The sequence below is a fragment of the Microcoleus sp. F4-D5 genome, assembly GCF_036704885.1.
Taxonomy (GTDB): domain Bacteria; phylum Cyanobacteriota; class Cyanobacteriia; order Cyanobacteriales; family Microcoleaceae; genus Microcoleus.
On sequence record NZ_JAUBSX010000027.1, the window covers coordinates 1 to 84,093 of the forward strand.

The 84,093-nt window shown below is 45.1% G+C and carries 63 protein-coding genes and 3 pseudogenes; 34 read left to right on the forward strand and 32 right to left on the reverse strand.

Annotation, left to right across the window (positions count from 1 at the left end; all coding sequences use genetic code 11):
* Positions 1–107 precede the first annotated feature (107 nt).
* Positions 108–980 (forward strand): annotated as a pseudogene (locus QUA80_RS14590) (transposase); the annotation flags it as partial.
* Positions 981–1,816: 836 nt separating this feature from the next.
* Here the strand turns inward: QUA80_RS14590 and acnB are convergent.
* The gene (acnB, locus tag QUA80_RS14595; RefSeq protein WP_333425584.1) at positions 1,817–4,432 is read right to left on the reverse strand and encodes a bifunctional aconitate hydratase 2/2-methylisocitrate dehydratase; all 2,616 of its coding nucleotides are present in this window, start codon (positions 4,430–4,432) and stop codon (positions 1,817–1,819) included.
* Between the two features lie 424 nt (positions 4,433–4,856).
* Here acnB and QUA80_RS14600 point away from each other — a divergent pair, with 424 nt between their 5' ends.
* The gene (locus QUA80_RS14600; protein ID WP_333425694.1) at positions 4,857–8,834 is read left to right on the forward strand and encodes an EAL domain-containing protein; all 3,978 of its coding nucleotides are present in this window, start codon (positions 4,857–4,859) and stop codon (positions 8,832–8,834) included.
* A 41-nt stretch (positions 8,835–8,875) separates the two neighbouring features.
* Here the strand turns inward: QUA80_RS14600 and QUA80_RS14605 are convergent, their stop codons facing one another.
* The gene (locus QUA80_RS14605; protein WP_333425587.1) at positions 8,876–13,435 is read right to left on the reverse strand and encodes a PAS domain S-box protein; all 4,560 of its coding nucleotides are present in this window, start codon (positions 13,433–13,435) and stop codon (positions 8,876–8,878) included.
* Here QUA80_RS14605 and QUA80_RS14610 point away from each other — a divergent pair.
* Positions 13,427–13,624, forward strand: coding sequence for a hypothetical protein (locus QUA80_RS14610; protein WP_333425589.1), 198 nt, complete (start codon positions 13,427–13,429; stop codon positions 13,622–13,624). The genes QUA80_RS14605 and QUA80_RS14610 overlap by 9 nt on opposite strands.
* A 740-nt stretch (positions 13,625–14,364) precedes the next feature.
* On the opposite strand, the pseudogene QUA80_RS33800 reads toward QUA80_RS14610, so the two are convergent.
* From QUA80_RS33800 to QUA80_RS14635, 6 genes and pseudogenes are all read right to left on the reverse strand, one after another.
* Positions 14,365–14,484: pseudogene (locus QUA80_RS33800) on the reverse strand (ATP-binding protein); the annotation flags it as partial.
* A 361-nt stretch (positions 14,485–14,845) separates the two neighbouring features.
* Complete coding sequence (gene mdh / locus QUA80_RS14615; protein ID WP_333425591.1) at positions 14,846–15,799, reverse strand: malate dehydrogenase; 954 nt, start codon at positions 15,797–15,799, stop codon at positions 14,846–14,848.
* Positions 15,800–15,936: 137 nt separating this feature from the next.
* A complete protein-coding gene (locus tag QUA80_RS14620) occupies positions 15,937–16,152 on the reverse strand; it encodes an NAD(P)H-quinone oxidoreductase subunit O (protein ID WP_015178120.1) in 216 nt (71 codons plus the stop codon).
* A gap of 254 nt (positions 16,153–16,406) precedes the next feature.
* Positions 16,407–17,339, reverse strand: coding sequence for a DNA-formamidopyrimidine glycosylase (locus tag QUA80_RS14625; RefSeq protein ID WP_333425593.1), 933 nt, complete (start codon positions 17,337–17,339; stop codon positions 16,407–16,409).
* A gap of 2 nt (positions 17,340–17,341) precedes the next feature.
* Positions 17,342–17,716 carry a photosystem I reaction center subunit IV gene (locus tag QUA80_RS14630; RefSeq protein WP_333425595.1) on the reverse strand — a complete coding sequence of 125 codons (375 nt, stop codon included), beginning with the start codon at positions 17,714–17,716 and terminating at the stop codon, positions 17,342–17,344.
* 874 nt (positions 17,717–18,590) lie between these two features.
* Complete coding sequence (locus tag QUA80_RS14635) at positions 18,591–21,059, reverse strand: ATP-dependent Clp protease ATP-binding subunit (protein WP_333425597.1); 2,469 nt, start codon at positions 21,057–21,059, stop codon at positions 18,591–18,593.
* Positions 21,060–21,498: 439 nt separating this feature from the next.
* Between QUA80_RS14635 and QUA80_RS14640 the strand changes: the two genes are divergently transcribed.
* Positions 21,499–26,841 carry an AAA family ATPase gene (locus tag QUA80_RS14640; protein ID WP_333425599.1) on the forward strand — a complete coding sequence of 1,781 codons (5,343 nt, stop codon included), beginning with the start codon at positions 21,499–21,501 and terminating at the stop codon, positions 26,839–26,841.
* Between the two features lie 4 nt (positions 26,842–26,845).
* Here QUA80_RS14640 and QUA80_RS14645 read toward each other — a convergent pair whose 3' ends face one another.
* Positions 26,846–27,412: a hypothetical protein gene (locus QUA80_RS14645; protein WP_333425601.1), complete on the reverse strand. Its 567-nt coding sequence runs from the start codon at positions 27,410–27,412 to the stop codon at positions 26,846–26,848.
* Positions 27,413–27,534: 122 nt separating this feature from the next.
* Between QUA80_RS14645 and QUA80_RS14650 the strand changes: the two genes are divergently transcribed.
* The 3 genes from QUA80_RS14650 (at position 27,535) to QUA80_RS14660 (ending at position 30,435) form a co-directional block, all read left to right on the forward strand.
* Entirely contained in the window at positions 27,535–28,548 is a 1,014-nt protein-coding gene (locus QUA80_RS14650; protein WP_333425602.1) for a hypothetical protein, read from the forward strand.
* 237 nt (positions 28,549–28,785) lie between these two features.
* Positions 28,786–29,886, forward strand: a complete 1,101-nt coding sequence (locus tag QUA80_RS14655; RefSeq protein ID WP_333425604.1) for a glycosyl transferase — start codon at positions 28,786–28,788, stop codon at positions 29,884–29,886.
* 111 nt (positions 29,887–29,997) lie between these two features.
* Positions 29,998–30,435, forward strand: coding sequence for a secondary thiamine-phosphate synthase enzyme YjbQ (locus tag QUA80_RS14660; RefSeq protein WP_333425606.1), 438 nt, complete (start codon positions 29,998–30,000; stop codon positions 30,433–30,435).
* Here QUA80_RS14660 and QUA80_RS14665 read toward each other — a convergent pair.
* Positions 30,401–30,916, reverse strand: coding sequence for a heme-binding protein (locus QUA80_RS14665; protein ID WP_333425608.1), 516 nt, complete (start codon positions 30,914–30,916; stop codon positions 30,401–30,403). The two genes, QUA80_RS14660 and QUA80_RS14665, sit on opposite strands and share 35 nt — an antisense overlap.
* A 420-nt stretch (positions 30,917–31,336) precedes the next feature.
* On the opposite strand from QUA80_RS14665, the gene QUA80_RS14670 reads away from it, so the two are divergent.
* Together QUA80_RS14670 and QUA80_RS14675 are read left to right on the forward strand one after the other, a co-directional pair.
* Positions 31,337–32,539: an EAL domain-containing response regulator gene (locus QUA80_RS14670; RefSeq protein WP_333425609.1), complete on the forward strand. Its 1,203-nt coding sequence runs from the start codon at positions 31,337–31,339 to the stop codon at positions 32,537–32,539.
* Between the two features lie 53 nt (positions 32,540–32,592).
* Complete coding sequence (locus QUA80_RS14675; RefSeq protein ID WP_445302237.1) at positions 32,593–33,444, forward strand: prohibitin family protein; 852 nt, start codon at positions 32,593–32,595, stop codon at positions 33,442–33,444.
* 335 nt (positions 33,445–33,779) lie between these two features.
* Here QUA80_RS14675 and QUA80_RS14680 read toward each other — a convergent pair whose 3' ends face one another.
* Positions 33,780–34,712 carry a LysR family transcriptional regulator gene (locus tag QUA80_RS14680; RefSeq protein ID WP_333425613.1) on the reverse strand — a complete coding sequence of 311 codons (933 nt, stop codon included), beginning with the start codon at positions 34,710–34,712 and terminating at the stop codon, positions 33,780–33,782.
* Between the two features lie 387 nt (positions 34,713–35,099).
* On the opposite strand from QUA80_RS14680, the gene QUA80_RS14685 reads away from it, so the two are divergent.
* From QUA80_RS14685 to QUA80_RS14725, 9 genes are all read left to right on the forward strand, one after another.
* A complete protein-coding gene (locus tag QUA80_RS14685; protein ID WP_333425615.1) occupies positions 35,100–36,605 on the forward strand; it encodes an APC family permease in 1,506 nt (501 codons plus the stop codon).
* Positions 36,606–36,904: 299 nt separating this feature from the next.
* Entirely contained in the window at positions 36,905–37,609 is a 705-nt protein-coding gene (locus tag QUA80_RS14690) for a cadmium resistance transporter (protein WP_333425617.1), read from the forward strand.
* 20 nt (positions 37,610–37,629) lie between these two features.
* The gene (locus QUA80_RS14695) at positions 37,630–38,280 is read left to right on the forward strand and encodes a cadmium resistance transporter (protein ID WP_333425619.1); all 651 of its coding nucleotides are present in this window, start codon (positions 37,630–37,632) and stop codon (positions 38,278–38,280) included.
* Positions 38,281–38,828: 548 nt separating this feature from the next.
* A complete protein-coding gene (locus QUA80_RS14700) occupies positions 38,829–39,494 on the forward strand; it encodes a hypothetical protein (protein WP_333425621.1) in 666 nt (221 codons plus the stop codon).
* Between the two features lie 144 nt (positions 39,495–39,638).
* The gene (locus QUA80_RS14705) at positions 39,639–40,061 is read left to right on the forward strand and encodes a DUF202 domain-containing protein (protein ID WP_333235994.1); all 423 of its coding nucleotides are present in this window, start codon (positions 39,639–39,641) and stop codon (positions 40,059–40,061) included.
* 39 nt (positions 40,062–40,100) lie between these two features.
* Entirely contained in the window at positions 40,101–40,523 is a 423-nt protein-coding gene (locus QUA80_RS14710) for a DUF202 domain-containing protein (protein ID WP_333425623.1), read from the forward strand.
* Between the two features lie 18 nt (positions 40,524–40,541).
* On the forward strand, positions 40,542–40,778 hold the full coding sequence (locus QUA80_RS14715; RefSeq protein WP_333425625.1) for a hypothetical protein: 237 nt from the start codon (positions 40,542–40,544) through the stop codon (positions 40,776–40,778).
* Positions 40,779–40,948: 170 nt separating this feature from the next.
* The gene (locus QUA80_RS14720) at positions 40,949–41,452 is read left to right on the forward strand and encodes a hypothetical protein (RefSeq protein WP_333425627.1); all 504 of its coding nucleotides are present in this window, start codon (positions 40,949–40,951) and stop codon (positions 41,450–41,452) included.
* A gap of 302 nt (positions 41,453–41,754) precedes the next feature.
* Positions 41,755–42,549, forward strand: a complete 795-nt coding sequence (locus QUA80_RS14725) for a sulfite exporter TauE/SafE family protein (RefSeq protein WP_333425629.1) — start codon at positions 41,755–41,757, stop codon at positions 42,547–42,549.
* A gap of 227 nt (positions 42,550–42,776) precedes the next feature.
* On the opposite strand, the gene cysK is transcribed toward QUA80_RS14725, so the two are convergent.
* Both cysK and QUA80_RS14735 read right to left on the reverse strand, forming a co-directional pair.
* Entirely contained in the window at positions 42,777–43,757 is a 981-nt protein-coding gene (gene cysK / locus QUA80_RS14730) for a cysteine synthase A (RefSeq protein WP_333425631.1), read from the reverse strand.
* 18 nt (positions 43,758–43,775) lie between these two features.
* Complete coding sequence (locus QUA80_RS14735; protein ID WP_333425632.1) at positions 43,776–44,213, reverse strand: Rrf2 family transcriptional regulator; 438 nt, start codon at positions 44,211–44,213, stop codon at positions 43,776–43,778.
* Positions 44,214–44,323: 110 nt separating this feature from the next.
* On the opposite strand from QUA80_RS14735, the gene QUA80_RS14740 reads away from it, so the two are divergent.
* Positions 44,324–44,557, forward strand: a complete 234-nt coding sequence (locus tag QUA80_RS14740) for a hypothetical protein (RefSeq protein WP_333425634.1) — start codon at positions 44,324–44,326, stop codon at positions 44,555–44,557.
* A 322-nt stretch (positions 44,558–44,879) separates the two neighbouring features.
* On the opposite strand, the gene QUA80_RS14745 is transcribed toward QUA80_RS14740, so the two are convergent.
* The 7 genes from QUA80_RS14745 to QUA80_RS14775 all read right to left on the reverse strand — a co-directional run bounded on the left by QUA80_RS14745 (position 44,880) and on the right by QUA80_RS14775 (position 53,829).
* The gene (locus QUA80_RS14745; protein WP_333425636.1) at positions 44,880–46,001 is read right to left on the reverse strand and encodes a sulfate ABC transporter substrate-binding protein; all 1,122 of its coding nucleotides are present in this window, start codon (positions 45,999–46,001) and stop codon (positions 44,880–44,882) included.
* A gap of 383 nt (positions 46,002–46,384) precedes the next feature.
* On the reverse strand, positions 46,385–47,689 hold the full coding sequence (locus QUA80_RS14750; protein ID WP_333425638.1) for a YeeE/YedE family protein: 1,305 nt from the start codon (positions 47,687–47,689) through the stop codon (positions 46,385–46,387).
* 182 nt (positions 47,690–47,871) lie between these two features.
* Entirely contained in the window at positions 47,872–48,828 is a 957-nt protein-coding gene (locus tag QUA80_RS14755; protein WP_333425640.1) for a sulfurtransferase, read from the reverse strand.
* A 285-nt stretch (positions 48,829–49,113) separates the two neighbouring features.
* On the reverse strand, positions 49,114–49,698 hold the full coding sequence (locus QUA80_RS14760) for a Crp/Fnr family transcriptional regulator (RefSeq protein ID WP_333425641.1): 585 nt from the start codon (positions 49,696–49,698) through the stop codon (positions 49,114–49,116).
* Between the two features lie 84 nt (positions 49,699–49,782).
* On the reverse strand, positions 49,783–50,514 hold the full coding sequence (gene cysE / locus QUA80_RS14765; RefSeq protein WP_333425643.1) for a serine O-acetyltransferase: 732 nt from the start codon (positions 50,512–50,514) through the stop codon (positions 49,783–49,785).
* A gap of 157 nt (positions 50,515–50,671) precedes the next feature.
* Positions 50,672–52,615: an ATP-binding protein gene (locus tag QUA80_RS14770; RefSeq protein ID WP_333425645.1), complete on the reverse strand. Its 1,944-nt coding sequence runs from the start codon at positions 52,613–52,615 to the stop codon at positions 50,672–50,674.
* 182 nt (positions 52,616–52,797) lie between these two features.
* Entirely contained in the window at positions 52,798–53,829 is a 1,032-nt protein-coding gene (locus tag QUA80_RS14775; RefSeq protein ID WP_333425647.1) for a sulfate/molybdate ABC transporter ATP-binding protein, read from the reverse strand.
* Between the two features lie 520 nt (positions 53,830–54,349).
* Between QUA80_RS14775 and gltD the strand changes: the two genes are divergently transcribed.
* From gltD to QUA80_RS14790, 3 genes are all read left to right on the forward strand, one after another.
* On the forward strand, positions 54,350–55,834 hold the full coding sequence (gene gltD, locus QUA80_RS14780; RefSeq protein ID WP_333425649.1) for a glutamate synthase small subunit: 1,485 nt from the start codon (positions 54,350–54,352) through the stop codon (positions 55,832–55,834).
* 473 nt (positions 55,835–56,307) lie between these two features.
* The gene (locus QUA80_RS14785; RefSeq protein ID WP_333425651.1) at positions 56,308–57,666 is read left to right on the forward strand and encodes a P-loop NTPase fold protein; all 1,359 of its coding nucleotides are present in this window, start codon (positions 56,308–56,310) and stop codon (positions 57,664–57,666) included.
* Positions 57,608–59,908 carry a tetratricopeptide repeat protein gene (locus QUA80_RS14790; RefSeq protein ID WP_333425653.1) on the forward strand — a complete coding sequence of 767 codons (2,301 nt, stop codon included), beginning with the start codon at positions 57,608–57,610 and terminating at the stop codon, positions 59,906–59,908. Before QUA80_RS14785 ends, QUA80_RS14790 begins: the two co-directional genes overlap by 59 nt.
* Before the next feature lie 2 nt (positions 59,909–59,910).
* Here QUA80_RS14790 and QUA80_RS14795 read toward each other — a convergent pair whose 3' ends face one another.
* From QUA80_RS14795 to QUA80_RS14810, 4 genes are all read right to left on the reverse strand, one after another.
* Positions 59,911–60,318 carry a transcriptional regulator gene (locus QUA80_RS14795; RefSeq protein ID WP_333310845.1) on the reverse strand — a complete coding sequence of 136 codons (408 nt, stop codon included), beginning with the start codon at positions 60,316–60,318 and terminating at the stop codon, positions 59,911–59,913.
* On the reverse strand, positions 60,293–60,601 hold the full coding sequence (locus QUA80_RS14800) for a type II toxin-antitoxin system HigB family toxin (RefSeq protein ID WP_333310847.1): 309 nt from the start codon (positions 60,599–60,601) through the stop codon (positions 60,293–60,295). The genes QUA80_RS14795 and QUA80_RS14800 overlap by 26 nt, the downstream gene beginning before the upstream one ends.
* A gap of 120 nt (positions 60,602–60,721) precedes the next feature.
* Positions 60,722–63,283 (reverse strand): primosomal protein N', encoded by a 2,562-nt coding sequence (gene priA / locus QUA80_RS14805; protein WP_333425655.1) that lies wholly within the window; start codon positions 63,281–63,283, stop codon positions 60,722–60,724.
* 79 nt (positions 63,284–63,362) lie between these two features.
* On the reverse strand, positions 63,363–64,433 hold the full coding sequence (locus tag QUA80_RS14810; protein WP_333425657.1) for an ATP-binding protein: 1,071 nt from the start codon (positions 64,431–64,433) through the stop codon (positions 63,363–63,365).
* Positions 64,434–64,668: 235 nt separating this feature from the next.
* Between QUA80_RS14810 and QUA80_RS14815 the strand changes: the two genes are divergently transcribed.
* Genes QUA80_RS14815 through QUA80_RS14825 form a run of 3 tightly spaced genes read left to right on the forward strand, consistent with a single transcriptional unit; the run spans position 64,669 to position 66,192 of the window.
* Positions 64,669–64,983: a hypothetical protein gene (locus QUA80_RS14815; protein ID WP_333425659.1), complete on the forward strand. Its 315-nt coding sequence runs from the start codon at positions 64,669–64,671 to the stop codon at positions 64,981–64,983.
* A 54-nt stretch (positions 64,984–65,037) separates the two neighbouring features.
* A complete protein-coding gene (locus tag QUA80_RS14820; RefSeq protein WP_333425661.1) occupies positions 65,038–65,982 on the forward strand; it encodes a fused MFS/spermidine synthase in 945 nt (314 codons plus the stop codon).
* A 39-nt stretch (positions 65,983–66,021) separates the two neighbouring features.
* Positions 66,022–66,192 (forward strand): YqaE/Pmp3 family membrane protein, encoded by a 171-nt coding sequence (locus tag QUA80_RS14825; RefSeq protein WP_333425663.1) that lies wholly within the window; start codon positions 66,022–66,024, stop codon positions 66,190–66,192.
* A 142-nt stretch (positions 66,193–66,334) separates the two neighbouring features.
* Here the strand turns inward: QUA80_RS14825 and QUA80_RS14830 are convergent, their stop codons facing one another.
* Complete coding sequence (locus QUA80_RS14830) at positions 66,335–67,615, reverse strand: lipid-A-disaccharide synthase (RefSeq protein ID WP_333425665.1); 1,281 nt, start codon at positions 67,613–67,615, stop codon at positions 66,335–66,337.
* Positions 67,616–67,651: 36 nt separating this feature from the next.
* On the opposite strand from QUA80_RS14830, the gene QUA80_RS14835 reads away from it, so the two are divergent.
* Positions 67,652–68,128: an ankyrin repeat domain-containing protein gene (locus QUA80_RS14835; protein ID WP_333425667.1), complete on the forward strand. Its 477-nt coding sequence runs from the start codon at positions 67,652–67,654 to the stop codon at positions 68,126–68,128.
* Positions 68,129–68,350: 222 nt separating this feature from the next.
* Here QUA80_RS14835 and QUA80_RS14840 read toward each other — a convergent pair whose 3' ends face one another.
* Both QUA80_RS14840 and QUA80_RS14845 read right to left on the reverse strand, forming a co-directional pair.
* Positions 68,351–69,940, reverse strand: a complete 1,590-nt coding sequence (locus QUA80_RS14840; RefSeq protein WP_333425669.1) for a hypothetical protein — start codon at positions 69,938–69,940, stop codon at positions 68,351–68,353.
* 479 nt (positions 69,941–70,419) lie between these two features.
* Positions 70,420–71,562 (reverse strand): calcium-binding protein, encoded by a 1,143-nt coding sequence (locus tag QUA80_RS14845; protein ID WP_333425696.1) that lies wholly within the window; start codon positions 71,560–71,562, stop codon positions 70,420–70,422.
* Between the two features lie 45 nt (positions 71,563–71,607).
* Here QUA80_RS14845 and QUA80_RS14850 point away from each other — a divergent pair, with 45 nt between their 5' ends.
* Positions 71,608–71,844 carry a hypothetical protein gene (locus QUA80_RS14850; RefSeq protein WP_333425671.1) on the forward strand — a complete coding sequence of 79 codons (237 nt, stop codon included), beginning with the start codon at positions 71,608–71,610 and terminating at the stop codon, positions 71,842–71,844.
* On the opposite strand, the gene QUA80_RS14855 is transcribed toward QUA80_RS14850, so the two are convergent.
* A complete protein-coding gene (locus QUA80_RS14855; protein WP_333425673.1) occupies positions 71,825–72,856 on the reverse strand; it encodes a calcium-binding protein in 1,032 nt (343 codons plus the stop codon). The two genes, QUA80_RS14850 and QUA80_RS14855, sit on opposite strands and share 20 nt — an antisense overlap.
* Before the next feature lie 155 nt (positions 72,857–73,011).
* Positions 73,012–73,995, reverse strand: a complete 984-nt coding sequence (locus tag QUA80_RS14860; protein WP_333425675.1) for a calcium-binding protein — start codon at positions 73,993–73,995, stop codon at positions 73,012–73,014.
* Between the two features lie 540 nt (positions 73,996–74,535).
* Between QUA80_RS14860 and QUA80_RS14865 the strand changes: the two genes are divergently transcribed.
* The 5 genes from QUA80_RS14865 to QUA80_RS14885 all read left to right on the forward strand — a co-directional run bounded on the left by QUA80_RS14865 (position 74,536) and on the right by QUA80_RS14885 (position 81,499).
* Positions 74,536–78,531, forward strand: coding sequence for a magnesium chelatase subunit H (locus QUA80_RS14865; RefSeq protein WP_333425677.1), 3,996 nt, complete (start codon positions 74,536–74,538; stop codon positions 78,529–78,531).
* Positions 78,532–78,609: 78 nt separating this feature from the next.
* Positions 78,610–80,022, forward strand: a complete 1,413-nt coding sequence (locus QUA80_RS14870) for a DNA (cytosine-5-)-methyltransferase (protein ID WP_333425679.1) — start codon at positions 78,610–78,612, stop codon at positions 80,020–80,022.
* A gap of 14 nt (positions 80,023–80,036) precedes the next feature.
* The gene (locus QUA80_RS14875; RefSeq protein ID WP_333425681.1) at positions 80,037–80,876 is read left to right on the forward strand and encodes a TdeIII family type II restriction endonuclease; all 840 of its coding nucleotides are present in this window, start codon (positions 80,037–80,039) and stop codon (positions 80,874–80,876) included.
* A gap of 64 nt (positions 80,877–80,940) precedes the next feature.
* Positions 80,941–81,279, forward strand: coding sequence for a type II toxin-antitoxin system HicB family antitoxin (locus tag QUA80_RS14880; RefSeq protein WP_333425683.1), 339 nt, complete (start codon positions 80,941–80,943; stop codon positions 81,277–81,279).
* 13 nt (positions 81,280–81,292) lie between these two features.
* Positions 81,293–81,499: a type II toxin-antitoxin system HicB family antitoxin gene (locus QUA80_RS14885; protein WP_333425685.1), complete on the forward strand. Its 207-nt coding sequence runs from the start codon at positions 81,293–81,295 to the stop codon at positions 81,497–81,499.
* Between the two features lie 83 nt (positions 81,500–81,582).
* On the opposite strand, the gene QUA80_RS14890 is transcribed toward QUA80_RS14885, so the two are convergent.
* Entirely contained in the window at positions 81,583–81,948 is a 366-nt protein-coding gene (locus QUA80_RS14890) for a type II toxin-antitoxin system VapC family toxin (RefSeq protein ID WP_333425686.1), read from the reverse strand.
* Positions 81,949–81,951: 3 nt separating this feature from the next.
* Positions 81,952–82,215: a hypothetical protein gene (locus QUA80_RS14895; RefSeq protein WP_333425688.1), complete on the reverse strand. Its 264-nt coding sequence runs from the start codon at positions 82,213–82,215 to the stop codon at positions 81,952–81,954.
* 135 nt (positions 82,216–82,350) lie between these two features.
* Between QUA80_RS14895 and QUA80_RS14900 the strand changes: the two are divergent.
* Together QUA80_RS14900 and QUA80_RS14905 are read left to right on the forward strand one after the other, a co-directional pair.
* Positions 82,351–82,927: pseudogene (locus QUA80_RS14900) on the forward strand (Uma2 family endonuclease).
* A gap of 93 nt (positions 82,928–83,020) precedes the next feature.
* Entirely contained in the window at positions 83,021–83,704 is a 684-nt protein-coding gene (locus tag QUA80_RS14905) for a Uma2 family endonuclease (RefSeq protein ID WP_333425690.1), read from the forward strand.
* A 67-nt stretch (positions 83,705–83,771) separates the two neighbouring features.
* Here the strand turns inward: QUA80_RS14905 and QUA80_RS14910 are convergent, their stop codons facing one another.
* A complete protein-coding gene (locus QUA80_RS14910) occupies positions 83,772–84,014 on the reverse strand; it encodes a hypothetical protein (protein WP_333425692.1) in 243 nt (80 codons plus the stop codon).
* Positions 84,015–84,093: the final 79 nt, after the last annotated feature.

The window sequence follows — 84,093 nt, forward strand, 5'->3', positions numbered from 1 at the left end:
ATTTTGGTTTGTAAGGCAATTATCTATGTATATCTTGCCTTACAGATTTTTTTTTGCTCACTTTTTCAGTGCCATTGAATTATAGATGCTTTGCACACTCAAATTCAGTCACCACTAAAAAAAAACCAAGAACTTATCGAAACCTAGCCAGAAAAGAATACTTGACAGTAGCAAAGAAACGAAGACCATCACAAAAAAAACGAAGAAAAGCGATTAAGAAACAACTTCAATATATTAAAATAAATTTAGCTCATATCGCGGCTATGGGTGAACTAACGTGGCTGAGTAAATATTATTATAAAATGCTATTAGTAGTCACAGAAGTCTACCGTCAACAGTTATGGATGTATGAAAATAAAACACATAGTATTGAGGACTGTTGGGGTAAGTTTAACACAACCACACATCCGCCCGCTCGTTAGAGGAAAAGCCGGGAAATCCGTCGAATTTGGGGCAAAGCTGTCAGCGAGTTGTCGTAACGGCTATGTATTTCTAGACCGGATTAGTTGGGATAATTTTAACGAATCTGTAGACTTAAAAACCCAAGTATAAAAATTTAAATGGTTCACAGGCTTCTATCCCGAATCAATTCATGTAGATCGAATTTATCGAACTCGCGAGAATCGAGCTTGGTGCAAAGAAAGAGGAATTAGAATGAGTGGTCACCCTTTAGGAAGACCTTCGACAAATATTAGTAAGTCAACGAAGAAACAAGCTTTAGAAGACGAGAGAATTCGTAACTCGATTGAGGGCAAATTTGGGAGTTGCGTAAAAGAAGATTCAGCCTCGGTAGAGTGATGGCTAAACTTTCTAATACTTCTCAAACCACCATCGCCATAACTTTTCTGGTGATGAATCTTTCGGCCCTGCTACGGCAGGCTTTTTGGCTTTTTTTATGTCTATTTCAGAATATACACTTTTTTTCCTGTTTTCCACCTGTGATGATTAATAAAGATTATGCTTGGGACAAAATATCGTAAACAAAGCTTATATTATCAAGGGACTCGCGAGTTCATTCATCTTTCTAAATGCTGTTTTCTTACTTTTTCAGCAAGCCCTAATTACTTGTTCGTATCCTTTAAATTCTGCATCGGCCGGCAGTTGGTCTTGGGGATATTCTAGTATTTCTTGTCGATCTATTTTAATCGTAGCGTTCTTACTGCCTTTGCTGTGCTTTTTTTGGCGTTTTTCGCTCTTTTTCGCTATGAGTGCTGACTTTTGAATCCTTTGGACTTGGCTTTGATGTCTGGTTTTCCTTGTTCTCCCTTCAATCGGTTGTTTTCATCTTTTAACCGTTGATTCTCTGACTCCAAGTCTCTGACTGTTAATTGTAATTGCTCGCTAGTGGTTCAGTAAGAGCTCTACTGCCTGACGCATGGATTCGTCTGCAATTCCTTTTGGGTCAATGGTTTGGAGTATATTGGAGGATGACTTGTTTGGTGAAATAATCTTTTGCGTCATGTGTCCTATTTTACGACACTTTGTGCACTGTGCTTACTTTTTTTCTTCTGCTACCCCTACTGATTGAGCCGATACCTCTTTTTCTCAAATCAATACTGTAAGACATTTGCCTAGCTGCTTCACTATTTTTATTTATTTTACCTCATTTTTAAATAGTCTTATTCCTATTTGAAATGACTATAAAGCATAGTCTTGGACGCACGAGCGGTGAGAAACCGGGTTTTTTTTGCCCAGAAGAGGCGTTACAGCCGATAGCAACTGTAAAAAACCCGGTTTCTTTGAGTTTTAACCGCAGATGTCGGCAGATATACGCTGATGGACGCAGATGAATACAGCCGATCGCCCGCCGCACTTTTTACTTGCTCAACACACCATCGGGAATTCCCAAAATATCCTCAATTCGAGGCATATCTTCCAAAGCAATCACTCGCCCTTCATCTTCAAAACCAGCAATTCGATCGAAATTCAAATACCGATACAAATCACCAGCAAAAGGATCGATTCTCTTCGATACAATGTCATTGTATTCTTGGACTGTGGGAATTCGACCTAAGAGCGAACAAACTGCCGCCAATTCCGCCGAACCGAGATAAACTTGTGCATCTTTGCCCATGCGGTTGTTAAAGTTGCGAGTAGAAGTTGAAAATACCGTTGTCGCATCTTTAACGCGCGCTTGATTGCCCATGCAAAGACTGCAACCGGGCATTTCTGTACGAGCTCCAGCGGCTCCAAAAATGCTGTAGTAACCTTCTTCTTTGAGTTGCTGTTCGTCCATCCGAGTCGGCGGACAAATCCACAGGCGGGTTTTCACTTCCCCAGCACCTTCCAACACCTTCGCAGTGGCGCGGTAGTGACCGATATTTGTCATGCAAGAACCGACGAATACTTCGTCTACCCGATCGCCCGCAACCTCACTCAACAACTTAACATTATCCGGGTCGTTGGGAGCAGCCACAATCGGCTCTTTAATCTCGTTCAAATCGATTTCGATGATTTCAACGTACTCTGCATCAGTATCAGCTTCTAGCAGCACCGGATTAGCCAGCCATTCCTCCATCTTCGCCACCCGGCGCATCATCGTCCGCGCATCTTGATAGCCCCGCGCCACCATGTTTTTCAGCAGCGCGACATTGGAACGAATGTACTCGGAAACAGTCTCTACGCTCAATTTAATCGTGCATCCGGCGCAAGAACGCTCGGCCGTCGCATCGGTCAATTCAAAAGCCTGCTCGACCTTCAAATCGGGCAAACCTTCAATCTCCATAATCCGCCCAGAAAAGATATTTTTCTTGTTCTGTTTCTCGACGGTTAGCAAACCTTTTTGAATCGCCACATAGGGAATTGCATTCACCACATCCCGCAGCGTTACTCCGGGCTGCAATTCGCCTTTAAACCGCACTAATACCGATTCCGGCATATCCAAAGGCATGACGCCCAAGGCAGCAGCAAATGCCACCAATCCCGAACCAGCAGGAAAGGAAATTCCCAAAGGAAAACGAGTGTGAGAATCGCCGCCGGTTCCCACTGTATCCGGCAATAACATTCTGTTGAGCCAAGAGTGAATAATGCCGTCTCCCGGACGCAAAGCTATGCCGCCCCGCTGTGACATGAAATCGGGCAATTCATGGTGAGTTTTGACATCAACTGGTTTCGGATAAGCGGCGGTGTGGCAGAAACTTTGAATTACCAAATCGGCGCTAAATCCCAAACAAGCAAGTTCTTTCAATTCGTCCCGAGTCATCGGCCCGGTGGTATCTTGCGATCCGACTGTTGTCATGGCTGGTTCGCAAGATGTACCGGGACGAACGCCGGACAAACCGCAAGCTTTGCCTACCATTTTTTGTGCTAAAGTGAAGCCTTTGCCCGTATCTACTGGGATTGTAGGACGGGTAAAAATAGTGCTGGGTTCTAGTCCTAAAGCTGCGCGGGTTTTGTCGGTTAAAGTGCGTCCAATTAATAGCGGAATTCTGCCGCCGGCGCGAACTTCGTCTATAATTGTGTCGGGTTTGAGAGTGAAGGTGGTGATGATTTCTCCGGCTTCGTTGGTAATTTCGCCTTTGTAGGGATGGATGGTAATTACTGCGCCGGTTTCCATTTGGGAGACATCGCATTCGATCGGCAATGCGCCGGAATCTTCAGCGGTATTGAAGAAAATCGGGGCGATCGCACTTCCTAAAATATAACCGCCGCTGCGCTTGTTCGGCACAAACGGAATATCATTGCCAATGTGCCACAGCACGGAATTAATCGCGGATTTCCGCGACGAACCGGTACCGACAACATCACCGACATAGGCGACGGGATGGCCTTTTTGCTTCAATTCTGCAATGGTTTGCAAAGCCCCAGGCATCTTACTTTCCAGCATCGCCAAAGCGTGCAGCGGAATGTCCGGCCGCGTGGTAGCATGCGGTGCGGGCGACAAGTCGTCGGTATTGGTTTCTCCGGGAACTTTGAACACAGTAACGGTAATCGCTTCTGGCAACACAGGACGACCGGTAAACCATTCCGCATCGGCCCAAGAATCTACTACCTGTTTGGCATAGGGATTGGTATCAGACAACGCTAGAACGTCGTGGAAAGCGTCGAATACTAACAGGGTTTTGCTCAGCGCCCGGGCGGCGGTGGCGGGAATGGCGATTTCGGCAGTAGGATTGAGCAAATCGATTAGAGATTGGACGTTGTAGCCTCCCATCATTGTCCCCAGCAGGTAAACTGCCCATTTCGGGGTAATTAGGGGAGTGTGGATTTCGCCTTTGGCAACACCGGTTAAAAAACCTGCTTTGACGTAGGCGGCGCTGTCTACTCCGGGCGGCACGCGATCGCGCAATAATTCTACTAAGGTTTCCTCTTCTCCCGGTGGCGGATTTTTCAGCAGTTCGCAAAGTTCAGACGTTTGCTGAGCATCTAATGGCAGTGGTGGAATTCCCAATGCCGCTCTTTCAGCAGCCTTTCGGCGGTAAGACTCAAGCATTTGTCCTCTCTCCTCGGATAGCGTTCGGTAATTGTTTGCAGATTAGTTTACCTTTCAGATTAGGCGCTTGCGCCGACATCTGGGACAGTAAGCAGCTCTAATCAAAACTTAACGCAACTTAAGAAACAGTAGATTTCCATACCAAAGATAGATGTGCTCGGACATCGACGCCTGTCAAGCTCCAGCCTCCCAGTTTAGGGTCGCTCTGTGGCATTCTTCTAGTTAAGATTGATCTTGTGCAGGGATTTAAGTGTCGATCGTCCTCTGCATCTGCAATCACCAGCGATCACCGACCAATTCATAGTTCTCCGCAGCGGAGTTACAGGAGTCCGATTCTGTGCAAAATAGATTATCGCAATGGATCAATCACAAATTTGACAATTTTATCCCGCAAGACTGTCATGGCTGTGGCTTTAAGACAGGAATGCAGGAAGCGCTGCAACAAACTAAAGAAATATTTTTGACGATCGCCGACGCAATGCCGGTGCCGCTGGTAATCAGCAGTTTGGCTGATGGCACGATTCTTTATTATAACGATTTATGCGGTATTGCCTTCGGACTGACACCATCCGAGTCCCTCGAGCGCCAAAAAGCCGAAACACTCTACAGCAATCCCGCAGATCGCCAGGAATTGCTCGACATACTCGCTGTTGAAGGACACGTCCGCGAAGCCGAAGTCCGCCTCAAAACAACTGACGGCACGCTGTTTTGGGCAACTGTATCAATGCGGTATCTAACATTGCACTCGGAAACAGTTGTTTTGTCGGTGTTCTGCGACATTACCGAGCGCAAGAGAGTCGCAGCGCTAGAGCAGGAATTGCTCGGGTCAATCCACTTGCGGGCCCGTCAGCAAGCAGCCGTCGCTTACTTGGGGCATGAGGCGATCTCTGAAACAGATTTGTCGGCACTGATGGACAAAGCAGCAGTTTTAATTGCTCAAACCTTGGATGCCGATTTTTGTCAGTTGTTGGAACTGTTGCCATCAGGCCATGCTTTGGAGTTGCGAGCGGGTGTCGGCTGGGGGCCTGGCCTGGTAGGTAGCGCCACTGTCACCGCTTCGGCCCGCTCTCAAGCAGGTTATACATTGTTAGTTAACGAACCGGTGATCGTCAAAGATTTGCGGGTGGAAACGCGGTTTAGCGAGTTGCCGCTGCTGCACAATCACCTCGCCGTCAGTGGTGTCACCGTCATCATTCCTGGCAATAAGGAACAGGGGAAAAAGAACTGGGGACTAGCAGAATCGACGAACACTGCTCAATCTCCTGTTTGGGGGGTTTTGGGGGTTCACACCAAGGGCGAGCGAGTTTTTAACCAAGATGACGTTTATTTTATGGAGGCGATCGCCAACCTGTTAGCTGCGGCGATCGAGCGGATCGGAGCTTCGGAACGCTTGCAAACGATGGAAAGGGCGATCGAAAGCAGCAGCAACGGCATTGTAATTACCGATGCGACGCTTGCCGACAATCCGATTATTTATGTCAATCCCAGTTTTGAGCGGATCACGGGTTACAAAAGAGATGAATTAATCGGTAAAAATTGCCGATTTTTACAGGGCATCGGCACGAACTCTGCCAGTGTAAAAAAGCTGCGAAATGCTATTGAAGAAGGTCGAGAAGCTCAAGTTATATTGCGGAATTTTCGGAAAGACCGCTCTCCTTTTTGGAACCAACTTTCTATTGCTCCTGTTTACAACTCACGCCGACATTTAACTCACTTTATTGGCGTTCAAACCGACATTACCGACCGCCAGCGAGCGGAAGAAGAATTATTTTTAAAGTCTCAAGCTTTAGCAAATTTTAGTGCCAATCTCAAACACCTGCACCGGATTACAACTTATCACTATCAAAATTTTGAAGAACTGGTTGACGATTATCTAAAAGCTGGCTGTTTAATTTTTGGACTTTCTATTGGTCTCATCGCTCAACTTGAAGAAGAATGTCTGATTATTCGCTCCGTAAGAACAGATTTAGAAGATTTTACACGAGGATTAGAATTAAATCTTAGCGAGACTTACTGCGGCTCAGTGATTAAATTAAAGAAAACAATTGCTTGTTCTCACATAGAAGGAACTTTAGATAACGGCGAACATCCAGCCTATAAAAAATGGTCGATAAAATCTTACATTGGAACACCGATATTTATTGACAATAAAATCTACGGAACCTTGAGTTTTTCTGCTCCAGAGGCAAGGCAAAAAGACTTTGAATCTCAGGCAATAGAAATAATAGAATTGATGGCTCAAAGCATAGGTAGATTTCTCGCAGATCACCAAAGGGAAGTAGAACGCCAGCAAGCCGAACAAGAGCGCTCTGAGTTGATAGTATCTCTTCAAGAAAGTGAAGAACGCTACCGCCGTTTGGTAGAGCTGTCTCCCGAAGCGATCGCCGTTCACAGTCAAGGGAAAATCGCATATATCAATGCTGCTGGTGCTAAACTTCTCGGCGCTAGCTCTCCGGCAGAGATAATCGGCTTTCCTGTCTTGAATTTTGTGCATCAAAACTATGTGGAAATAGCCAAAGAGCGCATCCGGCAAGTAGAGGAAGAAAATATGCCGCTCGAGCTTGCCGAACAAAAACTGATGCGGCTCGACGGACAAATAATAGACGTTGAAGTCGCCGGCATCCCCGCTACTTATCAAGGCTCGGTCGCCGCCCAGATTATTATCAGAGATGTCACCGAGCGCAAGCGAGTAGAACGGCAACTGCTGCACGGCGCTTTTCACGACGCGCTGACGGGTTTGCCCAACCGGGTTTTGTTCATCGACAGGTTAGGGCAAGCCATCCGCCGATCCAAACAGTCCCCTAATTATAAATTTGGTTTACTTTTCCTAGATTTAGACCGCTTCAAAGTAGTTAACGATTCTTTAGGACACGTTTTAGGAGACAAACTGCTAGTCGCCCTCGCGCACCGACTGCTAAGCTGCGTGCGGGCTTCCGATACCGTGGCCCGGCTGGGGGGAGACGAATTCACCATCCTGCTAGACCACATTCAGAGCCTTAGCGACGCCACCCTAGCAGCTAACAAGATACAAAAAGAACTGACGAAGCCGTTTCATATCGAAGGACACGAAGTATTTACTACCGCTAGCATTGGGATTGTGTTCAGTCGAGGCGAAGTCCCGGCAGCCGACAGCCGTAAATCAAATCTGTACAGTCACCCGGAAGAATTCCTACGCGATGCTGACATTGCTATGTACCGCGCTAAAGCTTTGGGCAAGGCCCGTCACGAGGTGTTTAATTTGGCGATGCACGACCAAACTATGTCCCTGTTGCAGTTAGAAACTGACTTGCGGTTGGCTATTTGTGGCAAGGAGGAATTAGGGAAGAGCAAAGATGAAGGTTCGCACTTTATGGTGCACTATCAACCGATTGTTTCGATCGCCAGCGGTGCGATCGAGGGTTTCGAGGCTTTGGTGCGCTGGCAGCATCCGGTTCGGGGTCTAGTGCCGCCGTCTACTTTTATTCCTGTAGCTGAAGAAACAGGTTTGATCGTGCCTCTGGGAGCCTGGGTGCTGCGGCAAGCTTGCCGGCAATTGCGCTTTTGGCAAGAATTGTTAACGGATGTTAAAGGAAGTTCGGCAACCAGCAGTGTACGGGATTTAACTGATATCAGGAAGCAGGAAGCAGGAAGTTCGGCAACCAGCAGTGCAGGGAGTTTAACTGATATCAGGAACCTGGAAGGAGCAAGAAGTAAGAAGGAGGAAGGCAGAGACTTTTTAACTGACTCTAATTCCCAATTTTTGATGACAAATTACAAGTTACAAATTACGGATAGCTCGTTACCGCTTCCCAAGTTCCAATTACCAATTATCGATCCTTCCGAATTAACAATGAGCGTCAATCTTTCGGCAAAACAGCTCGGTCAACAGAATTTGATCGAACAGATAGATGAAATTTTGGCAGAAACTGGCTGCGAGCCGAGTTGTTTAAAGTTGGAGATCACTGAAAGCGCGATCGTGGAAAATGTGAAGAAAGCCAATATTGTGCTAGCCCAATTAAAAGGTAGAAATATTCGGTTGTCGATCGACGATTTCGGTACTGGCTATTCGTCTTTGAGCTACTTGCACCGATTTCCGCTGGATACGCTGAAGATCGATCGATCTTTTGTGAGCCGCTTGGGGGCTGTCGAAAACGGTGAAGGCGGGGGTCAGCCTTTGCAGATTGTGCGGGCGATCGTAACTTTGGCTCACAATTTGGGGTTGAATGCGATCGCCGAAGGTGTTGAGACCGCCGAACAGTTAGCACAGCTTCGAGAACTCGACTGCGAATTAGCTCAGGGATATTGGTTTTCTCAACCTTTAGACAGTTTGGGTATCACTGAAATTCTGATAAATCTCGGTAATCTCAAGTCCGGTGAAGTACCAGCAATCCCGTCCCGCTTGGCGCCGGGGGATGCTAGCTAGGGGGATGCGACCTGTCCCAATTACCAATTACCAATTAGTCATTACCCATTTGCTTTGAGTGGAATCTCGATCGCAAATTCTGCACCGTGTCCCGGCGAAGAAGTGCATTTCAGCGAGCCGTTGTGTCTGTCTGTCACAATTTGATAACTAATTGACAAGCCCATCCCAGTGCCTTTTCCCACAGGTTTAGTGGTAAAAAATGGGTCAAAAAGTCGATTGCAGACAGTCTGTGTCATTCCCGGGCCGTTGTCAGCAATCCGAACCAGCACCCGATCGGGTTTTGGCATTTCAGTGCAGATACGAATCAGGCTGCGATTTTTCCGCAGTTGGTCGGCAGAAAGTCGCGCGTCTCTCTCTTCCAAAGCATCTAAAGCATTGCTCAAGATATTCATAAATACTTGATTTAGCTGTCCGGCATAACATTCTACTAACGGCAAATTGCCGTATTCTTTAATCACCTCAATTTCTGGATGATTTTGTTTGGCTTTGAGCCGGTGCTGCAAAATCATCAGGGTGCTATCTATGCCGTCGTGGATGTTGACTGCTTTCTTTTCCGCTTCGTCCATGCGGGAAAATGTACGGAGAGAAGCAACGATTTGCTGAATTCGGTCTGCACCGACTTTCATTGAAGAAAGCAATTTCGGCAAGTCTTTCATCAAAAAGTCGAGTTCAATATTGTCTACTTCCTCTTGAATTTCCGGGACTGGATTGGGATAGTGATTTTGGTAAAGTTCGATCAGGTGCAGCAACTCTTGAGCATAGTCGTTAGCGTGGCTGAGATTGCCGTAAATAAAGTTAACTGGATTGTTAATTTCGTGGGCGACTCCTGCCACGAGTTGACCGAGAGATGACATTTTTTCATTTTGAATTAACTGCGATTGAGTGCTGGTTAATTGCTGCAAGGTTTGTTCTAATTCGAGAGCTTTATTGCGCGTTTGGGCGTAAAGATCGGCTTGGTTGAGGGCGATCGCCAATTGAACTGTAATCGCTTGCAACAATTCTACTTCGCTGTCGCTCCAACAACGAACAGAACTGCAAGAGCAACAGCTAACTGCACTCATTACCCCGGAAAGTGCCTGCATGGGGATGATTAATATAGATTGGTAGCCGAGCGATCGAATGGTTTGTTTCCAAAGAGGATCTGGTACTGTTTCGACATCATCTACCAGCAGCATTTCCATCTGCAAGATCTCTTCTCCAAGAGAACCGAAGTCGGAAGCTGGATAGCGACCTGTTAAATCGGGAAGTTCGGGGAGGCGAGATTCTTTGATTGTCTCCCAGTAAGGTGCGTCTCCGTCGCAGCGATACCAGCTAAAGCTGCAACGATCGATCTGCATGAAAGCGCGAATTTGCTCAACTGCGACTGTAACAATGCTGTCGAAGTCGAGGGAATTGCGGATTTGAGCGGTGAGAATATTGAGCAATTTTTCTCGATCTGCCTGCTGTCTGAGTCGGGCTTCCGATCGCCTCAAGGCAATTTCTGCTAGCTTGCGATCGGTAATATCTTCGGTGACAGCTAATAGATATTGCGGTTTGCCATCAGCATCGAGTATTGCTATTTTCTTGGTGTGAAATATTCGGGATTCTCCGTGACCCGTTTCAATCTCTTCTTCGGCGATGTCTACAATTTGCCCGCTGTTGAGCACTTCCCGGTCTTTGGCTGTGAAAAAATCAGCTTGTTCTTTTGGGAAACAGTCGTAATCATTTTTGCCGATAACTTCTGCTGCACTGAAACCGAGCAAATCTTCGGCTGCCGGGTTCCACAGTACAAACCGCAGTTCTTGGGCATCCTTGGCAAGCACTCCTACGGGTATGGTTTTGAGCACAGATTCCATAAAATGTTGAGCCTGCTGCAGTTCTGCTTCTGTCTGTTTGCGATCGCTAATATCTCGGACGTTGGCAATGATGCTGAAATTGCCGTTGAGATGAATTCTGGAGAGGGCAACTTCTGCATCAAAAGTTGAACCGTCATTGGGACGCCTCGCTTTCCATTCGACGCGATTTGTTTCGCCGGCTAATACTCTTTCCCAAAGTTCTTCCAGGTTGTGAATGGGATTATCGCAGGTTGAATAGTCGTTTTTAATTGATAATTTTGTTGCTTGTTCCTGGCTCACTCCGTACATTTCTAACATTCGATTATTGACATCGAGAATGTTGCCTTCTAAATCGTGAATGAAGATAGCATCGTAGACATTGTTAAATATGGTTCGCAGGTTTTGTTCGGAAACTTGTAGCGCTGCTTCGGCTTCTTTTCGATCGGCGATTTCTCTTTCTAACTGGGCAACAACTTCGGAGAGTTCGGCGGTGCGATGGCTCACTCTGTCTTCTAACTCGGCTGCTGCTTGCCGCAGGGCGGCTTCGGCGACTTTGCGATCGGTAATGTCGATCGCCGTGCCGAACAATTTTAGCACTTTGCCACTAGCATCGGTTTCAGCGCGACCCAAAACGTTGAGATGCCGCAGCGTGCCGTCTGGACGGCAAAGGCGGAGGTCAAAATCAAAGGGGATGCCCGTTTCGAGTCCCCGCTGTATTTGAGTCCGCCACAATTCCAAATCTTCGGGATGGATCAGAGCGACCTGTTCGGCTAGCTTGGGGGCAAAGGCGGCCGGTTCGAGTCCGAAGATGCGGAAGAGTTCCTCTGACCAAGTGATGGTTTCGGTGGCTGCGTCGAGTTCCCAATTGCCGACGTGGGCGAGTGCCTGGGCTTCTTGTAGCTGCCGCTGGCTGTTGCGGATGGCGGTTTCGGCAACTTTGCGATCTGTGATGTCGAGCAAAACGCCGCAAAATACTATGTCGCCGTTCTCGTTGCGGGTGGGCATTGATTCGCCCTGCCACCAGCGAATCTCGCCGTCGGGCTTGACTATTCGCCCTTCGTAGTGCCAGGGAGAGAGATTTTCTACGGCTTCGTTGACGGAAGCGAGGTGGGCTTCCAAGTCTTCGGGGTGGATGCGAGAAATGAATGTATTTATGTCTTGCATCATTTCTGTTGCTGTGACGCCGGTAATATCGAAGATGCGATCGCTCATGTACTCAACTCTCCACACTCCCTCGCTGCTGCAAAATTGGAACAGAGCTCCGGGGATGGTGGCTGCGATCGTCCGAAACTTGGTTTCGCTGACACTGAGTGCGGCAAAAGTCTCTCGCAGTTCCGCCGTGCGTGCTTCTACTCTGCGCTCTAGTTCTGCGTTGGCGTGTTCCAATGCGGCTTCTGCGCGCTTGCGATCGGTAATGTCGGTAGCAGTGCCTGTGGTGCCGAGAGCGTTTCCTGTTTCGTCGAAGAGGGCGATGGCATTGAACATCAGGTGTTTGAGGCTCCCGTCTTTAGCGATTTGAGTGCTCTCGTGCTGGATAACTGATTCTCCGGCAAGCAGGCGGGCGAAAACTTTTAAATCTTTTTGGCTTTGTTCTGGTGTCACAAAGTCAGAGAACGGCCGACCGATCATTTCTTCTGGTTCGTAACCGTAGATATACTTAACTGCTGCGTTGACGAAGGTGTAGCGTCCTGAAGCATCGACAGACCAAATCATGTCTTGGGAGGTTTCTACCAGGCGGCGGTATTTGGTTTCGCTGGCTTTGAGGGCTTCTTCTGCTTGTTTGCGTTCCGTCATGTCGCGGGAGACGCCGACAGTCATGACGATTCGATCGTCTTCGCTGCGGATCGGTGTTTTGACTGTGCTCAACAGCCGCACTTCTCCGTCGTACCGCGTCGCCGGTTCTTCGGAAATTTGCAGAGTCTGTCCGGTTTCAAATACGAAGGCGTCATCTTTGATGTACTCGAGAGTATGGTCGGGATTGCTCAAAGGTGCGTCTGCGATTTCTTGAAGTTCCTCTTGAGTCATGCCGTAATAATCGCGAAATGCTTTATTCGCCCAGACGATTTTTGATTCAGGGCCTTTGACTAATACCATATCGGCGATCGAATCTAGAATTTGGTGATATTTTTTCTCGCTGTCGCGGAGTTTCTGCTGCGCGGCTTGGATTTCTGCTAATTGCCTCTGGGTTTGCAAGTGCAGTTCGGCTTGGTAGATGGCAACTGCTAAATGGTCGCCTACTTGTCTGGCAAATTCGATTTCGTCTTCTTGCCAATTGCGGGGACGGCTGCACTGGTGAATGCACAGCAATCCCCACAAATGTTGCCCTTGCAGTAGGGGTACGACTAAGTTTGCTCGGACTTGAAATTGCTTGAGGATTTTGAGGTGGTACGAGTTCAACTGGGTTTTGTAGATGTCGCTGACAGCTTGAACGTATCCTTTGGCATAGTTGGCTGCAAATTGTTGACCGAAGCAGTAGTCGGGAACTCTGATTCCCAAAGATGGGGTGTATAGGGGAAGTACCTCTTCGGAGACTACTTCGCCCTCGTTCCATTCGGATTCGGGAAGAAAGCGGTAGATGGCGACTCGATCGGCATTTAGGAGTTGCCGAACTTCGGTGGCTGTGATTTTAAATATTGTTTCTAAGTCTAGGGATTCGCGAATTTTGCCAATAACTCCCATCAGCGCTTGCAGCTTTCTAAACCAGGTTTGAGATTGCGTTTCTCTTTCTAGGTGAGCTAGTTTCTCGCGCAGGTTTGTTACTTCTTGATACAGGTATTTATGAAACATAATGCTCTTTCTTTAGTGATATTGCGGTTTGGTATTGAGGTTGATGGCATCTCAATCGCGATCGACAAGTTGAGCCGGGTAAATCAAAAGGGCAAAGGACAAATTCTCCTCCTTCTGCTAGCACTTAGCAGCTACTCAAGCTGCATTTCCGTATTTTTTCTAAATTGGGAGGTCGATCGAGCCTGTTAACTTCCGTATATTTACTGAAATAACTGGCGTAATTTGCTACTTCATAATTATCAATTATTGATAATTATGTTAACAAAAATTACACATAAACTGGGTTTCTTAACGTAATTAAGCCAGGGAATCTGCAAAAGTGGAAATCAGAAACCGCGTTTCATGACGGGATGGCGGGAGCATTATGACTAATTTTGACATTTTTTTCGTTCCCCTTTGGTTGCAACGATCACCTTTTTATTATTACCCCAAACTCTATCGAATGTTTCCTTGGTTTTGCGCTTGAAGCTGCTGTTGCAATCCCTCTATTAATTTTTTTTAAACTAGAGGCGATCGCCTTTTCTATAGTTGTCGCTAATTCTCGATTTATCAGTCCTAAGTTCCTTTTAATACACCCTTTCGGGCAATCCGATCTTTGAGATATTTTTGGTTGCATTTTAATTGTTTTATGCTATCGATTTGATTGTTCAAAATTATTAAAATCCACTGAAGCAAAGGTTAATTTTAGGTTAAAAAGTTGAGGTAGTTGCAGGTTAGGGTTAAATTAGCTCAACTCCATGGCGATTCCCTACACTTTGGGAACGCACCCGCGTTCGGAATAGCCTCGCTTGACGAACACTTTTTGCCCGATTTTTACATTTTTTGAGAAGTGTAGAAATTTTTAGATAATACCAAGGTTTACGGTATCACATTTTTGATTAAAGTCAAGGTATTTTCAGCTTGAGAAATAGAAATGGCGATCGCGAGGATTAAAGTTTGGGCAAAGTAATGATAAATTCCGTATCAACTCGCCTTTTGCTTTCTACCTTTAAAGTGCCACCGTGTTGTTGGGCAATAATATCGCGAGTGAGAGATAAGCCAAAACCGACTGCTTCTGCTTTTGTTTAGTAGTAAAACAAGCAGGGAAGATTTTTGATTTAATTTATAGAGAAATTATCATGCCGTTTTCGGGGAAACCAAGTTCAACTGCTTTTGCCAATTTTTGCATTTTTACCTAGTTTTTGATAGTAAAATTGACTGTTGACTTCTCGGTTCCTTTCTGCAAATTTTTATGTTTTTTAAATACACCATAACAAGCATTATTAATGATATTTATCAAAGCGGGATTGAGGTCGGAGAAGGGTACTTTCAAGAGAGCGATCGCACAGTCATACTCGTGTCATACTCAGTATAAATTATTATATTGAAGCGGCGAGCGATCGGCTGCTGCGATGGCGAACTGCTACCAGCTTAAAAAGCACTTTTCAGTATCGCCTTAGCTTCCTCAATATTGTGGGCAATCAATTTACCCGATTCAATAAACGCTGCTCTTTCGGTATCGCTGAGTTCGAGTTCTACTACCTGTTCGACTCCCTGATATCCCAAGCGGCAGGGAAGTCCCAAAAATATATCTTGCACGCCGTATTCGCCGTGCAAATAAACTGAGCAAGGCAAGAGTCGCGACTGATTGAGTAAAATTGATTCTACCATCAAGCAGGCAGAAGATGCCGGTGCAAAAAAAGCACTGCCAGTCTTCATCAATCCGACTATTTCTGCGCCGCCGTGGCGAGTCCGCTGTACGAGTCGATCGATCGTCCCAGCATCCATAAATTGAGAGATGGGAATACCGTTGACAGTGGAATAGCGGGGCAAAGGAACCATCAAATCGCCGTGAGAACCGATGACTGTTGCATTGACTTCAGCAATTGAAACGCCCAATTCCATGGCAATAAAAGTTTGAAAGCGGGCGGAATCGACAATTCCTCCCATACCCATGACTCGGTGTTTTGGCAAATCAGCAGCTTCCCATGCTAAATAAGTCATGATATCTAGGGGATTTGTGACTGAGATTAAGATTGCTTGTGGAGAATGCTCGATCGCCTGTTTTGAGGCTTCGGTGACAATTCGAGCATTAATTTTAATTAAATCTTCCCGATTGATACCGGGTTTGCGCGGCAATCCGGCGGCAATTACTATGATATTTGAGTTTGCCGTATCTGTATAATCATTTGTACCGACAATTTGGCGATCGTGGCGTTCCACTCCCCTTGCTTCCATCAAATCCAAAGCAACCCCCTGCGGCCAACCCTCCACAATATCTAGCAATACTACATCTGCCAGATTTTTCTCGGCAATTCGCTGGGCTAACGTACTGCCGACTTTGCCTGCACCAATAATTGAGACGCGGGTTGATGGAGAATTCATTGGATTTTAGATTTTAGATTTTAGATTTTAGATTTTAGATTTTAGATTTTAGATTTGAGCAATCAGCTTAATTGAGGAAAGGTGCGCGTTGTGCACCCTTCGCTACATTAAGAACAGTGATGTTTAGTTGTGGTGAGTTACTTAAAATCTTCGAGTTGGTCTACCCGCAGCCAAATATTCGGGGTGGGAACTTTGCCAAATTTGACGAAGGCATAGTCGCCGCGAACATCCATCACTTCGCCCTTTGTTTCAAAAATATACGAGGAAAAGCGCTGGTCGCTGGCTTTTGCTTCTAGACTGTTTTCCAATTTTTCGCGTACAGCGCGAACTATGCTGCCTTTCTTGATTGCCATAACTTGCTTTGTTTAGTTTAAAAAACTATACAAATTTTAATCTAGATTTGGCTGGAAAGGACTTCTTCTTGCTTCTGACATCTGGCACCCTTCTCGCTTAACAGGATTTCCGACCTGTTCCACAATAGTTCAACATTCTTGTGAGCAGGGTGCCCCGCCCGCCCCTGAAAACCTTATTAACAAGGGTACAAGATATCAGTTCTTCCTTCTTCCTTCTTCCCTCTTCCCTCTTCCTTCTTCCTTCTTCCTTCTGCTTATTGCTGACAGGCGGGGCAAAAATGAGTCGATCGCCCTGCTAATTTTATACGTTCGATGGTTGCGGAGCAAGTGCGACAGGGTTGACCGGCGCGATTGTACACCCAAGCGACGCCGCCGTAGTTGCCGTTGACACCTTGGACGTTGAGAAAATTGCTAAAAGTGGTGCCGCCGGATGCGATCGCCTTCTGTAAAACTTGAATAATAGCTGTATGGATGCGCCCAATTTGCTCTGCGGTCAAATCCGCGCACAGAGTTGTGGGCATCACTCCCGACAAAAACAAAGTTTCGTCTGCGTAAATATTGCCCAAACCCGCTATCAGTGCCTGGTCTAGCAAAGCTGTTTTTATGGGTCGCGCCCGCCGGTGCAGCTTGCGGGCCAAATATTCTGTTGTAAATTCGTCTGAAAACGGTTCGGGGCCTAAGAGTTTCAGACCGGTGACAGTGCTGGAAACCTCGGTTTCTGGTGGCACGTACCACATTTGCCCGAAGGTGCGCTGGTCTACAAACCGCAGTTCTTTGTTTCCTTCAAAAAACAGCCGGACTCGCGCGTGTTTTTGCAGGGGTTCGGATCTGTTCACCCACAGCAGTTGCCCGGTCATCCGCAGGTGAACGCCCAACCAGCCGGCTTTTGAAGGAAGGAGTAAGGAAGAAGGAAGAAGGGAAGACCTTGGAGTTCCCTCCCTAAATTCTGCCCCTTTCCCTTTCTCTCTTTCTCCTTCTGGGAATTGAGATAGTTCTGCCAGTAGATATTTGCCGCGTCTGTACCAGCGGACGATTGACTTTCCTTTGACTTTTGTCAAAAAATCGGTCGCAGAGATTGAGCGGGCGATCGTGCTGTTTAACAACACGTCGCCGCCCAGCATTTCTCGATCGAGGGTTGCTTGATTCAAACCCCGGCAAATAGTTTCAACTTCTGGCAGTTCTGGCACAATTAGCGCTGTTCTGTTCCTTGATTTGGCGCACCTTCGACGCTGCCGGGAGTTTCGGCACCGGGTTTGCTGTCCGTGGCAGTTTTCGGCTGCTGGGGGGCTCCTCCGCTGCCGGTTTTCCGGGTTTTTTCCTCTACCGTGGTTTGCTTGCCGCCTGTAGCTGCGGTTGATTTTGCTTTCGCTTTGGGGGCGGATACTTCCACTAATTCGCTTTGGGCGAAGTTGTTGGTGTTGACGCCGGCATAATTTACGGTGTTAAAGCGAACGATAACTGGGTATTTAATGCCGCTTTGGTCTACCGTAGCAACGGTGCCCACTTCTTGATACCAGTAGGATTCTTTGCGGAGAATCCGAACTGTAGAACCGCGTTGAACCATGAGCTTTGTTTCCTTTGCGATGAATAAACGGATAAAGCCATTTTTTTTACTCTAGTCGATCGCGCGGCGCATTTAAAGTCTGCAAGGGAATTTTTGCCTCCTGCGCCGTTTTTTGGTCGGATTTTTGTAAAGAAAAGTAAATACTTTGGTAAAGCGATCTCTCCTGACCAAAAATAAATAAACTCACATTATCCATCAAACAAAAGCAGTTCTATCGGAACTATAAAAAACTTTACAAATAGATACCGAGCCGGAGCACTATCTGCATTAAATAGGACAGTCCTGGACGCAAAAACCCGGTTTCTTTACGTAATTTAGTCATATACGCTCGCAGGTGACAACGAGAAACCGGATTTTTTGGTCGAGTGCATCCAAGACTGTAGGATTTACGCACGTAGTGCCAATCCCCCCACGCGCGGCGTAGCTGTCCCGCTATGGGAATCGCCCCGAACATAGAGCGTTTTGTAGGGGGAATCCCCCGATTTTAGATTTTCGATTTGAGATTTTCGATTGACTTGCGCGAGATAAATGCTCTTTCTTGAGGATTTTCGATTTGAGATGCTTTCGATTGATTCCACGGATAAATCGCGTGGCGGGTACCACCTTTGAAATTCGCTTGTCAGTCAGTCCCATCTAAAATCTCAAATCTCAAGTTGAAAATGGTATTAGTCACTCATCTCCAAATCTTTCAGTTTCCCCAGCTTTTTACCTAGCAGGATAGTTTTTCACAAATCATTTAGGATTGCTATATTATGGTTGGGAGCGCGGGTCTAGAATTGCATTTTTTTAAATTGGTATTTTTTTTAATTAAAAACCCGGTTTCTTCAAGAAACCGGGTTTTTAATCCACAGTATTTATCCGGGTGTCTGTGAGATTAATGACTCAAAGCGAATTCAGGTAATTTCGGCTCAGATGAACCATCGGGCACTACCTTAACCTGACCGTTTTCATCCACATCCACGATCGCGCTTTGGCCTCCCGTCAGCTTCCCAGACAGCATTTCCTCAGCCAGTACGTCTTCCAACAACTGCATGATTGCACGCCGCAAAGGTCGAGCACCGTAGCTGGGATTGTAGCCTTCTTTAACTAACAGTTCCTTGAACCGTTCCGTTACCGACAAAGTAATTCCCTGTTCAGTTAAGCGACTGAAAACTTCCCGCAACATGATGTCGCCAATTTGCTTGACTTCTTCCTTATTCAACTGGCGGAAGACAATAATGTCATCCAAGCGGTTGAGAAATTCTGGACGGAAAAACTGTTTGAGTTCCTCGTTGACCAAATTGCGAACGCGGTTGTATTTAACATCTGCAAAGTTGTCATTAAACTCAAAACCCAGACCGCCGCCGCCTTTTTCAATCACTCGCGAACCGATGTTTGAGGTCATAATCAGCAGTGTGTTCTTAAAGTCAACTGTCCGACCTTTAGCATCAGTCAAGCGGCCGTCTTCCAAGATTTGCAGCATCATGTTGAAGACATCGGGGTGAGCTTTTTCGATTTCATCGAACAGCACGATGGTGTAAGGACGGCGGCGGACTGCTTCTGTGAGTTGGCCGCCTTCATCGTAGCCGACGTAACCCGGAGGCGAACCGATGAGTTTGGAGACGGTGTGACGTTCCATGAATTCGGACATATCCAACCGAATCATGGCTTCTTCGGAACCGAAGAAATAAGTTGCGAGGGCTTTTGTAAGTTCCGTTTTGCCGACGCCTGTCGGACCGGAAAAGATGAAACTGGCGATCGGGCGATTCGGATTTTTCAAGCCTACCCGCGCGCGGCGGATGGCCCGAGAAACTGCGGTGACAGCTTCTTCTTGACCGATCAAGCGCTGGTGCAGCGTGTCTTCCATGTGCAGCAGCAATTCGGATTCGGATTCTGTCAGCTTGCTGACCGGTACTCCCGTCCAATTAGCGACGATGTTGGCGATGTCTTCTTCTGTGACGGTGGGAGAGGTTTTGACTTGGCTTTTGTTGATCGTAGCTTCGGCGATTTCGGCTTCAATTTCTAATTCGCGATCGCGCAATTTTCCAGCTTTGTCGAAGTCTTGCTCGCGTACTGCTGCATCTTTTTCTTTTGTTACTGCGGGCAGTTGCTTTTTGAGTTCTTTAACTTCGGGCGGGGTTTGCGAATTCATCACGCGGACGCGGGAACCTGCTTCGTCAATTAAGTCGATCGCCTTGTCTGGCAAAAACCGATCGTTAATGTACCGATCTGACAGTGTAGCCGCTGCTTCTAAAGCTGCGTCGGAAATTGTCAGTCTGTGATGCTGTTCGTAAGCCGATCGCAACCCGTACAATATTTCTATTGTTTCAGCAACGCTCGGTTCGCCGACTTTGATCGGCTGGAAGCGGCGTTCTAAGGCAGCGTCGCGCTCGATGTGCTTGCGGTATTCGTCCAAGGTAGTAGCGCCGACACACTGCAATTCGCCTCTAGCAAGGGCGGGTTTGAGCATATTAGAGGCGTCCATGCTGCCTTGAATTGCCCCTGCACCGACTAAGGTGTGAATTTCATCGATGACCAGAATGATGTTGCCGGCAGCGCGAATTTCGGCCATGATTTTCGCCAGCCGTTCCTCAAATTCGCCTCGGAATTTTGTACCAGCAATCAGCGAACCCATATCGAGGCTGATTACTTGTTTGTCTTCTAAAATTTCCGGGACGTTTCTATTAACAATCCGCTGGGCTAAGCCTTCGGCGAGGGCTGTTTTGCCGACTCCCGGTTCGCCTACTAACACTGGATTGTTCTTCGTGCGGCGGCCGAGCACTTGGATCACGCGCTCTATTTCATTTTCGCGACCCACTACGGGGTCGAGTTTGCCGGTCGCGGCTAACTTGGTCAGGTTTGTGCCGAATTCTTCTAAAGTCGGGATTTTGCGATCGCCGCTATCCCCCCTACCTCCGGGTACCGCCGCGACTTCTCCCACGGCACGAATTACCTGCGTGCGGACTCTCTGGCGATCGATTCCCAAGTTTTGCAGCACCTTCGCCGCCACCCCTTCATCGTCCTGAATCAGCCCCAGCAGGATGTGCTCGGTGCCGATGTAATTGTGGCCTAACTGCCGCGCTTCGTTCAGCGCCGTCTCAAAAATGCGCTTGACGCGAGGTGTAAAAGGAATTTCCGGCGGGAGGAACCCGGAACCTCTACCGATGATATTTTCGATTTCATTGCGCGCCTCTTTCAAGTTGAGGCCCATATCCAATAATACTTTTGCAGCGATGCCAGTGCCTTCGCCGACGAGTCCGAGGAGGATTTGCTCGGTGCCTACAAAATTGTGACCGAGGCGTCGCGCTTCCTCTTGGGCTAGCATGATTGCTTTAATGGCTTGTTCTGTAAAGCGTTCAAACATATTTTTCTATCCTACTGTCTTGGCGAGGGCTGTATCGCTGCTGGTGAGGAGCGATTTGGAACACTACACAAATTATAGATGTAAATTTTTGTGTATTTCCTTCTCTAACAATGTATCTTGCTAAAGAGGTAGGGACAGTGTGGAGAGCCGAATAGTAGGGGTGTGGTTGCCGTCCGCCACCAGCGACTATTAATTGAGAATAATAGTAGCAAAATGGGTTTGTTCCATAGATACTATAATTTTTATATACAAATATTATATTCCACTAAATAAAAAAATTTTTTACTTTAAGTAGACCATTTAACTAAGCTAAGCATATAACTGTTGGGCTGTCAAGACTTTTGACGATTGACGGTGGTCGTGCCCTCAGCCAACAGCCAACAGCCAACAGCGAACAGCGACTCGAATCAGATATATTTCCAACTCAGAGGAGAACTTGATGCAATTTCTTTCGCAATATCAAATCCACTCCACTCTCCACGAAGGTATCGAAACGATTATTTATCGAGGAAAAATCCCCACCCACCAGGATACAACCGTACTCAAAATCCTGAAAGCTGAATATCCCACCCTCGATGCAATTACCCGGCTCAAGCACGAGTATCGCATTCGCCAACATTTAGACCATCCAGGCATAGTTAAAGTCATTAGCCTAGAAACCTTTGACAACCGTCTCGGCTTGCTTTTAGAAGACTTTGATGGCGAATCTCTCGATCGCCTCATGTCCAGACAAAAGCTCGAAGTCATCACCTGTTTGAGGTTTGGTATCCAACTCATAAAAGCCTTAGAATATCTGCACCTTCAAAAAATTATTCATAAAGATATTAAGCCTAGCAATATCATCATCAACAGCCACACAGGAATTATTAAACTGACAGATTTCGGGATTGCTTCGCGATTGTCCAAAGAAAATCCCCAAATTAATATTAACTCGATAGTCGGCACTTTTGCTTATATGTCTCCCGAACAAACCGGGAGAATGAACCGCACCCTCGACTATCGCACCGATTTTTATTCCCTCGGAATTACCTTGTATGAAATGCTGACAGGTCAATTGCCATTTACGAGTAACGATCCCTTAGAAATAGTTTACAGTCACATAGCTTCTCAAGCTATTTTACCGCATAAAATTAATTCAGATATTCCACCAGCTATTTCACAAATTGTGATGAAATTGATGGCAAAAAATGCCGAAGATAGATATCAAAGCGCAGGCGGATTGTTGGCAGATTTAGAAAATTGTTTAAATCAGTTAGAAACTACAGGTCAAATAGTAGATTTTACGCCGGGAAACTTAGATATATTGAGTCAGTTGTTGATTCCTCAAAAATTGTACGGTCGGGAAACACAAGTCAGGGAACTATTGGCTGCATTTGAACGTGTAGCTAATCCCTCCAAAGAAATTTCTTCCCATTCCCAAATTGAAATGATCTTAGTTTCTGGTTATGCAGGTATAGGCAAATCGGCCGTAGTCAGCGAAATCCAAAAACCCATAACCAGACAGCGGGGGTATTTTATTTCAGGTAAATTTGACCAATTCAAGCGGAATATACCTTACGCATCTTTAATTCAAGCTTTTCAATCTTTGATCCAACAGTTACTGGCGGAAAATAACAAAAAATTACAAGATTGGCAAGATAAACTTTTAGCCGCACTCGGTGATTCCGGGCAAGTAATTATTGACGTAATTCCCGAACTAGAATTGGTAATTGGCAAACAGCCTGCCGTTGCGGAACTTGCCCCAACTGAAGCACAAAACCGCTTTAACAGGCTATTCAAAGAATTTATCCACGTATTCGCGCAAAAAGAGCATCCATTAGTCATATTTATCGATGACTTGCAGTGGTCAGATTCAGCGACCTTGAAATTAATGGAATTGCTGGCGACTGACCCCGATAGCAAATATTTACTATTAATTGGAGCCTATCGAGACCATGAAGTTAGCTCTACACATCCTTTAATGCAAACAGTAGAGTACCTTCAAGAAACGGGAATTATTCTCAAGAATTTAGTGCTGGAACCTCTTTCTTTAACCCAGGTGACTGAGTTAATTTCTGAGACATTGAATGACTCAGAAAGAATTCAACCTTTAGCGGAGTTAATTTGGAATAAGACTGGTGGAAATCCTTTTTTCTTAACGCAATTGCTCAACACTCTTTATCAAGAAAAACTTTTGAGATTTGACTTTACCCGGCTGCTGTCTCCCGGAAGAAGAGGGGAGTGGCAGTGGAACCTTGAGGAGATTCACGCTATTGGCATCACAGATAAGAGTGTAGTTGAACTGGTAGCCAGTCGGATTCAACAATTGCCAGAGACTACACAACAAGTTTTGAAATTGGCGGCTTGTGTTGGGGATAAATTCACTTTAGATGTTCTCTCTACTGTCAACGCAAAATCTCCATCAGTCACGGCGGCTGAACTCTGGGATGCTTTGCAAGCGGGGTTAATACTTCCATTGAATGAGAGTTACCTCATTCCTTTATTTTTAGATGGAGAAGCAGGATCTAATTTAACTTTCGATTGTTCGCGAATCAGCTATAATTTTTTGCACGATCGCGTCCAGCAAGCTGCATATTCGCTGATTCCTGATGATGAAAAGAAAGCCACTCATCTTAGCATCGGTAAATTGCTGCTTGAAAATACGCCCGCCGATAAAGTAGAAGAGAAAATTTTTGATATTATCAACCAGTTGAATGTAGGAATTGATTGTCTCACTCGGCAATCAGAAAAAGATGAGTTAGCAGGATTAAATTTAATCGCTGGACATAAGGCAAAAGCAGCTAATGCTTACGAACCCGCTGTTAAGTATTTGAATGCGGGAATGTCGTTATTAGCACCTGATAGCTGGGATCGCAACTATAGCATGACGCTGCGGCTGTATGTAGAGACGCTGGAAGCGGAATATTTAAACACCAACTTCGAGCAAGCAGAAGTTTTGGCAGAATTGGTTTTGCGATCGGCTAAAAACCAGCTTGACATAGTGAAAGTGTATCAGCTAAAAATCCTATTTTATCAGGCTCAAAGCCAGATGCTAAAAGCTGTTGAAACAGGTCTAGAAGTGCTGGAAATGCTGGGAGTAAACCTATTAGATAACGAAACCATTGCAGTGCCAAAATTGCCGCGAATTGAGGAATTAGAAAACCTGCCAGTTATGACAGATCCTTATCAACTGGCAGCTATGGAAATCATGACAGCCCTCTATCCTCCTGCTTATATTGCCAAACCAGAAATTGTGTCCTCCCTCGTCTTGACTATGGTCAATCTTTGTATCGATCGCGGTCATTCAGCATTAGCCGCTTTTCCCTATACTCTTTATGGAACGATCCTGTGCGGGACAGAAGGCGACATCGAAGCTGGCTACTACGCTGGACTAATCGCTTTAAAGCTGCTAGAACAATTTAATGCTAGCCAACAAAAAGCTAAGGTTTATGTAATGTTTAATGCTGCTATAAAAATCTGGAAAGAGTCTACTAAAAATACACTTAATTCATTTATAGAAGGAATGAAAATTGGTGTGGAAAATGGCGATATAGAATGGGCAGTTTATAATTGCAAGCACTATATTACAAATTTGTTTTTGGTGGGAGAACCGCTAGAATATGTGAAAGATAAACAAACCATTTATATGGATTTTTTGCGAATAAATAAACACGAATTTGCCATAGGTTATGCTCAAATTTGGCAAGGAATTGCTTCAAGCTTAAGAAGCCAAACAGCAGAGCAAGTAAGGTTAGGTAGCTCCATGTTGGATGAACCTGCTGTGATGTCGCGTTGGCAGAAAGAAAATAATCGAATGTCGCTGTTTGCAGCTTATGTTGCTAAATTGATGCTGCTTTATTTATTTAAAGATTATGCTGCGGCTGTTGCCAGCGGTAAATTAGCGGCAGAATACGCAGATGGGGCGATCGGCTTAATCACTGTTGGGGTACACAATTTCTACTATTCGCTGGCCCTCCTCGCTCACTATCCTGACAGTGACGATCGAGAAGCATACCTAGCTATTGTTAACTCTAATCAGCAAATTATGAAAAAGTGGGTCTACCATGCACCCATGAATTATCAGCACAAGTACGAGTTAGTTGAAGCTGAGAAAGCGCGAGTTATCAGCGATAAACTGGCAGCAATGGATTATTATGACTTAGCTATTAAAGGAGCGGCTGCTAACGGTTACATCCACGAAGAAGCATTAGCTTATGAATTAGCGGGAGAGTTTTATCAATCTTTGGATAAAGATATCAGTGCTCGCTCTTATGTGAAAAAAGCTTATTATGCTTACATCCGCTGGGGATCTACAGCCAAAGTTAAAGACTTAGAATCTCGTTATGATTATTTAGTCGATCGCCATCAAGAAGCAATATACAACAATATTGTCACGACTACCAAAACTACTATCAACAATAGTTTGGTGCTGGATCTACCAACTGTTGTCAAAGCATCTCAAGCTGTTTCGAGCGAAATTATTCTCAGCCGCTTGCTAGAGAAACTCGTACAGCTTGTGAAGGAAAACGCAGGCGCTCAAAAAGTATTATTTCTTGCCAAGACAGGTAATCAATTATTCATAGAAGCTGCGCTGACAGGCCAGTTTGATGATGTAACCGTGTTACAATCTCTCCCGATTGCCGAATCCGATATTCTCCCAATTTCCTTGATTAACTATGTAGAAAGAACCCAAAAATCCTTGGTTTTAGATGATGCTACCCGAACAGAGCAATTTCAATTTGACCCTTATATTGCCACCAATCAACCCCTATCTATCCTGGTATTGCCAATTATCCATCAAGGCAACCTTACGGGAATTTTTTATTTAGAAAATAATTTAACAAAAGGTGCTTTTACTAGCGACAGGCTTGAAATTTTGGGAATCCTGTCTGCACAAGCAGCTATTTCTCTAGAAAATGCCCGTTTTTATACTATTCTGGAAACGCGAGTAGCGCAAAGAACTGAGAAATTGCAAACTGCACTGGAAGAACTTCGCCACACTCAATTGCAGCTAATTCAAAGTGAAAAAATGTCCAGTTTAGGGCAAGTTGTCGGGGGAATTGCTCACGAAATTAATAACCCGATTAACTTTATTTATGGAAATTTATATTACACCAATGAATACGCTCAAAACTTACTAAATCTACTACGTCTATACCAAAAAAATTACCCAAATCCCGTGCAAGAAATAGTAAATGAAACAGAGCAAATAGATTTAGATTTTTTGATTAATGATTTCACTAAAATGATAGATTCAATGAGATTGGGCGCTGCAAGAGTTCGCGATATTGTGCTGTCCCTGCGAAACTTTTCTCGGCTAGATGAATCAGATAGAAAATGGGTTAATATCCACGAAGGTATCGATAGCACCTTGATGATTTTGGATCGCAAATTAATTGATATTCAAGTAATCAAGCAGTACGACAATTTGCCTTTATTGAACTGCTATCCGGGAGAAATTAATCAGGTATTTATGAATGTACTGACCAATGCGATTGATGCTTTTTGTCGGAAAAGAGGGAGTGAAGTTGACTCCACACATACTCCGACAATTCATATTTGCACTGAAGTCGCGGAAGGCAATCAAGTAGCGATTCGCATTGTTGATAATGGTGTGGGTATGACTTCGGAGGTGCTGGGTAAAATATTCGATCCATTTTTTACTACTAAACCGATAGGTAAGGGGACTGGTTTGGGATTGTCTATCAGTTATCAAATTGTGGTAGAACAACATGGAGGAAAGCTAATTTGCAAGTCGGAACCTGGAGAGGGCAGCGAGTTTACTATACTGCTTCCGTATTGATTAATTAAAGCCATCGTGAAAGCAACTGTTCAATTACTTTCACAAAGCCGATCGCAATTTGAATCAACGGCCAACCTACAAAACAAATGAACACCGCCCAGCGAGTTTGAATATCCAAACCTTGGCGAACCGCCACAATTACAGCTAGCAAACTCCACAGGGCTAATATGCGCTCTATTCCTTCTCCCAACAAGGGAATTAAGGTTAAAAAATTCAGCGCTTGGGGGGCGTAGGCAAAGCCGATCGGAACCAACAACTCCCCATAAGTTACGTGTCCCGGCTTCAGCCACTCCCCGATTTTAAAAATAGTGAAAGTCCAAAAATAATAACCACCCGCGACTGCCAAACCCTCTATCAAAAGTCCTAGAAATAATACTGATGGCTCAGTTCGGTTGATTAACAAGATGACAGCACTGCCCAACACGCGGGACAGCGCAGCTAAAATTACAACTGTTAAAGCTATTCGCTTAGTTCTGCGAGTGTAGGGAGTTTTTTCGTAAAAATTGCCGTCCAAAGAAAGTGCGTTCCAAAGGGTTGCGCCCAAACCTGCAATTGAATCTTCTCCCTTCACGTTGAACTCCTGCTCCTCAAGATAGTTGACAACTTTTACATAATAAGCTCTAATACAGCAGAATCACCGAATTATTTCTACGTAATTAGCTAATTAATTGGCATTCTACCAGATTTTATTAAATGTTAAGATTCATTTTAAGGATACTTGCATGGCTGCGCGGGGGAAGTTTAAATTTGCTGCTCGTCGCAGGTGTAATTCTAATAATTTGGGGCATTCTTTCCCCGGTGGGAACTGTGATATGGTGGCTGAATCAAAGTGCCGAAACTTTTGGCATCAAGAAAAATCCGCCGGAGATATTGCCCTCAAACAAGGGCAATTTAGAAGCCCGCCAGTCTTCGCGGCTCAGTTGTTATATCATCTTTTTACCGGGAGTTGGCGATTTTTCGGGGGACGAATTAACCCCTGGCGAAGAGTTCTTTCTCAAGCGTTTAGTTAAAAGTCACCCGCAGTGCGTAGCAGTGGGCGATGTTTTTCCTTACTCAGCTTCTAACAAAAGTTTAGGAGGAGAGCGGTGGCTAGCTCCTTTTTGGCGGTTTGCAGAACAGACCAAAAGCGGACCGATTGCGGGGGATATATTCATCAAAATTCGCAATCTCTGGAGGTTTGCAATTTCTCTAGATTATCGCTACGGCTTTGCATACAATCAGGGAATTGCTAATGCAATTATCGAGCGCATGAATGCTAAATCTCCGATTTCAGTTAATCCTAAACAACCTTTGAAAGTTATTTTAATTGGCACAAGCGGCGGCGCACAAGTTGCTTTGGGTGCTACTCGCTATCTTAAAGAATGGCTGAAGGCAGAAATTACGGTTGTTTCGGTTGGGGGCGTGTTTTCGGGAGAAAATGGTTTTGCAGAAGCCGATCGCATTTTCCACTTTCGCGGCACTCGCGATTCAATTGAGGATATTGGCGGCATAGTTTTTCCGACTCGCTGGTACTGGTACGCGACTTCTCCTTTCAATCAAGCTCGTTTGCAAGGCCGCTATGCAGAAGCTTTGAGCGGCCCTCACAAGCACGACGGCGATGAGGGATATTTTGGCGAAAATCGGGCGGCGGAGGGTCAAAAGTATGTAGATATAACGCTGGACAAAATTAATCAATTGCCTGTTTGGTCTGAGGGTGCGTCTGATTGATGAGTTTTTGCATATTCGATAAGCTGTCGCGCATTTAAATTGTATATTCAGGGCGGGCGGGACGCCCACCCCACAAGAATTGATTTTTTTTGACATACAATTTAAATGCAGCAACAGCTTAGTCATTAGTTATTAATTTTGTGATTGTTCGCTGCCTTCGAGTCTCTACCTCCAATTCGCAATTCCCGATGCCGGATGCCCAATTCCCAATTCCCAATTCCCAATTCCCTATTATCAATGTCTCGACCAACATTATATATTGCCATCACGAATCACGGATTCGGCCACGCTGTCCGAGTCTCCTCCGTAGCTGCAAAAATTCAAGAATTAAATCCAGATATTTTACTAATTATCACAACAACAGCTCCTCGCTGGCTGCTAGAATCTTACATTGGCGGCGACTTTATCCACCGTCCCCGCGCTTTTGATGTCGGAGTCGTGCAAGCTGACAGTTTGCATATGGATAAAGACGCGACGCTGGAAAAATTGCGGGAAATTCGGAAAAAGCAAAATTCGCTAATTGCCAGCGAAGTTAATTTTATCAAGCAAAATCGGGTGGGTTTGGTGCTGGCAGATATTCCTCCTTTGGCAACGCGAATGGCGGCAGCGGCTGGGGTTCCCTGCTGGATGATGAGCAATTTCGGGTGGGATTTTATCTATCGAGATTGGGGCGGGGAATTTGCAGAAATGGCAAATTGGATTGGTGAGTGTTTCGGAATGTGCGATCGACTTTTTCGTCTTCCTTTGCACGAACCGATGGCAGCTTTCCCCAATATTCAAGATGTTGGCTTGACAGGCGGCAATCCTCGCTACAGTAACGATAAAGTTCGGGAAGTATTCGGCATCGAAACACCCCTGGAAAAAACTGTATTGTTGACTTTTGGCGGACTGGGTTTAGAAGAAATTCCTTATCAAAATTTACAGCAATTTAGCGACTGGCAATTTATTACTTTTGATGCGGGAGCTCCCGATTTGTCGAATTTGATTAAAGTCAAAAATCAGGAGTTTGCACAATCTTTCCCGATTTTACCGCGTCCTGTCGATATTATGCCTGTCTGCGGGCGTTTAGTTTCTAAACCGGGATACAGCACTTTTGCAGAAGCTTTGCGCTTGGAAATACCTGTTGTTTCTATCATGAGAGAAGGTTTTGCAGAAGCGGCGGTGTTGCTGGAAGGGATTAAAAATTATGCGGAACATCAAATTGTGACGGCGGCGGAGTTTTTTGAGGGGGATTGGGAGTTTTTGCGACAACCGCTGCATCTGCCGTGTTTGCCGGATAAATTGGATAAAAATGGTACGGAGGCGATCGCCCAAGCTGTTGTAGATTATTTTACATAAGGCTATTTGAAATCGATCCTGCACAAACAAAGTCGGCGCAACGCCAGACTGAAGAGTCTTGCATCAGTCTCATCCAAAATCTAAAATCTAAAATCCAAAATCTAAAATCGAATGTCTCACTATCAACAGATCCTCAAAATTAAAACTACAGGGAAGTCTCTGTGCAACATCACTCCTAAGATAGAAGATGCGGTGGCGAATTCAGGTATTCAAACGGGACTTTGCAGCTTATTTTTGCGCCACACTTCTGCTAGTTTGGTGATTCAAGAAAATGCTGACCCCGATGTACTTAAGGATTTGGCTAACTTTTTGGCTAAACTGGTACCGGAGGACGATCGCTACATTCACGATGCAGAAGGCCCAGACGATATGCCGGCCCACATTCGCACTGCGCTGACTCATACTTCCGAACAAATCCCGATCGATCGCAGCAGGTTGCTGTTAGGAACTTGGCAGGGAATTTACCTGTGGGAACACCGCCAGCGGGGTCACATTCGCGAATTAGTTGTTCACGTCAGCGGCACTGGATCGGAATTTGTACCTCGCTGATTTTAGTTGCTTCCGGCGTCATCGGGGAATTGTAAAAGAAGCGGCGCGGCGGCCCGACTATTTCGTATTCGGGATGTTCTTGAAGCCAATCTTTGAGTTTCTGGAGGTTATTTTCGTAGCTTTCCCAAGTGTAGGCCCCGCGCACGCCGATGCTGACAACCGTCATCGGCGAAGTATCCGTGATTTCTACAGCGGAGTTAACGCTGCTGGGGGCGATATTTGGTGCGGGATAAAGGAACGAAACTTCTGCTTGGGGAACTGCATTCATTTCCCCAGAAGTTCCAGTGTAGCGCGCTTCTACTGGCGTTGTCATCGCAATTTGGTTGTTGCTGATGTGTTGAAATAAGGGATTGAAGGCGATGCCAGTTGCTTGTCGCAAATCGCCTGCGTGGGTGTAGGTGACAGCCCGGTACTGAGGATATTGCTTAACTTCTATGACCCCAATCTGTGCGGGTTCAGGGAATCCAGTAGGTAATACCATTTGAGATTTAAAAGTTTAGATTTTACGTTGAAGAATGGGGAAGACTGACTCCGCAAGGGTTTGGAACTTGCTTGCAGTTGCATTATTTTTGGCAACTGGTATAAATAGGCTGAGATTGTTTGCAGACAATCGTTCAGGTGGCACAATTAGTTTAGCAGTTATTTAAGGCGCTGCTAACTATCGATCGCCTAGAATTAGTTTAGAGATTATTAATTAACCTCGTAATAATACGGACGGCACTGACTAAGCAGAGAAAGATTAATCTAGTTGTGCTTGAAAAATTGGCGTTTTTCAGGCGTTTGCTATTTGTGTCGGAACATATTCCGCTGTTGGGCCGATCGATCTGTGCGTTCTCAGTTATTGAGACGCTTATCGGGTTCAGTAACGCCTATCAATTATACCGCTTTCAGGGAATGACGTATGAAAAAGATTCTAGTGATTGAGGACGAGCAACTAATTCGCGAGAATATTCTCAAACTCCTCAAAGCTGAAGGTTTCGACGTGACAGGTGCAGAAAATGGGGCACAAGGTTTATATGCGGCAGTGTCAAATCTTCCCGACGTGATTATTTGCGACGTGATGATGCCAGAACTTGACGGTTACGGGGTGCTGGTGGCCTTGCGATCGAATCCTCTTACTGCTACAGTACCTTTTGTTTTTCTCACCGGTAAAGCGAATCGCTCTGAAATGCGACAAGGTATGGAATTGGGAGCAGATGATTACCTGACTAAACCTTTTAGTAAAGCTGAACTTGTGGGAGCGATATCAAGCCGCTTGAAAAAACAAGAAGCTGTCGCCGAACAGTACAATAATTTGCGATGGCAAAACGGGGCCTTAACCCCAGATAGCGCCCACAAATTACAGCAGATAAAAACAAATTTGTGCAACGCCTTGGAACGTGAAGAATTCCAAGTTTACTATCAGCCGCAAATCAATGTCCAGACAGGTAAAATTATGAGCGCAGAAGCTTTAGTGCGCTGGCTGCATCCAGAAAAAGGGCTGATTTCGCCCGCAGAATTTATTCCCGATGCCGAAGAAACTGGCTTCATAATACAATTAGGCGAGTGGGTTTTGCAGACAGCTTGCAGGCAAATGCAAGTTTGGCACAATGCTGGTTTTTCGCTGCGGGTAGCGGTGAATCTGTCGCCGCGCCAATTTCACCAACCGGATCTGTGCAGCAGAGTTGCCCAAATTTTAGCAGAAACTGGTTTGGAACCGAGCAGTTTGGAATTAGAGCTGACAGAAAGTTTGATGGTAGAGGATGCCGAAAGTGCGATCGCTGCTTTGCAACAATTGAAAAATTTGGGAGTTTGTATATCTATTGACGATTTCGGAACCGGGTATTCTTCTTTAAGCTATTTGACGCAATACCCCTTCGATACTTTAAAAATCGACCGCTGTTTTATCAGCAATATCACCGATGGTTGCACAAATGCAGCGATTGTGAAAGCTATTATTGAAATGGCGCACAGTCTCTGTCTTGAGGTAATTGCCGAAGGAGTTGAAACCGAAGCAGAAAAAGATTTTCTCTGCCGTTACGAGTGCGATACAATGCAAGGATATCTGTTCAGTCCTCCTTTGGTGGCAGCGGATTTTGAACGGTTGCTGCTGGAAGGAAAATAGAAGAGCGGTTAAGTCAATATTTGTCCGATAATTAAGTGCGATCGGGGTGGAATATGGTTGGAGAATCCAGCAGTAACGTTGACTCACTCAAATCAAGCAATAAAAAATCTAAGGATGTTTATATAGCTGTTCAATTATCTATAGTGATAGTTTTTTTAGCTATTATGTCCAAATTTTTTGTTATTATCAACGCTGGAGAACGGGGCGTGATGATGCAGTTTGGTCAAGTGCAAGACCAGGTACTTGGAGAAGGAATTCACGTAATAGTTCCCATAGTTGATACTGTAAAAAAATTGAGCGTCAGGGTGCAAAAACAGGAAAGCTCCGCTGAAGCTTCCTCAAAAGATTTGCAAGATGTTTTCACAGATGTAGCGCTGAACTGGCACATTATCCCAGAAGAAGCTAATGCTATTTTTCAACAAATAGGTGACGAAAAACAAGTGGTAGATTGCATTATCGCTCCGGCAGTTGAAGAAGTATTAAAAGCAGTAATGGCAAAATACACGGCTGAAGAAATTATTACTAAACGGGGAGAAGTTAAAGCGGAAGTTGATAATTTTTTGACTTTGAGGCTGGTTACATATCACATTGCAGTTGACGATATTTCTTTAGTGCACGTTCACTTTTCTGAGCGGTTTAGCGATGCGGTGGAGGCGAAACAAATTGCCGAACAGGAAGCAAAAAAAGGGGAGTTTTTAGCGCTGAAGGCAGCAAAAGAGGCAGAGGCTAAAGTGAATTTAGCTAAAGGGGAAGCTGAAGTGCAAAGATTGCTGCGAAACAATTTGACTCCGGAACTGTTGCAAAGGCAAGCTATAGAAAAATGGAACGGGAAATTGCCGCTGATTGTTGGTGATGGGGGTAAAAATTTATTGGATGTGAAAAAACTATTGAACAGCGGTAATTAAGGTAATTAGATATCTCCCATAATTCTTGTGGAACAGGCATCCTGCCTGTTCAAAACTTGCTTTTTAGGAGATGTCTATTAAGTGGGGACACGGCACCGTGCCTTTCGTCGTGTCAACTTAACGTACAACCAATAGTCCGGCAAGGGTTGAAACCCCTGCCTCAAAGCTAAAGTCGTCTGAAGACGACTAATGAGTTCTTCAGTCCTCTTTGAGAGGACTTTAGCTATTAGACAGGGGTTTCAACCCCTGGCGGAGTGACGGGCGGACGGAAGGACTGGGCGGACTGACAGCTTAAGTTGACACTAATAGGCTCTTGGAGTGTCCCTACGCGGATCTTACGAATCCCCAGGAAATTGAATTAATATCTGTTCAAAAGCTTTAGTAATTCCTGTTTGAAAACGCTGTCGGTGCTTCAGTTTCAAAACGGGTTTAATTATTTCAAGACATACATTTGAACTTGCTTGGCTATCTATAATTTTAATCGATCGCAGTGTAGATAGCTGCAATTCTTTTTTTACCATCAATTCAGGAATAGCCGCGGCACCTGTGCCGCTTTCCACCACTGCTTTTACCATTTCGCTGCTGTTCAAAACTAAAGTTACATTCAATTCATGGGGATTAATGCCCCAACTTTGCAAAGCTTGTTCCAACATTTGCTGAACTCCAGAACCAGCTTCTCGCATCACCCAATCCGTTTGCACAATTTCCGTTAAACTCACCTCTGCACGTTCAAACCAAGGGTGAGATTTGCCAACAACAATCAGCAAGCGTTCGCTGCCTATAACTTCTTCTTCCAGAGTGTTCTTAAGCGAAGCTTTGATGTCTCCGGTCACTAAACCCAAATCAAATGTTCCCGTCGCCGTACCCGCACAAATTTCTTCGGCATTTGCAAGAGTACAGTTCACGCAAATACCGGGATATTGCTGTTTGAACTTGCTAATTTTATCAGGCAACCAATAATTGCCAATAGTCAGACTGCAACCCAATTTTAAATCGCCTCGCTGCAAGTCGTTCAACTCCCGCAAACCTCTCTCAGTCAAAGCAACTTGGTCGAGAATTTTCTGCGTTTCAACTTGCAGCAACTTCCCGGCTTCAGTAATTTCGATGTGGCGGCCGATGCGGTGAAATAGTTTTACTCCATATTGTGCCTCTAAGCTTTGGATTGCCGCACTGACAGCGGGCTGAGTGATGTAAAGTTCCTCCGCCGCGCGGCTGAAGTGCAGGTGTTCCGCGACAGCTAGAAAAACTCGCAGTTGGTCAAGCGTCATTCCGGCCATTCTGAGTGCCCCTTTACTAAATACAGTTATTTTTTGAAATTAAAATCTTTTGCGGCTTAACTTTGACTTGAACTTTTCGAGTCTCTGGTACAGGCTGGAATTGCCAAAAAAGCACGGTTGCCAGCCGGTAATTAATGTTTCCTTTTAACTTCAAGGGTTTGGGCTGGTGGCGACAGATAGGTCTCGTCTTCCAACAGTTCTTTTGCCGCGGCACAGCATCACTTGTATTTATTAATTCGATAAAAAAGACCATTTGATTTTACCTGTCAAGAGCCTTAAGGTGATACTTAAGCTTCTAATGCAGGGCCCGATGCTGAAACAGCACTGACAAGTTGAAGCCGATCGCCAAAAGTCGATCGACCAAAATAGAGAAGATAAATGACCAAGAAAACGAAAAAAAATCAGAGTGCACACGGCTTAAAGCCGGACTGCCTCTCCTTCGGGGAGGTTTTAGCTCAATCCTTTGCCGTTATTGCACCTACAACTATACCCGCATCTAATCTAGGGTTAATTGTCGCTCTTTCGGGTAACGGGACTTGGCTGAGCTTTCTCATCGGCTTGATAGGCCTAGTATTTGTCAGCATCAATATCAACCAATTTGCGAGTCGATCGGCTTCTGCTGGTTCTCTTTATTCTTACATTGTTAAAGGACTTGGCCCGACGGCCGGCGTAATTTGCGGCTGGAGTTTGGTACTGGCTTATCTATTTACTGGGATGTCAGTTTTGTGCGGTTTTGCCAACTTTACGGGTAGTTTCATCGGTCATTTAGGCATCCATCCGTCACCGATTACGCTGTTAGCGATCGGGGCGGGCGTTGCTTGGTATGCAGCTTATAAAGATATCCAACTTTCAGCTATGGCGATGCTGTGGCTGGAGGGGGCATCAGTGGCGGCAATTTTTATTTTGGGAATCATCATCTGGGCGCACAAAGGTTTTGCCCTGGATATGTCGCAATTAACTTTGGAAGGCGTAACTCCGGGGAACATAGCGACGGGACTTGTATTAGTAATGTTTGGTTTCTCAGGTTTTGAAAGTGCTACATCTCTGGGCGACGAAGCGAAAAAACCCTTAAAAAATATCCCCAGAGCTGTCATGGGCAGTGCTGTTATGGCAGGCTTATTCTTCATTCTGATGACCTATATTGAGGTTTTGGGTTTTAGCGGTACGGGAGTTTCTATTACTAATAGTGAAGAACCTCTGACTTTTCTATCGCAGCAAGTCGGCATGGGTTGGCTGGGAGAGTTAGTGGCTTTCGGCGCTTTATTTAGCTTTTTTGCTTGCGTCCTCGGCAGCATCAATCCAGCGGCGAGAGTGTTTTTTATGATGGCGCGGCACGGTTTGTTTCACTCTTCATTGGGTGTAGCGCATTCATCTAATAGAACTCCCCACGTTGCAGTAACGATGTGTACATTTCTGACATTTTTGGTTCCTGCTGCGATGTCTCTGTTTCACATCAAACTGTTCGATTGTATGGGTTATTTAGGAGCACTTTGCAGCTACGGATTTTTAACCGTGTACGTCTTAATTTCGATCGCAGCCCCGGTTTACCTGCACAAAATTGGTAAATTGCGCGTGCGGGATGTAGGGTTTTCGGCTGTGGCGATCGCATTTATGATGATTCCGATTGCGGGCAGTGTAGGCATTCCAGGCAGCACTATGTTCCCACCTCCAGAAGCTCCTTACGATGCGTTTCCTTACTTGTTCTTGATGTATTTGGTTGCTAGTTGCGGATGGTTTGTCTTGCAGCGGCGGCGTTCTCCTGAACTGGCGGGCTCGATGCAGCAGGGTATTGACGCAATTCATGCCAAGTTCGAGGAAGAAAATGCAATTTACGGCGGTGTTCGATTGAAAGCAGTACCGATCGACAACAACAGCTTTGATTAGTAATTCGTAGTCCGGCAGGGGTTTCAACCCCTGCCTCATAGCAAAAGTCCTCGCTATGAGGACTAAAGATGATTGATAATTTATTCGGCAGATGGCTGACAATTTATTCAACAGATGGCTAACAATTTATTCAGTCCTCTGAAGCGAGGACTTGAGCTTTGAGGCGGGGGTTTCAACCCCTGCCGGACTGCGGGATCGACGACCAACCCTAATGCGACATTGACTCTGATTTTATTCAACGATTTCTCCGCGAGAAAACCAGCCTAAAAACCGATCGCACAAATTAAGGAGACACAGAAATGAATGAATTACTAACAGCAATTTCTACTGCTATGACAGCTTTTACAGCTACGAATCTTGACGATATTCTGATTCTGCTGCTGTTTTTCTCGCAGGTGAATGCAGTATTTCGGCACAGGCATATCGTCTTCGGTCAGTATCTGGGCTTTAGTGCACTGGTTTTGGTTAGCCTTCCCGGCTTTTTTGGTCGCTTAATCTTTCCGCCAGATTGGATCGGAATGCTGGGTTTGCTGCCAATCGCGATCGGGCTCAGCCGCTTGCTGAATCCAGAAACTGACGATTCGGAAGCTGAGGCAGAATTAGAGCAATCTGAGAACTCTTTTTTTAGCAGTTTTCTGTCTCCTCAAACTTACAGCGTAGCAGCGGTGACGGTGGCAAATGGAGGCGACAATATCGGGATCTACGTGCCGCTTTTTGCTAGCAATACTTTAGAAAGTCTGGCGGGAATTCTAGCTGTATTCTTCGCGATGGTGGGCGTTTGGTGCTACGCTGCTTATCGGTTAATTAAGATGCGGGCGATCGCGGATACTTTGACTCGCTACGGCAATCAGCTTGTGCCTTTTGTTTTGATCGGATTGGGAATAACGATTCTGGTTAAAAGCGGCACTCTGGCAAGCCCAACTTTAAGTATAATATCTTTAGTCGGTTGCGCTTTCTGTTTGATAACTATGAGCAGAGGTAACGCCAGCGAAACAGAAGTTTAAAAAATTTGCAGGGACAGCACATGAATTGGATTGCAGCAGCGATTATTGCCGGAATGACATCTTTTGCCGCAACCAATATCGACGATATGGTGATTTCGATGCTGTTCTTCGCCCAGGTAAATGATTCTTTCCGCCCCCGGCATATCTTTGTCGGTAAGTACCTCGGATTTGCAGCGCTGATCGCTGCTAGTTTGCCCGGTTTTTTTGGCGGTTTAATTGTTCCGAAAGCTTGGATTGGCTTGCTGGGTTTGGTTCCGATCGCGATCGGCATCAGTCACTCAGTCAAGAGAGAAAATGAGGAAAACGACGTACAAGCGGTATCCGGCGAACTTAACCGCGAATCTAATTCACCTGTGTCAAAACTAGCAAATCTTTTCAACCCCCAAACTTTGAATGTGGCTGCGGTAACAGTGGCCAACGGGGGTGACAATATCGGCATTTATTTGCCGCTGTTTGCTAGCAGCGATTTGCCTAGATTGGTGGTGATTCTGGCAGTTTTCTCGGTGATGGTAGGTGTTTGGTCTTATGCTGCTTACCGGTTAACTCGCCAAAGGGCGATCGCCCCTATTTTGACTCGCTATACCAAGGCTGTTGTCCCTTTTGTCTTGATTGGTTTGGGAATATTCATCCTGATTGAAAGCGGTAGTTATCGGCTGCTCCCGCTATTTTAATTTAACTAATGATTGGCCAAATTTCCGCTACTTTCATCCCTCTATAGGTAGATAACTTGCTATAAGTCACAAGTCCTAACTCATCACTTTTTCCTTAACAATTGTTTGCTTAAATTTTGCGTTAAAGAGCTTGAAATTTATGAACAAATATGCTAAGTTAATAATGAAGTAAGTGACCAAGCTAAAAGCAGCTTCAAACTAATTTAGCCTCAAGTATTCACGCAAGTTGACACCATCTTTTGAGCTAGCAAATTGCCAGAATTAGGCAAGAATATACCTATCTTTTCAATAAATTATGTAGTGGTGAATCAAACTCAGCTAAAAGCTTGAGGAGGAATCCATAAAATATCTCCCGAACACTTCGCCACTACCCCACGCCGCTCGAATTTGACAAGAGGTCTAATCCTAAAAAACTAGATTTTTCGATTCTGCCAAATTGGGTTTTTCCGGCAAACCAGTTAAAGATAGTTCGTTTTTGCCTAAGTCCTCAAATAGCAAGCAAACAGAAAGTTGAAAAAAACCTGACAATCTAGAAAAGGAGAAACATTGTGAAAATCTTCAAATTTGTTTTAGTGCTGTTGGTAATGACCGCCAATTTAGTATTCGTTCCCCCATCCTGGGCCGATGCTCCAAAAACGCCGAAATATGCAAGCAATCCCGACTACATAGAGGTGACTGAAGCTCTGAACACTTTCAAGGCAGCGAAAGACGCACCCAATCTCGCCGAGACTTATACCCCCGAGCAACTTCAGCAAAAAATCTCTCAATTGGAGTTTCAAAAATACACTTTAGAAACTGGAAAACCTTGGGGTCAGTGCCGCAACGAGACAGGAAAAACCCTGGCTGTCTACGGCCCGAAACGCAAAAAAGCACCTTCTTCTTCTTACGAGAATGCTCTTTATTTTCTAGCTGACGGTCAAACAACTGAACATAAATGGGATTGCGATGGAATTTATCTACCCAGCGATATCAAAGCAACCGATTTAAGAACGACAGATCGACCTTCAGAAGAATTGACCGGCGGTCTAGCTGTTAAGATAGTTGACGGAACTCAACTTGTAGCGAGAGCTAATCCCGATACGGGGGCTGTAGAATTCAACGTTCCTACTGCTAAAGTTTTCAAGCCCGGAGATGCGAATTGGTTTGTTCCTGACGTGACTCAGACTTACATAGATACGCAAGTTCCCAACGCACCTACTGAGGAAAATGATTAGTTTTGGTGTAGTTGTAATGCGATCGGCGGTGTAGAGATCGTGCAACGCAAAATCCCGCCGGGATCGCTCCCGGCGGATAATCGTCCCAGCGAAAGTATATCGGTTTACCTTCATATTTGGAGTTAATATTAAAAGGTTGCATCTATGCTATTAAATTGGAAATCCACGAAATTAAATACAGAAAAGATTAAGCGACCAAATCCGTCGCGGGTGCGGGATCACTTGGCAAACGAGCGCACTTATTTAGCATGGATGCGGACAGCAATATCGCTGATGGGTTTTGGCGTAGTTATCGTGCGCCTTCGCGCCTTCCATCCCCCTCTGCTGCCAACTCCAGGCAACGGTTGGAAGTTGGGTTTGCTTTTTTCAACAGTGGGTTTGCTGACTGTGCTCTTATCAACTAAGCACTACTTCGGCGTCCGCCACGATATCGATTACGATACTTATGAACCTACCGATCGCTGGGTAATTCTTTTCAGCCTCGCGATCGCCATCCTAGGGGCTGGGGTAATTTATTATATGTTCACCATTCCTTCTAGCTTAGAAGGTTTGATGGCACCTGAATAATGAGGCGAGTTTTATATTAATCTTAAAGAGTTCGATCGCGTGCAATTATCGTTCAAACCGATGCAAGTAGATGATGAGAAACCACAGCAGCAAAATCTGTCGCGGGCGATCGATCGATCGGCAAATGAACGCACCTTCTTAGCATGGATGCGGGCCGCTATGGCACTCATGGCTTTTGGCGTCGTCATCATCCGGCTTCGCGTCGTGCAAATGCCCGTACATTACCGCGAGGCGATGGGGTGGAAGTTGGGTTTAATCTTCTCTCTAATAGGTTGGGCGACAGTCTTAATCTCAACTGTGCACTACTTCACCGTTCGCCACCAAATTGACAGCGATACCTACAATCCCCCAGACGGCATGGTTTTATTTTTCAGTTTTGCTGTGGGCTTATTGGGAATTGGAGTAATTTATTCGATTTTGGCAGTCGCCCTGGGCCCAAGTAGTCTTGTAATACCCGATTGATTTTGACAGGAGTTAACCATGAACAGCGAAACAGTTGCCACGATCGCTTCCATTCTGATCTTAGGTGCTGCTATCTGGGCAGCATTCGCAGTGCTGGAGACTGTCGCGAAAATAGTCCCTAAATTGCTCGGCGTGACAGTCGCGATCGGGCTTTTGCTGGTTTACCTGCAATTTTACTGGGGTATCGACACTTCATATCTCTGGCAAACTGTCAAGCATTTGCCTCAAACTTTCAATTTCTCGATCGGCGCATAAAATAGCACCTGTCAGCATTCTCAACAACCTCTCCCGGATAGATATTTTTATACCGGGAAAAAACTAAATTGAGCCGACTCAACAAAATACGGTAACTCGATTGACTTACTAGACATAGTTCTGCCGGGATGCTAAACTACGGTAAGTCGATCGAGTTATGAGCTATTAACGTGGAAAACGCTAAAAAAGTCAGTCAAGAGTACCAGCTTGCAGGACAACTGACCCAACAGTTGCCAGAAGCTAAGGGCTTTAAGGAAATCTGGTTTAAAAAAATCAGAGGCGGGTTGCTTCTGGCAATTGGATATTTGCTATCACCGCTGTGTTGGTGGAACGACATATTTTTCAATCTGCCAATTGCCTACGCCTTTGGGTATATCTGTAGTGGGCTTTCCCCAGATTTACTGTTGCCTGGCACAATTGTCGGCTACTGGCTTTCCAATATTGTTGGAATTCTGTTGATGCAATTCGGGGCTGTAGATGTTTTTGCAGACAAACCCAAGGAAAAAAACCTCAAAAAAGAGTTATTGACGGGTTTAGTTTCCTCAACCGCCTTCACAATTGTCGTTGTGGCATTGATTCATTTTAATGTTCTCGATACTCCCGATTTTTTTTCCGGCCAGCAGTCGGTTAACCTGAGATCGGTTTTACCTGTGACGATAGTCACTTCAAGGTAAAAAGCAGAATCTAAACCATCAAGGAATCGAAGATTTTTAATCAGTTACACAGGTAGATTTAATCAAATCAGGGAGCTTTTACACTACAATTTTTGTAGCTTTGTTTATTTGCCTTTACTCACTTTCACCAAAATTTTTGTAGCTGAACGCGCGGTAAGTCTCAAGCGTTGAATAGCAAAAGTCCCGGTTAGAAATATTGAAATGCGAGTAATACTTTGCCTGTGTAGCTGTGTTGCCAAAGTCGCGCCAGTTATCTATTTGTTGGTTGGCAGCGCTTAATTACACAGTTTTTGGGCATAACCGTGAACTACTTATTACTATCCTTTCTCAGCTTTTTTGTGGGCATTATCGTTGGTTTGACCGGAGTTGGCGGAGCCTCGCTCATCACCCCAATGTTAATTTTTGTTTTCCAAATTCCAGCATCAATTGCTATTAGTTCGGATGTCGTAGCTGCTACACTGATGAAAGTTGTTGGCGGCTTCAAACACTGGCAGCAAAAAACCCTCGACTTGCAAGTAGTTAAGTGGCTGGCTTTGGGTAGCGTACCCGGTTCGCTGGCTGGGGTGTGGCTTTTACACTGCATCAAGTGCAGCGGAAATCCGAACTTAGAGTGCATTTTACTGCGCTGTCTGGGACTGGCGATCGCCCTAATTGTCGCTTTATCGCTGACCCAATTAGTTCTCAAAACATTTTTCCCTAATTTTAAATTGCCTGCACCCCCCGAATGGGACTTAAATACTAATTACGGCCGTATTTGTACTGTGAGTGCGGCAGCAATTTTAGGCTGCATAGTGGGAATCACTAGCGTGTCTTCCGGTGCGATGTTTGCACTGCTGCTGATTGCTTTTTTCCGCCTGGATACTTCTAAATTGGTGGGTACAGATATTTCGCAGGCGGCCATTTTGTTGATGTTTACATCTCTGGGACACCTCAGCCTCGGAACAGTAGACTGGAGTTTAGTTTTGCCAATTTGGTTGGGTTCGGTGCCGGGAGTTTTGGTAGGGGCTAAATTCTGCAAAATTATGCCTCAACGCCCGCTGAAGTTTGTGATTTACGGAATGTTGGCGATGGCTAGTTGGAAGTTGTATCAAGTCTGAAAGGTAGGGGTAGTGCGCCGCCCATTGGTGTCAACAATCCCCTACAAACTTTTGTATATCTTGTTTATAGCAGAGTCTAGATCCCCCTAAATCCCCCTTAAAAAGGGGGACTTTGAGAAGAATCTTTTCCCCCCTTTATTAAGGGGGGTGAGGGGGGATCGAGACTTCGATATAACAAGAGAGACGGTCGGTTTGACGTTAAGTTGTCACCAAGCCCCTACTACGTATTAATAATTGCTGACTAATGCTTCGAGTTCGCTGACTGTCGGCAATTCTAAGTCTTTGAACAAGACTGTACTGAGGTAGCGTTCGCCGTAAGAAGGCTGCACAAAAACTATCAATTTTCCTGCATTTTCGGGACGCTTGCCGACTTGAACTGCGGCACACAAAGCGGCGCCTGCTGAAATTCCTGATAACAATCCTTCTTCTCTGGCAAGCCGACGGCTGTAGGCGATCGCATCTGCGTCGCTAACTGCGATCGCCTCATCAATTAACTCTAGTTTCAACACTTCCGGGATGAATCCTGCGCCAATCCCTTGAATTTTGTGAGCACCAGATTTTCCTCCAGAAAGGACGGGGCTGCTGGCTGGTTCAACTGCGATCGCCTTAAAACTCGGTTTCCGCTGTTTAATTACCTCAGCAACTCCAGTAATCGTACCGCCGGTGCCAACTCCAGCCACTAAAAAATCTACTTTACCCTCTGTATCTTCCCAAATTTCCTCGGCCGTCGTTGCCCGGTGAATTTTCGGATTAGCGGGGTTGCGAAACTGTTGCAGCATGAAAGCGTCGGGGGTTTCTTCTACAATTTCTTCCGCCCGGGCGATCGCGCTTAACATCCCTTCATGTCCCGGAGTTAATTCCAACCGAGCTCCGTAAGCTTTCAGCATCGATCGGCGCTCTAAACTCATCGTATCCGGCATTGTTAAAATCAGACTGTAGCCTTTTGCCGCCGCGATCATTGCCAAAGCAATTCCAGTATTGCCTGAAGTCGGTTCAACTAAAATAGTTTTCCCCGGTTGAATTAACCCCGCATCTTCTGCCGCCTGAATCATGCTGGCAGCAATCCGATCTTTCACCGACGCAGCCGGATTCATCCCTTCCAATTTAGCCACAATTTGAGCAACTACTCCTTCGGCTTGCGGAATTTTATTGAGCTGAACTAAAGGAGTTTTGCCAATTATTTCTGTAACATCCTTAGCAATTCTCATGGCTTAATTTCTCTCCAGTTAAATGTAGTACATGGGATGTGCTTGTTTGCGAACATCCCGCTGTTCGCACAAATCTTGTAATGTGTATTTGCCCAAAACCTCCCAAGATGCCTGTTGAGCTTCCTGCCAGATTTCTAGCACCGCAGTTTTTTCTATTGTTACAGATTCCGAAACTTTTTGAGTCTGGCTGCTGCCCTCGCCTTCGAGTGTCGAAAACACCTCTAGCAAAGTAATCTGCCAAGGCTCTTTCGCCAGCAAATAACCGCCTTTAGCACCCCGCAAACTTTGGACAATACTTGCACGCCGCAGCACGGCAAGAATTTGGTCTAGATAGCGTTCCGGTATCTCTTGAGAAGCAGTAATTTCGTTCACTGTTAGAGGCGAATCCTTCGGGTGGTGGCTCGCCAGTTCCAAGAGCGCTAACAGCGCATATTCTACTCTAGAAGATAGTTCCACATTCCCCACTGGCGATCGAGTTTAAATTGTAGATTATATCATAGTACACAATCCCGGTAGATGTACAGGTGTTAATATATTTTTATTACAAAAATGGTTGGAGAAATCCCGTGAGCAACGTAAATGTAGGTTTAAGTTGTCGGCACTGTCGGTATTACGAGCAGCACGGGCACAGGGGCGGAAACTGCCAGATGCTCGGCGTGGCGGTACAGGGTGGCTGGAAAGCTTGCCCCTTCTTGGTTCCGCCCTTTGCACCGTCTTGGGAATACCCAGAAGCGGGTAGATCCCGAAAGTCTCAAATGTTTCAGGGAGCGAGTATTTTACAAGCAATACCCCCGCCTTAAAGTAACTGCTAAGTAGGTAGGCGGATATATGGTGTGTCATCGTTAAGTTGATTCATACTGAGATATTGCACCATTGTCAGTAGCCTGTAGGAGCGGGTTCGCCAACAGTTTTAAAGCTTGCAGATAGGTTACATAAACCCGCCCTCCCCCACTCAGTTCATAGTCACCTACTTGGCTGCAGTCAACAGGTGCGAGATATCGCATCTGTTGGCAGCCAGAAGAAAGGAATCAAGAGAAAGAAAAAAGCAAGGGCGATCGCACTTGCTTTTGAACTTATTGAGGATGCAAGGATTAAATTTAATTAACGCAATTTCGATCCAGATTATCTCCGGCCCAGAGCATTCTCAATTTGATCGAACATCGCATTGTCAGCGAAGAATTTCTGTTGCACCGCATTCCAACCGCCTACATCGGCGACAGTAAACAGTTTGCCAATTCTGGGAAACTTACTGCTAAATTCTGCAGCTACCGTCGAGTTAACAGGTCGAAAACCCGCTTTCGCAAATTCTCGCTGAGCTTCCGGCGTGTAAAGATATTTCACAAAAGCCTCCGCCACTTTAGTAGTGCCGTGTTTAGCTGCGTATTTATCAACTACAGCCACGGGGTTGTCAATGGAAATATTCACTTGGGGGATGATGAAAGGTTCAGCTTCGCCCTGCGCTTTTGCCAATAGAATTTCGTTTTCGTAGTTGATCAGTACATCGCCTTGGTTTTGTTTGTAGAAGGTATCAGATGCTTCGCGGGCATCTTTCGGAAGCACTGGCACGTTTTTGTAAACCTGGCTGACAAAGGTGCGGGCTGCTTGTTCGTTTCCTCCGTTTCGAGTTACGGAACCCCACAAAGCTAAAAAGTTCCAGCGCGCGACACCAGAGGTTTTGGGATTAGCAGTAATTACTTTGATGCCGGGTTTGGCTAAATCGGCCCAGCCTTGGATTTTTTTGGGATTTCCGGCCCGCATTACTAATGCGGCAACTGATTTGCTAACAATTCCGTTATTGGGTACTTCTCGTTCCCAACCTGATTTAATTAGACCGGCTTCTTGGATGCGATCGGTATCATAAGCTAAGGCTAAGTGTACGACATCGGCTTCCAAACCGCTAATCACAGCACGGGTTTGGGAACCGGAACCCCCGTAGCTTTGGCTGATCTTGACATTCTGGTTGTTTTCTCGTTTCCACTTCGCTACAAAGCCGGGAACAATCTTGTCGTAGGCGGATTTGGTAACAGCAAAGGAAACTAAGGTGAGTTCGACATCTTTTGGTTGCTGGCCGATCGCAGCATGAGGGATTAACCAGCTCAAGCTCAAACCTACTGCAAAAAAGAAAGCAAAAACTCTCAGTAGGAACGATTTCTGAAATTTGAGAGGCTGCCAAGAAATAACTGGCCAGGCACTTTTTTTCTTTAAGGGCTGCAAGACATTATCTTTGAGATGATGGTACGGCATTGATTGTGCTTAGTCCCTCTGATTTTTTATCATGTGGGTTGAGCGCACAATTAAGTGTAATGCGCTCGATATAGAGCAAATGCAGCCTAATGAGATTTGCCCGGATAATCTATAAGATTTCGCTGATGTGGCAATTCTTGTTAATGGCTCTAATGGCAAGATTGAGAGAGTGTTTTGCTAGCAATCGGGCGATCGCTCCTTGAGTGAGATCGCCACCTCTTTCTACTTAATCCCATACATTACACTGTTAAATACTTAATTTTTATAGACAAACAGTATTTTATTTTAAAGGGCGCGCTTGACGGGAAAACGCGACCATCTGTAGGGACAAAGACTTTGCCTTTGTTCCTAGCCGCAGCTCGATCGCCCATTAATGCTGGAGATTAATTCTCAAGTCGCAAAAGCGATCGCAGTTTAATTCCCGCAACGCTACCCAACAAAGCAGCAGCAATCCACAGCCAACCGTGCAAACTGGTAGAAGCAATACCGCTAAAAAAAGCGCCTACATTGCAGCCAAAAGCCAGCAACGCTCCGTAACCCATCATGAAACCGCCGCTCAAAACGGCTGCAACTTTGGATAACGACAGGTTAGTTTTGACAGTGAATTTGCCAGCCAAAGCCGCTGCTAAAATTGCACCCAAAACAATACCAAAATTCATCACGGAAGTAACGTCAGCAAAGATGCCTTTTTGCAGGGATTCCAACTTGTCGGGAGTATTCCAAAACGGGTTAGTTGTTGGATTCCAACCGAAAGCGGTAGCAAGTTCTGCCGCCCACAAAGTAAACCCCCAAGTCACTCCCCAAGGGCGACCATCAATTAACAGTTTTACCCAGTTGAGAAAGGCAAGGGCAAAAGCTCCGGCAGCCAGAGGCCAAGGGCCGTAAAGCCATCGATTTTTGATGTGGGATTGGGGATTTTTGAGGAGAGAATCTGCTGTTACGGGTTGCTTGCCGTTGGCGCGATTCCACTGCCAGAGGGCGATCGCAATTAACAAAAATACGCTCAGTTGCAAGATAACTGCGGGCGTCCATCCCAATGTTTTTCCTAAAGATATTGGCGGCAGTGAGGGCAAATTCCACAGGTGTCTGGTCAAACTTCCTGCAAAAGAACCGATGCAAAAAGTCAGGAGGGTTAATAGCATTGACGTGCTGCCGGCACCAATTGTCCAAAGTGTGCCGCAAGCGCAGCCGCTGCCCAATTGCATTCCAATTCCGAATAGAAATGCGCCGATCGCATTTTGCCAGCCCACAGGCGCAACAGCCCCGGCTATTTTGTGTCCGAATGCCTCTCCTGATGCAAGTACGGGAGCAAAAAGTACAGTAGCAATTCCTAACATCAACAAGTGCGCTAAAACACCTGTAATATCGCGATCGGCAAATAATTTGCGATAGGCAGAAGCAAAGCCAAAACTAGCGCGATACAAGCTCGCACCCAGCAAACCTCCAATCAGAAATAAAACGCTCTGCCGCCAGCCGTAGGCGCCCAAACCGAGGGCACCAGCACCAAATAATGTCAAGACAATCGCTATAATCGGACGCTGCGATCGGGGCGGCGAAGTTTTTGTCTGCGGTGAAAAAGCAATTTCTGCGGTGTTGTTCACAATAAAATACCTGACTCCAGAAACAACCGTAAAGCGAGGCAGACTATTAATTTTAGCGCTAAGTTTTTCGCGGCTCCGATTTTTCATCGGGTTGTTCCGTTGGACTACAAGCAATAGAATACCCTGCTTTCCGATTCTCACTCACGGTTGAAAAACCAAATGCGATCGCGCTCAAAATTACGAACATTAATATCGAGATTTTTGCTGTTTTCATTCTACCTCTTCTGTCAATTTTTAGCCCAAATAGCTGTTAACTACAGATTTGTTTTCTACACTGCTTGTTCCGGGCCAGTTTCTACAGGCAAATTTGTCTGGCTGTATTCAGTCCAAGAGCCTTCGTATATCCTCACTTTCGGATAGTTTAGCAAGTGTTTCAAAACGACATATTGCAGGGTCGCTTCCCGTCCCGTACTGCAAGTAACGATGATGTCGCTATTGCGATCGATCTTTTTAGCTGCCAAAATCTGTTTGATTTCTTCTAACGACTTCAATTTGTGCGGATTTTCAGCATCTGTAAAAGTCTGCCAGGGAATGTTGCGAGCGCCGGGAATGTGACCGTTGCGCGTCCAGATTTTTTCTTCGCCTTGAAATATTTTTTCCGGTCTGGGATCGATGAATGTGACGCCTGCTTTGCCAATTAAATTTTTGACTTCATCAAGCGTTACTCGAATTGATTTGTTGTCTCGAACAGTTAGTGTACCGGCCGCGTATTTGGGAAATTCTTTTCTTACAGTTTGGGAAGCTTTGTAACCGCTATATCCTCCGTCGATAACTGCTATATCCGCGTGTCCCAATCGCTCCAATACGTAAGCAACCATTGTCGCACCCAGAACATCTCTGCCGTCGGAATAAACTGCGACGCGACTGTTATCTGTTACTCCGGCTCGCGATAGTAATTGCCCCAATTTATCCGGCGTTAAATACTGTACTGGCAAACCGCTGTCCGGGCCGCGCAAGGTGTTGTCGGCGATGTTGACTGCGTTGGGAAGATGCCCGATAAAGTAGTCCATTGGGTTGGTGCGGACATCGAGAATTCGCAGGTTTTTGTCGCTGGCGTTTTGGGCAACCCACGCGGGGGTAACGAATTGAATTTTACTTTTTGATTCCGCTGCTTGGCTTGGGAAAAATGGGAACAGAGGAATTGCGATCGCCAGCACCACTAGGACCGCAATTAATGCCCCTATTTTGTTTTTTTTGAATCGAGCTTTCAGGGATTTAGTTTTCATTTTCTTTCCTCTTGCATTGTCTCTGTCGAACAGCACGAAAAACTACTCACTGCTAGAGAGCCGATCGCTCTATTCACAAAACTACTTAATCTCGATCGATTTACAGTATATTGTAGGTAGAGTTTTTGATTGTTGCACAGACAGCCTCAGAAAGTCAATAGTTTTTTTAGTAGCTAAGGCTACAATAATTGATCGGGCGATTCCCTCCGAGCAAATTCGCGCGTGCGAATTTGCCCGTGTCAGTAACGGGCTAGAAGCCCGTTTCAAAAGACATTGATTCTACCCTTAGATTTCGTAGTGCCACACCTCAGAAGGTTGCAGAATAATTCGGTGGAATGGCAGACGATCGATCAAGCCTTGCTGCTCAAAATGACCGAGGGTGCGAGTGACAGTTACGCGACTTGTACCGATGATTTCTGCAATGTCCTGATGCGTTAAAATCATATCTATCAAATGTCCTTGCTCTACCTCAGAACCAAACCTCTTAGCCAACCAAGTTAATAGTTGATAGAGCATAAAATCAACTCTTTTGTAACCTCGTATTACCATAAATTTTTCAGCCTGCTGAATGTGATTGAGCAAAATATCTCGATTTAGCCAGCGATCGCCCAATAGTAAAATTGCCTCGACTTTAGTGAGGCATTCAATTTGAAAAGGATCGCATTTTGATATCGGTTTGCCGATCGTATCACCAGGCCCCCACAATCCCAAGGTGATAATTGTGCCATCTTCAAGCCACGTTACAGTTCGCACTACTCCAGTTTCAATTCGCCACAGAGCGTTGCTTCTGTTGGGCAAGTGCGAGCGGCGAGAAAATATATGTCTGCTCGTTTCATCAAAAGTTTTAGTGGAAATAGAAGCAATAGTCATAGCCAGTTACTGAATAAATTAAAGTTAGTTTGTAGCAGGGCAGCAGGATAGTGCGGGCAAAACTCTATATAAATTAAAACTTTACTAGATGCCTGCACCGTCTAAAAACTCTGTAATGAATAAATTAGAATACATGAACAATTCATGTTTTTCTGCCTGTTTTTGCTCTGATTCAGTTGATTTGATCGGAGATAGTTGAGATTTAAAAAGATTAACCTGGTCTTCTAAATCCTTAATTCGATCGAACAAAGCTCGAATTGCTTGAGCTTCTAAATCCGGTATGCCTTGAGAATTTTGAGCATCTTCTAACTGCTTTTTACGAGGGATGATGCGGCCGGGAATTCCCACAACTGTGCAATCGCTAGGGACATCCCGCAGCACTACCGAACCTGCACCAATCCGAACATTATTGCCAATTTGAATATTGCCTAAAACCTTAGCACCTGCTCCCACCACTACATTTTCTCCCAGCGTCGGATGCCGTTTTCCTATTTCTTTACCCGTGCCGCCAAGGGTCGCTCCTTGATAAATTACAGCGTAATCTCCAACGATCGCCGTTTCGCCAATTACCACCCCCATACCGTGGTCGATAAACACGCCCCTACCAATTTTTGCTCCTGGGTGAATCTCAATACCTGTTAAAAAGCGACTCAGTTGGGAAATCAAGCGCGGTACAAACGGCAGGCCGGCCGAATAAAGCCAGTGTGCCCTCCGGTGCAAAAAAAGTGCTTGCAGTCCGGGATAGCAAAATAATACTTCCAGCCAGTTGCGCGCCGCCGGGTCGCGTTCGTAAATAATTTGCAAGTCAGTGAACATATTTAGTCTCACCGTGTTTTGGTTATACAGTATCGGCCGTGCCGACGGTTTAAGCTGCCTAAAGCAGTCTTGATTCTGGCATTATTACATATAATACTGTAATCCGACCTAATTACAGTAGTTAATGAGAAAAAAATTTTTCCTTTCCCAGCCCCTTCTAAGCTGCCTCCGATATTTTCCGCGAAACAAACGGTAGTGCTTGTCTGACTTCTTGCCGCAGCGGAATCTCGATCGAGAATTCCGTCCCCAATCCCGGTGTCGAATCGCAGCGCAGCGTACCCTTGTGCTTTTCTACGACAATTTTATAGCTGATTGACAGTCCCAATCCTGTGCCTTTTCCTACTGGTTTCGTCGTAAAGAACGGGTCGAACAGCCGTTTTTTGACATTTTCTGCTATACCGGGGCCGTTGTCAGATATCCGCACAATTATTTTGTCAGGGACTAAATATTCTGTGGTTATGGCGATCGCGATCGGATTGGCTTTCGCTGCTTGGGGCCCGCGATCGAGGTTGTAACTCTCAAGGGCGTCGATCGCATTAGCCAGAATATTCATAAACACCTGATTTAATTGTCCGGCATAGCACTCTACTAAAGGTAAATGGCTGTAATTTTTAACAATCTCGATCGCGGGGCGATCGGCTGTAGCTTTCAGGCGGCTTTGCAGAATTAGCAGAGTGCTGTCAATGCCTTCATGGATGTTGACAGGTTTCATTTCGCTTTCGTCTAAGCGAGAGAAATTCCGCAAAGATTTGACAATTTGAACAATGCGATCTGCTCCTATTTTCATCGAAGACAGCAGTTGCGGCAAATCTTTGCTGAGAAAGTCAAAGTCAATATTTTCTAAATGCTCTGAAATTTCCGATGGAGGGTATAAATAGTGTTTTTGGTATAGTTTTACCAACTCCAACAAATCGCTACTATATGCGCTGGCGTGGTGGATATTGCCGTAAATAAAATTAATAGGATTGTTAACTTCGTGGGCAACACCAGCAACTAATAAACCCAAACTCGACATTTTTTCCTGCTGAATCAGTTGAGATTGAGTTTGTTGCAACTCTTGCAACGTTTGCTCTAGCTGTTGAGATTTAGCCGTGCGTTCTGCTGCAATCTTTTCAATCTTTTCGGTATAAGTTAACAAGCTCATTAGATAAAGTGTCGCCACCAAAGTTAAGATTGTCCCAAAAATTAAAACAGTCAAAGAACGCCAAAATCTTAGAGGATTAATGTACTCTGGCGTTAACCGCAGTTGCAGCAACCACCTGCGATTTTCAATATTGAGAATGCGGGTGCAACTACTGCCGTCCGGGCAGTAAGCTCTTTCCCCAATTTGGAGTTTATTTTTAATATTTTTGTCGGTGATGATCCTTTTAGTCTTCGCTTCGTAAAAAGCGAGAAATCTTTCTGCTTCAGGAGCCATAGCATCTTGCAGATACACATTGATAAAGTTGAGTTTAGTTTCCTGTAAAGCAGATTTAACAATAGCGTCAACCAGCAAAACCCCGAGAGTAAAACCTTTCAAGTTTTCTGGTTCCATCGCAGAAAAATTTGGCGGCAAGGCTGCGGGATCACCAGGAGAAATTTGACTAAAAATTGGCATAAAGACAAAGACGCTTGGTTGATTTTGTGAAGACCAGTTTTGGCGGTCAGTCGCGATAATTTCTTGTCTTTTTACGGCTTTTTCTAACGCTAGCCGATTGGCAGTCAAATCTAAACCTAAATCTACTTCATCAGTCAGGAATTGCGGCGAGTCAGAAACACGGGGCAGCCAAGCGATCGCCTTCAGGCTCGGATGTCGGTACAGAGCAGTACCAACAAATGTATTAATTTCTGGTTTTTTAACGCCGTCAAATACGCTGTAAAATGCTCCTGCTGCCCGAATTATTTCTAAATTGCCGCTAACATCTCTCTGAATCTCTGTAGCTATTTTGTCCAGTCGCTCTTGCAGTTCGGCTTGCATGGATTTGCATTCCCAATTGTACGCGACTGAACAGGCGATCGCAGACAGTCCCAATCCTGCACAAAGTGTTAATCCTGCCTGGATGTAACGGCGATAACCAACTAAAGTGTTAGTTGCTAAATTGAACAATTTGTTAGCATTCATATTTTTCGCTGACCTTTTTTGATCCTTCCCACTCAAAGCCTGGGAATGAATTTCAGGAGCAGGCTCCTCCGATTGGGAGCCACGAGACAGCATTACCAGGCACGAGCCTGGTAACGATGTAACAGCAGTGTTTTGTTGTAGAAGCTTCCCGATAGTATTTTGAGAAAGATACAGCCGTTGATTTAAATTGAATAAGCAGGGAAAGTCATCGCGTGTTTGGGCTTGACGTAAACCTGCTGATCTCGCGTTAACTGTAGAGAATCGAAGCGCTCGCGACTCACGTAAGCTGTTACTACCTGCTCGGATTCTAACACTAACTCGGTTTGTATTTCCCGCCCTAAATGAATGATGCGGCTGACTGTTGCTAATGCAAAACCCGACTCGGGCTTAGTTTTAATTTCCACGTCGTGGGGGCGCAAAAACACTACTTCCGAATGAGCGGCTCCATTATGGCGAGGCGCTGGGGCGTGGCTGGCGAACAAACCCGCAGCATTCGACAGCACATTGACAGGCCCAATAAAACTCATCACAAAAGCTGATGCCGGTTTGTCGTAAATTTCAGCAGGAGTGCCAATTTGTTCGACTCTACCTTTGTTCATCACCACAATTTCATCGGCTACTTCCATAGCTTCTTCTTGGTCGTGAGTCACAAAAACTGTGGTGATGTTAACTTCTTTGTGAAGATTGTGCAGCCACGATCGCAATTCTTTGCGGACTTTAGCATCTAATGCTCCAAAAGGTTCGTCTAGCAGCAGCACTTTTGGTTGAACTGCTAGAGCTCTCGCCAAAGCAACCCGCTGCCGCTGGCCCCCGGAAAGTTGCGAAGGATAGCGATCGCCCAAACCTGTCAACTGCACTAAATCCAAAAGTTCCTCAACCCGCCTGCTAATCGACCCTTTAGGAACTTTGCGAATTTCCATCGCAAAGGCAATATTTCTCCGAATGCTCATGTGTTTGAATAAAGCGTAGTGCTGAAACACAAAACCGATATGCCTCTCCTGCACCGACTGATGAGTAGCATTTTCACCGATCAGGTAAATCTCACCGCTGTCCGGCGGTTCTAGCCCCGCGATCATCCTCAGCAGAGTCGATTTCCCCGAACCGGAAGGCCCCAACAGCGCGACTAAAGAGCCCCTTTTAATTTCCAAACTCACGTTGTCAATGGCGTGGAAGGAGCCAAAGTGTTTCGATACGTTCTCAATTGTAATGCTCATGACTTTTTGTACCTATTTTAGGAGTTGATGGTATTAACTCCATATATCTGATCAATTTACAGTAGTATATCCTGAAATTAATATTTTGCAATACCTGTAACTTTTTGTATTGTATTTCGAGAGATCCTGATGGGGACGGCGCTTGAAAGTTGACGCTGGCGGGCCGTCTGAGTTAACCAGCGAGGGTTTCCAGATGTGGCTGTAGCCGTAAATGCGATCGTCGGAGAATAAGCCTTGCTGAAATTATGCAGAAACCGGGTTGGATGGACAAAAATACTGCATCATAACCTTTAAAACCTTTAATCCCCGTAAAAAACCCGGTTTCTTTGCTGTCGATCTATCTATATTTTACCGCTGCCGACAATTCCCCGACTCCCGGCGATATTAAAGATTTCATGTACAAATTGCTCAATCTGAGGTGCGATCGCACACAATTTAGATCACAATAGTTAATTCAGAAGCCAGCCAGCTTCAGCTTTGAGAAACTGACAGAATAGTAAATTCTAACGAGAACACCACTATGGGAAAACCAACAGGCTTTATCGAATTCTTGCGCGAATTGCCCTCCGAACTCTCACCAGTCGAGAGAGTCCACAACTGGGACGAATTTCACCTGCCGATGGATGAGGACAAACTCCGCACCCAAGGCGCGCGCTGCATGGATTGCGGCATTCCGTTTTGCCACACGGGCACAATTATCAGCGGCATGGCAAGCGGCTGCCCGATTAACAACCTCATCCCCGAATGGAACGACCTAGTATATCGCGGACTCTGGAAAGAAGCCCTAGACAGACTCCACAAAACGAACAACTTCCCTGAATTCACCGGCCGCGTCTGTCCCGCACCCTGCGAAGGCGCTTGCGTGCTCGGCATCAACAACCCGCCAGTCACGATTAAAAACATCGAAGCCTCGATAATCGACAAAGGCTGGGATGAAGGCTGGATTACCGCCGAACCGCCAGCCAAACGCACCGGCAAAAAAATCGCCGTCATCGGTTCCGGGCCCGCCGGTTTGTCCGCCGCCGCGCAACTCAACAAAGCCGGTCATTGGGTAACAGTATACGAAAGAGCCGATCGACCAGGCGGCCTGCTAATGTACGGCATCCCCAACATGAAGCTAGACAAAGAACAAGTCGTAATGCGCCGCCTGAAAGTCCTCGAAGACGAAGGCGTGACATTCGTCTGCAACACCGAAGTCGGCAAAGACTTACCAGCAGAACAACTGCTAAAAGAATACGACTCCGTTGTGCTCTGTACCGGCGCCACCAAACCCCGCGACTTGGGCATCCCCGGCCGGGAATTAAAAGGCATCCACTTCGCAATGGACTTCCTGACTGCGAACACCAAAGCACTTCTAGACAAGAGCACCAACGGCAACTTCATCTCCGCCGAAGGCAAAGATGTCGTCATCATCGGCGGCGGCGACACCGGTACCGACTGCGTGGGCACCTCCATCCGCCACGGCTGCAAAAGCCTCGTACAGCTAGAAATCCTGCCCAAACCGCCTTCAGAACGCGCGGCCAACAATCCCTGGCCCGAATGGCCGAAAGTCTACCGTCTCGACTACGGCCAAGAAGAAGCGGCAGCCAAATTTGGCGACGACCCCCGCGGGTATCTCACCACCGCCACGAAGTTCGAGGGCGACGAAAACGGCAATGTCAAAGCCGTCCATACCGTTGAGGTGGAGTGGGCGAAAAACGAGAAAGGGCAGTTCATTCCGAAACAAATCCCGGGCACCGAAAAAGTGTTGCCCGCACAGCTTGTGTTGCTAGCGATGGGCTTCCTCGGCCCCGAACAGCCCTTGCTGGATGACTTGGGATTGGAACGCGACGCCCGCAGCAACGTGAAAGCCGAGCACGAAAAATATACAACCAGCATTCCCGGAGTTTTCGCGGCTGGAGACTGTCGCCGGGGACAAAGTTTGGTTGTTTGGGCAATTAACGAAGGGCGGGGCGTGGCCCGGGAGTGCGACCTTTATCTGATGGGGAGCACTGATTTGCCGTAATTGGTAGGATTTACAGTAGGGACACGGCGTCGTGCCTTTCGTCGTGTCAACTTAAGCTTTTCGTCAGCCAGTCCTTCCGCCTACCGGGCAGTCCGCCAGGGAATGAATTCCCTGTCTAATAGCGAAAGTCCTCTGAAGAGGACTAATCAGTTTACCAGTCTTTTTCTCAGTCCTCTTAAGAGGACTTTCGCTTTGAGGCAGGGGTTGAAACCCCTGCCGGACTGAGGGTTTAACGCCCTTGTTGACAGCATTGAGGACACGGCAGCGCCGTTTCCCTACCCGATAATCTGTACTTCACTCGACTGAAAACTGGTATATTACCGATTAGTTTGTAGTAAGGAATTCAGTCCTTTCTTTTCTCACGGCTAAAGTCCTGACTGCGAACCTATTTTGCTAAAATACAAGTACATAAACAACTTAACTTTGATACATTATTCAGTTTTCCTGCAACAAATATACTAAATGAAAAACTTATGACTACTCATCCTATCAACCGCGCAACTACCCTCAAAACTGCTTTTCGAGTTTGTAATGTCGAACCATTAGAAGGCGATGACCTCGATCGCTATTATGTTGATTTATCAAAGGTTCGTAAAACAGAAGCGATCGCAGGTGTCAGTAATATTTTAGACTTTCAAGAACCCGAACAGTTTACTACAATCCTGTTTACAGGGCATCGGGGCTGCGGCAAAAGCACCGAATTGAAGCGAATTCAAAAGCACTGGGAAAAAGATTATCGCGTCATTTATCTGGAGGTGGACGAACAAACAGATATTAATGATGTCAGTTATACAGATTTCTATTTAATCGCTATCAAGCAGGTTGAGTTTGAAATGCGGGGGCTGGGGCTGAAATTAGATACTCGGCTGATGGATAATTTTGAGGCTTGGTTTAAGGAGGTCACTCAAGAAACAGAACAGACTGTGGAAAGTTCCGTAAGCATCCAAGGAGAAGCAACCTTGGGGCCAGAAGCTCCATTTTTAGCAAAGTTATTGGTTAAGTTACTGGCACAAATCAAAGGCTCAGATAAGCAGAAAAAAACTATTCGCCAAACTTTAGAAAAAGATATTTCACGATTAAAAGCAGATATCAACTTGCTGTTAAATGATGCTGTTAAAAAATTGCGAAAGAAGTTTCATAATTATAAAGGTTTTCTGATTATATTTGATAATTTAGACCGCGTTCCGCCCAAGGTGGCAAACCATTTATTTTTTGACTATGCTGCTCAACTTCAAGAACTGAACAGTACGATAATTTACACTGTTCCGCTTTCTGTTCTTTACTCGTCTCAAAATGCCATAAAGAATTTTGACTGTCCTCACATTGTCCCAATGGTCAATATTTATGAATTTAATCGAGATAGCTGTGACTTAAACTACAACGAAGTTAGCTTAAATGCTATGGCTAGTTTAGTCGAACGTCGCGTTGAAGTTGACAAAATCTTTGAGTCTCGCGAACAATTGCTGGAATTAGCAAAAGCCAGCGGCGGTCACGTTCGTCAACTCATGCAGATGATGCGGACGGCTTGCATAACCGCCAGCGGTCGCAGTCATGCTAAAATAATGGCTGAAGATGTTACCTATGCAGTCAAACAAGAACAGTTTAATTTTGAGCGGTTCATCCCACAAGATCATTATCCTGTTTTAGCTCAAGTTTGTTTGACGAAAAATATTAATAAAGATGAAATCAGTGAATTAATATTATTTAATCTTTCGGTTTTGGAATATAACGGCAAAAATCGATGGAACTATCCGAATCCGGTGGTGAAGCAAAATGAAGAATTCCAAAAAGCTCTTCGAGATGCCAGACAATCCAATGTTAACCCTGAATAATCGGGATTTAAAAATTGGGCAGTTTCTAGCGGTAAATCAGCAGGCCTTTACTGAACTGTTGACGTTTGTTGATTTTTCGGACAAGTTTACGATTGGGTTTGTAGAAGTTAATTTTAATGCAGAAGCTGATTGGTTAATTGAGGGTTTAAAAAATCATCCCATTTCTCAAGAAAATCAATTTGAAGTTTTGAATTTTGATGAAAATTTGCGCTTTCTCCGAGACGAAATTATAAAAATTTTACCGACAATTAAGCGAGAGGAAAATAAAGAATTAGTTTTAATTGTGCGGGGATTGGAAAAATCTATTGGCAAATTTGGCGAATATCCTCCGGTTTTACAAGACCTCAATTTTGTGCGAGATGCTTATAAAAGCAGCGTTCCGCATCCGATGCTGTTTGTTTTGCCGGACTATGCAATTACTCGTTTGGCGAAGTTTGCACCGGATTTTTGGGCGTGGAGATCGGGTGTATTTCTGTTTAAAACTACTCAAGCTACTAGAGATGAAGCCGTTGCTCGAACTCTCGATATGGAAAAAATTTTTAGGACATTAAACCCACCGGAGAAGAAAGAAAGAATAGAACTTTTAGAGTCTTTGTTGATGGAATACAGTCCGAGCCATTCTGGTTCTGAAAAAAATCCTAGTGCTTGCAGCAACATTTTACATCAATTAGGAGTTGCTTATCTCAGTCAAGAAAAGCCAGCTAAAGCGAGAGAATATTTAGAAAAAGCATTGGAGTTGACTGTTGAAACAAAAAATTTAGCGCTGCAAGCTCAAGTATACCAGGGATTGGGAGAATCTTATCAGCAAGAGCAACAATTTTTGGCGGCAGTGAATGCCTATCAAAAATCGCTGGAAATTGCCCGCAAACAGGAAAACCGCCACGGGGAAGCTAATGCTTTATATGGTTTGGGTAATGTCTTTCAGAAGTTGCGGGATTGGTCACAAGCAAAGGTTTTTTATCAGGAATATTTAGAGATTGCACAAGCAGTAGGGAATATTTACTTGCAAGCTATTGCCTATTTACTGTTAGGATGGGTAGCAAAAGAAATGTGGAATCTGAATGAGGCTGAGTGGTATTATCAACAAATTTTAGAAAAATTCAGTGAATTGCCAGATGTTCCCTTTGTTATGATAATTAGTTTATTATTGGGAGAAATTGAGCTAAAGCGTGGCAATTGGGATGAAGCGGAGAGATTGTACCGGCAATCTTTGGAATTGATGACAAAATTGGGCGATCTCTCTGGTATGGCAACTTGTTTGGGACAATTGGGAGATATTGAGCGAAATCGCGGTAATTGGGATGAAGCTGAGAGATTGTACCGACAATGTTTGGAATTAAGGACAGAATTAGGAGATCGCTCTGGCATGGCAACTTGTTGGGGACAATTGGGAGATATTGAGCGATGGCGTGGCAATTGGGATGAAGCCGAGAGATTATACCGACAATGTTTGGAAATTATGACAGAATTAGGCGATCGCTCTGTTATGTCAAGTAGTTGGGGAGTATTGGGAGATATTGAGCTAAAGCGTGGTAATTGGGATGAAGCTGAAAGATTATACCGACAATGTTTAGAATTTAAGACAGAATTGGGAGATAGTTCTGGTATGGCCACTTGTTGGAGACAATTGGGAGATATCGAGCGAAATCGCGGCAATTGGGATGAAGCGGAGAGATTGTACCGGCAATCTTTGGAAGTTGAGAGAGGATTGGGAGATCGCTCTGGTATAGCAAGTTGCTGGGAGCTATTGGGAGATATCGAGTTAAGACGTGGCAATTGGGATAAAGCGGAGATATTGTATCAGCAATCTTTGCAATTAAGGATAGAATTAGGAGATCGGTCTGGTATGGCAATTTGTTGGGGACTATTGGGAAATATAGAGAAAAATCTCGGCAATTGGGATGAAGCTAAGAAATTGTACCGACAATGTTTGGAATTTAAGACAAAATTGGGCGATCGCTCTAATATAGCAAGTTCGATCGGTTGTTTGGGAGAAATCGAAATGCTTAGGGGGAATTTAGATGCGGCAGAACCACTTTTAAAAGACTATTTAGCGAAATTCCAAGAACTGGGAGAATCTAGCAACATTGCGGAGGCTAACTATGATTTAGCACGACTTTACCGCAAACGTAACAACCCAGAACTTGCCGAACAACATTACAACACAGCCCATCAAATCTTTCAGCAATTGGGAGCCGCGAAAGACTTAGAAAGAATCGAGCGAGAGTGGGAATCCGATTAAGTTCACTCAATAAATGCCGCAGGCGATAGGTGGAAAAACTCAGCTAATTTCTGAATTTGACTCACCGTCAGTTCCCTGTTACCATTCAACACCTCAGCCACCAGAGACTCAGTAGCAAAAATATCAACCAAGTCTTTTTCTGAAAGCTCAGCTTCAACCATCAAAGCCTTGAGCAATTTAATCCCCTTCAGCACAGGCATTGGCTCATGTTTTTGTTCGTAATCATAGACAAGAATACCCAGCACATTTAAGTAATCTCGGTCATCTTGCGTCAGTTTTCGGCGATCCAAAATATAATTAATCCGATTTTGGGTAGCAATTAACTCAGCTTCACAACTAATCGGACGCGGGGGAAAAGCTACGATTAGCTCAATGTAATCGCTACTAGGAGTTTTCAAACCAATCGTCATTTTTCCAATTCTCCTTGTCGTATTCTGAATGAATTAATACACTGCGGACGAATACTATTTGGTATTCATAATCAATAAAACAGATTAGCCGATAATTATTGCCACCAATATTAAAGACTGTAAAATTACCTACTAAGTCAGCGGAGGGAAAGACTTGGCGTACCTCGACAAAATTTTGCCATTCAGCCTCAGAAGTACGCTGATACCATATTAATAGACTTGGTTCAGCATTGGGGTGTTTTTCCCAAAATTCTCTCAGTGGTTTTCGGCTGATGACACGCATTAGATAATTATTTTATTCCTTGCTTGATAAGTATCATAGCTTTTAAGGTGCGTCAGCTTGGAGATTTTCGATTATTGATACAATTGTCGAAGCTGACACACCCTACGATTCCACCACCAATCAACCAAAATTCAACGGATCGACATCAATAGTTAAACTAACAGAACGCGGCGTGCGATCGCGCAATCCGATCAAATCCGACAAATCCACCGACTCATCCAAAGGCAACTTCAGCAAAATCTGCCACCGATAGCGATTTGCCACCCGCATAATCGCCGCAGGTGCAGGCCCCAACAACTCACACCCCGGTACAGACAATCGCTCAATATACTCATGACAAACAGACGCCAATTGTACCGCCGTCACCGCCACTTCCGCCGCATCTACACTGCTCAACCGCAACAAAATCAGCCGCCCCGAAGGTGGATAATTCAGCGCCGCCCTTTCCGCCAATTCCGTCTCCACAAAACCCGCATATTCGTGCCGCCTAACTGCTTGAATAACCCGGTGTTCTGGAGTGTAAGTTTGAATAATTACCCGCCCCGGATCGTCGCCTCTGCCCGCACGGCCCGCGACTTGAGTTAATGTTTGAAAAGCTCGTTCGCTTGCCCGATAATCTGATAAGTTCAGCAACCCGTCAGCAGACACAACTCCCACCAATGTTACTCCAGCTAAATCTAACCCTTTCGTCAGCATTTGCGTACCCAACAAAATGTCAGCTTCCCCATTAGCAAATTGCGTTAACAATCTGCGGTGATCGCCCTTATTTCTAGTCGTATCGCTGTCAAACCGGATTGCCCGCAATTCTGGAAACAATCTCGTTAATTCCTGTTCGACTCGCTGAGTGCCGCTGCCAAAGTTTTTGAAGTAAGGAGAACTGCATTCAGGACAGTTTTGAGGGTGTCGTTCCGTATGGTTGCAGTAGTGACAGCGCAATATTTCTGCTGTCGCTTCGCCGACGTGGTGATAAGACAGGGAAACATCGCAATTCGGGCATTCCATCACATAGCCGCAACTCCGACAAGAGACAAAGGTACTGTGTCCTCTTCTGTGAATAAACAGGATACCTTGCTGTTGTCTTGCTCGCAATTCTTCCAGGGCATTTTGCAGGGAAGCGCTGAAAATTGAGCGGTTCCCTTGCCGCAATTCTTGGCGCATATCGACTATTTCCACAGGCGGCATCGGTCGGGAATAAATGCGATCGGGCAATGATAGATAATGGATATTTGGTAACGAGTAATAATCTCGGCGCGTCCCCACAAAAGTCTCTAAAGCTGGCGTTGCGGAACCCAAAATTAAGGGACAATTTTCTAATTCGGCGCGCCATTTGGCAACGGTGCGGGCGTGGTAGCAGGGGGCTGGTTGGTCTTGTTTGAAGCTGCTGTCGTGTTCTTCATCGAGGATAATTAAGCCGAGGTGAGGTAAAGGTGCGAAAATGGCCGATCGCGTGCCGATGACAATTTGCGGGGTTCCAGTCAGCATCTGACGCCATGTATCGTAACGTTCGCCGTCGGATAGGGCGCTGTGGTAGACGCAAATTTGCTCGCCAAAACGGGCGCGGAATCTGTCTGTAAGTTGGGGTGTCAAACCGATTTCGGGAACGAGTACGAGGGCGGATTTGCCGCTGGCTAAGATTGGGGCGATCGCCTGCAAATACACTTCGGTTTTCCCGGAACCTGTAACGCCGTGCAGCAGCACTTGACGGAATCCCGAAAAAGAGTTAATAAACGCTAAAGCTTCAGCTTGAAAATGAGTTAAAGTTTTGGGTGCATCGGGCAATTGAGAAATTCCGCGATCGCCCCTGAGCACTTCCCTTTGGTCAATTACAACGCTACCTTTTTGCTCCAAAGCTTTGACAACCGAAGAACTCGCGCTGCAAATTCTCAGCAAATCGTTCAGCCACATTTCACCGCCGCCGCGCCGCAAAACTTCCAATACTTCTTGTTGACGCTTGGTTAAATCTGTGACAAATGCACTAGCAATTAATGTCACTGCCGGTTTGAGTTGTGGTTTGGGAGGAGTGGGAGGTTCTAAATAACTTTCTACCCAACCGCGTTTCAATAAATCTTTCAATCCCCGATAACTTCCCTTAACTTGCCCCTGAAGATATTTCCAAGTGTAATCGCCGTTTTTTTGAGATTGCAGCAATTGCAAAATTTGACTGGCTGCGGGATTGAGAAATGTTTCGGCATTCGGAGAAATTGCCTCCTTAATTAAGCGAATTCGGCGCGCGGAACGGCTTAACAAACCGGGCGGCAGCGACGCTCTAATTACTTGAATTAAAGGTGTGCAATAATAGGTGGCAGTGCGATCGAGCAATTCCCAGTAATTAGGCGGGAAAAAACCCGTACTGACAACATCTTCGACATCTTTAACCCGCGCCGGATCTAAGTCGGGCGGCAGTTGAGAAATGTACCGAATCGCGATCGCCCCTACCTGTTGACTGCCAAAGGGTACACTCAAAATATCCCCCGGTTGCACGGTAAGTTCCGCAGGTAAACGATAGGTAAATAACTTATTTTCCTCCCCAGGGGAGTCCCCCGCAACCCTGAAAGGAGAGTCCACCAATACCTCGATCCACTCTGCTTGCAGGGTGGGGCGCTGTGGCGGTTCGCTGCTGCCGTAGGATGCCCCGGCCTCTGCCGCTATAGGGGTTGACAAACCAAAAGTGACAGTAGACATAGGGTTGCACATCAAACTAGGAGGAGCTGCGGTCAAAGGGAGTTTTCATTATCCCTCAGTTTAGCTCGATCGATCGATCTTAGCTGCGGGAATTGGCGATCGGAATCTCGATCGCCAATTCAGTCCCTTCTCCAATTGCGGAGGAGCACTCCAACCTCCCGCCGTGTTTGTCCACAATAATTTGATAGCTAATTGACAGTCCCAAACCCGTCCCGTGACCAACTGGTTTGGTGGTGAAAAACGGATCGAAAATTTTCGCTCTCACAGCTTCATTCATGCCAATACCATTATCTTTGATGCTAATTTTTGCCCAATTTTTCGAAATAATAGAAGTAGTAATTGCCATCTGGCTGGGGTTGGCTTCTATCTCCGCTATGGAACTCTTTTGCTCTCGCTCTCGCAGGGCATCAATAGCATTATTAATGATGTTCATGAACACCTGATTTAATTGCCCTGCATAACATTCAACTTTAGGTAAATTTCCATAACTTTTAACAATTTTTATAGCAGGAAAACCAGCTTTTTCTTTCGTTAAATGCTGCACAATTAACAGCGTACTTTCAATCCCTTCGTGAATGTTAACCGGTTTCTTTTCGGCTTCATCTACCCGCGCAAAGTTGCGTAAAGTTAGCACAATTTCGCGGATGCGCTCGGAGCCAACTTTCATTGACGAAAGAGTTTTCAACAAATCTTCGCGCAGAAAGTCGAGGTCAATTTTTTCAAGAAAATCCTCAATCTCTGCATCTGTTTCGGGATACCGATCCTGGTACATTGCTAGCAATTTTAAAATGTCGCCCGTGTAGTCATTGACATAGGTAATATTGCCGTAGATGAAGTTGACGGGATTGTTGATTTCGTGGGCGATACCAGCTACCAAAATTCCCAAAGCCGACATTTTTTCGGCTTCGATCAATTTGAGCTGCATTGCTTGCTGGTTTAAGAGAGATTTTTCTAGTGTAGACATTCTTGCTTTTACAATATTTTCGTAATCTCTAAAATCCTCAGTAACTTTTTTTAGCAAAGATTCTGTTTTTTGATTAACGGCTTCTAATTGGCTGCGTTCGGTTTCCGAAGTTTCGAGTTTTTCCTGTAGGACTTGATTTGCCTTTTCCAGCTCTTTGATTCTGTTTTTCCAGTCTGTTGGTTCCATCGGCTGCTATTTTAAACCTAAAAATATTGTTATAAAAGTTTCATGATGAATAGTTTTTCCGTTGATTTGTTTATAAAATATTCCCACCTTTTTTCGGCAGTTTCGTAATAAAAATTAAAGATATGCTTTGTTTTGCTAGCTATAAAAATATTATCTAAGATACATTCAAAATGTCAAGTTATCAATAACAAATCCGGTTAAAACAGACGGTCACTTTTCTTCCGCGCACTCGCATTTGCAGGGTTGTCATCGGATTGTTGAGAAATCAGCAGGCCGATCGCAAACTTATCAAGGCGGGCCCAGCCCGACAAATTGTCCGATTCAGACAACATTTGTACAAAACCCGCCGGCAATGCAAAGCGAAAATATTAAATGTGAGTGCGATCGACCGGGGCCGACGGGAAAAGTGCGATCGACGGGGGGCGCGGCCCACCAGCAATCTCAAGTACCAAGCCAATTGCTCCCAGAACGCAATCACACTATAGCATTGCTGAAAAATCTCACTTTAATGTGTCGATCGTACTCACACACCCGCACCATTTTGTGTTAAGAACTACTACTTGTGACAACATCGACACAGCAATTTATATTTGGAGAGTAATTGATGTCAGGTAGCGAAGTTCGTGCAGACTTTTGGATGAGCGAGTACATTACCCCTTGGGATATTTACGTTCACGGCGTCATCGCGGTGCTTGCTTACAAAAAAACAGCCTATCAAGAAATGTACGTAGTTCAGACCGGTACTTACGGCAAAGGCTTAGTTTTAGACGGTAAGTGGCAATCTTGTACAGGCGACGAGTTTCTGTACCACGAACCCTTGGTACACCCAGCCATGATTTGTCACGGTTCCCCCAAAAAAGTCCTCGTTCTCGGCGGCGGAGAAGGAGCTACAATTAGAGAAGTGCTGCGCTGGAAAACAGTTGAAAAAGTCGTGATGATCGACATTGACGGCGAAGTAGTAGAAGCTTGCCGCGAACACCTGCCAGAAATGCACCAAAATGCCTTTGACGATCCCCGCTGCGAAGTAGTAATCGGCGATGCTTTGGACTATTTAGACAAAACAGACAAAGATTGGGATATTGTCATTTCTGACTTGTCCGATCCCATTGAAGAAGGCCCATCTTTCCAGTTGTTTACCAAGGAGTATTTTGAGAAAGTTCGCAGCGTAATGTCACCTAACGGATATTTCGTAGTGCAAGCGGGCCCAGTTTCTCCGGCAGAAATGAAAATGCACGCTCGCATTGTAAATACCCTGAAATCTGTTTTCTCCAACGTTCAATCCTGCACCAGCTTTATTTCTACTTACGGAGCTCCTTGGGGTTTTGCGATAGCTTCTAATCAAGAAATAAATACGCAACCCGAACCGGCAGTTACTGACAAATTACTTGCCGAGAAAACAACTGGCGGGTTGCGGATGTTCGACGGAATTACACTGTTGGGCTTGATGCAACTTCCCGGTCACTTGCGGCAGGTAATCGCCGCTGAAACCGAAGTTTACACTATGGCAGCACCGCCGAAGTTTTTCGGGAAAGGCTCTGTCAGTCAGTGAAGTTAAATTGAAAGAGAAAATTCGTTTGGAGTAACTGAGATGAGCAGTTTAATTCGCATAGTTGCTGCAATTTTTATTCCCCCGCTGGGTGTATTTTTGACTGTAGGCCTCGGCACTGATTTTTGGATCAACCTGGTTCTAACCTGTTTTTTCTGGTTTCCGGGTATGATCCACGCCATTTGGATAATTGCCAAGCACGATCGAGCTTAACTTGAGGGCCTATCCAGTTTTGGGATAATAAACAGGCAAGAGAAAATAAAATTTCTTTTGCCTGTTTTCACCAATTAATCCGTATTAAATCTGCGTTCATCCGCGTTCATCTGCATTCATCTGCGGTTAAAAATAAACAAATCTAATTCTTATCTGAATTTGATTGCACCTCAATTTCTTCACAAACCAATTCAGCAATTTTTTTCGCCGCCCCCGATTCTCCTCGAACCGCACGCAAACGATCGCCCATTTGTGCTAATTTTTCAGGATGGCTCAAATAGTCGATCGCCAATTGAGCAATTACTTCCGGTTCCAGCTTCCCAATTAACTCCGGCACAATCTCCTCCTGTGCCCAAATATTCGGCCAAGCATAAAGCTTTCCCTTTCCCAATTGCCAGATTAGCCAATTAATCGCCGTAGCAAAAACTGAACCGACTAACGGCAAATTTGCCAGCAATCCCGGCAATCCGTCCCAAGCTTTCATCGCATCCAATTGCTGCGTCGGAATCAAAACAATCATCGGTACAGCTAACGAACCCAATTCGGCAGTATTGGCTCCCACAGTAGTTAAACACAGGCTGCATTCTGATAGCAAATCGTAGGCGGGCGTCTGCGTCCAAAGTTCTACTTGCAAGTTATTTGCTGTCTGCAAAAACGGCCGTTCTGTTAACTGAAGTTCGGCGCTAGCGTTCTCAAATAAATGCAGGCAAGGATTGTGTTCAGGGTCGGCAAAACGTGCTAGAGTTTGCACATCTATGGTAGGAGCAACGGGAATTACAAAGCGAGTTTCAGGGCGGATGCGGTGGATGGATTGGGCGATCGACAAACATAACGGTACACCTAAAGCTAATTTGGCAGCTTTAGAACCGGGCAACAATCCAATTAATTCAATTTTCCGTAGGGGCGGTGTCCCCGTGCCAGCCCTGCCCGATTTCCCGTTCCCTACTTCCGCGATCAAATCTCCGACAACTGTAAATTTCTTAGCATATTTTTCGGGAATTTTAGCAAAAACTTCTGGTTTCATCGCCGCAAATTTGTCAATCCAGCGATACCACCGCGCGTCCCATTCAGCATAAATAACAGTGCGATATTTGAGTCTTTTGCCAATAACAACTGTAAAAAATTGGTCGCCGCCTAAAAACAAAACAACTCCTGTTTCGTGCCAATCCCAATTTTCAGCAGTTTTGCCCGACAATAAGAATGGAAAAAAATGCTCCGGTGCTTGCACTCTGTCAACTTCTGGGTAGGAAAATGCAATTTGCGCTTCTTTCCCGGTGGCGTGCGGACAGGGGGACAGCACCACAGAGATTCGCGCTTGAGTGCCCGCGTTTCGCAATTGCTCGCGCAAAGCTTGCACGGCGGGACGCACCCAAGTTGCCAATTCTCCGGGGCCGTTGGAGAGGATTAAAATATCTACTGCCATAGGATTTAAGATTTGAGAGGATGCAAGGGAGATTTTATGACAGATTTAATTAATGCCGTCAAAACGGGTGATGTTGCTGCTGTAGAAAGTGCGATCGAACAGCGTGCAGATATCAATGTCAAGGATGAGGAAGGTGCGACGGCTTTGACGGCTGCGGCTGAGGCTGGCAGTTCGGCGATCGTCAAAAAATTGCTGGCTGCAGGTGCGGATGTCAACAGTCACGACAATGACGGGTGGACGCCGTTAATGAGTGCCGCTGCTGCCGGACATACCGAGATTGTACAGCTTTTGCTGGAGGCGGGAGCGGATGTGAATGCTAAAACTAATTTTGGTTTGACGGCTTTGATGAGTGCTGCAGGTAGCGGGCGCACTCAAGTTGTGGAATTTTTAATCGATAAAGGAGCTGATATCAAAGCTAAGGATAATAATACTTGGACTGCGTTAATTTGGGCGTCTTCGGAGGGCCACAAAGATGCGGTTGATGTTTTGAAGCTAGCGCGCGATCGGGCTTAATTATTCACAGGAATTACGCATTAAGGCCAGAGAAACCGGGTTTTTCATCTAATCTGTGGACTCTAACGAAGATTTTCGTAAAAAAACCCGGTTTCTGACTACCCCATGCGTCCAGAACTACATTCAGAAACTGGGTTGATTCAAGAAACCGGGTTTATAATTAAACCCGGTTTACGAGAGTCTGTGCGTAAGTCCTGTTAAAAAAATCAATCAACCCGGTTTCTAGCCAAGCAAGAAAGGAAAATCATAAATGTCAGCAAGTTGAGGAAAAGTCTGTTGTTTCAAATTTAATCCAGCACCTCCCTCAAGAATTGCAATTCTATCTCCTCCTCTTGATATGACTAAATCTCCACCCACTGGAGATATTTGATAGTTACTGAATTTGCCTGATAGCTGGAGTGCATCTCCCTGACTGGGATTGAAGCCGCGAATCCGAGCCTCACCCGGGCCTAAGTACAATTCTTGAGTGCTAGGTTGACCGCCCGGTGGTGGCGAAGTATTGTCATAAGCCAAAATAAAAGTATCAGCACCTTCGCTACCAATCAAGGTATCAAATTCGTTGCTGCCGTCGCTGAAATAACGCTCATCAAAATCAACTCCAATAATTGTCGATTTTCCCTTGCCAAAACCAGTCACAACATCATTCCCAGTAGTCCCGACAAAAGTTGCAGATCGATTGGTTTCAAATTGCCCAACTTTTGTATACTGATCGAGACCTGAAGCAAAACTTCCTGCTTGAACAGCCGCAGCAACATCGGGATTGCTTGCTAAATATCCAGTTTCCCAAAAGTTATCCAATACAGAAACTTTATCAAAAATTAAGAGGTCGCGCCCCCGATTTACGAAAAACGGCATATTCTGACCGCCCTCGACTATAGCTACCGGTGCGAAAGCCCTAATCGGCCCGACACTAATCCTCAAATCTCCATTAGGAGTATTGTTCAACATATAGTTGCCTCGCGTTCCCGCTAGGCGGATCTTATCGGCTTGCGGGTCAAAGTTTTTAACCGTAGCATAGTTGGTGTTGCTAATCCCCCCGTAGAATTGACCACCATTCACATCGGAAAAATCCCCAACACCGAGCACGAAAGTATCAGTACCGTTACCGCCAGTTAGGGTGTCGTTTACGGGGGGGGAGGGAAAATCGGAAGGTTTTTCATAAACTCGATCGCCCGCCGCATTTAGAGATACTTGAACGCCAATAATTTCAACATTTCCCACACCAAATCCATTTACAATGTCAGTGGCTTTAGTACCGACAAATGTAGCAGATCGCGCTGGCTCAAATTGTCCAAATTTTCGGTAGTGTTCCCCACCTGTTTTGAAAACTCCCGCTTTGACTGCTGCTGCAACATCGGGGTTTTTCAGCAAGTATTCGGGTTCAAAAAAGGTGTTTGCATAAAAACCTTCTTTCGCTCCGAATTTGACAAAGTGCTGAAATCCTGATTTAAAAGTTCCGTTTTGTAGAAACGGCACAAGTACCGGGTATCGTTTTAAATAAAATTCTTCGTCGTAGTCAGGCGATACTTGGGTGCGGCCTTCATCGTAACCAAACTGGATAAAGTGGTCTAAACCAGAGGCAAAAGGCGCGTTTGGATTGTTTGGGGTGCGAACTAATGGCGCGATTTCTTGATTTTGAGCTAGATAAGTATTTTCGTCAAAGTAACGGGATACTTGCGTGAGGCCGGCGGCTTGACCGAACTTTTCAAAGTGTTCTCTGCCAGATTTGATAATGCCTGCATCAATAGCAGGTTTCACCCAAGGATATTGTGAAAGGTAGTATTGTTCGTCAAAAATGTCATAATTTGTCATAATTTTGGCTCCAAGCTTAGTCTGCTTACTTGTCGATTAAACTTGACCCACTATACCTCACTCTAGTAACTCAGTATGTCAAGTTAATTATTTTTAAGGCTGTTTTATTCTAAACTTCCCCATACAAATTTACTAACAGTCCTAAAACTCTTACTCAACAAATGATGCAACTGTTGAGCTGAAAATTTGTACCCATCGAGAGGCAATAGCTGACGCAGGATCTGGGGTTCAATTGTTGTAGATTCAATATCATGACCGATCGCAAACAGGCATCAATCATCTACATGGGTACACAAAGTTTTACTCAACAATTGAAACCTTTGCGCTCTGATACTTTTGAGTCTTTGTAAGTATTTTTGCTGAGGGAAGTTCAATTTATTGTTTTCATGGCAAACACAACAGCGCGATCGCCCATTTTGTTGAATGTGGGATCGCACTCCCAGCAGCAATCAGGCAAATCCTGAATATCTTCGAGATTTCTATCCAATTAAAAATGTAAGAGTGTTAGATGATGGTAATTGATTCAAAGTCAGATCTCCGCCGCCTTCAATAACAGCGATCGTGTCAGGGATGCCATTATTGATTGGTATCAGTCCATTTATAGTCTCGATAAAGCCCTTCCTTTGGATAGCTAAATCTCGATTATTGTTGATGGGAAACACCGAGAATTCATCTAAGTAAGAGTCTGCTGGGAATATTTCTCCTAGCTGAATGCTATCCTGACCTTTGGTAAAGTTCCGAATTGTAGCAAAGCCCGGCCCGATGTAGAACTTTCGCGTGACTGGAGACAACCGCGGAACGTCGAAGTAACCATTACTCAGCATAAATGTATCGCGGCCGCTACCGCCAATGAAAGTATCGAATTCATCGCTGCCCCTACTTTCAGCCGATACGTTGTTGACTCGCCCGTTGCTGGGATACAAACCTACTTCAACTCCAATTAATTGAACTTTCCCCACCCCAAAACTGGTGAGGATGTCATTCCCAGAAGTTCCGACAAAAGTCGCAGACCGACTAGGCTCATTTTTCCCGAAATTGAAGTAATGTTCCAGACCAGTTTTCAAAGCTCCCGATTGGACAACCGATAGAATGTCGGGGTTGTTTTGTAAGTATCCTATTTCTAAAAATGAAGTTCCAATCAATTGACCATATTTGACTTCGGGAAACGGTCGTTGAACGTCGGGGCCAGTTTGTAAGTATCCTGTTTCTAAAAATGAAGTTCCAAATGCACCATCTTTGATGCCGAATTGAATGAAGTGCTGGTAGCCATTTTTCAAAGTTCCATTTTGAATGGACGGCTGCAACTGTCGGTTATTTGCCAGATAAAACGCTTCGTCGTAGTCAGGCGATACGCGGGTGCGACCTTCTTCGTAACCATATTGGATAAAGTGGTCTAGTCCGGTCGCAAAAGGTGCATTTGGGTTGTTGGGGGTGCGGACTAAGGCAGCGATATCTGGGTTGCCAGCAAGGTAAGTAGCTTCGTCAAAATACCGCGATACTTTTGTTAAGCCCCCGGCTTGACCGAATTTTTGAAAGTGTTCTAATCCCGATTTGATGACTCCTGCATCAATGGCGGGTTTGACCCAAGGATATTGAGCGAGGTAGTATTTTTCGTCAAAAATTGCGAACTAGCCATGTTTTCCTCCTGCGGCTTTAATGAGATGTTTATGCAATTTATCACTCATCAAAAACTGACACAATACCCGCTCGGGTTATTTTTTCCAAGTGTCAGTCAAATCTCACTTAAGCTCTATAAAGATGTCGTAATTCATCGTTGTTTATTTGAGAGCGTCAAGTGCGATCGCGAAAGGCGAGGTGTTGGCAGAGAAAAGTGCGATCGCACCGACAGCATCCAAAAGAAAATTCTGAATAGCTTCGATATTTCTACCCAAGTAAAGCTCTAAAACCACTAGAGTCTGGTAATAAATTCAAACTGAGATTTCCGCCGCCTTCAATAACAGCAAGTGTGTCAAAGCGACTGGTTTCAGGAACTCCATTTTGACCGACGACGGGCAAGCCGTTCGTTTGGATAGCTAAATCTCGATTATTATTGATGGGAAACACCAATAATTGCTCTAAGGAAGTCCCTCGAAGCTGGATGCTATCCTGACCTTTGGTAAAGTTCCGAATAGTCGCAAAACCCGGCCCGATGTAGAACTGTTGGGGGCTGAACGCACCCCCCGCAGTGCCCAGTGAAAAGTCGCCGAGCACGAATTTATCGCTGCCGCTACCGCCAGTTAGAGTATCGAATTCATTGCTGCCGTCACTTTCATACCGTCGGAGGCCGTTAGCAGATCCTACTTCAACTCCTATTAATTCGACCTTCCCCACCCCTACGCCAGTGAGGATATCATTGCCGGGAGTTCCGACAAAAGTTACCGGCCGACCGGTCGGATCGAATTGCCCAACCTTGAAATAGTATTCGCGAGGGGTTTTCAAGGTTCCAGATACGATCAGCCCAGCGGCCTCGTTATTGAAGAATTGCGGTTCAAAGAAAGAAGTAGGCAACCTACCGTCTTTGGCCCCGAATTGAATGAAATGCTGGTAGCCATTTTTAAAAGTTCCATTCTGAATAAAAGGCTGCAAATCTCGGTTAGTTGCGAGATAAAACACTTCGTCATACTCAGGCGATACTTGGCTGCGGCCCTCTTCGTAACCGTATTGGATAAAGTGATCTAAGCCTGTAGCAAAAGGCGCGTTAGGATTGTTGGGGGTGCGGACAAAGGGTTTAAGGTCTGGATTTCCCTCAAGGTAAGTATCTTCGTCAAAATACCGCGATATTTTTGTGAGGCCGGCGGCTTGACCGAATTTTTCAAAGTGTTCTCTTCCAGATTTGATGATTCCTGCATCAATGGCTGGTTTCAGCCACGGATATGACGCAAGGTAGTATTGTTCGTCGAAGATATCGTAATTCATAGTTTGCTGTTTAAAGAATGTAAAGTGCGATCGTACTTTTTTATAGAACCATCGCCCACCACCAATAAAAAATCATTAATCATCAGCATTAGCTAATGACTAATGACTAATGACTAATGACCAATGACCAATAACCAATGACCAATGACCAATGACTATCCAATCAAGAAAGTACCGTTGCCGTTAGATTCTTGGAAAGTCAAACCCAAGCTTGCTCCTCCTTCAATCACGCCGAGCACGTCTCCAAAACGCTGGATTGACAAATTGCTGCCAATGGGAGTCAGGCTGTAGCCGTTTAAAGAAGTTCCTTGCAGTTGGATAAAATCGCTTTCTATGTCGAAGTTGCGGATCGTAGCTTGACCGTTACCCAAATACAGCGGTGTCGCGGTGACATTCCCCGCTGTAGCAGGAACTCCGAGTACGAATGTATTAGTTCCCGGAGCACCAATCAAGACATCGAATTCATTGGTGCCAAAGCTTTCATACTGTCGGTTGCGTTGCGAATCTAGACCTACTTCCACTCCCACGAGTTCGACATCCCCGACGCCAACACCAGTTAAAACATCGTTGCTGCGGCTGCCGACAAAAGTTGCATCGCGGGCCGGCTCGTTTTTCCCGAAATTGAAGAAGTGTTCCCGACCGGTTCTCAAGTTTCCAGAGTTGACAAACGGTACAATGTCGGGGTTTTCTTTTAAGTATTCCGGTTCAAAAAATGAAGTCCCAAACCGACCGTCTTTGATTCCGAATTTAATGAAATGGTCGAAGCCTGATTTGAAAGTTCCGTTCTGAACGAACGGTCGGACATCTGAGTTGTTTGCTAAATAAAAATTTTCGTCGTACTCAGGCGATACTTGGGTGCGGCGTTGTCCTTCATCGTAACCGAACTGGATAAAGTGATCGAGGCCGGTCGCAAAAGGTGCGTTTGGATTGACTGTGCGGACAAAGGGTGCTAGGTCTGGATTCCCAGCAAGGTAAGCATTTTCGTCAAAATAACGCGATACTTTAGTTAGACCGCCTTCTCGCCCGAATTTTTCAAAGTGTTCTCTCCCGGATTTGATGACTCCTGCGTCAATGGCTGGTTTGACCCAAGGATATGAGGCGAGGTAGAACTGTTCGTCGAAAATTGCGTAGTTAGCCATATTTCCCCCTAAAGTGTTGATGAGTTGGAGCGTGAATACCGATTAGTTTTCCATGAATTCGATCGCCGATCGGGAATTTACACAAAACAGATGTTATGAAATGGTTTTAAGTTCCTGGTAAAATGTCAAAGTCAAAAAATTTGACTCAGCAATTATCCGAAGGCTACATTCTGCCTTCACAAATTATGCCTTTTTTCCATCTGTTAATTGCTCGATCGCAAGTTTGATCGGTTCTACAAAACTTGGAACTTTTTTCAGGATTTCTTTCTCAATGGTTGGTTAATTTTTAATTATTTTTATCCAACCCATTAATCCTATACATATTAAATAATATTTGTCAAGTTAAATTATGTAAATAAATTTTGGAGTATTTGCTCAAGGAATTTATAAAAAAATGTAACGAAAAATTGCCATAAATTTGTCGAATTGTGTCATGTGCAGGCTCAAATCGCCTAATGGCAAGCGTTTTCTGGTAAAAATGCTTATGGGATAAAAAAATTCCCGATTCCCGAAAACAGCATCTTAAAGGAGCCTAACCGGATGTTCACTCACGTCAAGCCCACCATTCGCCACGTTGTGCCGGAAAACTTGCAGGGGCGATCGCTCATGAAGGTGGTCTATGTCGTACTGGAACCGCAGTATCAAAGCGCCCTGTCGGCAGCGGTTCGATCGATAAACCAGAAAAATCCGAATCTGGCAATAGAAATCAGCGGCTACCTGATCGAGGAACTCCGCAGCCCGGAAAATTACGAGGCCTTCAAGCGGGATGTGGCGGATGCCAATGTATTTATTGCTTCTCTAATTTTCATCGAAGATTTGGCAGAAAAAGTGGTAGCGGCAGTTGAACCGCTGCGCGACAGCTTGGATGTCGCCGTCGTCTTCCCGTCGATGCCAGGGGTGATGCGGCTCAATAAAATGGGCAGTTTCTCGATGGCACAGTTGGGACAAAGCAAAAGTGCGATCGGCGAATTCATGAAAAAACGGAAGGAAAAATCCGGGAGTTCCTTCCAAGACGGAATGCTGAAACTGCTGCAAACTTTGCCGAAAGTGCTGAAATATTTGCCGATCGACAAAGCCCAAGATGCGCGAAACTTCATGCTGAGTTTCCAGTATTGGCTGGGCGGTTCCCAAGAAAACTTGGAAAACTTCTTGCTGATGCTGTCACATAAATATGTTTTCAAAGGACAGGAACAGTTAACTTTTGAAGAGCCCGTTGTCTACCCGGACATGGGAATTTGGCATCCTTTGGCACCGTCGATGTTTGAGGATGTCAAAGGATACCTCACCTGGTACAACGCCCGCAAAGATATTTCGGCAGACCTCAAAGACCCCCTCGCACCTTGCATCGGCTTGGTGTTGCAGCGGACTCACTTAGTCACGGGAGATGACGCGCACTATGTAGCAATGGTGCAGGAATTGGAGGCAATGGGGGCGCGGGTGGTGCCGATTTTTGCCGGCGGTTTGGACTTCTCAAAACCAGTCGAAACTTTCTTCTTGGAAGTTGGGGCCAAAGGTGTTGCACCGCTGCCAATAATTGATGCAGTCGTTTCTCTGACAGGTTTTGCGCTGGTGGGCGGCCCGGCGAGACAAGATCACCCGAAGGCGATCGAATCTTTGAAAAAATTAAATCGCCCTTACATGGTGGCTTTGCCGTTGGTTTTCCAAACGACGGAAGAGTGGGAAAATAGCGATTTAGGCTTGCACCCGATTCAAGTTGCTTTGCAAATTGCCATTCCCGAGTTGGATGGCGCGATCGAACCGATCATTTTGTCGGGAAGAGACGGTGCAACTGGCAAGGCGATCGCCCTGCAAGATAGAATCGAAGCAATTTCCCAGCGCGCCATGAAATGGGCGATGCTGCGCCGCAAACCAAAATTAGATAAGAAAGTTGCGATTACAATTTTCAGTTTTCCCCCCGATAAAGGCAACGTCGGAACAGCAGCATATTTAGATGTTTTCGGCTCGATTTATGAAGTAATGAAAGGCTTAAAAGGCAACGGATACGACTTGCCAGAATTGCCAGATTCCGCCGAAAAACTGATGCAAGAAGTCATCCACGACGCAACAGCCCAATACCAAACTCCCGAATTGAATATTGCTTACCGGATGTCCGTAGCCGAGTATGAAGAATTCACTCCTTACTCGGAACGCTTGCAAGAAAATTGGGGCCCGCCTCCGGGACATTTGAACAGCGACGGACAAAATTTGCTGATTTTCGGCAAACATTTCGGCAATGTGTTTATCGGAGTTCAACCTACTTTTGGATATGAAGGCGATCCGATGCGGTTGTTATTCTCTCGTTCCGCCAGCCCGCACCACGGTTTTGCTGCTTACTATACATATTTGGAGCGCATTTGGGGTGCGGATGCGGTGCTGCACTTTGGCACTCACGGTTCGCTAGAATTCATGCCCGGTAAGCAGATGGGAATGTCTGGGGATTGTTATCCCGACAGTTTGATCGGCAAAATTCCCAATATCTATTATTACGCCGCCAACAATCCCAGCGAGGCAACAATTGCCAAGCGCCGCAGTTATGCTGAAACAATCAGCTATCTGACTCCTCCGGCTGAAAATGCTGGTTTGTACAAAGGTTTGCAGGAACTCAGCGAGTTAATTGGTTCTTATCAAACTTTGAAAGAGACTGGCCGCGGTGTGCCGATTGTGGATGCGATCGTCGAAAAATGCCGTTTGGTGAATTTGGACAAAGATATCGCCCTACCTCCCGAACAAGAAAGAGGGGTGGCTGCGGGAATGACGGCCCAAGAACGGGACAATTTAGTTGGCTTGGTTTACCGCAAATTGATGGAGATTGAGTCGCGGTTGTTACCTTGCGGTTTGCACGTTATCGGTAAGCCGCCGACTGCGGAAGAGGCGATCGCAACTTTGGTGAATATTGCCAATTTAGACCGCGAAGAAGACGGGCTGATCGGCTTGCCGCGAATTATCGCTAACAGTCTCGGACGCGATATCGGCGAAATTTACACTAACAGCGACAAAGGCATTTTAGCTGATGTTGAATTGCAGCAAAACATCACTTTGGCCTGTCGGGATGCCGTTGGCGCTTTAGTGAAGGAACAAACCGATGCTGAGGGTAGAGTTTCCCTGGTTTCTAAGTTGAATTTCTTCAACATGGGCAAGAAAACACCTTGGATTGATGCCTTGCACGCCGCCGGTTACAAAAAAATCGATCCAGAACCGATTAAACCGCTGTTTGAGTATCTAGAATTCTGCTTGCAGCAAGTTTGTGCCGACAACGAATTAGGTGCTTTGTTGCGCGCGTTAGAAGGCGAGTATGTTATGCCCGGCCCCGGTGGCGATCCGATTCGCAACCCGGATGTTTTGCCGACTGGCAAGAATATGCACGCTTTAGACCCGCAGTCAATCCCTACAACGGGGGCGGTTAAGTCTGCTAAGGTTGTAGTCGATCGGCTGTTAGAAAGACAGCGCGTTGATAACGGCGGAAATTACCCAGAAACCATCGCCGTTGTGTTGTGGGGAACCGACAACATCAAAACCTACGGTGAATCCCTCGCGCAAGTAATGTGGATGGTGGGAGTGAAGCCAGTTCCCGACGCATTGGGCCGGGTAAACAAACTCGAATTGCTTTCTTTAGAAGAGTTGGGACGCCCTCGGATCGACGTAGTAATTAACTGTTCCGGCGTCTTCCGCGACTTGTTCGTCAACCAAATGAATTTGTTAGATAAAGCCGTGAAAATGGCAGCGGAAGCCGACGAACCGTTAGAGATGAACTTCGTCCGCAAACACGCCCTGAAGCAAGCGGAAGAAATGGGGATTAACCTGCGGCAAGCAGCAACCCGCGTATTTTCCAATGCCTCTGGTTCCTATTCATCTAACATCAACTTGGCGGTGGAAAACAGCACCTGGGAAAGCGAAGCCGAGTTGCAGGAAATGTATTTAGCCCGCAAATCCTTCGCCTTTTCTTCCGACAATCCCGGAACAATGGAACAAGACCGGCAGATTTTTGAATCATCCTTGAAAACTGCGGAAGTCACCTTCCAGAACTTGGATTCTGCGGAGATTTCCCTAACCGACGTGTCGCACTATTTTGACTCAGATCCGACTAAATTGATCGGCAGTTTGCGCGGGGATGGGAAGCAACCGGCATCCTTTGTTGCTGATACGACGACAGCCAACGCGCAGGTGCGGACGCTATCAGAAACCGTGCGTTTAGATTCGCGGACTAAGCTGCTGAATCCGAAGTGGTATGAGGGGATGTTGTCGCACGGTTATGAAGGCGTGCGGGAGATTTCTAAGCGTCTGGTGAATACAACTGGATGGAGTGCTACGGCGGGCGCTGTGGATAATTGGGTGTATGAGGATGTCAACACTACGTTTATCCAAGATGAGGAGATGCAGAAGCGTTTGCTGAATCTAAATCCTCATTCTTTCCGCAAGATTGTCAGCACTTTGCTTGAGGTGAACGGCCGGGGTTATTGGGAGACTTCGGAGAGTAATCTCGATCGTCTGCGTGAACTTTATCAGGAGGTGGAAGACCGGATTGAGGGAGTAGAATAGGATTGTAGTGTAGGGCAGGCCCAAAAGCCTGCCCAAATCGACTATCTTATGTCTAAGTTCAGTCCTAACGAAAATCAAATGAATCCAACTGTTGATGCCAAACAACTCGAATTATTTGAACTATTTAAGCCAAATTCTCTCAAAAATGCTCGATCGCCCTTTACATTTGCAGACTTATTTGCTGGAATCGGTGGTTTTAGAATACCTCTGGAAGAATTGGGAGGACAATGTTTGGGATATTCAGAAATTGACAAAAAAGCCATTCAAACTTATCGCAAAAATTTTATTAAAGATGACTATTCAGACGAGGCATATTTAGGAGATATTACTAATCTCAATAAATTGCCTTTTGACATAGATGTATTAGTCGGTGGCGTTCCCTGTCAACCTTGGTCGATCGCGGGTAAATTACAAGGTTTAGACGATCCAAGAGGTCAGCTATGGAGAGATGTGTTTAGAGTAGTCAAAGCCAATCGTCCCAAAGCTTTTATCTTTGAAAATGTCAAAGGCTTGACCGAACCAAGAAATATAGAAAGCTTGAAATACATAATTAATAATTTGACAGCATCTGGTTATGTTGTGAAATACGAAGTGCTAAATTCCTATGATTTTGGGCTCCCGCAAGATAGAGATAGATTGTTTCTTGTTGGCATTAGGAACGACATTGAAAAATCCTGGGGATTTACATTTCCTAAACCCCTCGTTAGCGAAGCCCGCCCCTACGGGGGCTACGCCAACGAAGAGGATCGCCAGATAAAACTTTATGATGTAATACCAGGAATTGAGCGCAGCAATTTTCGGAAAAAAAAATTTCCCCCAAGCGTTTTATTTGATGGCAAAATCCCGGCTTCCCGAGGCAGATTTCAAAAAATAGATGAATTAAATGACTTCTTTTTATTTACCGATATTAGAGACGGACATACTGCCATTCATTCTTGGGACTTAATAGAAACAACCAGCCGGGAGAAATTAATTTGTCAAACAATCATGAAAAATAGAAGAAAAAATATTTATGGAGAAAAGGACGGCAATCCTTTGGAATTTAAAGTGTTAAAAACGCTCGTACCAGAGTTACAACCTGCAGAACTCGATCGCTTGGTTGCGAAAGACATTTTGCGGACTGTAGGTAGTAAAGGTTATGAGTTTGTGAATTCTAAAATATCTTCAGGAATTAACGGAATTTCTAAGATTTTCTTGCCTCATGCAGATGCGATAGCAACTTTAACTGCAACTGGGACAAGAGATTTTGTAGCCACAATCTCGATCGAATGTCAAGAACCTGCTGCATACAAGCAAACCTTTATTAGGGAAATCTATCACAAGCAAAAATTCCAACCTCTAACTGCAAGAGATTACGCAAAATTGCAAGGATTTCCTGAATGGTTCAAGATTTATGAAAATGAAAATACAGCCAAGCATCAACTAGGTAATGCGGTATCAATACCTGTGGTTTATCATTTAGCGAAAGCCTTACTCGACATTATTTTGTAATTGTGAGTTTAGATATGGCAGCTATTAGCACAAAACAGCGAGAAAAAATCAAAGGATATCTTGAAGGTTTTATTCAGGGCATCATAGATGAATATAAAGGGCGTGTTATTCAGAAACCAACGACTGCAATAGAGTACCTGTCACGAAATTCAATTAATGGAGAATTAAAACCTTTTCAAGCTGCACTAATTCCACCCGAATTAATCCGCATCAATCAATTTGAGCGAGGTTTAAGTACCCGATTGGGAAACTCTCTTGAAGAATGTGCTCGCCTAATTGCCATTGAATACCATCAAGATGCGCGTCGAGGATACGATATAAGAGGAGAAGTCAGTATTGCAGCTTTTGCAGAAGCAGAACGCCAGAAAGAATATTATGAATCTATGGCTAACAGAGGACAAGCTAAACCATCTTTTGAGCAGATGGTAACAGCAGTGTTTAATGCTAGACGAGAAGATGATTTAGTCACAAAAACTGTACGCGCTGACCTTTATATTTTTGCTAATGACGGAACAGAATACTTATTTGAAATCAAATCTCCTAAACCAAATAAAGGTCAATGCTTAGAAGTTATTCAGCGTTTGTTGAGGTTTCACTTACTGCGGGGTGCAAAGCGTTCGCAATTGCAAGCTTACTACGCAATGCCTTACAATCCATATGGTGTAACAAAAGCTGTTTATAAGTGGTCTCAGGCAAGAAATTATCTGCCTTTTGATGAAGCTGTAGTTATTGGAGATGAATTTTGGAATATTGTAGGCGGAGCTACTGCTTATGAGGAATTATTGGAAATATATTTAGAAGTGGGACACGATAAAAGTAAATATATGTTGGATGCTTTAGCCTTTGGATTCTAAGGATTGAAAAAAAATAAAAGGCGATCGCCCCTCCACTATTAAAATAAGAAAAAGTATTACAGCCATGATGAATTACAAAGGTTACAGTGCTAGCATTGAGGTAGATTTAGAAGCGGAAATTCTTTTCGGGCGAGTCCTAGATATTAATGACGTAGTGACTTTTAAAGCACAAACTATTGAAGAAGCTAGCCAAGAATTCCAAAATTCTATCGATGATTATCTAGAGTTTTGCAAAGAATTAGGACAGGAACCTGATAAACCCTTTTCAGGTAAACTTTCCTTCCGCACTACTCCCGAACATCACCGCAAAATCTTTATTGCGGCCAAGAAGGCTGGCAAAAGTATTAACAACTGGATGGATGAGGTTTTAATTAGAGCAGCAGATCAAGCAATTAACACTTAATTAGCTTAGGATAATGAAGTATGAAATCATCATATACTGGAGTGAGGAAGACCAGGCATTTATTGCAGAAGTGCCTGAATTGCCGGGATGTGCTGCGGATGGCGAAACTTATCAAGAAGCACTGCAAAATCTAGAGATTATTATGCAGGAGTGGATAGAAACGGCTAACGCACTGGGTCGTCCTATTCCTCAACCGAAAGGTCGATCAATGTTTGCGTAGTTGAAATAGAATCAGAGGCGATCGCCCTTATTTCCCCAAAGCGCGTGAAGCGAAGCTATCCCGTAGGGAATCGCCGGTCTTTATTAAACCTCAAACGGGTTAATCAGTGTGAGTTCAGCAATCCACCGAAAATCCCCTATATTTCTTGTTACTAAAGTTCTATCATGTACCAAAGCTGTTGCCGCAATAATAGCATCCCCAAGTGTCATTCTCCTTATTTGTCGCAACAGCACTGCGCGATCGAGTACAGCGTTAGAAATTGGTACAACCTCCACCACACCAAAGAATTCCTCAAAGTACAATCTATACTCTTCAGTTAGCCGATGATAACCCAAGATTTCAAGGTAACTTATTGCCGATACAACTATGTCATTTTCGCCAATAAAATGCCTAATCTGCGAGTTTTCTGGCTGGGAAGCGTAGATAATAATATTACTGTCTAGCAGCATTCATTATTCATCCCTACCTGGAAGTGGACGGTCTTGACGCAAATCTCGCTGCCATTCCACCGGATCGCTAATATCAACAAAGACATTACTTGCTGCAATTTTTTCCAATATTTCAAATATTCTCTGACGGCGAAACTCCGCACTTAAAGTCGATCGCTCTTCTTGCAAAGTAACGTAAACTCTGACAGGGCGATCGCCTTGTCTTGGAACGTCATTAGCCCATTCTAAAAGGTTTCCCTTCAATATAGCCTCAAATATTCGTTGCATAGCTAATATCCACTATTATCTATTTTTACTATTATATCTCAATTCGGAATTCTGGGAAAAGCGATCGCCCCTCTAGACTTAGTTAAGGTGATACAATCGTTAATAAATGTCGTTTAGCCACGATAAAATACTGCTATGACTACCCTCACCCTCAACCTCAATCCAATTATTAAGCTGACAGACGATCAGTTTTTTAAACTCTGCCAGGAGAATGAAAATATTAGATTGGAACGCACAGCGAAAGGAGAATTAATTATCATGTCACCAGCAGGAGGAGAAACTAGCAGCAGCAGTGCAGGATTAACTGCACAGATTTGGATTTGGAATCAGCAAAATAGACTGGGTAAAGTTTTTGATTCCTCTGGCGGTTTTAAACTTCCCAATGGGGCCGATCGGTCTCCTGACGCTTCTTGGGTAAAATTAGAACGCTGGAATGCACTAACTCCCGAACAACAAAAGAAATTCCCCCCCCATTTGTCCTGATTTTGTCGTTGAGTTAATGTCTCCCAGCGATAGTTTGAAAGAAACTCAGGATAAGATGAAAGAGTATCGAGATAATGGTGCTGTTTTAGGTTGGTTAATTAATCGCAAATCACGGCAAGTAGAAATTTACCGTCTAAATCAAGAAGTTGAAGTGCTAGAATCTCCAGCCTCTGTATGCGGTGAAGATTTTCTCCCCGGATTTATTTTGAATCTTGAATCAATCTGGTAATGTACGCGTGTGCGAAGCTATCCCGCTCTTAATCGCACCTGTCCAATGTTCAATAGAGTAAAATAGAGTTAAAGTTCTCGTGGAGTATTTGCAATGGTTCAAACCCAGGCTTACAGTAAAGAAGAGCTTGCAGGTTCTCACCTGGTTTTACATGATATCACTTGGGAAACTTACGAACACTTGTTAGAAATATTTGCCGAACGTTCAACGCCGCGCATGACTTACTACCAAGGAACTTTGGAACTTATCGTACCTTTACCAGAACATGAAACCTATAGCTGGACTCTCGGACGACTAATTGTAGCGCTGTCTGAGGAAATAGGGATTGAAATTATCGGACTAAAATCATCTACTTGGCGTTCGGAACCGAAAAAAGCTGGTAAAGAAGCTGATGAATGTTTCTATATTCAAAATGAAGCTTTTATGCGGGGAAAGTTAACTATCGATCTCAAAAATGACCCGCCGCCAGACTTAGCTGTGGAAATGGATTTGACTAGCTCATCAATCCCTAAAATGGCGGTTTATACAGAACTTAAAGTACCGGAGGTTTGGGTTTGGAAGAAGGGGAAACTAATAATTAACATTTTAAATGATACGGATTATGTCGAGTCGGAAACCTGTTTGGCATTTGCCTCGTTTCCAGTCAAAGAACTCGCACAGTTTATGCACCTAGACTCAGAAAAGGGAGAGAATGCGAGAATTAGAGAGTTTCGGGAATGGGTGCGATCGCACTTACAGAATCAGCTACGCTACGGAAACGGCACTGCCGTCTCCTAGAAGTCCGGACACGGAAATGGCAGTGCCGTTTCCCTAGGGATATCGCGTCGATCAACCTGATTTGATATCAGTTAGAAAGATACTGAGTTTTTACATACTGCTTCAACAGGCGATTCAAACTAAACAAAGTTATCTGTTCCTGTTCTATTGCATCCAACAAAACCAGATTTGCGATCGATCGCACTGCTTTGACTATTTCTGAGGGCGAAAATGGTATTTTGTTTAAAGTGAACTTCCCCAATTGACAAAAAGCGCAGGCCGTCAATCGCAAGACTTTTAAAGATTTTTGCCTCTGGTTTACTGGGTACAAAGTATAGTCATTTCAAATAAAAAAGAGACACTATTGAGCGCAGTAGGCACAGATAAGTTCATCTAAAGATGTCCCAGCA

What these genes read in the sequence shown, in the direction of transcription:
- QUA80_RS14885 (WP_333425685.1), top strand. Translation starts at nt 81,293, where the DNA reads ATGAAGTATGAAATCATCATATACTGGAGTGAGGAAGACCAGGCATTT.
- QUA80_RS14630 (WP_333425595.1), bottom strand. Translation starts at nt 17,716, where the DNA reads ATGGTTCAACGCGGTTCTACAGTTCGGATTCTCCGCAAAGAATCCTAC.
- QUA80_RS14680 (WP_333425613.1), bottom strand. Translation starts at nt 34,712, where the DNA reads ATGACGCTTGACCAACTGCGAGTTTTTCTAGCTGTCGCGGAACACCTG.
- QUA80_RS14850 (WP_333425671.1), top strand. Translation starts at nt 71,608, where the DNA reads ATGCAATTTATCACTCATCAAAAACTGACACAATACCCGCTCGGGTTA.
- QUA80_RS14895 (WP_333425688.1), bottom strand. Translation starts at nt 82,215, where the DNA reads ATGCAACGAATATTTGAGGCTATATTGAAGGGAAACCTTTTAGAATGG.
- QUA80_RS14745 (WP_333425636.1), bottom strand. Translation starts at nt 46,001, where the DNA reads ATGCCGTACCATCATCTCAAAGATAATGTCTTGCAGCCCTTAAAGAAA.
- QUA80_RS14695 (WP_333425619.1), top strand. Translation starts at nt 37,630, where the DNA reads ATGAATTGGATTGCAGCAGCGATTATTGCCGGAATGACATCTTTTGCC.
- QUA80_RS14605 (WP_333425587.1), bottom strand. Translation starts at nt 13,435, where the DNA reads ATGTTTCATAAATACCTGTATCAAGAAGTAACAAACCTGCGCGAGAAA.
- QUA80_RS14795 (WP_333310845.1), bottom strand. Translation starts at nt 60,318, where the DNA reads ATGACGATTGGTTTGAAAACTCCTAGTAGCGATTACATTGAGCTAATC.
- QUA80_RS14685 (WP_333425615.1), top strand. Translation starts at nt 35,100, where the DNA reads ATGACCAAGAAAACGAAAAAAAATCAGAGTGCACACGGCTTAAAGCCG.
- QUA80_RS14760 (WP_333425641.1), bottom strand. Translation starts at nt 49,698, where the DNA reads ATGACTATTGCTTCTATTTCCACTAAAACTTTTGATGAAACGAGCAGA.
- mdh (WP_333425591.1), bottom strand. Translation starts at nt 15,799, where the DNA reads ATGAATTCTCCATCAACCCGCGTCTCAATTATTGGTGCAGGCAAAGTC.
- QUA80_RS14775 (WP_333425647.1), bottom strand. Translation starts at nt 53,829, where the DNA reads ATGAGCATTACAATTGAGAACGTATCGAAACACTTTGGCTCCTTCCAC.
- cysK (WP_333425631.1), bottom strand. Translation starts at nt 43,757, where the DNA reads ATGAGAATTGCTAAGGATGTTACAGAAATAATTGGCAAAACTCCTTTA.
- QUA80_RS14665 (WP_333425608.1), bottom strand. Translation starts at nt 30,916, where the DNA reads ATGGTATTACCTACTGGATTCCCTGAACCCGCACAGATTGGGGTCATA.
- QUA80_RS14670 (WP_333425609.1), top strand. Translation starts at nt 31,337, where the DNA reads ATGAAAAAGATTCTAGTGATTGAGGACGAGCAACTAATTCGCGAGAAT.
- QUA80_RS14770 (WP_333425645.1), bottom strand. Translation starts at nt 52,615, where the DNA reads ATGAATGCTAACAAATTGTTCAATTTAGCAACTAACACTTTAGTTGGT.
- QUA80_RS14880 (WP_333425683.1), top strand. Translation starts at nt 80,941, where the DNA reads ATGATGAATTACAAAGGTTACAGTGCTAGCATTGAGGTAGATTTAGAA.
- QUA80_RS14705 (WP_333235994.1), top strand. Translation starts at nt 39,639, where the DNA reads ATGCTATTAAATTGGAAATCCACGAAATTAAATACAGAAAAGATTAAG.
- QUA80_RS14660 (WP_333425606.1), top strand. Translation starts at nt 29,998, where the DNA reads ATGTCTCACTATCAACAGATCCTCAAAATTAAAACTACAGGGAAGTCT.
- QUA80_RS14855 (WP_333425673.1), bottom strand. Translation starts at nt 72,856, where the DNA reads ATGAATTACGATATCTTCGACGAACAATACTACCTTGCGTCATATCCG.
- QUA80_RS14890 (WP_333425686.1), bottom strand. Translation starts at nt 81,948, where the DNA reads ATGCTGCTAGACAGTAATATTATTATCTACGCTTCCCAGCCAGAAAAC.
- QUA80_RS14800 (WP_333310847.1), bottom strand. Translation starts at nt 60,601, where the DNA reads ATGCGTGTCATCAGCCGAAAACCACTGAGAGAATTTTGGGAAAAACAC.
- QUA80_RS14755 (WP_333425640.1), bottom strand. Translation starts at nt 48,828, where the DNA reads ATGAAAACTAAATCCCTGAAAGCTCGATTCAAAAAAAACAAAATAGGG.
- QUA80_RS14690 (WP_333425617.1), top strand. Translation starts at nt 36,905, where the DNA reads ATGAATGAATTACTAACAGCAATTTCTACTGCTATGACAGCTTTTACA.
- QUA80_RS14790 (WP_333425653.1), top strand. Translation starts at nt 57,608, where the DNA reads ATGAAGAATTCCAAAAAGCTCTTCGAGATGCCAGACAATCCAATGTTA.
- QUA80_RS14820 (WP_333425661.1), top strand. Translation starts at nt 65,038, where the DNA reads ATGTCAGGTAGCGAAGTTCGTGCAGACTTTTGGATGAGCGAGTACATT.
- priA (WP_333425655.1), bottom strand. Translation starts at nt 63,283, where the DNA reads ATGTCTACTGTCACTTTTGGTTTGTCAACCCCTATAGCGGCAGAGGCC.
- QUA80_RS14750 (WP_333425638.1), bottom strand. Translation starts at nt 47,689, where the DNA reads ATGAAAAATCGGAGCCGCGAAAAACTTAGCGCTAAAATTAATAGTCTG.
- QUA80_RS14785 (WP_333425651.1), top strand. Translation starts at nt 56,308, where the DNA reads ATGACTACTCATCCTATCAACCGCGCAACTACCCTCAAAACTGCTTTT.
- QUA80_RS14675 (WP_445302237.1), top strand. Translation starts at nt 32,593, where the DNA reads ATGGTTGGAGAATCCAGCAGTAACGTTGACTCACTCAAATCAAGCAAT.
- QUA80_RS14875 (WP_333425681.1), top strand. Translation starts at nt 80,037, where the DNA reads ATGGCAGCTATTAGCACAAAACAGCGAGAAAAAATCAAAGGATATCTT.
- QUA80_RS14825 (WP_333425663.1), top strand. Translation starts at nt 66,022, where the DNA reads ATGAGCAGTTTAATTCGCATAGTTGCTGCAATTTTTATTCCCCCGCTG.
- QUA80_RS14865 (WP_333425677.1), top strand. Translation starts at nt 74,536, where the DNA reads ATGTTCACTCACGTCAAGCCCACCATTCGCCACGTTGTGCCGGAAAAC.
- QUA80_RS14870 (WP_333425679.1), top strand. Translation starts at nt 78,610, where the DNA reads ATGAATCCAACTGTTGATGCCAAACAACTCGAATTATTTGAACTATTT.
- QUA80_RS14835 (WP_333425667.1), top strand. Translation starts at nt 67,652, where the DNA reads ATGACAGATTTAATTAATGCCGTCAAAACGGGTGATGTTGCTGCTGTA.
- QUA80_RS14640 (WP_333425599.1), top strand. Translation starts at nt 21,499, where the DNA reads ATGCAATTTCTTTCGCAATATCAAATCCACTCCACTCTCCACGAAGGT.
- QUA80_RS14650 (WP_333425602.1), top strand. Translation starts at nt 27,535, where the DNA reads ATGTTAAGATTCATTTTAAGGATACTTGCATGGCTGCGCGGGGGAAGT.
- QUA80_RS14860 (WP_333425675.1), bottom strand. Translation starts at nt 73,995, where the DNA reads ATGGCTAACTACGCAATTTTCGACGAACAGTTCTACCTCGCCTCATAT.
- cysE (WP_333425643.1), bottom strand. Translation starts at nt 50,514, where the DNA reads ATGTTCACTGACTTGCAAATTATTTACGAACGCGACCCGGCGGCGCGC.
- QUA80_RS14620 (WP_015178120.1), bottom strand. Translation starts at nt 16,152, where the DNA reads ATGGCAATCAAGAAAGGCAGCATAGTTCGCGCTGTACGCGAAAAATTG.
- QUA80_RS14840 (WP_333425669.1), bottom strand. Translation starts at nt 69,940, where the DNA reads ATGACAAATTATGACATTTTTGACGAACAATACTACCTTTCACAATAT.
- QUA80_RS14715 (WP_333425625.1), top strand. Translation starts at nt 40,542, where the DNA reads ATGAACAGCGAAACAGTTGCCACGATCGCTTCCATTCTGATCTTAGGT.
- QUA80_RS14635 (WP_333425597.1), bottom strand. Translation starts at nt 21,059, where the DNA reads ATGTTTGAACGCTTTACAGAACAAGCCATTAAAGCAATCATGCTAGCC.
- QUA80_RS14610 (WP_333425589.1), top strand. Translation starts at nt 13,427, where the DNA reads ATGAAACATAATGCTCTTTCTTTAGTGATATTGCGGTTTGGTATTGAG.
- QUA80_RS14830 (WP_333425665.1), bottom strand. Translation starts at nt 67,615, where the DNA reads ATGGCAGTAGATATTTTAATCCTCTCCAACGGCCCCGGAGAATTGGCA.
- QUA80_RS14600 (WP_333425694.1), top strand. Translation starts at nt 4,857, where the DNA reads ATGCAGGAAGCGCTGCAACAAACTAAAGAAATATTTTTGACGATCGCC.
- QUA80_RS14905 (WP_333425690.1), top strand. Translation starts at nt 83,021, where the DNA reads ATGGTTCAAACCCAGGCTTACAGTAAAGAAGAGCTTGCAGGTTCTCAC.
- QUA80_RS14810 (WP_333425657.1), bottom strand. Translation starts at nt 64,433, where the DNA reads ATGGAACCAACAGACTGGAAAAACAGAATCAAAGAGCTGGAAAAGGCA.
- acnB (WP_333425584.1), bottom strand. Translation starts at nt 4,432, where the DNA reads ATGCTTGAGTCTTACCGCCGAAAGGCTGCTGAAAGAGCGGCATTGGGA.
- QUA80_RS14655 (WP_333425604.1), top strand. Translation starts at nt 28,786, where the DNA reads ATGTCTCGACCAACATTATATATTGCCATCACGAATCACGGATTCGGC.
- gltD (WP_333425649.1), top strand. Translation starts at nt 54,350, where the DNA reads ATGGGAAAACCAACAGGCTTTATCGAATTCTTGCGCGAATTGCCCTCC.